Source organism: Pararhizobium polonicum (assembly GCF_001687365.1).
GTDB classification, from domain to species: Bacteria; Pseudomonadota; Alphaproteobacteria; order Rhizobiales; family Rhizobiaceae; genus Pararhizobium; species Pararhizobium polonicum.
In genome coordinates this window covers 1-115343 of record NZ_CM004502.1, presented here as the reverse complement: position 1 = coordinate 115343, position 115343 = coordinate 1, and the positions used below count along the sequence as shown (strand labels likewise).

Genomic DNA, 115343 nt, shown 5'->3' with positions numbered 1-115343 from the left:
TACCTGATGGTAGCAACCTCGCTCAAGGGCATGCCGGAAATCCGGGCGGGCAACGGCCTTTCCTGGCCCATCGCGCCATCGTTCGCTGCGTGGATTGCGGCCTGGTCAACAGCGTGCACCGGCTCCGTATGCGAGGGCATCAGCGCCGGCTTCTGGAACTCGGTCAAGATCACCATTCCGGCTGTCATCCTGTCGTGCTCCGTCGGCGCGATCACAGGCTATACCCTGAGCTTCTGGCGATTTCCGGGAATGAACCTGATTTTCGGCATCCTCGTCGTTGCGATCTTCATCCCTTATCAGGTTTTCATTTTTCCCATGGTCAGCATCTTTGCCAGCCTGGGCCTCTACGGCAACATCGTCGGCGTCATCCTCATTCACGTGATTTTCGGGATGCCGATCACGACACTGATGTTCCGCAACTATTATGCCAGCCTGCCGCCCGAACTGATAAAGGCGGCGCGGGTCGATGGTGCGGGCTATTTTCGGATCTTCTTCCAGATCATCCTGCCGCTCTCGCCACCCATCATCATCGTGGCGGTCATTTGGCAGGCGACGGGTGTCTGGAATGATTACCTCTTTGGACTGGTCTTTGCCGGAATGCAAAATCAACCGATGACCGTTCAGCTCAACAACATCCTCCAGTCGCAAATGGGCGCGCGCGAATACAACATGGAGATGGCGGCCACGTTGCTGACCGCACTCGTCCCTCTTTCTATCTACCTGCTTTCTGGAAAGTGGTTTGTCCGCGGCATCGTAGGCGGCGCAGTCAAAGGCTAATTCATGAACAACGTAGTTATAGCAGAAAGCCAGGCGGCAAGCGTCGAAATCCGTGATCTCACCGTCGCGTTCGGTAGCCTGAACGTCATTGAGAAACTGAATTTGCGGATCGACAGTGGCGAATTCATCGTCCTGCTTGGGCCCTCGGGATGCGGCAAATCGACTTTGCTGAATACGATTGCCGGTCTGCAGGACGCATTTCGCGGCGACGTCATCATGAATGGTTGCAACGTCACGGGTTTGGAGCCGAAGGACCGCGGGATTGCGATGGTATTCCAGTCCTACGCGCTCTATCCCACCATGACGGTGGAAAAGAACCTTTCCTTTGGATTGCGCGTCGCTCGTATGCCCAAGAAGGAGATAACCCGCCGCGTCAGCCGAGCGGCGGAAATTCTCGAATTGACCCCTCTTCTCAAGCGCAAGCCAAGTGCCCTTTCCGGTGGCCAGCGGCAGCGCGTCGCAATCGGCCGGGCACTGGTCCGTGAAGTGGATATTTTCCTGTTCGATGAGCCACTTTCCAATCTCGATGCTCAATTGCGTGCGGAGTTGCGAGTTGAAATCAAAAGGTTGCACCAAAGGCTTGGCAACACGATGATCTACGTGACGCATGATCAGGTCGAAGCTCTCACGCTTGCGGACCGCATCGCTGTCATGAAGGGGGGCGCCATTCAGCAGCTGGCCCACCCCGAGGTCATCTACAACCAACCCGCCAACATGTTTGTTGCCAAGTTCATTGGGTCGCCATCGATGAACTTTCTGGCTGGAACTGTGGTCGAGGGCAGTCTTCGAACTCAGGGAGCCGACATTTTTCTGCCTCAGGGCTCGGCGCTTCGAGGCGATGTTACGCTCGGCATTCGGCCGGAAAACATTGCCGTCGGCGAAGACGCCCAGCAGAAAAACGTGACCTGGAACGGGCTGGTCGAACTGCGTGAACCGCTCGGTGGTGAAGCGCTCCTGTGGTGTTTCTTCGGACAGCAGAGAGTGTGCATCCGCGTGCGGGCAAATCAGCCCGTCAAGGCCGGCGACGAAATTCCCGCCGGCTTCAACCTCGCTGATGCATCATTCTTCGATTCCACGACGGGCGACAGGATTTGATGATCGCCACGTCTTCGTACAAAACCAAGGAGAATACAATGATCAAAGGTTTGACAGGCATTGGCCATGCGGCCATTCGCGTCAAGGATATCGATGTTTCGCTCGACTTCTATTGCAACAAGCTCGGCTTCCAGGAGATGTTGCGGCTTCACCGCGACAACGGCGATCTCTGGCTGGTCTATTTGCGGATCAATGACCTGCAATATCTTGAAGTTTTTCCCTATGCCGTCGGCGACGCGGCACCACCGCGCGAAGCGATCGGCCTCAACCATATCTGCATCACCGTCGACAATGTCGACGAGGTCGTGCGCCAGCTTGCGGAACAGAATATCCCGCTCATCCAGCCACTAGTCAGCGGAGCCGACGGAAACCGGCAGGCCTGGATCGCCGATCCGGATGGCAATCGGTACGAGTTGATGCAGATGAACGCCGACTGCATGCAATATGAGGCGATCAAGCGTCTCAAAGAGACAAACGCCGCCTGAATTCATTTCCGTCATAAATACGAAGGCTAGATCACCATGACCAACCCTGTTTCCGTTCAGCTTTATTCCTTGCGAGGCCTTGGCAGTCTCGATAACATTCTCGATGCCGTTGTGACGGCCGGCTATAAGGCCGTCGAGCTCACACAAAACCATGTCGAGGATGCGGAAGTGACCAAGGCGAAGCTTGAGGCCCGTGGGCTGATAGCTTCCGGCGCCCATATTGGCCTTGCGGCCCTTCGTCAGAAGCAGCCGTGGGTGCTTGAGGGATCTAAGCTGCTCGGCCTCCATCACGTCTTCATGCCGGCCCATTCGGTCGAGGAACGTGTGGGCAACGCCAGCGATTGGGCATCGCGGGGACGCGAACTTGGACTTCTGGCACGCTGGATGCGCAGTCAGGGCGTGAGACTGGGATATCACAATCATGATTGGGAGTTCAGACCGCTCGCGGATGGCAGCTTGCCGATCACGCATATCTTCGAAAATGCGGGTGACTCGCTATTCCTGGAGCTTGACATCGCCTGGGCCGTGAGAGCCGGCGCAAGCCCATCGACATGGCTCAAGCGATACTCGGACCGTCTCCTCGCCGTGCATGTGAAGGATGTGGTTCCCGAGGGGCAGAAAGCGGACGAAGGCGGATGGGCCGATGTGGGATCCGGCATCATTGACTGGGAACGCTTCAAGGACGAGGCTCTCAAAGCAGGTGCGCAGTGGCTCGTTGTCGAGCATGACAACTCAAAAGATCCCGCAGCGTCTATCAAGGCGAGTCTCGGTTATCTCAAAACTCTCGAATCTGCCTGACGATATCGATCGATCAGCAGCGCGTACCTCCGTCGGCTTTTCAACCACGGCCTTTAACAGCCACGGCGACAGTATCCACTCAACTCTATGAAGGTTAAACCTATGCAGCTCGTCAACGGTATTCCGCAACTCGGATATGGCACCTGGGCTCGTACCGGCGACGAGGGTGTTGAGGCGATTTCTCAGGCTCTTGAAATCGGATACAGGCATCTGGACACCGCTCAGCCGTACGGCACCGAGGAATCCGTTGGTCGGGCAATCTTACAGTCCGGCCTGCCACGCTCTGACGTGTTTGTGACAACCAAAGTGGCAGAGGGGAATTTAAGTCGTAGTGCCTTTCTTCCCAGCGTGCGCAAAAGTCTGGATACGCTGCAAGTCGGTGCTGTCGATCTTTTGCTCATTCATTGGCCATCGGCCAATGACGCGGTGCCTTTTGACCACTATGTGGAAGCGCTGGGTGAAGCCAAGTCACTCGGGTATACGCGGTTGATTGGGGTTTCGAATTTTACAAAGGCGATGATTGACCGGGCTCAGGAAATTCTTGGACCGGGTGAACTCGCCACCAATCAAGTCGAGGTTCACCCTTTTCTGCAAAACAAAAATCTCCGCAATCATTGCGAAGCCGCGGGGATTGCAGTGACAGCCTATATGCCGCTTGCTAAAGGCAAGGTCGCAGACGACCCCGTCATTGCAGCGGTCGCCACCCGAATTGGATGCGAGCCGGCTCAGGTTTCGTTGGCATTCCTGCTTGCTGAAGGGCTCATCGTCATTCCAGCCTCCGGAAACCGTGACAGGATGAAGACAAACTTCCTGTCGACAGAGATCCAGTTATCGCCAAGCGATATCACCCAGATCAGGGGCTGCGAGCGCGGTGGGCGAATGATTAAGCCGACCGCAACGCATTGGGATGCCTAAGCCTTAATCCAGCCGTCCTGCTCGCCCGGTGGCGGTTGTACGCGGCCGCCTGGCTATGACCGTAAGGAGAAGACATGCACAAAATTGGAATTCTGGGCGCAGCGGGGATCGCGCCAAATGCCATTATCGCACCAGTACGGCGGCGCTCTGACGTTACCGTCAAGGCCGTTGCCTCGCGCCGTGAGGGCGCCGACGTCGCCTATGCCGCCCAACATGGGATTCCAACCCATTACGCGACCTATGAAGCTATGCTCGATGATCCCGAGATTGATATAGTCTACAACGCTTTGCCACCTGTGGCGCACGCTGAGTGGACGATCAAGGCGCTTCAGGCCGGCAAACACGTACTATGCGAAAAACCCGTCGCGATGAATGCTGGCGAGGCAACCGCGATGGTCAACGAGGCCAAGCGGCGGGGGCGCGTGTTTTCCGAGGCTTTTCATGACCGGTATCATCCAGTCTTCCTTCATCTTCTCAGTCTCAAGCCGCAACTTGGCGTGATCCGCGCTCTTAAGGCAGAGTTCTCGGTCAATATTCCCTACGATCCCAAAAATATCCGCTACGATCCCTCGGTTGGCGGTGGCGCCCTGATGGATCTCGGCTGCTATCCGTTACATTGGCTTCGATGCTTTATGGGAGAGGAGCCAGAGATAGTGTCTGCGAGCGCCCGCCTCTGCGCTCTTGGATCCGATACAAGAATTGAAGCGCAGCTTCGATTCAACGCTGTGCCGGCCACCATGATCGCCGATATCCAGGACCCACCCTCTCGAAGTTCGTTCCGCATCGAGGGAGAGCTGGGCGTAATCGAGCTCGATAATCCTTGTCTGCCGCACCGAGGGCATTCGCTGCGCGTATCGATCTCCGGCCAATACCGGGAGTACACCATCGCCGGGGGCACGACCTACGACTATCAGCTTGCCGCATTCCTCGAGGCGATTGACACTGGCGCTCCCCTTCCGACTGGAGGACAAGATTCCATTGGCAATATGATTGCGCTTGATCGAATTTACGAAATCGCCGGGGTTGCTCGCCCTGGCTAGTTGAGCTGGGTACGATGTGGCAAGTGAACCCTGATGCTGAAATTTCCAATGGCGTTGGTAGCCGGATGCTCTAAGCCTACCGACACCGTCCACCCCACGCAGTCCAAGCGGACTATTCAATCCTCGACGAGCAGATGAAAACTGAAACTTGGGAGGGGAGGGTGGTCATGTATGACCGAAAGCAGAGGCGCGGATAACACAATGACCTATACGCTTGATGGTCTAGCTAAGGAACAGCAGAGAATTCTATTGCACAGGTTCGATTATGATTTCGTCTGGCGACTGGGCCTCGCGATACGACAGCGGGCCGCGACTACGAAAGCCCCGGTCGCCATCACGATTGCTCACGGGACCGACGTCGCTTTTTCGCTGCTCATGCCAGGCTCCACGCCAGATAATTCCGATTGGGCGGCCCGCAAGTGTGCGGTCGCGGGACGTTTCCACCGTAGTTCCCTTGCGATGCGGCTCGAAGCGGAACAGGGCAAGTTCGATTTCAACCGCCGCTACAGATTGGACGACACAGCTTTCGCCGCGAGTGGTGGCGGCGTGCCACTCATTTTGCGCGACGGGACGCTCATCGGTACTGTGGGAGTTAGCGGCTTGCCCGACGTCGAGGATCATCAGCTTATCATCGATGCGTTGCAGGAAATCTTGACCAAAAAGTAGCACCGCCATGATTACTGCTCGGGTGCACTACCGTGCCGCTCATTGTAACGCGAGCGGCGGCAACGTAGGCTAATCGCGGCGACAGCGCAGCCGTGCAAGGTCCGACATCCTCAGATCCGAAATCCGCCCCTCATCAGGGCGAAATCAGATTTAAAATTCGACGTGAATCTATGCCGCGTCCTTTGCCGGTTCGGCAGACAAGATTGCTTCCACTTTCTCCGCAATCGCGTTGCCCAACCTGATGTTCGTTTCCGCCGAAAAATGTATCCCGTCTACACCGTCCGTGCTTACGAACTGTCCTGCGTCCAGGAAATCGACCTTTGAGAAGGCAGCCAGCGCTGCATAGAGCTTTGCGAGTTCCTTCGATTTTTCGTATCCGCCAGCGAACATTCCCTCAAACCAGAGATCCGGCATCGGGGCGAGCGGCGGCGGAGCGACGACAAGGACTTTGGGAGCCGGATACGGTGTTCCAATACCGCCGGCACACGTGACCACCTGACCGACAAGTTTGCTCATACCATTGGCGATCTCATAGGGCGTGCGGTGGAAATACGACTTCGTGTCATTGGTCCCCAACAGCAGGATCACCAGATCAAGCGGCAAATGGCTGGCAAGTGCTGAGGGAAGATAGGCGCTGCCATTCAGCCGAACATCGTTGGGATCATCTATACTGGTGGTTCGCGCGCTCAGGCCCTCCTCGATGATCTGATATTCGTCTCCGAGCTTCGCCGACATCGCCCCCGTCCAGCGCTGCTCGAACGGGTAGCGATAGGTCGGAGCGGATTCCGAAACGGGAATCCAGCCCCATGTCAGGGAGTCGCCGAAGCATAAGATTGAGCGCTTTTCTGCCATTTGTACTGCCTCCATGAATGGCTACGATTGGGTGTCCGACGAGCGAAGTCCGTAGAAGATCGCCGCCAGAAGAATGATGAGGCCTTGGGCCACCAGTTTTCCCGGCTCGCCGATGCCGAACATGGTCATGACGACAAACAGGAATGCAAAACACAGGACGCCGAAGAACGGCCCCCAGACACCGCCCTCCCCGCGTCCGAAGACAACGCCGCCGAGGATGGTAGCGGCGACCGAGAGGATGGGGAGGTCGAGGCCGACGCGAACGCTGCCAACGGCGATGGAGCCGGTCTGAACAAGCGCCGCGATGGCCGCAATCAAGCCTGCAATCGTGTGAGCAAGAATGACGGTTCTCTCGACCGGGACGCCGGAGAAATGGGCGGCCCGCATGTTTTCGCCGACCGATGTCACGAACTTTCCGAACACCGTATATCCAAGGAACGCCGACATCAGGGCGGTCATCGCCACCCAGAAGATCACAGGACTCGGCACGCCCACAAACCGGGTATTGAAGAGGTCGGTGAAGATGGGCGGCACGTCTCCCGGAGGCTTGCCGCTGGACAGATATTGCACGAAGCCGATGAGCACGATGCTAAGGGCCAGCGTCACGATGACGGCCGACGCCCGCCGCTTGGCGATCATGTAGCCATTGAACAGCCCGATCAGCAGTCCGGTCGCAAGCGCCGCCACGACATAGAATCCCAGCGAGGTATTCGGAAACATGCCCGAGGAGATCCCATAATTGATGAGCAGGATGACGCCGCCGCCCGAGAGATCGATGGATTTTACGCGCATGACGAGTAATTGGCCAAGGACCAGCAGTCCAAGCGGAACAACTTGGCGAATGAAGACGCCGAGCACGTTGACGTTGAGCATCTGCGGGCGGGCGATCCAGAGAATAAGCAACAGGATCGCGCAGAGATAGTAGGACGGTGGAATCTTCGAGATCCGTTGGGTCAGGGAGGAATTGAGGAACGCCGACATGATTACAGACCAATCTTTTTGCGGGACTGGAGAGCGACGACAAGCATGAGCAGTATCCCCTTCACCGCTGTCTGAACGAAAGGTGTGACGTTCATCAGGTTCATTCCATTGGATAGAAGTCCCAGCACGACAACGCCGATGACCGTGCCTTGCAGGCTGCCCACGCCGCCGGAAAGCTGCGTGCCGCCGATGGCTACCGCGGTGATCGCGTCCAGTTCCATCAGCAATCCGACGTTCGGATCGCCGGAAACGATGCGCCCCGCGAGAAAGACACCGGCGAGCGCGGCGAATAGCGCCGAGATCACATAGGCAAGCATGATGTTGCGGCGGGCCGGGATGCCGAAGTTGCGTGCAGCTTCCGTGCTTCCAGCCGCGACGCCACCGCCGATCGCGAAGATATGCAGGCCATAGCGCGAGCCATAGAGAAGCTTCCATGCAATGGCGATGGTCACGACGCCCCAGATAACCGGCATCGGAATTCCGGCGATCGAACCTGCGACGGACGCGGTGACGAACTCCGGTATGCTGCCGCCGGATACAGGACGCAGGATCCGCGTGATGCCAAGCACGACATATTGCATGGAAAGCGTCGCGATTATCGGATGCACCTTCAATCGCGTGATACAGAAACCGTTGATGAACCCGATCACACCCGCAAGGATGAAAACAGCGGGAAGCACGACATAGGCAGGTGCATCGAGCGCGAGAATGGCCGTGGTGAAGCTGACGACCGACCCGACCGACAGGTCCAGCCCACCGACGAGAACCACGAACATCTGTCCGATGGCCGTGATCATCAACGGCATGCCCTGCGCGACCAGATTGGAGAGATTTCCCGAATTGGCAAACTGCGCCGTGGCGAACGCCAGGAAGAACGACATGAGCACGGCGAGGATCAGCGGCAGAGCCCAAAGCCCTTGCCGACTACCACGCCCCATCAGCAACCTTGAAGCACGCGATGTCTGTTGGTTTTCCATTTTCGACAATCCACTAGGCGCTCAGCGCCGCATCGAGAATATTGTGCTCGGTGGCTTCTGCCGCCTGCATCTGCGTCACCACCGTATCGCCGTGGATCACGTAGATGCGGTCGCATAGGCCGATCAGCTCGAGGGTCTCGCGCGACAGCACCAGGACCGCCCCACCACCCTCGGCAAATGCGCGCAACAGTTTGTAGATTTCCGATTTGGCACCGATATCGACGCCGCGGGTCGGCTCCTCGATCAACAGGAGATCTGCTTTCGTGGCGAAATAGCGTCCGAGGAGGATCTTCTGCTGATTACCACCAGACAAGGAGCCGACCGGCATACGCGCGTTCGCAGCCTTGACGTTCATGCTCCTAAGGGTTGAAGCAATCACGTCTGCAAAGCCTTGAGCGCGGGACAGTTCATTCCGCGATGAATGAAGACTTGTCGAAAGGTTGTGAGCGAGGGAAAGACCAAGAAACAGGCCTTCATCCTTGCGGTCCTCCGGAACGAAGGCCACGCTCGAAGCCTGCATCTGTCGAATGCCCGCTTCCTTGGACAGCGGCAGCCGAATGGTTTTACCCTTGATGGTGACGCTGCCGCTGAAGGGCGAATACTCGCCGACGAGAGCGCGCAGGACCTTTTGCTGTCCCTGCCCCTCCAGCCCAGCAAGCGCCACGATCTCGCCCTTGCGCACAGAAATCGACAGCGGCTTCGACGTTGCCTCGAGCTTCAGATGTTCGATCTCAAGTGCGACGTCGCCAAAGGCGCCAGCGCGAGCCGGAAACAGATCTTCGAGTTCGCGACCCACCATCATGGCAATCAGCGAGCCGGGCGTCATTTCGGACAAGGGACGTGTCCCGACGAGTTGTCCATCCTTGAGCACCGTCACCGTGTCGCAGACATTGAAGATTTCCTCCATGCGATGGGAAATATAAACGATCGCCTTGCCCTCATCTCGTAGGCGGCGAATGTGCGCATTGAGAACCTCGACGTCGGTTGCATTCAGCGCGGCGGTCGGCTCGTCGAGAATGAAGATGCTGGCGTCCGCGTCAATACCGTGGGCGATTTCGACGAACTGGCGCTCTGCAATCGAGAGTTCGGACACAAGCATGTTGGGATCGAGCGTCAAGCCAAGTTTGGCGAGTGCTTCGCGGGTGTGCAGCCTCATGTGCTTGCGATCGACAAAACCGAGGCGGTTGACGGGCTCGCGCCCGAGGAACAAGTTCTCGGCAATTGTCATGTTTGGCAGCAGCGAGAGCTCCTGAAACACCGTGGAAATTCCGAACGCCAGCGCATCTCTCGGATTGGCGAAGCTGATCCTGTGGCCATTCTTGTAAATTTCGCCGCTATCTGGCTGGTGAACCCCGGCAAGGATCTTCATCAGGGTGGATTTGCCGGCGCCGTTCTCACCCATCAGCGCGTGTACGCTGCCTGGTTCCAGAGTGAGCGAAACGCCGCGCAGCGCGACACTACCGCCAAACGCCTTGGAGATTTTCAACATTTCGATAAGGTTTGTCATGCTTCTGCATTCCGAATGAAGGACGTGCCACACTGTGTCCGGAGAAACGGCGATGAACCGCCTCCCCGGATTTCAGGAGCTCACTGCTTCGAGTAGAATTCCTTCAACTGGTCTTCCGACAGTTCGGACGGCCACCAGACATTCGCCGACAGATCCTCGCGGTAGTAGGTCTTGGCCTTCTCCAGATCCCAGCCCGGAGGATTGTAGGCGTAGTGCTTCTTGAGTTCCTTGCCTTCGAGAAGCGCAACGGCAGCCCGGATGCCGGCAGCACCTTGAGCCGGGCTATATTCCGACGAAACGGACTTGAAGTTGTCCTTGATCCACTGGCCGAAGAAGCCATTGTTGCCTTCACCGGAAATCGGCGGGATCGCTGCGCCAAACTGCTTGAAGACGTCGACGCAAGCACGCGTCATGTCGGCGCCAGACGACCAGATGCCATCGACGTTCGGGTCGTTGAGATAGAGTGTCTCGCAGACCTTCTTGGCCTTGTCGTACTGCCAGTCGCCATTCTCTTCGGCGGCAATCTTGATGTCGGTGCCCTTCAAGGATTCGACGAGACCATTATAGCGGTTCGTATCCTCCGGATGCCCAGCCAGTCCGCGCAGGACCCAGATGTTGCCCTTGCCGTTGAGTTCCTTCACGAGGAAATCGCCCATGACTTTGCCGAAGTGCTCGGCGCCGCCCTGGATTTCCGTAGTGAAAGCGTCGGATTCAATACGACCTGTATGAAGGACAACCGGGATCCCAGCGGCGACAGCCTTTTCGATGCTGGCATCGGCTGAGGTCGATGTCACCGGCTGGATGATGATGGCGTCAACCTTCTGCGCGATCAGGTCTTCGATATCGGCGACCTGTTTCTTCTGGTCGAAGCCGGCGTCCAGAAGCACGAATTTGGTGATACGCTTGTCGCGGGCGGCGGCGGCTTCCGCTTCGTGCGCCACCTGCACCGTCCAGGTGTTGGCATTGACGCCGAAGCTACTCATGCCAATGACCCACGGCGCATCCTTCTTGTATTTTCCAGCCTCGACCGTCGGATTGTTTTCGCTCGGCGTTGTGACGCCATCGAGCAGTTTGACTTCCAGGGCAAGGCCAGGCGTCGCCAGCATGGTGCCGGCCAACAAAATTGAAATGCCGATCTTTCTCATCACGGTGCTCATTTGCTCCTCCAAAGCATTCGCCAATAACAGGCAAGAGCCGGACACGGGCCGTCGCAACACGGACGCCGTACGTTGGACGTACCAACGATGCGACCGATGCCAATCAAGCCAAAACTGATGTCTGAAATGCTCCTCCGAGGATGAAGAAAACACGGCGCAAAACTGTTGTCAATAGTTATTCATGTTGAATGATTAATCCGAAGCGCTTGCAAAATCGCTTCCCGAGTGCAAGTTTCTCAAACAATCGGGTCGTCGCGCCCGGTCTCGGGGAGGAGAAACTGGTGCGAACCGTTCTATGTTTTGGCGATTCCAATACCTACGGCCAGGTGCCAGGCGGAGGTCCGCTGGAGAGATACAACGTCGAGCAGCGCTGGCCACGCATACTGGAAACCGCGTTGGGCGCCGGATGGCATATTGTCGAGGAAGGTCTCAGCGGACGCACGACCGTGCACGATGATCCGATAGAAGGCTCGCACAAAAACGGACGTCGATATCTGACTGCATGTCTTCAAAGCCACGCGCCGATTGACCTTGTGATCATCATGCTCGGAACCAATGACCTCAAGGTCCGCTTCAACAAGCCGCCTTCCGAAGTGGCGATGGGGATTGGTTGCCTGGTTCACGACATTCGCGGACTGTCTCCTGGTCCCGCTGGCCATGATCCGGAGATCATGATCGTTGCCCCGCCCCCCATGCTCGATGATATCAAGGAGTGGGAGGCGATCTTCTCCGGCGCTCAGGAAAAGTCGCACAAGCTCGCGCTTGCCTTCGAGGTTATGGCGGATTCCCTCGAGGTTCACTTCTTCGATGCCGGATCGGTTTGCGCCTGCTCCCCAGCCGACGGGTTTCATATCGATCAGGAGGCGCACCGCCAGCTTGGGGAAGCATTGGCTCAGGAAGTCGTTGCGATTGGATGGGGCAATGGCTAGTTCGATGTCGAGACCGTCAAGACCAGCGCCCGAGAGCACAGTGAAGAGGGAATTCCGCCGTGCCTGATATGCGCTTCGCCCCACCCAATCCACTTCGAATCGCAGACCGTTCCAGCGGGTTGAACGCACTCAGCGTTCGCAGCCACAACGAACGGCTTGTGCTATCCCTTCTGCTACAGAACGACACCACGACAAGGCTGGAAATTGGAGAAAGGACCGGGCTCTCGGCACAGACGGTCTCGGTCATTGTCCGATCGATGGAACAGGAGGGCCTGGTGGTTCGCGGGGAGGCCCAGAGGGGGCGCGTCGGTCCGCCGACGACACCGCTGTTGTTGAACCCGGAAGGTGCCTATTCCGTTGGCGTCAGTATTGGATACCGCACGACACATATCGTTCTCGTCGATTTTGTCGGCAACGTGAAATATCGGAAGGCCGTTCCACACAATGTACCCGGCATGTTCGGTGACAATGCCAGCGTTGCTGAAGAGGTTAAAACCGCAATTTCCAGCCTTTCAGACGAACGCCAGATCCGCATCGCTGGTATCGGTCTCGGCGTGCCCTCGACAACGGATGCGCAAAGCCACGACGAGCTTCACCATTATCTGGAAAATGCGTTCCAGCTGCCCGTGTTCGTGCAGAATGACATTACGGCTGCAGCCGGCGGCGAAAGCCTGTTCGGCGCGGCGCGGCGTCTGCCGGATTTCCTGTTCTTTTACCTCGGTGCTAAACTTCACAGCCGCTTGATCCTTAATCATCAGATCTATAACGGAAACTCACCGCTCAGCTTCGATGTTGGCGTGCAGGACCTGGAGAAGGAACTGTCCTCGGCAACGGAGAGGCAACGCCTATGGTCTTATGATGACGACTGGCGCGATCTCGGCGCCGTCGTTGATCCCTGGCGTGACCGTTGCGCCGAAACCCTTGTTCGCTCCGTGCAATCGCTATCGCAGTTTGTCGATATCAAAACCGTCGTTTTGTCTTCCTTCGCACCGATCTCTATTCTCGCAGATCTGTGTCGAATGCTGGAATCAAGGCTGCCCATCAAGGCCACCATAGGGAAGACCTATCCTGCACCGAAAGCCGTCGGAGCTGCAGGCTTGGCGTTCAGCTCGCGATTTATGGTCGACTGATTTAAGATCTGAGAAAGGTTAAGTCGAGCCTGGGTCGATCGGCCGGGCACGCCGTTCCGAATTCTGGCCATATTGCTCGCAACGCATCTTGGCGATCTCGAGCTTGAGCTGCCGAATCATCGCCTCCGACGTCGTCACGACGGCGCGCATCGGTGCGAGATCAGCCTCGGCAGACGCGGCACGCGCTTCCGATGCCGCAAGCGCGGCGCGCAGTCAGGCTATCTCCGACGCAACATCATCCATTGCCGAAAGTTACCATGGAACCACAGAAAGACCAACAAAACCAGTGGAATTATGGCGACTATCCTGCCGTTGCAGGTCGTTGCGTCCAGCGGGGATTGCGCCACCGGAAGGTAGCCCAACTGCGCCGACGATACGGGCACGGCGGAGCCATTTTGACTGACCGGCCAGATGAACTTCCCGGCTTCAAGCCGCTTCAGGTAAAGCGACATGCCGACGCCGTCATGCCAGAGCACTTTGATCAGGTCACCCTTGCGGCCGCGGAAGCAGAAGACCTCACCGCCATGAGGATCGCGGCCAAGGCCTTCCTGCACCTTCAGCGCCAGGCTGTTCATGCCGCATCGCATGTCCGTCACGCCACCCGCGATCCACACCTTCACTCCGGCCGGAAAGGCGATCATGACGCATCCAGGACCGGCAACAGGCCGGCAAGGATGCTCGGATCAAGCGAAGCCGGGATCGTCAGGCGACGACCGTTCGGCAGGCCGATCTCGATCGTCTTGTCGTCTTCAGACCGCTGCGGTAAGGTCATCTCGGAAGAGGCCGCCGGCGGCGAAATCGAAAGCGGTACGAAGCCCGTTGACGCGGAAACGTTCAAAAGCCCGCTTCGGTATTCCCGACGCCAACGGGTCAACAATGACCGCGACAATCCATAACGCCGCGCCGTCACCGAGCCCTTTCGAAAGCCTTGCAGACTCTTCTCGACGATCCGAACCTTCTCTTCATCCGACCAATCCCGTCGGCGACCAAGATCGTCGGCCGGCAACCTCAATGACATAAGTCATGGACTTAAAGCCAATCAGCAGGTCACGACAGACGGCCTTGGGCGGAGGGATACTATCAATCTGATCTATAGGGAGGAGGAACGCGAAATGGTCCCACTGTGCGGTGATCAGGGTGTGGGGCTATTCCGTGGTCTCCCATTGCGCGGGGAAGGTTGGCGTGGCCCTTCGGTACGAAGACCAGCCGTACATCAGACGATGCGTTTGGAGCGGTGCTTTACGACAATACAGCAGATGTTGATCGCAAAGTTATCGATACCGTGGAACAACTTGCGGCGCGGCATGGACGCTCGATGGCTCAAGTGGCGCTCGCTTGGGTGAGGCAGAAGCCCGATGTCGCTGCACCAATCATCGGAGCCAGCAGTACCGAGCAGTTAGAAGATTTGATAGGCGGCCTCGATTTTGCTCTGGCAGCCGAAGAGATTGCCGAACTTGCATTGCACTATGTTCCACACGCTCTCGTTGGACAGGAATGAATTCGTAACCGGCGGAAGTCAACTGAGTGTAACGCTATAAACTTTCCCGACAGACTGAGCGACCTCGATCAATGACATCTGGCATAAAGCTGGCACGCTAGCGCGTCGGCTGGCTTGCGAGAGAAAGGTGGGAAGGTACGTGCCGCGGAGAGGATACCGACTGTCTGACGACGAGCGGGCACTCGACCTTGGTAATGGGATAACGGTTGCGCTGGGGCGTAAACGGCAAGCCGAGCCGCTCGATCGCCCATTCCCCCATTGCCCGGTGTGGCAACACCGATGTTGTCAACGGCGGGTGAAGATGGCTTGCCACCTCTTCATCGTCATATCCAATCACCGACATGTCGCGCGGGATCGAAAGTCCAAATTCCTTCAGTGCCTCATAGCAGCCGATTGCCATGCGATCGTTTTGGCAGAAAATCGCTGTCGGCCGGTCCTTGAGCTGCAAAAGCGCTTTCGTCGCGTCGTAGCCCGTGCTCGTCGACCAGTCGCCTTCAACGACAAGCTCGGGATCGAAGGGAATGTCTGCTGTCGCAAGCGCCCTCCGGTAGCCGTTGAGCCGATCCTGCGTCGCTTCCTGCCATGGTTCGCCGGTGATCGTTGCGATGCGCCGGTGTCCGTGTGTGATGAGGTGGGCTGTCGCGTTCTGGCCGCCGGCGATCTCGCTCGGAACGACGGCCGGAAAGTGGTGATCCGACGTATGGCAGTTCAGGAGGATCACGGGGATTTTGAGGTCGTACAAATAGGCCGGGGCGACGAGTTCTCGGGTAAAGATGGCCATGTAGATGAGCGCCGAAATCTCCGCTTTCAGCAAAGCCTCGATGGTGCGTTGTTCCGTCTCGGCATCACCGGGCATCTGGGCGACCAACAGGATGTTGCCCGAATCGCGCGAGGCAAGACGGGCGCCTTCGATCGCAACGACCGCGTCATGAGTGGTCGAAAGCTGGTCGACCATGATGCCGATGGTGCCGGATACCGCGGGGGAGAGAGGAAGGGGAGCGACGGATGGGGTCGGCAGGTTGTAACCGAGCTTGCGCGCCGCCTTGATGACCCGTTCGCGGGTCGCTTCCGGCAGTTTGCTGCCGGCGGTCTGTCCCAGGACGAACGAGACCGTCGTTTGCGAAACCCCGGCTTCCACGGCGACGTCCGTCATCGTGACGCGGCTATCGTTGCGGCTGCCTTTGCGTCGCTTTGTTCTATCAGCGGGAAGACGGTTTCGTGAGTCAGTGGGTGTCAATTTTTCCATCCGGGTGAAACGGCGGCGTCATGAGTGCCCGACGTTGCCGTCGACAGTGTGGGCGAACCAAAACACAAATTTATTAGAAATTCAAATTACTAATAGTTGACTTTCAATTAGTAATTATTCAAGAGTGGGGCTCGGCAGTACGCCGAGGCGCGAGCCCGCGCTGCTTTCTTGGAGGAGGACGCACCCATGATTACCCGTCGCACTATTTTGATCACGTCGGCATCCGCTACTGCGCTTGCCCTCATCAGCACGCTTGCCTTCGCCGCGCCACCGCTCGCAAAGAAGGAAACCTATAAAGTTGGCTTTGCGCAAACGGAGTCCAACAATCCCTGGCGCATTGCCCAGACCGAGAGCATGAAGGCAGAAGCCGCCAAGCTCGGATACCAGCTGGTCTATACAGATGCCGCCGGTTCCGCCGCCAAGCAGGTGGCCGACGTCAACTCGATGATCGCCCAGGGTGTCGACGTCATCTTCCTTGCGCCGCGTGAAGAAAAGCCGCTGATTCCGGCCGTCATGGCCGCCAAGAAAGCCGGTATTCCGGTGATCTTGCTGGATCGAAATGTCGATCAGAAGCTGGCGAAGGCCGGAAAAGATTATGTGACCTTCATCGGCTCCGATTTTGTCGACGAAGGTAAGCGTGTCGCCGAATGGCTGGCGAAGAATGCCAATGGCAAGTCGAAGGTCATTGAGCTGGAAGGCACGACCGGTTCGTCGCCGGCCAACGATCGCAAGAAGGGCTTCGACGAAACGATCAACGCGGCCGGTGGGTTCGAGATCGTCGCATCGCAGACCGGGGATTTCGCGCGTGACAAAGGTCGTCAGGTTGCCGAATCCCTGCTGCAGGCCCATCCTGATGCGGACGTGATCTATGCGCACAATGATGAAATGGCGATTGGCGCCATTTCCGCAATCGAGGCAGCCGGCAAGGTTCCCGGCAAAGACATTCTCGTCCTGTCGATCGATGGCGGTAAGGAAGCGGTGCAGGCTGTCGTTGATGGCACCATCGCAGCTGTCGTGGAATGCAATCCCCGCTTTGGACCGAAGGCATTTGAGACCATGGCGCGGTATGCCAAGGGCGAGCACATCGAGCCGTGGGTCAAGAACGTCGACAAGTTCTATGACGGCAGCAATGCCAAGGAAGAATCGGCCGGAGCATATTAAGCCCTCCCAGGAGAGGTGTCAGGATCTTTGATCCTGCTCCTCGCTCTAGCCACCGGCCGGAAGGTTCCTCCCTTCCGGCCGGATCTTCACTCTTTGGACGGAGGGATCGATGAGCCTATTGCTCTCAATGCAGGATATTACCAAATCCTTCGGCGGTATAGCCGCCCTTCAGGGCGTCTCGCTGGAGATTCGCGAAGGTGAGATCATGGCGCTGGTCGGTCAGAACGGTGCCGGCAAGTCGACCCTCATCAAAATCCTCACTGGCGCCTATCAGCGCGACGGCGGCGCGATCCGCTTCGACGGCAATGACGTGTCATTTTCGTCGCCAGCCGAAAGCCAACAGGGCGGGATCGCGACCATCTACCAGGAAATCAATTTGGCACCGCAGCGCTCGGTCGCCGAAAACATCTATCTGTGCCGCGAACCACGCAAACTGGGCTTCCTGGATCGCAAGGTGATGCGGGATGGAGCCCGCAAGGTGATTCGACAGTTCAAGCTCGATATCGATGTCGATATGCCGGTATCGCGCTTCAGCGCTGCCACCCGCCAGATGGTGGCGATCGCTCGCGCCGTAACGCAGGACGCCAAGCTGCTGATCATGGACGAGCCGACCTCCTCACTCGATGAGCGCGAAGTGGCGGTGTTGTTCGACACCATTCGCACGCTTCAGAAAAATGGTCTGGCGGTGCTGTTCATAGGACACCGGCTTGACGAGCTTTATGCGCTGTGTGAGCGCGTAACGGTCATGCGCGACGGCAGAACAGTCGCTGCGGGGCCGCTCGCCGGCCTGTCGAAGATGGATCTGGTGCGGAACATGCTCGGGCGCGAACTTGCCGCCTTCGAGGCGCTCGGCCGGGATTTGCAGGCGACTGGCGAAAGGCCGGTTCGGCTGCAACTGGACAATGTCGGCGCCGGCGTTCGCGTCCGCGATGTGAGCCTGTCGTTGCGCGAAGGCGAAATCACCGGGCTGGCGGGCTTGCTGGGTTCCGGCCGCAGCGAAACGGCTCGCATCCTGTTCGGTGTCGACAAGCTGGAGCGTGGAAATATCAGCTTCGGCGGGCAGGCGAGACACTATCTCGAGCCATCAGCTGCGATTGCCGACGGCATCGGCCTTGTCTCGGAAGACCGCAAGGTCGATGGCATCGTGCCGGATATGAGCATTCGCGACAACATGACGCTCGCGCTGTTGCCGAAGCTCAGGAAGAACGGAATTGTCGACCGGAGGCGCCAGGACGAGATCGTCGTCCGCTTCATCAAGACGCTTGGCATCAAATGCGCCTCGCCGGACCAGGCGATCAAGGAACTGTCCGGCGGCAACCAGCAGAAAGTCTTGCTTGCCCGCTGGCTCTGCACAGATCCGCGCGTGCTGATTATCGATGAGCCAACACGCGGCATCGATATCGGCGCGAAGACAGAAATTCTCAAACTGCTGCGCAACCTCGCCGACGATGGCCTCAGCGTTTTGATGATCTCTTCGGAACTCGAAGAACTGCTGGCGGCTGCCGACCGTGTCACCGTGCTCAGCGACGGTGTCTCGGTGGCGGATCTGCCGCGGCAGGATCTGTCGGAGGCGAACCTGCTCGCTGCCATGGCCCATCAGGTGAATTGACATGACCTTACTCGACACAACTCTTAAACAGGGCAGCCGTATATCGCCGCTGGTGCTGATCAGCCGCTACGGCACGTTTGTGGCCTTCGTCGCTCTCATCCTCTTCAACATTGCCGTGACACCACATTTCCTGTCCTGGCAGACCTTCAACGTCAACCTGACGCAGGTAGCCACCATCGTCATCGTTGCGACCGGAATGACTCTCGTGATTTCGACTGGGGGCATAGACCTCTCGGTCGGTTCTCTCATGGCGATTTCAGGCGCACTCGCGCCAATGACCTTCATGGGAAAGCTGTTTCCCATCGAAAATACAGCACTTGCTGTGGCCCTCGCTTTCGTCATTCCTGTTGCCGTAGCGGCCTTGCTCGGCGCTTTCAACGGCCTGCTCGTGACGCGGTTTTCCATCCAGCCGATCGTGGCGACGCTCGTCCTGTTCATCGCTGGCCGCGGCATCGCACAGGTGATGACCAACGGCAATCTGCAGGTGTTCAAGACCCCGTCCTTCCAGTTCATCGCGATGGGAAATCTCTTCGGCATCCCGGCACAAGTCGTGCTGATGCTCATCATTGCGGCCCTTGCCTACGCTTTGATCCGCTACACAGTGCTCGGCACCCAGATTCTGGCTGTTGGCGGCAACGAAAGAGCCGCGCGCCTGACTGGTATCCCGGTCAAGCGCATCAAGATTTTCGTTTACATGATCAGCGGTGCACTGGCCGGCCTAGCCGGCCTAGTCGTCATCGCCCGGAACTCGGCCAGTGATGCCAATGTTGTCGGGCTTGGCATGGAACTAGACGCTATCGCGGCCGTCGCAGTCGGTGGATCGCTACTCAGCGGCGGGCGCGCCAACATCGTCGGCACGCTGATCGGTGCGCTCGTCATCCAGCTGGTGCGTTACACGCTGCTGGCCAATGGTGTCCCGGATGCCGCGGCCCTCATCGTCAAGGCCGGCCTGATCATCCTCGCCGTCTTTATCCAGCAACGCGCCGACAAGGTCTGAGGAGCCGACATGCTGACTTTGATAAAACCCAAATCCTCCGGCGATCTCGCCCGCATGGGTGTTCTTCTCGCTCTTGCTGCTCTGATCCTCTTCGGTGCGCTGCGCTACGACAACTTCCTGTCGCCGTTCAACATATTGAGCTTCCTGCGCTACAATTCGATGTTCACGCTGATCGCACTCGGGATGGCTTTCGTGATCATCACAGGCGGCATCGATCTCTCGGTCGGCGGCGTTGCTGCGTGCTCCAGCGTTGTGGCGGCGATGCTGTCCACCCACTCTTGGTGGGCCGGGCTTGCGGGCGGCATCGGCGCTGGCGTCGTTGCCGGCCTGATCAACGGCCTCGTCGTGACGAAGATGCGCATTCAGCCCTTTATCGCCACGCTCGCCATGATGCTGGCCTCTTACGGCACGGCGCTTTTGCTCGCAGACAACCAGTCTGTTTCGGTCTCTTACGATACCGGCTTCACGGTTATCGGTCAGGACGATTTCCTTGGGTTGCCGATTCCTGCCTGGATCGCGAACGGTGCCTATATCGCTGGCTGGCTGGTGCTGGAGAGGCTTCCCTCGGGCCGTCACATCCTGGCGATCGGCGACGGTGAAGCGACAGCGGGGCTTTTAGGCCTGAAGGTCGACCGAACCCTGACCATCGTCTATCTGGCCTCCGGCGCGCTTGCGGGGCTTGCCGGCGTCATTCTCGCCTCGCAATTCGGGGCCGGACAGCCGACCGAAGGTGTCGGCTGGGAGCTGTTCGCCATCGCATCCGTAGTCGTTGGAGGCACCCTGCTGACAGGTGGTGCTGGTTCGGTCGGTGCGACGCTCGCTGGCGCGTTGCTGCTGGCGCTAGCCTTCAACATTCTCAATTTCGAAAACGGTCTCGGATGGATTTCCCTGTCAGCCTACTGGCAGTCGGTCATTCGCGGCGGCTTCCTGCTGGTGGTCGTCATCCTTCAGGCCAAGCTCGACAGCAATAGAAAAGTGGACTGAAATCATGACTTCGCAGGATTTTTCCGGAAAATCGGTGCTGGTGACGGGGGCTGGCAAGGGTATTGGCCGGGCGGTTGCGATCATGCTCGCCAGCCGCGGCGCGAAAGTGGTGGCCCTCAGCCGCTCCGAAGCCGATCTGAAATCGCTGGAGGCCGAGATTGGCAGCCGCTCCATCGCCGTCGATCTGTCGGACGCCGCAGCCACGAGAGAGGCAGCGATCGCCGCCATGCCGGTCGATTACCTCGTCAACTGTGCCGGAACGACGACGCTCGATTCCTTCGTTGATGTCAGCGCCGAAGATTTCGATCACCTGATGGCTGTTAATACGCGCGCTCCCATGATCGTCTCGCAGGAATACGCCCGCTCCCGCATCGGCATGAATGCCGCAGGCTCGATCGTCAACGTTTCGAGCGCATCGGCCACGACCGGCTTTGCCGACCATGCCGCCTACTGCGCCTCGAAGGGCGCGCTCGATGCCATGAGCCGGGTGATGGCCAATGAACTTGGCCGCAAGGGCATCCGCGTAAATTGCGTCAACCCGACCATCACACTGACCGACATGGCGCGAAAGGCATGGAGCGATCCTGAAAAGGCCGCACCTATGATGGCGCGCATGCCGCTCGGACGGTTCATAGAGACAGATGAAGTGGCCGAAGTGGTGCTCTTCCTCCTGTCCGAAAGGGCCGCGATGGTGAACGGTATCTCCATGCCGGTCGATTCCGGCTTTGCAATCAACTAGGGCTGAACATCCAGTCGCCCAAGGCGACTTGCAACAATGGACTAATGAATATGGCACTGCAACGCGCACTGGTTCTCGAACGCCAGCATGAATTGACCCTCCGTGACATCGACCTGCCGACAGACACCGGCCCGGGTCAGGTGAAGATCACGATCCACACTGTTGGCGTCTGCGGATCCGATGTCCACTACTACACCCACGGCAAGATCGGACCCTTCGTGGTCAATGAGCCAATGGTGCTCGGTCACGAAGCGGCTGGCACGGTCATCGAGGTGGGAGAAGGCGTAACGCATCTCAAAGTCGGCGACCGCGTCTGCATGGAGCCCGGCATTCCGGATCCCAATTCCAGGGCAAGCCGGCTTGGCCTTTACAACATCGATCCAGCCGTCACCTTCTGGGCGACTCCGCCGATCCATGGGGTGCTGACGCCCGAGGTCGTGCATCCGGCCAACTATACCTTCAAACTGCCCGACAATGTCAGCTTTGCCGAAGGCGCGATGGTCGAACCCTTTGCTGTCGGGATGCAGGCGGCCGCCAAGGCAAAGATTGCGCCGGGAGACACGGCCGTCGTGCTCGGCGCCGGGCCGATCGGCACCATGGTGGCGATCGCTGCGCTTGCTGGCGGTTGCGCGCGCGCGATCGTCGCGGACCTCGCCCAGCCAAAACTCGATATTGCCGCGCAGTATCAGGGGGTGGTTCCGGTGAATATTCGCGAGCAGGATCTTACTAAAGAAGTGTCTCGGCTGACGGACGGCTGGGGTGCGGACGTAATCTTCGAATGCTCCGGTTCGCCCAAGGCGTGGGAAACGCTCATGGAACTGGCACGCCCGGGTGGCGTCATTGTCGCCGTCGGTCTCCCCGTCAACCCAGTCGGGTTCGACGTCTCGACCGCCACGAACAAAGAACTGCGTATCGAGACCGTATTCCGCTATGCCCATCAATATGATCGCTCCATCGCCCTTCTCGGCTCCGGCCGTGTCGATCTGAAGCCCCTGATTTCCGAAACTTTCAAATTTGAAGATGCAATCAAGGGCCGTGGAGGGGCGCCCGACTGACGTCAAGCTGCAGATCACGTTCGAAGGGTAAGTGCCATGACCACTCGCTGAGGCGAAGCGCTGATGGCAAGCCGCTACGTCAGATATGGCGAGCGAATGTGTGAGTGCTCCAAGCGTGCGGTTAGATTGAAAGGACGCTAGATGCAAGCAGGTTGTTGACGTCGTCGCTCTACTCGCAGCGTCATCGAACGCAGGTTGCTTCAGAAATGTTCAGAGCTCACCGACACTGATGGCAACGGTGTCGTCGACCACGCGCAGCGCCGAGCCGTCGCAGTCACGTTGAAAAATGATAATTGTGATTAACCCAGCCAGCATATTGAGGTGTCCTTCCTCCATATCGTCGAAATGGAACTGGCCGAAATCCATCGCTGCATGAATCCGGCCGGATGCCGCAGCAATGAGATTTTCCTGGCCAAGGTCGCTGAATGCACCCTGCTCAAGTACGACCTGAGTCGGCGTCTATCCATCTGCCGCCCTTTTTCTGAATTGGCCACTTGAGTTCGCGAAGAGTGCGTTCGGCCAGCGTATCCTCATGATCATGATACCGGGCCGGCTGCCATGACGTTCGACGAGAAGGACATCGCGATCCAAGACCCGATCTATTTCTACCGGCGCCACGGTCATACCAGCACATGCTGCCAGGCGCACGGTTGCAAATTCCGCCTTGACCATCGCGAAGGTGTCATTCGTGGCCGAGAATTTCGCGATCAGCTTCCTCGGTTTTCCCGCCTGGTGGTCATTGATAAGGGCCTTGGCCACGCACCGCCGATCGAACTGCCATGAAGGATGACACGGTCCAAGCCTTCGGGGACCGGCACCCCGGCTTCCACCTTGTCGGCGAAACTCTGCAACTCCCAAGGTATTGCGATTACTGAGAGCTTTTCGAGTCCGACTCTAAGCTCGACTTTGAGCATTATGCGGCGAAGCAAAGCGCCTGTGTCATGCGCTTGATGCGGCTTGGCTGGATTTCAGGAATGTCCGGGTCTGGCGGGCACTGTCGATAAATGTCCTGGTCCCATAGGACCATGCGAACGGCGCCGATGGCATCGGAGAAGGTGAACTCAGTTTTCTTGTACCATGCTGCAGCATAGGGAAGAGCGCCTCGGCCAAGCAGATCGCAGGCCCAGAGTGTCACAAGACTGTAGAGCGCCAGCAGCGACGGTGTCGTGCGCATGATGGCTTTGTCGTTCCACTGCCGTTGGGTTTCCACGCCAAGATGCGCACGCGTTTCGGCAAAGGTGACTTCGATTTGCCAGCGCCGAACGAAGTAGGCGATGATCTGAGCGGGTCCAAGATTGACGTTGGTGCTCATGAACGCTTGGGGTTCCCGACGGCCTGACGGGTCTTTGACGAGAACCCAGCGAATGGGTCGCGGCGGCGTTCCACGGCGATACCAAAGGCCGGTTCCTGAGGTGACATCAAGGGTTTTGTCGGTTTGCTTGCCGTACCAGGAGGATGCGACGATGCGTTGCCACTCGGTCTTTGCGTCTTTGAGGAGCGTTTTCAGTTTCGGCAATGGCCTGCCTTTTTGCGCCGGTCGCCCGAGCGTATGTTCGTGGCGTTGATCCGGTGGAGCAAAGAGACTGGCATCCAGGCGCAGCCGCGTGATGAGAGTGGCCGTGTCGGGAAGCGCTGCGGCCAGCGTATGAACGGTAAAGCTGCTATCGCCGACAAAGACGATTTCGCGGTCCGGCAGCCAGCGGCAAAGCTGCAAGACGCCTTGCCTTGCCCAATCCGTCAGCAGTTTGTGTCTGCGGCCCTTCTTCTGATCATGGCGCTCAGAGGGGCACAGGATCGTCAACACCGGCAGGGCTTTGATGCATTTGGCCCATGGGACAGGGGAAAGAACCATGAAGCTCAACCAGCGCAAGCCGCTGGCCTTGACGAAGTGCCCATGGCTTGAGCGCACCGGGTCACGATAAATTCCCCGGGCGGCAATTCGTTGGCCCCAACGTCGTTCAATTGTATCATCCATCCCGATCACGACGGGCCCCTCGGGCACGAACCTTTCAACGATGATGGAGAGCAGACGGGCCGACAATAGCCGGGGGTTCCAGCGGGCGCGGTTGAGGAATTGATGATAGGCGGCAAAATTGGTCACCTCTGCTCGACCGGTGATCCGCAAGCATGCTGTCACAGTTCGTTTGCCCGGCGAAAGGATCGCACCCATCACCAGGACCAGAAGATGCTGCCAACTCGGCGCGGTAAATAAGAAACGAAATGGCGACAGCCATTGGAGAAGAATTTGCGGGACCCCGTCTCCCCGCTCACGGTTAGGATCATGTTGTTCGCTCATCCATTCGTTCGAATCCGATCAAACGAATGGCGCAAGACCCGAGCCTGCGGCGAATGGATTCACCCCCGGTCGATCAGCAGAACCGAAAAAAGGTCACCGTTTTTGCTCAAAGTCGAGCTAAGAGCCCAGGCTTATGTCAAACAGATACTTGGAAGCGGCATGTCATAGTGGCATACAAAACTCAGCCGAGACGCGTCCCCTTCAGCTCCCCGGTCATCGCGTCCTTACCGAAGCGACTAACTGAATGCGCAAAAGATTTAACGTTCGCTTGGATAAATCAGCCCGATTTGCTCTCTGATGACGTCAAGAGTCTCCATGATAGCGATGCTGTCAGCAGGCGCCATTCGTTTTGATGCTGTACCCGTTCTAACAAGGCTTTCCATTTCTATCGCTTGAAACTGCATTCCGCGGCTGGGAACTGTCTCTGAAAATTCCTCGACGATATTGGCCTGGTAATCGATGACCTTGAACGTGGTCGGAATGTACCATGTCGCTGCAATCTCGATGCGCGCCTTCGATCCATAGATGACGGCAACATTGGGCCCCGCGCAGTCAAGCGAGGACACGGTCGTTGAAATCGCTCCTCCCTTGTGCTGCATGACTGTGGCGACCTCGGCATCGGCACCGGTCTCCTTGAACCGAGCCTTCGCCGTAATCGATGTCGGAGCCCCCAATATGTCAAACGCGAATGAGATCGGATATATTCCGAGGTCAAGAAGTGCTCCGCCGCCAAGTTCAGGCGCGTTGATCCGATGCGCTGGATCGGTCGGCAGGAATTGACGATGTTCCGCGCATACCGAACGCAGCTCGCCGAGCGTTCCAGCATCGATGATCTCATGGATCCGCTTCATATGCGGCAAGAAGCGTGTCCACATGGCCTCGAGAACCACGAGGTTTTTCTCCGACGCCCGGTCGACAATTCGCTTCGCCTCATCCGCATTGAGTGTGAAAGGCTTTTCCACGAGAATATGCTTTCCAGCGTCAAGCGCAAGAAGGGCCGCCTCGACATGGTAGGGATGGGGCGTTGCGACATAAATAATGTCGACATCCGGATCCTTGACAAGCTCTTCGTAACTGCCGTGCGCCTTCGGGATATTGAAGCGTTCAGCAAAAGCAGTCGCCTTGTCCAGGGATCTCGAGCCGACGGCTGCAACGGACAACTGCGATGAAATGAGATCCCGCGTAAACAACCCGGCAATCCCTCCTGTGGCGAGAATTCCCCAACGAAGCGTCTTTTCCATTTAAGTTTTCCTCAATTATTGCTGATGGTGTCCAAGGCCTCTCAAAGTGGCACGTAGTCCGTCTCCATAAAGGTGGAGACCTCCCCCTGCCATCGCTCACGCACGAAGGCTTGATGGATTGGATGGTCGTTATAGACGTCAAAAGCGGCCTGATCCTCGAACTCCATCGAGAAACCGAAAGCGAACTTGTTCTTCGGGCTGGTCTGGCGAAGTTGTTCGAACTTCCTGACGGTGCTGATTTCGGCGAGGGCAAGTGCGGCTTCAAGAAACTCGCGTTCCTCAACCGATCCGGGCGGGTGCTTGAGCGTAAAAGCGACCGTATGTCTGATCATTGTGATCTCCTTTTTCTCCTGGCCTTTCAATCGATTGGCGATCCAAGTGGCATTCAAGACGTCGTGCTGAAAATGAAACAGCTCTCAGCGCTCACGACGCGCGCAACGCAATTTCCGTCTCCGCATCGAAGAGGTGCATCCGCTCCTGATCGAATTCGACCCACATGGACTCGTCGGGCGCGACGGAGATGTCGGGTGGAACGCTTATGTTGACAATAGCGCCGGCTACAAATGCTTGGATAAAAGTAACGTCGCCGGTCGGCTCCACCGTATAGACGCGCGCCGGTACGGATCCAGGGACCGAAGATTTGTGCAAACGAATCGTAGAGTGGCGAGCACCAAGCACCACTTTCGGCGATGAAGCCTTCGTAATTTTCTGCGCGTTCTTCGCCGACAATGGAAGCACCCATCCTTCGGCGCTGCGAAGGGCAGGGGCGCCGTCAAGCGTCGCAATTTCCAACGGCACAAGGCTCATTGCGGGGCTTCCGATAAAACTTGCCACGAACATGTTGACCGGATTGGCAAACACTTCGGCCGGTGAATCGTACTGCTGAAGAATGCCGCCGTTCATGACCGCCATTTTGTCGGCCATGGTCACCGCCTCCAATTGGTCGTGGGTGACATACATGATGGTCGCGCCGAGGTCTTGATGGAACCGTTTGATTTCAGAACGCATCTGTACGCGCAATTTGGCATCGAGATTGGATAGGGGCTCATCCATGAGGAACACCCTCGGATCGCGCACCAGAGCTCGACCTAATGCCACTCGTTGCTGCTGGCCACCGGAGAGCTCTCGCGGGCGACGTTCCAAGAGATGCGTGATATCCAGAACGCGTGCCGCGTCCTTGACCTTTTTGTCGATTTGCTCTTTCGGCACTTTTCGCATCTGGAGCGGAAAGGCGAGATTCTTGTAAACCGATTTGTTGGGATAAAGCGCGTAATTCTGGAATACCATGGCGATGTCGCGGTCCTTTGGATCAAGGTCGTTAACAACGCGATCGCCAATGATGATGTCACCGCTGCTGATCGGGATCAGTCCTGCAACGAGGTTCAAAGTCGTGGTCTTGCCGCATCCTGAGGGTCCGACGAGGGCGACGAACTCGCCATCGTTGACGCTCAACGAGACGTTGTCAACGGCTTTGATGGTGCCATACGTCTTCATGAGTTCATTGATAATTACTTGGGCCATCGGAAAGAAATCCTAACTTGGGAAGCTGTTGGCGTTAGTGCTTGACAGCACCTTCGGTAAGCGCGCGTACGAAGTACTTTTGGAGCACCAGGAAAAGTACAACGACTGGAACGCTCATGAGGAAGGTTGCGGCCATCAGCCCAGGCCAGTCAGTTGCAAATTCACCGAAGAACCTTTGCACCCCGACTGGCAACGTCATCTTGTCCTGGCGAGACAGGAACGTGAGCGCATAGACATATTCATTCCAGGCACCGATAAATGAGAAGATCGAGGTCGCAATGATACCCGGGGTCGACAGTGGCATCACGACGTAGATAAAGGCCTGGAAACGTGTTGCTCCATCGATACGGGCGGCCTGTTCAAGCTGGATTGGAATGTTGTCAAAGAACCCTTTGAGCAGCCATATCGAAAGTGGCAGGCCGAAGGTCAGATATGTGATGACTAGAGAACTTTGCGAGTTTACGAGGCCCATCCATCGCATCAGGATGAAAAGCGGGGTGAGAAAGACCACAGCCGGGAACATGTTGCGCAAAAGGACACTGAAGAAAAGCAGCGTTCGGCCTGGGAAGCTGAAGCGCGAGAAAGCATATGCTGCAGGAACAGCCACAGCCACGCCGAGCACGGTGGTTGCAAGCGACACGGTAAAGCTGTTCCAGAAGTAGCGGAGGAACTCTTGACCCACCGGGTTTGAAGGATCAAGCAACTTCGTGTAATTTTCAAATGTCGGTTCGGTTGGCCACCATTGCGGAGGATATTGGAGTGCTGCGAACTGTGTCTTTATTGACGTCAGCACCATCCAAGCCATCGGGAAAAGCGCAAACACCAGGAGAAGGACGAGAAATAAGTTCCCAGCCCATCGCCAGCCGTCGATCGGCTTGCGGCTTTGCGCACGGGTGAAAGGGGAAGGCGTCATCATTCGCTCCTCGCATCATCGCCGCGGGTTAACGCGCGCACGTAGAAATATCCAAGTGTCATCATCACTATGAACAGAATGACGGCATAGGCCGAGGCAACGCCATAGCGTTGCCGCACGAAGGCAAGGTCGTAAATCTGGGTGATCCAAATGTCGGATGCGCCGATCGGTCCGCCACCCGTCATGACCCAGGGGATAATGAACGAGTTAAAGTTATTCACCATCAGAAGCAGCACAGTCACCATCGAAACATTCTTCAGATGGGGAAATGTAACATGCCAGAATCGCTGCCAGCTGTTGGCGCCGTCGACACGAGCGGCGCGCAACACCTGCTCAGGTACGGTTTGAAGTCCTGCTAACAACATCACCATCGCGAAGGAAAATTCCTTCCACACATTCACGACGATGAGTGATGGCAAAACACTATCAAGATTATCGAGAAAATTGATGGGATGGTCCGTAAGACCAATCTCGACGGCTAGCGCGCCAATTACGCCGAAGTCGGAGTGATACAACCATTTCCACACGTACGACGCGGAAACGGCGCTGATCACATAGGGAACCAAGAGAACAGCTCGCAGAAAGCCGCGACCATGGAATTCGCGGTGAAGTGAAAGCGCGGCGCATAGCCCGAGCGCAAATGCCAAAAGCGTCGAAAAAAAGGTCCATATCAGCGTGTTGACTGTAACCTGATGAACGGCCGAGCTCGACAAAATCGTCACGTAATTGTCGAGGCCAACGAAAACCTTATCCTTCATTTGAAGGTTTGCCGGCGTGCGGAAGAAGCTCAGTTCTATCGTGTAGTAAATCGGATAGGCGATTACGAACATCATCACCAGCAAGGCCGGGGCCACGTAGAGATAGTCGTTGCGATGATCAATGATCCGGCGGAAAATGCTCGTACGGTTCGACGGAATTGCCTTGGCCGGAGCAAATTTAACCTGTTCCGTTGATGTGCTCACGGCTGGTCCTTTCAATGGGGGAAGAAAAGCCGGCGCGCCAGGCGCCGGCGTGAAGCAGCTGTTACAAGCCGCCTCCAACCAAGTCCTTGACTTTGGCAGCAGCATCGGATGCTGCGGCATCGACGGTCATCTTCTTGGTGAGAACGTTTTGGAGCATTTCAGGAATGATGCTGTTCATGATCTCAGTGGATTCAGGAATAACCGGGAATGGAATTCCACTCGGCAACATCGAGGTGGTGATGTCGAGAAATGGGATTGTCGCCAGTCTCTCCTTCATCCACTCGGACCGAAATCCGCGCAGATTTCCCGGATTCGAACTCACCCAAGCGATTTTTGTTGTCCATTCGGGACTGGCCGAAAAGCAGACGAAGGCCTTTGCCGCTTTCTCGTCGATGCCGCCATCCACATATTCGTCCTTCAATATATGAATGTTGTAGCCGCCGAATACGACAGCGCGGCGAGCGGGCCCACTTGGCAACAAGCCGTAACGCATGTTTGCAACGACGGCATCAGCCGTTTCCTTGTCTTTGCCCGTCGCTTTGCTCGCCAGATCCCGCATTTTGGCGTATTCTTCAGGATGCGCGATCATCATTGCCAGACGCCCTGAAATAAAGGGGTTTTGATTGTCGCCCTGCGTGTTCGTCAACGCCGATACTGGCACGGATTTATCGCGAACATACATATCATATGCCGCCTGGAGGGCAGCCTTGGTGCCAGCGCTGTCGAGCATAATGGTCTTGTAGTTTGGCTTGTCTGACGTCTCATCCAGAGAGCCTCCACCATAGGCCCAAACCTGGGGCATGAAGCGGAAAGGCGTGTTGCCAGAATTCTGCTTGGCCACCATGCCGTAACCTGAGATTCCGAGCTTGTCATGGATCTGCGCCGAGTATCGAACCAAGTCGTCCCATGTTGCAGGCGGTTTTTCGGCATCAAGCCCGGCGCGCTTGAAGATATCGGCGTTCCAGATCAGCCCCATCGTCTCGTTGGCAGTCGGAATTCCGTAGGTTTCCCCCTGCCAGGTCACAGACTTCATGCCTTCTGGCCAAAAATCGGCGGTTGAATAACCGACGTCTTCTGGCTTCAGCTTTTCGAAATAACCTTTTGCCTCGAATTCCACACCGCCCAAGATAGGCAGGCGCACAACCATTGGAGCGGCGTTACCGAGCGTCGCCGTCCGTAGCTTATCGAGCAAAGCGGCATAGCCGATATTTTGAATCTCGGTCTGAATGTTCGGGTAAGCCTTTTTCCAGGCGACCCAGAATTCATCATCCATGCGACGGTGAATGGCCGGCGCAGTATCGTTGGGACCCACGTACCAATACGTTAGGCGCCCCTTATAGTCGGTCGGGACCAGCTTGGCGCACTCGCCGACTGTATCGAATTTTTCCGTACCTGCGATGCTCCGGACATATTCCGGAGACCACTTCGAGATGTCCACGCTTTGGGCAGAAGCGGTGGCAGGCGGCAACAACGCGGCGGTTAAAGCCACTGTCGTCAACATAGTGAGAATACGGCGCGGTTGGCGCCGAAGTTTGGCCTTCGAGATCATGGTTTCCTCCACTGGGTAGGGCGCTCGTCGCGGTCTCAATCAGAAACCCGACTTAAGGGGCCGGCTCCCATCCGGCTATTAACGTTTAACAGAGCAATATCGTATGTCAAGTTATCTCAGATTGTCGATTATTTTTTTAGTATCGTATCATTATTTGGGCTGGCAAAATCGATCGAAGCGGATTACGATCAAATCATGAGCAACGCACCAACCAGACTTTTCCCGAGCTTCGATGCTGGAACGCCCATTTATGAAATGCTGCGCGACGAGATCATTTCGGGCAGCTTGGGTCCAAATACTCGGCTGAAAGTCGCCGACATTTCCGAGCGATACGGGGTGTCAGCGAGTCCGGTTAGGGAAGCGCTTCAGCAGTTGCGGGGCGAAGGCTTCGTCGTGATGGAGACGAACAAAGGAGCGCGTGTACGAGCGATCGATGTGGACTTCGTCCACAATATTACTGAAATTCAGGCGCTGATCGAAGCGTCACTCACACGTTGGTTCGTCGGAATTGCAAGTGACTCCGATGTTCTGGCGCTGGAAGCCAAACAGAGCGAAATCGAAGAGTTAAACTTCAGTGATATGGCCCAGCATGGCCAGCTTGACTTGGAGTTCCATGACCTTTTTTACGGCCGCCATTATAATATTGACGCGATAGCATTGTGGCGAAAACACCGTGAAGTCTTGCGGGCCTTGGGGAAGCGATTCCCGAGGTCGATGGCGCGGCGCGCTGCGGTAATGCGTGAACATCGAGGCTTGATCGAGTGTGTGCGTGCTCAAGATGCAGACGGGGCTGCGCAGATCGTGGCGCGCCACGTCGAAGGCTCAGGGCAGCACATTATCGAGCAGATGTCGGTGGCGCGGCGTGAATCGTCAACGGGGCGACGGAAACTGGGGAGTTAGTCTATGTTGTGCACATGCTGCGAGGTTTCATGACATCTGCTGCCGTCAGCTAGGGCTGTAGTGTGTGCTGGACTGCTTTGTTTTCGAAACGCGAAAACAAAGCAGTCCAATCAGACCTGATTGAACTCACCCACATTGCGTAAATTTCAAGGAGCTGCGCTCGCCAAGTGGCAGCTGCTGCAGAGTGATCTTGACCTGAAGAGGACATCTATTCGTCAGCCTTCAAGCCAAGCATTACCAGTAAATCATCGGGAGGCTTTATGAAAATCGTCGATCTTCGTTGCGCCGTCATCGGGCGCCACCCCATCGTTCGCATTGTGACTGACGAAGGGCTCTATGGTCTCGGCGAAGTCGAGCATACTAAAGGCTATCTCAAGCCATGGATCTTGCATTTTCGCGAAGTCCTTCTCGGCTCGGACCCGACTGACGTCGAACGTTGCATGCTCAAAATACGCCAGCGAGGTTCATTCAAGCCCTATGGGGCCGCGGTGAGCGCGATCGAGCACGCGTTGTGGGATATAGCTGGCAAGGCTGCGGGCGTACCTGCCTACAAGCTGCTTGGTGGAAAGGTGCGCGACCGCGTTCGTGTCTATAACGGTTCAGTTCGCAAAAGACGCACCGGCGACAACCCCGAAGATTTCGCTGCTCAAGTCAAGTGGATGATGGAGCAACCGGAAAAGTTCTTCATGATAAAGCAAGGTATCGGCTTCCACTCGACCATGAAGACCAGCGTCGACGGCTTCCATTACGGGATCGGCGACAACAGCGGTTTCCACGGAGCGATGACGCAAGGAGCGATATCCCCACGCGGCATAAGCCATATGCTTGAATGCGTTGCCGCAATGAAGGAAGTCATGGGCGAAAGCGTCTCGCTGGCGCTCGACTGCGGGCCAGGTTGGATGCTTCCCGACGCAATCCGCTTTGCGAAAGCGGTCGAGAAATACAATATCGCATGGCTGGAAGACATGCTGACTGGCGACTACGTGCCCTGGGTAAATCCGCAGGCCTACCGGGAGCTCACAACGGCGACATCGACACCGATACATACCGGGGAACAGATTTACCTTCGGCACAATTTCAAGGAGCTAATTGAAACCCAAGCGGTACGGGTGATCGGCCCCGATCCGGCAGACATCGGCGGTATCGCCGAGCTGAAATGGGTCGCCGAGCATGCCTACATGCATCAGATTCTTATGGCGCCACATGGCACGGCAAATGGCCTGCTTGGTCTCGGCGCGCTGATCAACGTGTGCGCCACACTGCCAGCTAATTTTATCGCCTTCGAATATCCAAGTGCCTCTGACACCTGGTGGAGCGATCTCGTGACAGGCCTGCCAAATCCGATCGTCACAGATAGCATGATCGATATTTTGGAAGCGCCGGGGCTTGGGGTGGATATCAATGCAGAGGCCGCCAGGCCCTATCTCAAAGAAGAAGATGCGGGCTTTTTTGACGCGCCGCCTCGAAGATAGCCGCGGCGGAGCATGCAAAAGATATTCAATGTTACTAAAGTGAAGGATTAGTCAAGTTGCCGAAATTTGCCGCCAATCTCTCCTTTCTCTATCAAGAACTGACGTTTATTGAACGGATTGCACGTGCCGGTGCTGACGGCTTTGGAGCGGTCGAGTATGTTTCTCCTTACGAACATGATGCCAATGAGATCGCCCAGGCTCTCAACAAGGCTGGGGTCGAGCAGGCTCTTTTCAATCTGCCAGCTGGGGACTGGGCGGCCGGAGAACGTGGCATAGGATGCTTGCCAGGCAGGGACGGGGAGTTTCGTCAGGGTGTGGAAACCGCTATCCGGTACGCCAAAATCCTCAGGTGCCCCGTTGTAAATTGCCTGGCCGGACTAGCTCCTGTAGATGCGCAACTTGAAGCGCTTGACGAAACCCTGGTCGAAAATCTGAAATATGCCGCCGGTCGCCTACATGACGAGGGCATTGGTCTTGTCACAGAACCAATCAATCAACGCGACATGCCACGCTTTCATCTTGCGACAACCGACCATGCTGAAAGAATTCTGGACGCGGTCGGGTCTCCCAATCTGAAGATCCAGTACGACTTTTACCATATGCAAATTACGCAGGGAGACGTCGTGGCGACCTATGAGCGGCTCAAGCATCGCATCGGTCATGTGCAGATCGCCGACAATCCGGGTCGCAATGAGCCGGGCACTGGCGAAATCAATTACGCCTTCGTTTTAGAAGCTCTCGATCGGCTTGGCTACGATGGCTGGATCGGCTGCGAGTACAGGCCTTTGACAACAACGACAGAGGGCTTGGGCTGGATGAGCCGCCTGCAGGGAGAACTTAGATGAAAATCGGCTTTATTGGATTGGGGGTCATGGGCCGCCCGATGGCAGAGCATCTGATCAACGCTGGCCACGACCTCTTTGTCCACCGGGTAAAAGACGCTTCCCAGTATCTGGTCACTGCCGGTGCCAAGGCCATGCAGACACCCTATGAGGTGGCCCAAAACGCTGACGTTCTTATCCTTATGCTTCCGGACACGCCGGACGTTGAAGACGTTCTGTTTGGCGAAGAAGGTGCGGCCAATGGGCTGAAGCCTGGGACGCTTGTGATTGATATGAGTTCGATTTCGCCTTTGGTCACAAAAGAGATCGCCGCGCGACTGGAACAGGCAACCTGTGAATTCGTCGACGCGCCTGTTTCTGGCGGTGAAGTCGGCGCGAAAAATGCTAGCCTGACAATCATGGTTGGCGGTAGCGTCGCGGCATTTGAGCGAGCTCTCCCATTGTTTAATTTGATGGGCAAATCCATCACCCATGTTGGTGGCGTTGGAGATGGCCAAACTGCAAAAGTGGCCAATCAGATCATTGTGGGGCTAACAATCGAGGCGGTGGCAGAGGCCCTGCTGTTTGCACGCCAAGCGGGCGCAGACCCCGCCAAAGTGCGCGCAGCGCTGATGGGAGGGTTCGCGGGATCACGTATCCTCGAACTGCACGGTCAACGTATGATCGAACGGACATTTGAGCCGGGTTTCCGCATTCGCCTTCACCGAAAGGATCTGGCATTAGCGCTCGATGCTGCCAAACGCATCAGTGTTGCTTTGCCGAATACAGCCGCAACGGCGCAACTGATGAATTCTGCGATTGCGCTGGGCGATGGTGAAAAGGATCATTCCGGCCTGACGCGAACACTGGAAGCTTATTCTGGAGTCGTCGTCGACTGATCTGCCAGCAGGTGAAGATGGCGCCCAGGAGACGCACGATCGTATCAGAAATCTAAACCCTGTTCATCGGTGCAATCAATGTGATGTCCGATACACGGCTTGAGGAAGCAGACTATGAAGCCGCCGCGCGAACTTTTGGCATCCATGTTTCATGCGGCGGTGAAAGCTGCTGACCCACTGGCGGGGATGAAAACGCACCTGCCTGCAAAGCCGACGGGTCGGACGATTGTTGTAGGAGCTGGCAAGGGTGCCGCCCAAATGGCGTGTGCGCTCGAGACCATCTGGGACGGCCCCCTGGAGGGGGTCGTTGTTACCCGCTACGGATACGGGTGCACGACCCGTGATATCAAAATTGTCGAAGCGTCGCATCCGGTGCCGGACGCAGCCGGACTCGATGCGTCTGCCCAATTGATGAAAGCTGTTTCGAACCTGTCGAGCGGTGATCTTGTCATTGCTCTTATTTGCGGCGGTGGCTCTGCGCTTCTGCCCGCGCCTCCGATAGGATTGACCCTGCAGGATGAGATTGTCCTGAATGAAAGCCTGCTTGCCTCCGGCGCGCCGATTTCTGCCATGAATGTCATTCGCAAGCACCTTTCGACGATCAAAGGAGGGCGGTTGGCCAGCGCTACCAAGGCTCGGGTGGTCACGTTTGTCGTATCAGATATCCCGGGTGACAACGCCTCACATGTTTCCTCAGGTCCAACCGTGCCCGATCATTCCACACGGCACGAAGCGCTGGAGCTCGTTCAACGCTATGACCTTAAACTGCCAACTGCTGTTATCACGCATCTGAATTCGCCTGAGGCGGATGCACCGTCACCAGAGAGTTCGATCTTCGCGCGCAACGAAGTCCACATTATTGCGTCTGCCGGCATGTCGCTTGAGGCTGCGGCAGCAGTAGCGCGATCCGAAGGCATGGAGGCCGCTATTCTTTCGGATTCGCTGGAAGGTGAGGCCGATGCTGTCGCGCTATTCCATGCCGCCATTGCCCGTGAAGTCTTCCTGAACAATCGCCCTTTCAAAAAACCGGTGGCGATCATCTCAGGCGGAGAGACCACCGTTACGGTTCGGAACAAGCGTGGAAAGGGCGGACGAAACGGGCAATTCGCTCTGGCTCTGGCCGTAGCGCTTGATGGGTATGACGTCGATATCTTAGCTGCAGACACCGACGGCATCGATGGATCCGAAAGTAACGCCGGCGCGTTTGCTGATGGCCGCACTGTTCAACGGATGCGAGCCGCCGGCATTGACGCACGAGAGGCATTGCGCAGCAATAACAGCTACGTTGCCTTTTCATCCATCGGCGACCTCTTCGAGACGGGTCCAACGGGTACCAATGTCAACGACTTCAGGGTAGTCTTAGCTAAGTAGGGGAAGGGTTCAGACTAATCGAGAAAGGCAAGTTAATCGCATGGTTTCAAGCTTCAGGCGGTCCGGGGATGAACTTAAGCCGTCTAAACATCTAAGTATGTGATTTCCGGAAGCAGCAGCCTCGCATCAGGCGAAATCCTTAGGCCTGCCGTTTCCCCAGTCGTAGTCGCTCGATGATGTGGCGACCCGAGCCTTCCACATGTCGCGCGATGACCGTTGCTGCGCCATCTGAATCCTGGTTCTTGATGCAGGTAATCAGGTCGCGGTGTTCCTGCAGCACGTTGGCCTGCCTGCTGAGTGATGTCGGAAAGCCTCGGCTGATTGCTCGGAGTATCTGACGATGGCGCACCCATAGATCGACCGCATGGCGATTGTAGTGCCGGTCGTACATCAGCCGGTGGAACTGCAGGTCGAGATTCGAATGCTTCGTCTCGTCGCCGAAATTCAACGCTTCGATCTCTGCCTGGATGCGCTCCATTTCCCCGATTTCCGCCTTGGTAACGATGCCGACGTACCACCGCGTCAGCGCCGGCTCGATCAGCACTTCGATTTCGCAGATGTCGCGCACGAACTCTTCGTCGATCGGGCGCACGCGGGCGCCGCGGTTGGGCGTCATGATAACGAAGCCTTCGCCGCGAAGCTGCTGCAGCGCCTCACGAACCGGATTTGTCGAGGTGCCCATGCGGCTGGCAAGCTCGGCGACCTTCAACCGCTCATTGGCCTTCATGCGACCATGGATGATGTCGTCGCGCAGCCTCTCATAGATCGAGGCGCCGCCGTCTTCGTTGAGATCATCCCCTTCGGATGCCGTCTGTCGGATGTGAGTCATCGTGCTCATAACCTCGCTTTTTATGCACTTTCCAAGCACTTGCCAAGAGCAGAACATTTTATTTTGTACATTTACATTGACAAAGAATGTACGATCTGAAAGTTTTCGTTCAACAGGACGCCGTGGAGGCATCCGGTTCTAGGGATGAAAGCCGGCGGAGAGGGCCGGTTATCAGGAGGAGAAGATAATGGCTTACAAGCAAAAGCTGCGTGGCCTCGTCGTATCGACGGGGCTTCTGGGTGCCGCGCTCTGGGGGGCTGTTGCTCCCGCCTGGGCGGTTGATTTCAAGCAGGCACCGATGCTCGACGACCAGGTGAAGGCAGGCAAGCTGCCCGCCGTCGCCGAGCGTCTTCCGGAGCACGCCTTCGTCGAGACGATGGTCGACGGCGTCGGCAAATATGGCGGCACGCTCCGCACCACGATCCTCGCCAATGGCGACCAGTATAACCTCACCCGCACGATCGCCAACGAACTGCTCGTCCGCTGGGATCCGGCGTGGAAGAAGGTCATGCCATCGCTGGCCGAGGAGTTCACCGCGTCCGACGACGCGACGACCTATACGTTCAAGCTTCGCAAGGGCCTGAAGTGGAGCGACGGCCAGCCTTTCACCGCTGACGACATCATGTTCTGGTACGAAGACGTATTCATGAACAGCGCGCTGTCGCCCGCCAAGAACCCGACCTTCACGGTTGCCGGCAAACCGGTGAAAGTCCGCAAGATCGACGACCTGACGGTCGAGTTCAAGTTCGAGTCGCCCTACGGTCTCTTCCTGCAGCAGCTGGCTTATGGCCAGGGCCACCTGCCGGTCATCTATCCCAAGCATTACCTCAGCCAGTTCCATGAGAAGTACAACAAGGACGGCATTCCGGCGCTTCTGAAGGCCAATCCGGCCGCAGGCGACTGGGTGGCGCTGTTCAACTCGAAGGTGTCGCTGACCTTCCAGCCGGCCTATTGGCAGAACCTCGAGCTGCCGACCATGAACCCGTGGATCCTGACGGTGCCTTACGCCGACAGCGAACGCGTGGTCGCGACCCGCAATCCCTACTACTGGAAGGTCGATCCGGACGGTAACCAGCTGCCCTATATCGACGCCGTCACCTGGGCCAAGCTCGACGATCCGCAGCTGATGGCGCTGAAGATGACCTCGGGCGAATTCGATTTCGCCTTCCGTCACATCAACAATGCTACCTTCAAGTCCGTTCTCTTCGACGGCCAGGAGACCGGCAGCTATCGCTTCGTCGACGTGAAGGACCTGCCGGCCAACGACGCCGTCATCCTGCTCAATCTCAACTCGACGGACGAGATCAAGCGGAAGCTCTTCCAGAACAAGGATTTTCGTATCGCGCTTAGCCATGCGATCAATCGTCAGGAAATCATCGATCTCGTCTATGTCGGCCAGGGCGCCCCGGCGCAGGTGGCGACACAGCCCGAGCACGAGCTTTTCAACGAGCGTGAAGCGTCGCAATACACCGAGTATGAGCCAAAAACCTCGAACGAGATGCTCGACAAGATCATGCCGAAGAAGGATGCCGAAGGCTTCCGTCTCGATGACAGCGGCAAGCGCTTCACCATCAACTTCATGGTGGCCGACGTCTTCGGCCTCTCCTATCCCGACGTCATGCAGATGGTGCAGAAATACGCCAAGGACGTCGGCATCGACATCCAGTTGCGCACCACCGATCGCGCCCGCCTGAACACCATGTGGTCGGCAAACGAACAGGACGCCTATATCTGGAATTGCGTCGGCGGCCTTTCGGAAGTCTACACCGATCCGCGCTGCTACATGCCCTTCCAGAAGGCCGATATCTTCTTCGCCATGAAGTGGAGCGAATGGTACTCGAACCACGCAACGGGCGAAGAGCCGCCAGAGCAGATCAAGGCCCTGATGGCTTCCTACGACAAGGTCAACGCTGCTGTGACCGACGACGACCGCCGCGAGAAGATGAAGGAATTCCTGAATCTCTCCGCCGACAACTTCCTGAACATCGGGATTTCGCGCCCCATGCCGAAATACATGATGGTGTCGAAGAACCTAAAGAACGTCGTCAACGGCATTCCGATCACCGGCAACCTCTGGCATCCGGCACCGACGCTGAGCCAGTGGTATTTCGACAAGCCGGCCAACTAAGATCCTCCCAGTGCCGGTGGGGGTGCGTTTCACCCCCGCCGGCCGCCCCTTTCGTTCCATCGAACGGTCAGGTCCCATGCTCCGTTTTCTTGCCAAGCGGCTGGTGTTCGCCATACCGACACTGTTTGCCGTCTCCATCATCGCCTTCATCATCATCCAGCTGCCGCCGGGCGACTATCTCACGACGCTCATGGCGGACTGGGCAAGCCAGGGCGGAGCCGTCGAAGAAGGCACCGTCGCCGCGATGCGCGACCGGTACGGCCTCGATCAGCCGATGTACTTCCAGTACTACAAGTGGATCGCGGGCATCATCATGCATGGCGATTTCGGCATCTCCTTCGAGCTCGGCAAGCCGGTGACCGAGTTGATCTGGAGCCGCCTCGGCTTCTCGCTTCTCCTGTCGCTCCTGACGCTCTGCTTCGTCTGGGCGATCGCCATTCCGATCGGCATCCTGTCGGCGGTGCGCCAGTATTCGATTTCGGATTATTTCGCGACGTTCCTCGCCTTCTTCTTCCTCGCCGTGCCGGACTTCCTGATGGCCCTTTCGGCGATGTATGTGATGTCGGCCTATTTCGGCCAGAGCGTCGGCGGGCTGTTTTCTCCTGCCTATATCGATGCCGCCTGGAGCTTCGCCAAGCTCGGCGATTTTGCCAAGCACGTCTGGCTGCCGGTCATCGTCATCGGCCTCGGCTCGCTTGCGGCACTGGTGCGCATCATGCGCGCCAACCTGCTCGACGAACTCTCCAAGCCCTATGTCACGACGGCGCGCGCCAAGGGAATGTCGGAATTCGAGCTTCTGATCCGTTATCCGGTGCGCCTGGCGCTGAACCCGCTGATTTCGACGCTCGGCTGGATTCTGCCCGCCGTCATCTCCGGCGAGATCATCGTCTCGGTCGTCATGAGCCTGCCGACGACAGGGCCGCTGCTCTTACGCGCGCTGCTTGCCCAGGACATGTATCTCGCTGGCTCGCTTATCCTGTTGATTTCCGTGCTTACCATCATCGGCACGCTGATTTCCGACATCCTGCTCGCCCTCACAGACCCGCGGATCCGTTTCCAATGACAGATATTACCCAGCTCCCGCCGGAAGCCGGCCCATCGCTCAACCTGCACGGCAAGGACATCGCCGTTGCCGGACAGTGGCGGCTCTTCTGGCTGAAATTCAAGAAGCACAGAATAGCGCTGGTGAGCCTTGTGGTCATCATCTTCATGTATCTGGTCGCGGTATTCGCCGATTTCGTCGCGCCCTTCGACCCGAATGCCACCAATGCGCGCTTTACCTATGCGCCGCCGCAGGGCATTTCGCTGCTGCTCGACGGTACGTTCCGCCCGCATGTCAGGCAGCTGAAGATGACGTTGAATACCGAGTCGATGCGCCGCGAGTTCGTGCCGGATCCGGCAAAGCCGGTTTCGGTCGGCTTCTTCGTGCGCGCCGCGCAGCCCTATAATCTGCTCGGCTTCATCCCCATGCAGACCAAGCTCTTCGGTCTCACCGATCCGATGCCCGGCGACAGTATGTATATCTTCGGTGCCGACCGTCTCGGCCGCGATATCTTTTCGCGCGTCGTCCACGGCGCCCAGATCTCCTTGTCGATCGGCCTTGTCGGCGTCTTCATGAGCCTGATCCTCGGCGTCACCATCGGCGGTATTTCCGGTTTCTGCGGCGGCTGGGCCGATATCGCCATCCAGCGCTTCATCGAACTGCTGCGCTCGATCCCGACCATCCCACTATGGATGGGCATGGCCGCAGCAATCCCCGTCGGCTGGCCGCCGCTCCGGACCTATTTCGTCATCACGCTGATCGTCTCGCTGATCGGTTGGACGAGCCTGGCACGCGAGGTGCGCGGCAAATTCCTGTCGTTGCGCAACGAGGATTTCGTCATCGCCGCCCGTCTCGACGGCATGAGCGAGATCGGCATCATCTTCAACCACCTGGTACCGTCCTTCGCGAGCCACATCATCGCGACGCTGACGCTGGCGATACCCTCGATGATCCTTGCCGAGACGGCGCTTTCCTTCCTCGGCATCGGCCTGCAGCCGCCGATCATCTCCTGGGGTGTACTTCTGCAGGAAGCGCAGAACATCCGCGCCGTCGCGCAAGCGCCGTGGCTGCTGTTCACGCCTGCCGCCGCCATCGTCATCTCGGTGCTGTCCCTCAATTTCCTCGGCGACGGTCTCCGCGATGCCGCAGATCCCTACGAGTCGGTGTCATGAGCATGAGCCCAGATACATCCAATCAGACGATCCTCAAGGTCGACAATCTGAAGACATACTTTACAACGCGCACCGGCCCCTTCAAGGCGGTCGATGACGTCTCCTTCGAGCTCAAGCGCGGCAAGACACTCTGCGTCGTCGGCGAATCCGGTTCCGGCAAGTCCGTTACCGCCCGCTCGATCCTGCAGATCGTCGATCGGCCTGGCCGCATCGAAGGCGGTTCGATCGTGCTGACGCGCGCCGATGGTTCCTCGGTCGATCTTGCCAAGCTCGATCCGCGCGGCAAGGAAATCCGCGGCGTCCGCGGCAAGGAGATCGCCATGATCTTCCAGGAGCCGATGAGTTCGCTGTCGCCGGTCCATCGCATCGGCACGCAGATCGGCGAAGCGCTGCGCATCCATTTCGGCATCCGCGGCAAGGAGCAGCGCGAGCGCGTGCTCGAACTGCTGCGGCAGGTGGAAATTCCGCGCCCGGAAACGGCGATCGACCGCTATACCTTCGAATTTTCCGGCGGCATGCGCCAGCGCGTGATGATCGCGATGGCGCTCGCCTGCAATCCACAGGTGCTGATCGCCGACGAGCCGACGACTGCACTCGACGTCACGACCCAGGCGGAAATCCTCGACCTCATCAAGCGTTTGCAGGAAAGCCACGGCATGGCCGTGCTTTTTATCACCCACGACATGGGTGTCGTGGCCGAGATCGCCGACGAAGTCATCGTCATGTATCGCGGCAAGGTGATGGAACGCGGCCCTGTGGAGCAGATCTTCCACGCGCCGCAGGACGATTACACCCGCCGCCTGATTGGCTCGGTCGTCAAGCTGGAGAAGAAGGCCGAGGTGCGGCTGTCACGCCCCCCGATCCCCGCCGATGCGCCGCCGCTTCTCGATGTGAAGAACCTGTCGCTGACTTTCCCGTCCGGCCTCAAGGCCGTCGACGACGTGTCGCTGATCGTGCGCCCCGGCGAAACGCTCGGCATCGTCGGCGAATCCGGTTCCGGCAAGACCACGATGGGCCGCTGCCTGCTGCGTATCTACGATCCGCAGGCCGGCGTCATGGACTACCGCCGTGCCGACGGCAGCGCCGTCGATCTTTGCACGTCGGACAAGCCGACGCTGAAGGATGTCCGCCGCGACATCCGCATGATCTTCCAGGATCCGGTCGGCTCACTCAGCCCGCGCAAGACGGTCGGTCAGATCATTGCCGAGCCCCTGAAGCTTGCCGGCATGAAGGGCAGGGAGCTCGAAGATCGTGTTGCCGAACTCTTGCAGCAGGTCGGCCTCGAACCGGCCTGGCGCGAGCGCTATCCGCATGCTTTCTCTGGCGGCCAGCGCCAGCGCATCGGCATTGCGCGCGCGATCGCGGTCAAGCCGCGGCTGATCGTTGCCGACGAGGCGACGTCGGCGCTCGACGTTTCGCTGCGCTCGCAGATGCTGGACCTGATGATGAAGCTGCAGGACGAGCTTGGGCTTTCCTATGTGTTCATCTCACACGACATGTCGGTCATCCGCTACATGTGCGACCGTGTCGCCGTCATGTATCGCGGCAAGATCGTCGAGACGGGCGAGACCGACCAAGTCGTCAACAATCCGGCGCACGATTATACGCGCGCCCTTCTCTCCGCCATTCCCCATCCCGACCCGCGCGACCGGCGCATCCACAACCGGTTCCGCTATGACCCTGCATGTACAGTTTCAGCCAACGGATAAGTCATGAAAATTACCGACGTCAAAATTATTGTTTGCTCACCCGGTCGCAATTTCGTTACCGTCAAGATCTTCACCGATGAAGGACTGACCGGGGTTGGCGACGCGACGCTGAATGGCCGCGAAAAAGCCGTTGTCGCCTATCTTCAGGATCACCTGGCACCATTGCTGATCGGCCGCGATCCAAGCCGCATCGAAGACATCTGGCAGTATTTCTATAAAGGCGCCTACTGGCGAAGAGGCCCGGTGACGATGGCGGCGATCGCCGGCATCGATACCGCCCTCTGGGACATCAAGGCCAAGGCGGCGAACATGCCGCTCTACCAGTTGCTCGGCGGTGCGAGCCGCGAGAAGCTGCTGTGCTACACGCATGCCCAGGGCACGGATATTGCAGAAGCCGTCGAAGCGGTCGGCAGGCGCATCGAGCAGGGCTACAAGGCGATCCGCGTCCAGGTCGGCATTCCGGGCCTGCCTGACGTCTATGGAACGGGGAAGAAGTCGGTCACCAACAATGCGGCGGATGATGCCGTTCCGCATGAGGAGACCTGGTCGACGTCAAAGTATCTCCGCTACGTTCCCGAGCTCTTCAAGGCGGTGCGCGAGGCGCATGGCTGGGATATCGAGCTTCTGCATGACAGCCACCATCGCCTGACGCCGATCGAGGCTGCCCGGCTTGGCAAGGATCTCGAATTTGCCCGCCTCTTCTGGCTGGAAGACACGGTTGCCGCCGAATACCAGGAAGGTTTCCGCCTGATCCGCAAACACACCACGACGCCGCTGGCCGTCGGTGAAGTGTTCAACACGATCTGGGATGCGCGGCTGCTCATGGAAGAGCAGCTGATCGATTATATCAGGACGACCACGGTGCATGCCGGCGGTATCACCGCGCAGCGGCGCATCATGGATTTCGCCAGCGTCTACAACATCCGCACCGCCTGCCACGGCGCGATGGACATGTCGCCGATTTGCCTCGGCGCCAATCTGCATCTCGATCTCTGGGTCCCCAATTTCGGGATCCAGGAATATTCCGGCTACCTGCCGGAAATCCTCGACGTATTCCCAAGCGCCTGGAGCCTCAAGGACGGCTACCTGCATCCGGGCGAGGCGATCGGCCACGGCGTCGATATCGACGAGAAGCTTGCGGAAAAATATCCATACCAGCGCGCCTACCTGCCGGTGAACCGTCTCGAAGACGGCACCTTGTGGCACTGGTAATTCGGGAGAAGACGATGAAGATCACAGCGATCAAGAGCTATGCCGTCAAGGTCGGCATCCGCAACCAGCTTCTGGTGAAGGTCGAGACCGACGACGGGATTTTCGGCTGGGGCGAAAGCGGGCTATCGGGCCGCGAAAAGGCGGTCGTCGGCGCACTCGAACATTATGCCGAATTCCTGCGCGGCCGCGATCCTTTCAAGATCGGCGCCCTCTGGCAGGAAATGTATCGCAGCCAGTATTTCGAGGGCGGCCGGGTGCTGCAGGCGGCGATCTCGGCAATCGACATCGCGCTCTACGACATCAAGGGCAAAGCGCTCGGCGTGCCGGTCTACGAACTGCTCGGCGGCAAGCAGCGCGACCGAATCCCGACCTTCGCGACCACCTTTGCCGAACCCGGCCCGGCCATGGTCGAACAGGCGCAGATGCTAGTCGAGCATGGCTGGACGGCGATGCGCCTGTCGCCCTCGGGCCATGAGCACAAGGACATCTACGAGCCGCGCGAACATATCGCCACGACCGCCAAATGGTGCGTCAAGACCCGCGAGGCGCTCGGCGACGACGTCGTGCTCGGCATCGACTACCACCACCGGCTCTCGGTCGCGGAGGCTGCGAGCTTCTGCCAGAAGATGCCGAAGGGCACGCTCGATTTCCTCGAGGAGCCGATCCGCGACGAATCCCCCAGCTCCTATGAGGCGTTGCGCCGGATGACCGACATCCCGTTTGCGATCGGCGAGGAATTTTCCTCGAAATGGCAGTTCCAGCCTTATATCGAGCGCGACATCCACCAGTTCAACCGCCTCGACGTCTGCAATGTCGGCGGTCTGACGGAGAGCATGAAGGTCGCTGCCTGGAGCGAGACCCACTACGTCGACATGATGCCGCACAATCCGCTCGGTCCGGTCTGCACCGCTGCAACCATCCATTTCTCGGCGGCGGTCGCCAACTTCTCCTGGCTGGAGACCCGCGCGAGCCCGGCGGAAACCCATCTCGGTTTCGACAATTCCGAATTCTTCCCCGTCCAGCCGCGGCTGGAAGGCGCGTTTTATCCGGTCTCGGATGCGCCCGGCCTCGGCATTGAGGTCAATGAAGATCTGATTACCAAGCAGAATTTCGAATTCTGGGAAGCGCCGCATCTGAAGCGCCGCGACGGCTCGATCACCAACTGGTGATCCGAAAGTTCCATAAATTAGGTTATGCGATATGTTATATCATAACGTGATGAATTTGGCTAGGCCCCTGGCTTGGCCGCTCTGTCGGTGTGATGACAGAGCACGCTTTCTTGGAGTTTTGAATGGAGAACTTACGAGTACGAGAAGAATTTGAAGGTCTCAGTCACGCGGTCCAGAATGCCCCAAGCGTTTACGATGCACTGCGCATCCTGGAGGTGGCATACGGGATTGATTCTTCAACTTATCATCTGGCCCTAACGGTAGCAGATGTGGTCGATACGCCGTACGTGCGCACAACCTATCGCGACGCCTGGGTTGCTCGCTATCTCGTACGAGGATATGCGAAAGTCGATCCGATCCTGCGCGAGGGTCTCATCCGGCAACTGCCGTTCGATTGGCGCGAAGTCGAGGTTCCGTCAGCGGCCCATGACTTTCTGCATGACGCCCAAGAACACGGCGTTGGCGCAAACGGTTACTCCATCCCCATCGTCGACAAAAAGCGGCGTGCGCTCTTATCCCTGAATTCCAGGAAGCCCGCCAGCGAGTGGAGCAAGATGGTCCAGGAGTACCATCAAGAGTGGCTCGATCTTGCCTTTCTGATCCACAGAAAAGCAGTCTTCGAGCTGCATGGCGAGCATGACCCAATTCCGCAGCTAGGTCCACGCGAAAAAGAGTGCCTTCATTGGGCAGCTCTTGGAAAGACGAACGACGAAATCGCCGAAATCCTCGGCCTCTCGATGCATACGACGCAACGATACCTGATGTCGGCGCGCCACAAACTCGGTGCTGCTTCGACCACGTCGGCGACGGCTCTCGCGATTCAGCTTCGCCTGATAAATCCGTATGGCAGTACGCAGGATTCGGGGAGCTAATCCCCGAATATTTCGCACGCGCGTATCCTGTTGCACGCTGCCTCCGACCAATAATGCGGAGGCAAGCATGTATCTTCTCGTTCAGGCGAATGAATATCATAAGTACACCGAGCTCCTCGATCAGTCGTTCCGGCTGAGAAAAAGGGTGTTCGTCGACCGACTCGGCTGGAGAGTGTCCGTATCCGGCCATCTGGAGCGGGATCTCTATGACGATCTCCACCCAGCCTACCTCCTCTGGTGTGACGACGAGCGAGAGCAACTCTATGGTTCCGTGCGGCTTATGCCGACGACCGGTCCAACCCTCCTCTATGACGTCTTCCGAGAAACATTCCCCGAAGCCTGCGACCTGATCGCGCCGGGCATCTGGGAGGGCACGCGGATGTGCATCGACGGGGATGCGATCGGTGAGGATTTCCCTGACATGCAGTCCGACAGAGCCTTCTGCCTGTTGCTCCTCGCCTTGTGCGAGGCCGCACTCGCCAATGGCATCAGCACGATGATCTCAAACTACGAGCCCCATATGCGGCGCGTCTACAGACAAGCCGGCGCCGAACTCGATGAACTTGGGCGTTCCGACGGCTACGGCCGTTTCCCGGTTTGCTGCGGTGCCTTTGAGGTTTCGCACCGCGTCCTCGCTGCGATGCGCAGCAAACTCCAGGTGGACGAGCCGCTTTATCGGCGACCCGTGTTTCCGTCGCGGACCGCCTCTGCAGCACCGGCGTTGCTTTCAGCCTGACGCAGCGACCGGAGGTTCTCATGGCCAAACACATTTCTGAAACATCCGTTGCGATCTCACACGCCGATCAGACCGCTGAGCTGCTGTGTGTTGCCCTCCGCGACTGCACTGTTTCGATCGCCACCAATCATACCGAGCGACTTCTCAATTTCGGCGACGGGCGGGCGGTCATCAGGCAAACTGCCTGCGGCCTCCACCTTCGGGTGGAGGCCCAGGATCTCTTAACATTCTTCGGGATCCGGTCCCTGGTGCAAGTGGCCTTCTCTCAGGTCGCAACCCATTTATTCGGTCAACTTGAATGGCATTCGGCTGGCGACGAGCCGTTCGGGGCGATCGGTCGGCGGGAGGGTACCTCCCGATGCTGAACGGGCATGTGCCTGGTCAGCATCGTTGGTCGACTAGGTCACCGACGTATCGTGAGTTGGGTACTCACAACGTTGCGTGCCTGTCGAAGTGATCTGTCCTGAAGTGCACTCGCGCGATCCTGAAATAGCTTGAGTGAAGCCGCCTGTTCCGAGGTTATCCCGAGCGAGGCGCCTAGCCTCGCGACATTCCCCTCTTTCAGGTCCGCCCGATCGGTGGGCGAAAGACGTTTGGTCATCGCCAGAGTGAGCTTTTCGAACTCGCGACGTAGGACCGGCTCCGCGTTCAGACGGCGGACCTGCCCGTGATCACCTCCCGACATCAAAGCAGAGAGTTCCTTCGATGGCCTGGGAATCTCAACCTTGTGCCGTGCCTGTTCCTCACGATGCTGCAAGACGATCTGGTGCCGCTCGAAATCTACCGTCAGACCATAGTCCGCCAGCGCTGCGGCGAGCTGCGGCGCATGGGCTTCGGCCGTCTGGCGTGCCGGGCTCGGCCCGCGCAGCCATTTCCTCCCCTCCCCGGCCATGTCGCCAAGCCGGCCAGCGCGAACATCATCGCGGGCCGCCGCGCCGCTGCGCGCATCGGCGATTTGTTGGACGGATGCCGACGCCGCCTGGCCGTTGCCGAACACGAGCCGCGACAGATTTTCGATTTCCGCCCGCTTGTTGGCGAGCCGGGAGGAAACACGCAAGCGATCGGCAATCGCCGCATCGTTGAGGTCAGGCAGGTCCCGAGCAGGCACAAGAACCTCCGATTGCACGCTGTTTCGATGCGGCGATCGGCGCGCACCGAGGCTGCGCTCATTATCAGCGATGCCGCGCACAAACTCGTCAGCCTTCCTCCGCCGTTCTGGATCGAGCTGCCAATGGCGCGCCGTCTCGTTCAGAACTCCCTCCATCATGGCTTTCGCCCGGGCGCGGTTTTCAAGATCGCCCGCCCGAAGCCGCAGGTCGTCCCGCACGGTGCGAAAGGGCTCTCCGCTGATGTCCGTGATCACTGTTGCAAGGACAGCGCGCTCCGCGATTGCCATATTGCGGTCAAGCCGATCGCGGGTATGGGCGAGAGTGGCGCCATAACCCGGCTCGATGATCTCCGCCATTACTGCCTCGGCCGACCTGCCACCGATTGCGACGGCATTGGCGGCACGCACGAGGGCTTTCCGCATCCCGGCGGCTTCCATCCAAGAATCCACGACATTGGCCAAGCGAGAGAGCCGGTCGGTTCGGCCGAACACTTCACGGTCCACGGCGACACGATTGAGAGCGACATCGAGATACTCCGTCACCCGCCGGCGCGATCCGTCCGACGTTTCCACGGCGAGGTCCGCCGGCAAACGGTGCGCTGCCGGAAACTCCTGCGTTCCGCGCTTGTCCTGGACCATGGCTCGGGTCGCGATGATTTTCCCGTCCTCTGGCAAAAGGCCAAGATCGCGGACGGCCTCGATCAACTTCAGCGTCATGTAGGTCTGCATCAGACGGCCGGTGGCATGAGCTTCTATATTGCCGATGGGCCGGCGCTCTGCATCTCGCACCGCATTGTCGTAGAGTTCGACGAACAGGCCCAGTGCATCGGCCCGACGCTCGAAGATCGTGCGGCTCCGGCGAGAATTCTCGTCGATATCGGCTTCTCGGCGTTGCGTGAGCAGATAGTTCACGTCATCGGCAGCGAGCGTCTTCACCTCGGCAATGCGATACGCCGGGGCCATTCGTTCTTCCATCCGGCTCAGCACATAGCTCCAGTCATCGGCAAATCGCTGGACCTCGGAACGGCTCATCGGCCGAGACTGCTCCGCTTCCAGTGCCTGCCTCGCGCCGGGTCGATGCGACCACTCTCCCTGCCGCATCTCATTATCGTAGAGGATCGTGCCGCCGCGCGTGCGCAGTTGCACCCTGTCGGCCAAACGCTCGGTTTCGACCTTCTCCAGGCTGATGCGCAGCCCGTCAACGGCAGCGTCATGGATGTGTTTTGGAGGAATGCGCGCAGCGTCACCGAGGCGCAACATTTCCTCGAAGCGATAGTGATTGCCCTGCCAGCTGAGGCGCGGGTTGATGGCGACGGCGCGAACCTCAACGTCATAGCCAGCCTCGCGGGCCATGCCGATGACGCGAGCGACGTTTTCAGGGGTGCGCATCGTCGTCTCGAAGACGATATTCACCTTGCGCTCCGCCGCCGCCGCCAGCAGCTTCTCCGTCCATCGTCCGGCATCAGCTTGGGTGAACTGCGACGCCGTCTCCGAATCCTGTCGCTGGAAGCTAAGAAACTGCGGATGGTAGGTTCTGAGATCGTCGCCGACGATGCGGATCGTCGACCCCGTGTGTTCGAGCTCCGCATGGCTTGCGATCAGCACCGCGGTCTTGCCGGCGCCTGGCTGTCCGCCGAGCAGGATGAGGCGGGGTCGCTCCGCCGGCGTCATTGTCGCCGGCAGATAATCGGGAAGAACGTCATTGCGGAAAATACGCTCGTTCCTCTCCGGTGAGAGCGGGCCGGATGTCTGATCCTCCGCCATGATCAGAACTCCGCCCAGAAGCGGGTCTCGTCCTGCACACGCGGTCCCCAGACCGCGATGACGTCCTCGACGGCATTGCGACCATCGGCAGAAAGGCTCCGCTGCAGATCGATGAGATCGCGACGCCGCCGACGTAGCGCCTCAGTTGCCGCCGGATCCGTGTCCTCGAGCTCATAGACGCGGGCGGTGACGATCGCCCGGGCTTGGTTGAGAATCTCGATGGCGATCTCAGTTCGGACAATCACCTCGTAGGACGTTTCCTGCTCTGTCATGTGCTTTCCTTTCCTTCTCTAGAAACTGGCTATCGTGTGAGACCACGGGCGCGATCGATGGCACGGCGCTGGCGCTCGGATATGATCTCCTGGCTGCCATGCGTCCGTACCGTCTGCTGCAGGACCTGCAGACGCTCCCGCATCGCCTCAAAGGCGCGGCGCTGCGCCGGCGATACGCGATTGATGACATCTGCCTCGCCGCGAAGGATCGCGTTTCTGCCGAAGCGTTCGTCAAGCGCCCGGCTGACAGCGGCAAACTCTCGACCGATGTCGGGATCCAGCGAGCGAGCAGCAGCGTCGACTTTGGCGCCCTTCTCCTTTTGCGTCTTCTGCGTTTTGACGTCGGCCACCAATTGCCTGAGTGCGTCCTCGGCCGCTTGCGACAGGCCGGGGACGGCGACCGCCATGCGCCGGCGCTCTTCGTTGATGGTCCGGGTTTCCGCATCGAGGGCGCTGACATAGGACGCACTGATCGAACGCACGCGGCTTGCCGCTTCCGGCACGGCCTGAAGTGCCTCTTTGCGCTCGCGGCCGACCGCGAGCAGCTTGTCCATCATCCGGTCGGATCCACGCAGAGCGCCATAGGCGGCGGGATCATTTCCAACAGCGGCCGCAATCCGTTCGCCAGCAAAACCTTTCACGACAAGGTCTTCGATCCTGGCGACCGCGCCGGCAGGATCACGCCAGATGCGCGTCGCGGTCTCGGCGAGCGCCGAGCGATGATGGCGATAATGCGGAATAGCCAATACTCTCTTCCGAGCCACCGCGTCCACCGGCGTCGTGAACTCGGTCACTGCGGCGAGCATCGGCAACACGGGCACGGTCTCCTTTCCGACCTCGACGCTCGCGCCGGCAACGATCTTCGTGCGATCCTGTCTTTCCGCGAGGTGCTGTTCCTCGGCGAAGCGTCTGATCACCTCGAACAACCGCACCAACTTTTGGCGACGCTCTGGCGTCAGATCGTCCGGCAGGCGCTCGCTCGTATTGCGCTCGGCAACCGCATCCGCTTTCGCGGTGAAGGCGCTCCAGCCGAAGCGTGCCGTCAAGGCATCGTTGACGGCTTTCACCTCCTGCACCAGCAGACGGTCCGCGGCGGCGTAGGTGAAAGCGGTCTTATAGGCATCGTCCCCGCCGCGGTCGCGGACGGCCTCGATTTCGACAAGACGCGCCATTGCCGGTTTGGAAAGCACCGGGATCGACAAGGACATATGCGCGCGGCGTTGCTCCTCACGGATGCCGAAGCGCTCAGCCTGCCGGCGGAATTCGGTGGCGTGTGCGCGAGCGAGTGGCAGCAATTCCGACAGAGCGGCTATCGCCGCGTGGCGCTCACCCCTGCCCGCACGGCCATCGACCACAAGGTCGGACCCGCGAAGGCGACCGAGCCGATCAGGTGCTGCGGCAAGAGCGTCAGTAAGTTGGCGTGGCTCGACCGCCGTTTCCGAGCTCAGGGTGTTCAGGCGGATAAGCGCTTGGTCCGGATCGCGATAGATCGTCTCGAGCATCGGTCGCAGGATCGCCTCCCGCTCCTTCCACCGTTCCGACGTAAGCTGCGCCCGACGCGCATCCTCGTCGACACTCCGGGCGAACACCGTGGTCGGCGGGACGAGATATTTTCCGCCCCCGGACATTTCTGCTGTTGGGGGTTCCCTTCGTGTCTCGCTGTAGGAAACGCGTCGTTCGCGCTCGATGGCAAAACCGAGCGCAACGCTCGCCCGCTCCCACAACTTCGCCACTTGCTCCCGCTTCTCCGCAACCCACGCCAGCCGCCGCGCCGCGCCCTCCTCTTGTCGCGCCGCGACCCCGGCGAGCGTGTCGATGCCGCGTCGCCGCGCGAAGTCTCGTGCATGCGCCTGGTAGCCTTCCTCGCTTTCAAAATCGAGCGTCGTCGTCTTCGCGCCGGACCGGCCAAGCCGCTCGACAAGCTGTTTGAACAATTCCGGCCGATGGCCCTCCTGCTCGATGCGCTCATTGCGAGCCTCCGCAGATTCCACCTGTTTGGCCGTCCAGACGTTGCGATCGACCGTCCGTTCCTCGAAACTCTTTTCTCCCGTTTTCTCATCGATAACGGGTACGGTCACCGTGACCCGTTCGACGCCGTCCTTGCGCAGCGTCACAGTGTCGCCTTCCGAGACCCCGCCCTCCTCCAGCGCCTTCGGCAGGCTCACACCCCACAGTCGGTGGACGGTTCCGTCATCGGTCTTCACGTCAGCATAGGGGCTCTCGTCGGCATCCCCATCCTGGGGCCGGAATTTTGCTTCACCAGTTTCGACGAGCTCGCCGGTGACGCCGGCGGCATGATCGGCGCGCGCCGCCCTGCCCCATTCCGGCTTCGGCTGGAAATCTTCTTTGGCCGCGTAGAGGTCGACGCGCTCGCGATGCCTGGTCATCGACACATAGGTCAGATGCTGGTCCATCATGCCGGTGGCGAGCACGAACGTCCGGTCGACTGTCGCGCCCTGCGACTTGTGGATGGTCGCTGCATAGCCGTGGTCGATATTGCGATAACTGTCCTCGCTGATCACGACGTCGCGGCCATTGTCGAGTCGGACGCTCAACAGCGGGCCGCCTCGCCTGTCGCCGGTGGAAACGACGGATCCGAGCATGCCGTTCTTCACATATTGCGGCCCGAGACGCCGCGCGCGCGGCTCGAGGAAACGGGCATTTTCAAGGAATATGATCCGATCGCCGGCGGCAAACTCCCGAAGCCCACGCGCCGTCTGGAATTCGCGCCCATCGGTAAGCGCGCCCTCCTGCATCATGACATTGCGCAGAGAGCTGTTGAGCCGCTTCACATCGTCATTGGTGTGCGCCAGAACGAGCAGCTCATCGCCGCGAAGACGGGGTACATTTTCCTCGTCGCCAGGTTTCTGAAGCAGGTCACGGCGGGCATTGGTCCAATCGATGACGATGCGCTCGACGATCTCGGCTCGCGTATCGGCCTCAGTGACGCGGCCCTGCTGCGCATAGGCGTCAAGACCGTCTTCGACCCGGCCACGAGCGAAGAGACGGGAGGCCTCGCGTGCCCACTCCTCGCGCTGGCGGCGCACACCGGCGAGCTCGGCAAAGCCGGTCCGTTCGCTGATCGCCCGGAACGCCGCACCCGCCTGGATCGGTTGAAGCTGCATGGCGTCACCGACCAGGACGGTTTTCGCCCCCGCTTGTTCGACCACTTTCAGCACGCGCGCCATCTGTTTCGACGACACCATGCCGGCCTCATCGATGACGAGGACATTACCGCGCTCCAGCAGATCGCGCCCATTTTCCCAAGCCAGTTCCCAGGAGGCCAGCGTGCGCGACCTGATGCCGGAACTGTCCTCTAGGCCCTCTGCCGCCTTGCCGGCCAGCGCCGCCCCGATTACCCGGCGACCCTCGCCTTCCCAGGCGACACGCGCAGCGGCGAGCAGTGTCGACTTGCCGGCGCCGGCGAGACCGACCACGGCCGCGATCGCGCCGGCGCCAGTGACATGACGCACGGCATCGACCTGCTCGGCGTCGAGCCTGAAGGGTTTCCCCGGATCGGCGGTCTCTACCTGTCGAACGGCCACGGCAACCTTCGCATCGGCAATGCCGAAGCCGGTACGCTTCGACAGAACCTCGGCCGACTGCGCCATGTCATATTCGATGCGTAAGATTTCTCGCGTGGTGAACACCGCCGGCTCTGAAACTTTGCCGTTCGCACTGTCGAGCTCCTGCGGCTTCAAGAGCACCAGATCGTCTGAAGCCATCAGCCGAGCGCGGATGTTGGTGAAGTCGACGGGATCGTCGACAGTGCGATGCAGCGCCTTGGCGATATCGCGCTCATCGAAGGTGGAGCGTTCGTTGCCGAGTTGCCTCAGCAGAAGACCGGGATCGGCGAGCAATCGGTCGGCCATCTCCTGCCGGCGCGCAAGATCGGCCGGCGCAAAATACATCTCGACGCCTTTGCGGGCGAGTGCGGCCTTCTCTGGCCCAAGATGTTTCTGCGCGATGCCATCGAGGCCCTGCTCGGCATAGGAGCGGCCATCGAGACGGATCTCATGGCCGGCAAGCGCCAGATGCCGGTTGGCTGTTTCCGCCCAGGCGATCTTCCATGACTTCATCGTTTCCTTGTCACCGGCCCAAAGCTTGTAGACGATCTTGCCGTTCGGACGATCCGGGGTGACGACACGCAAGGGCTCGCCATCCTCGCCGAGCACTGGCACCTTCTTCCGCCCGAACCCCTCCTCCGTCAGCGGCCTCAGCGTCGTCATCAAATGGATGTGCGGATTGCCGTCCTTGTCATGAAACACCCAGTCGGCGACCATGCCCTTCGAGGTAAAATTGTCCGCGACGAACTCACGGACCAAGGCGATATTCTCGGCCCGCGTCAGCTCTTCCGGCAGGGCGATGATGAGCTCGCGCGCGAGCTGGGCGTCGGCCCTCGTCTCGAAGGCGTCAACCGCATTCCACAGCGCCTCGCTGGCAGCGGCAACAGTCTTGCCGTCGATGGCCGCCTTCAGCCAGGCGGGAATCTCATCCGGGACCGCAAGTTCCTCATGCACCAGTTCGCGCGATCCGCCGCGGTAGCTGAACGACGTGCCGGCCTGGTCGTCCATCATCCGGGCGCGGTGGCGATAGGCGGCGGCGGAGACGATACTGCGTCCCGCTCCCCTGCTGATCACCTGCGCTCTGACGAACATGATCGCCATTGTCGTCTCCAGACCTTCCAAGCACGTCGCGGGTGCGACGTATATTGCGCCCTCAAACCGATCGGACCGAAGGGCCGATGCCGCTTCTCCGGAAGACGGCCCAAGCCGGATTTCCGGCATCGACGTTTTGGGGACTTGTGCAAGGTAGCTTATTTGACTACTATTTTCTAGTCAGTTAAATCGGAAAGCGGAAAGTTTGTTGCAATTGGAAAGGATCGGATAATGGCCGCCAAACCGTCAATTCTCGATATTGATGCACAAATCGAAAAACTACGGGAGCGCAGAAAAACTTTAATAGTCAAATCCGCTGATCGATTTGCCCGTGCGGCAACGAAGTCGGGGCTGGCTGAAATGGAGATCTCCGACGAGGAGGTCGATCACATCTTCGAAGAGATCGCGGCCCGATTTCGCAAAGCAGAGAAGAAAGGGGCTGCTCGCGCATCTTCTCCACCGAGTGGACAGCCAGGTGGCGGGACTGGAGCGACGACGGAGGTTCCTCATGACAGCTGACCGGAAAAGGCAAGCGCGCGAAAAGTTCCTGCTCGGCGGCATCGTCGTGCGGGCAGGACTGTCGACGGCGGACCGCGCTTTCCTGCTCGGGGGATTGCTGGAGCTTGCGAGGATCGCGCCAAGCTCATTCGAACATCGGCGGCTTCGGGGCATCGGTGAGAAGGCTTTCAAGACCCCGATGCTGGATGGTGGTATGCCACTCATGGTCGAGGCGGCAGAATGACGATCAGGGCAAAGCCGCATCCCAGCTTGTTGCTTACTTTCGTGCCGATCACAGTGACGGCGTTTGCAGCCTATGTCGTCGGCTGGCGCTGGCCAGAACTTGCCGCGGGCATGACCGGAAAAACACAATACTGGTTCCTTCGAGCCTCTCCCGTGCCGGTTCTTTTGTTCGGACCGCTGGCGGGGCTTTTGACCGTCTGGTCTTTGCCGTTGCATCGGCGAAGACCGATCGCGATGGCCACCCTCATCTGCTTCCTATCCGTCGCCGGCTTTTATGCGCTGCGTGAATTCGGCCGGCTTTCGCCATCCGTTCAGAGCGGCGGAGTCACTTGGAACCAGGCACTGTCGTTTATCGACATGGTGGCTGTCGTCGGCGCCGTCGTCGGCTTCATGGCAACTGCCGTGTCCGCACGCATCTCTACGGTCGTGTCCGAACCGGTGAAGCGCGCCAAGCGCGGCACCTTCGGAGATGCGGACTGGCTGTCCATGTCTGCGGCGGGCCGGCTCTTTCCCGACGACGGCGAGATTGTCGTGGGCGAGCGGTATCGTGTCGACAAGGAAATCGTCCATGAACTGCCGTTCGATCCGAACGATCCGGCGACTTGGGGACAGGGCGGAAAAGCACCGCTGCTCACATACAAGCAAGACTTCGATTCCACCCATATGCTGTTTTTCGCGGGGTCGGGTGGGTACAAAACCACCAGCAACGTGATCCCGACGGCGCTTCGATATTCCGGACCGCTGATCTGCCTCGACCCGTCCACGGAGGTCGCGCCGATGGTCGTCGAGCATCGGCGGGAGAGACTTGGACGTCAGGTGATGGTGCTCGACCCGACAAACCCGATTATGGGCTTCAACGTGCTTGATGGCATCGAGACGTCGAAGCAGAAGGAACAGGACATCGTCGGTATCGCCCACATGCTTTTGTCCGAAAGCGTGCGCTTCGAATCGTCGACCGGCTCATATTTCCAATCGCAGGCGCATAACCTGCTGACCGGCCTGCTGGCGCATGTGATGTTGTCGCCCGAATATGCAGGGCGGCGAAACCTGCGCAGTCTCCGGCAGATCGTCTCCGAGCCGGAGACGTCCGTGCTCGCAATGCTCCGTGACGTTCAGCAACATTCGGCATCGAAGTTCATCAGCGAAACGCTGGGCGTTTTCGTCAACATGACCGAGCAGACGTTCTCTGGCGTCTATTCGACCGCGTCGAAGGATACGCAATGGCTATCGCTCGACAATTATGCGGCCCTCGTATGCGGCAACACGTTCAAGCCCAGCGATCTCACCGGCGGCAAGAAAGACGTGTTCCTCAATATCCCCGCGTCAATCCTGCGTTCCTATCCCGGGATTGGACGTGTCATCGTCGGGTCTCTCATCAACGCGATGATCGAGGCGGACGGCGCGTTCCACCGCCGGGCGCTATTCATGTTGGACGAGGTCGATTTGCTCGGCTACATGCGTGTGCTCGAAGAGGCGCGCGACCGCGGTCGCAAGTACGGCATCAGCATGATGCTCCTCTACCAGTCCGTCGGTCAGCTTGAGCGGCATTTTGGAAAAGACGGCGCGGTCTCCTGGATCGACGGCTGCGCGTTCGCGAGCTACGCGGCGATCAAAGCCTTGGAAACGGCGCGCAACGTCTCGGCGCAATGCGGGGAGATGACCGTCGAGGTGAAGGGCAGTTCCCGCAACATCGGCTGGGACACGAAGAACAGCGCATCGCGTAAATCGGAGAGCGTCAATTTTCAACGCCGGCCGCTAATCATGCCCCACGAGATCACGCAGTCGATGAGGAAGGATGAGCAGATCATCGTCGTGCAGGGACATAGCCCGATCCGGAGCGGCAGGGCGATCTACTTCAGACGGAAGGACATGAATGCGGAGGCCAAGGTCAACCGTTTCGTCAAGCCCTGAGTTTCGGAATGTCAGGCTTGCTCGGCCTTTTCGTATTGCGCTTCGGTTGGCCACCGCGTCGACGTCATTGCAGAAAGTGCGACTTCAATGGCCTTGCGCGCCTCAAGCAAATCTCGATGCCGGCTCGACGGGTCGGCGTAGACACCATAGCCGTTGATAATCCGTCCTTCGAAACCTCGCTGTAACGCTTCCAGCGCGATCCCAACTTGGTCTTGAATGGTCGTCGTCGAAATCTGCGCCTCTTCTATAGTCGACATTCTGCTTCCCTCGTCGAACGGCAGTTACACCAGATTGCAAGATCCTACCCTCCATAAACCGCTAAAGCGAGGGGTTCACCACCGGGCCTGAAGCTTATCACCAGTCGCGGCGCCGATAACGTTCAAACGGATCGGCCTCGCCCGGCGGCGCGAACCATTCGACGAACTTCGAATAGCCCATCGCAAAGCTGATAAAGCCGACCGCCATCAGGAGAATCGCCCAGAACGGCATCCCGTTGGCGGTTTCGGGCTTTACGAAGGCGGCGAACGAGACCGGCAGCATGATGACCCCGCCAAGCACAAGCACATTGACGACCGGGCGGAACATGCAAAGCAGGAAGAACGCGAGATGCCAGGCGCAGTGAAAAATACCAAGCGCAATCCCGATGACGAGCGCGCTGGTCATTCGGATGAGGAAGCGCAACATACGAGAAAGCGGGTTCTGCGTTTCGGGCTGTGGGCTGGCGCTAACGGCAGTGTGATTTTCGATCATCGCACGATCTCCCTTGCCGATCTGGATGCGCCCATTCGATTGGCCCGCCGGATCAAACTATCGGATTTTAGTGAGTCTATTCCGCGAGAGAGATCGGAGCAAGTCCGGATCGCGAAACGCGATCCGTATCAGCGCGGCGTTGGATCGATCACGGCGACGACGCGTTCGAAAGCCGTGTCCGGTGGCAGACTGAAAGGAGGCGCGAGCGCCTCCTTTCTTCTTCAGACGCGTGCCGCGATGAACCTGACGCCGGTTCCTCGCGCGATCTCATCCATGATCTCGGAAAGCCCTTCAAGTTCACGTGCCGGTACCTCGGTGTAGTCGAGGCCGGCAAGGCATCCCTCTCCCTCGCCTTCCGCGATGACGAATTCCAAGATCGAATCCAGCAGCGAAATCGGCCCACTCTCGATCCAACGACGTTCGAAGCTCGTGCAGATGTAGTAGAGTTCATACCATGCCTCACCGTCCGGCGTTCCTTTGTGTGCGGCGAGCTCACACTCGGTGTCGATCTCTGAATGGAGGGCGGCAACCATTGCATCGAGCTTTTCGAGAAGCTTGCCATGCAGATCGCGAGCGAACGCTATCTTGCATGCGCAATGGCTGGCTAGAACTTTACCGCGCATGCGCTCGACCTTGCTGATGAGTTCGACAGGATTGAATTCAGTCATAATTGTCTCCTTTCGTTTCTGACGAAAGGTGTCGACGTCGTTGCCCAGGCGGGGTCGAGGACCGCGGAACGCGGCTTGCAAGCGGATGATTCGATTTGCTGGTGCTGCTCAGGGCGGCGGCAGAAAATCGCAGCATCCGCGCCGTCCTTGAGGCCGGATGGGCGGGCGTAAAATGGGAAGTCAGAAAAAGAGCCCCGCGCCCCTGGGGCGCGGTCCGCATCCGGCGTTCAGCCGGAGGGGTGCGCGAGGGGCATCCCCTTGCGGTGAGGCGACCGGTCTATCCGGTCGTCTCATCCCGCGAGATGGGATCGTCACCGAAGGCCGAGACGGCGCAAGCCGGCCCGGTGAGCGACGGAACGGCGCGAGTAGAGCCCGGTCGGCCATCGGCCGGCTCGCCCAGATTCCCGGCTCGCCGGCTCCGACGATCATCACGGAAATGAATCGATGCGTCCCGACCGATTCATAAGTCTCGTTGGACGTCGCAGTTGCGACCGGCGATTCTTCCGCCATGTTGGCTCAACCCTATCACCTCTATATCGAGCGCACCGACGTGGACAGGAACATGGCGCGGTTCTATGCGCTGTCGATCGAGCCGACGCTGTTCGGCACGCCTTGCCTGACGCGGCGGTGGGGCCGGATTGGCTCCGGCGGCCAATCGATGGTTCATCATTTCGACGGGGCGGAAGAAGCCGTCTCCTTCTTTCTCGACCTACTGCGTGCGAAGCGTGCGCGCGGATACCGGACAAGGCCGATTGGCAAGATGTTGTAAAGTTGTTGATAGAAGGAGGCGATGACGTGGGGGCGCAGCGGGCTGGCGCGCCGGTCGATCCGGCGTGGCGGACCCGGATGGTAAGGCAAGAGCCTCCCTCAGTGGGGAGGCTCGGCGTCGGTCGCGCCCTCCTGTGACGCGACTGCCGCCATCAGTGTGGCGCGCGCTCGTTCCAGCTCCGCGGCGATCTGGTGGCGCTCGGCGGGGTCGCAGTGGCCCAGTTCAGCGCGCAGCTCCTCGACTTGCATTTCGAGTTCGTACGTCATCGTCATCTCCTTGATAGTGTGAAAGATGACGCCCGGGGTCGTGAGGATCGGGCCGGGTCAAGGATCGCGTAGCGACCGCCGGAGGCGGCGAGCGGAGGAACCGATTTTCTGACGGCGCCCTTCAGGGCGTCGGCTGAAAATTGGAGGGGGCCGCGATGTCCTTGAGGCGGCGCGACGCTCACGGCAGACTTGGCGTTCTGAGCAGACAGGGTTTGGTCTCGTTTGGCACCAAGTGGAATGATCGCGGGCTCGATGCCCGCGATCATTCCCACAATCGTCCAAGCCGGCTTGCCTCACTCGCCGAAGCCGGCCCCGATCGCTCGGGGCCGGCGCTCGCCGTTCAGTTCGGATTGTTCCAGAGGATCACCTTCTTGCTCGGGTCGCCGCCGGGTGCCTGGGCGAGGTTGCCGAAGATCACACCGATCTCGGGAGCCTCCAGCTTCACCGAGAGGTATTCCTCGCCGGTCTGGCGGGCGATGCGGTTCCAGCCCGCGCCGATCTCGAAGCCGGTCTTGCGGTGGATGACACGGTAGTCGGGGGCTTCCTCGCTCGCCTTGTTGGCGTTCGGGATGATGGCGATCGGGGCGTTGACCCGGATGGTGGCGAAGACGCCTTCGAGGATGCCGTCGGTCTTCTGCGTCAGGGTTGCGATCGTGGTGGCCATGGTACTTGCTCCTTCGGTTGCTCGGGACCATTCCCGATGGCGCACGAAGAGACGGCCGACCTGCTGCGGTCAGCTCGGGCAAAAATTATGCGAAATTCTATTTTCCGCCAGGAGCAAACAACTGAAATAGAATTTCGCATAATTTTTGCCCGAGTCTTACCCCTTTAGGGGTTGGCCGCAAAAGCAGGCGGTCGTCTATACGAGCGACATAAAACGGGAATGGTTCGGGGCAACTGAAGGGCGCGACAAACCCATGGCTGCCCGGTCCAGCGCTGCGGGATATCGGCCTCGCGCCCGCTCAGCGCTTCGCCGCCATCCGGGTCAACGTCCGGCCCTCGCCTGGTCGCAGTTGCTGCGCGCGATAGGCACTCCTCCCGCCGACATCACACTTTTGCGTGTCCGCGAGGTCGGTACCGCGACCGCATCGCCGCCTGCGGACCGTTCGGGAATATCGGGTGAAGCGGTTCGCGTGGGACATCGGAAACGGGCTTTCACCAACTCGCCTGCCAGCGCCCTGCCGTCCCAACGCTGGTATCCGCTAGACACACCGCGATCGGCAGCGTCGCATCTGAGCGATCGGAGTCGGCTTCGTCCGCAGAAACAAACCCGCGAGGTTCACAAGGCGACAGGATCCGAACAAGTCACGAACGGAATGCCGTAGAGCCCGACATTCCGATCCTGCGAAACGAAATACGCTCCCTCCGCCACGGCCTGCGCCATGAGGAGATGATCGAACGGATCACGGTGATGAAGCGGAAGAGCAGCAAGAGCGATAAGATGCGCATCCGTGATATCCAGCCGATCGAATCCCTGATCTGGCAAGATCGCAAGGATCTCTTCTATATTGGCATCAAGTTTGCCAATCCGGAGCTTCACGGTGATTTCCCAAAGGGAGACAGCACTGACGAGGACGTCGTTCTCAGGATCGCCGATGAGACCACGCGCATGGTTCCCGAGCTTTACGTCGTCGTTCAACCACCACAACAAGGCATGCGTATCGAGGAGTAACCTCACGCCTCGTCTTCCATGGAGGTGAGGACGTCTGCCGGCAGGCTGTCGAAGTCTTCGGCAACTTTGATCTTCCCGCGCAACGCGCCGGGCTTGCGAACGACAGTGTCCTTTGATGGCGGCCCGATTTCCGCGACGACCTTATGATGGGAGGTGAGAACAAACCGCTGGCCATCCTCGACCTGTTTGAGGAAAGACGTAAGGTTGCCGCGAAACTCCCGCACGCCGACACGGCGGGGAGAAGACGTCTGTGGCCGGGTCTGAGGCATGGCGGGGCTCCGTTTGAGTGGGAAATGTGTACACAATTCCTCCAAAATGCAAGGGTTTCCTCGGCGAGGTGAGAATGGCGCTTACGCGCCATCTCCTTTGAGCTCCCAGACATTGATGCCGAACCGGCGGGCTTTGTCGCGAAGGTTATCGGTGATGCCCGAACCGGGGAAGACGATGACGCCTGATGGCATGACCGCCAACATCTCGTCGTTGCGCCGGAATGGGGCGGCCTTGGCGTGCTTGTTCCAGTCGGGTTTGAAGGCGATCTGGGTGACCTTCCGGGCCTCGGCCCAGCAGGCGGCGATGCGTTCGGCGCCTTTCGGCGAGCCGCCGTGCAGCAGGATCATGTCCGAGTGCTTGGCATGGGCCTTGTCGAGCGCGGCCCAGATCCGGTCGTGATCGTTGTAGTCCATGCCGCCGCCGAAGGCGATCTTCGTGCCAGCCGGGATTAGCACCTCGGTCTCGGCGCGCCGGCGGGCAGAGAGGAAGTCTCTGGAGTCGATCATCGCGGCCGTCATATTGGCGTGGCTGACCTTTGAGCCGGTGCGTGGCCGCCATGCCGATCCGGTCTGCGCCTCGAAGAGGTCGGCGGCATAGTCGCGCATGAATTCGAAGGCGTTGCGCCGTTCGAGGAGCGTGATGCCTTCGGCGACATGGCGCTCAAGTTCGACGCTTTTCACCTCCGATCCGTCCTGCTCGCGCTGGCCGGTGCGCTGCGCATCCTCGTTGCGCTGAAGCTCGCGCTGGATGCGTTCGCCGGCGCGATGGAAGAGATTGACTGTCGACCAGAGCAGGTCTTCGAGATCGGGCTCCAGCCGCGTGTCACCGAGCATCTCGAACATCGCGGAGAACATCGCGGTCAGCGCCGACTGGACGACCGGCTCCTCGGGTAGCGGCCGTGGGTCCGGCTCGTCCTGGAAGGGGCGGTAGCCAAAGACTTGCATCTCGTAGATGAAGCGGTCAGTCGGGGAAGACGCGTGGTGCGGCTCGAAGGCGTCATCGGTGGGAAGGGTCAGGTTCATGATAGTCTCCGTCGGTTTGGGCCGCGCCTCTCGCGGCCTGACGGCGATCCCTGTCCAGGCGGCTGGCGGGCCGGAACCGCGAGCGCAGCAAAGCGGCCCAGCGCAGCGCCGGGCGGTTGAGGGAGGGTTTCTTGGCCCGCGAGGAGCGCCGGCTGCCGTATCGGCCCGAAAAGTGGGAACCGGTTTTCGGAGCGGCCGATGCGGAATAAAAGCCGGTGCGGGGAAGAAACCTGACCGACCCGCTGAAGGCCAGACAGCCGCCTGGTAAGGGTCGCCTCTCGACAGGCCCGCAGGCGCGCCTCACCAGGAGGGAGACTGGCAGGGACCGGCCCTGCCAGCCACGCCGCGCCCTCACCTGCCTTCCACTCCGCGGCCGCCTCACGCGGGAAAAAGGGCCGACGCGTCTTCCGGTGCTAGCTGTGCCCGAAGATTTGCGATGAGCCGGTCTGGTCCAAGCCGGCGCAGATCCTCGTTGAAGTCGCCGAGTTCCGGGGTGAGCACGAGCGGCAGGATGCCGAGCGCCTGCGCCCGGCGGCTCAATCCCTCGATGCCGTGCCGGCCCGCGGCATCCGCGTCGGCGGCGACGTAGAGGCGCAGGCACCCGGTTGGCGGCCGAAAGGCGGCGAGGTGATTGGCCGTCAGCGCCGAGACTGTCGGCATGCCCGGCATCACATGCGAGAGCGACAACATGCTCTCGAGCCCCTCACCCGCCACCATGACAGGAATAGGGCCATGGACAGGAAAGCGGAACCGCACGGCGTTGCCGAGCAGCCCACCAAGCGCACGGCGGGGATCATCGACCCTCGCCTTGCCGTCGCCATCCGGGTCGAGCCAGGTGCGATGCACGCCGGTGGTCGCGCCGGCTTGATCGGTCACGGCTGCGATCAGCGCCGGATAACTGCTTGTCCTACCGCTGGCGAGATCGCGATAGTAGCAGGACGGATGGAAACGGAGCGCAGCATGCAACGAGGCGCGCAGGATGCCACGCTGGCGCAGATAGCTGTCGGCCAGCGTGCCGGAGAGTGGCTGCGTCATGCGGAATAGGCGTCTTGCGCGTTCCCCGGCCGGTCTATCGACCGGCTGGCTGCCGAGGGTATTGTCCCTGCGGGACGACACCGGGTCGGAATGGGGTTCGTTCAGGAAACGCCTCGCCTCTTCGGCGACGTCGCGGAAGTCGACAAGTCCGCAGGTTTCCCGCACGAGATCGAGCAAGTCGCCATATTCAGAGGTTGCTGCATCTGTCCATCTGCCCCGGCGATGGCCGGAGAGATGCACATAGAGCGACCTGCCCTTGCTGTTGGCGACGTCGCCGACGACCCAGTAATTGCCGGCCCTATGGCCAGCGGAGAGGTAGTGACGGCAGACCGCCTCGGCATCGTGCGCAAGACGATCCGCCAGTTGTGAAGCGGACAACATCGCGGTCAACTCCGGCCAGCGACATCGACGATGCGATGCCGTTCGAGGAGGCGCGACAACACCGCCTGTCCGTCATCCGAGGCCGGGATGAAGAACCGGACTTTCCACGCGATCATTTCCGAGAACAGGCCGAGGGATCTCAGCCTGTCGCGCATCCCATCGGTGAACCCGGTGAGCTCGATGCGGTAGTCGTTCATCACGCGCACCCGTCGCAACGTCATGTTGCCGGCAAGGGCAACGACCGCGGAGCCGCCGAGCAGCGATTGCCAGACCTGGGCGGCGGTGATGACTTCCGTTTGGTCGAGCCCGAAATTCCGGCAAAGCCGGGAGAGCCCCTCCGACGATACCAAGCGGCCGACGATGCGTTCGCCCTCGTCGGTCTCGAGGCGATAGACCCGGCAATAATCCTGCGGCAGCAGTTTCCAGATGGGCAACAGGAGGCCGGAGACGATATGCATGGTCGATATGGAGAACTCCGGAAGATCGGCGACTTCCGCGTTCCAGGCGGCGGAAAAGCTCTGCTCGTCCGCTTCCTCCCAGTTCGTTTCGTCGAGCTGGCGCACCTCGAAGCGGATTTCGTCCATCGGCCGGATGAGCGCCACGCGCGGCTGGACGGAGCCGTCATCAAGCATGACCGACCGTGTCGGGATCTGCACGGCCGGACGGCCCGACTTGCCGTTGAGCATCAACATGGCACGGGGATCGCGCACGGCGAGTCCCAAGGCGTCGACAAGCGGCATCGGTGTGTTGCGATCCATGCGTTCGATAGTCAGCAGATGCGACTGCGCCCCGGTGATGGGATGGGTGTACACCAGTTGTCTGGCCGTCACCGTCATCCGGTCCGCGGTCAGTGTCTCCAGTCCCTTGTCGTAGATTCCCGCTGCGATCGCGCCCTCGATCCGGGCAGCCAGCAACTGCTCGAAGGCGTCGAACAACAGGTTCTGCATCGCGATGGTGAGCGCCAGCATCCGGTTAAGGAAGGTATGGATCGGCGGCAGTTCGTCCTTGAGACCGCCTTCTTCCGCGGTAAGCGACAGACCAGTGATCGTCTCGAATTTTTCCAGCGAGCATCCTGCGACCCCGCCGCCGTGTATCAGCTTGTAGAACTGGCGGAGCGCATCGCGGGCATATTGGGATTCGAGATTATCCTCCGAGCGGAACATCCCCTGCCCGCCTGTCTGCCGCTGCCCGCGGGTGATAGCGCCGAGCGTGTCGAGACGCCGCGCGATGGTCGACAGGAAGCGCCGTTCGGCCTTAACGTTGGTGGCGATCATGCGGAAGCGCGGAGGCTGCGCCTGGTTGGTGCGATGGCTGCGCCCGAGACCCTGGATCGCCACGTCGGCTCGCCATCCGGCTTCGAGGAGATTGTGCATGCGCAGGCGCTGGTTCTTCGCGCCAAGATCGGCATGGTAGGACCGTCCTGTGCCGCCGGCTTCCGAGAAGATCAGGATCGGCTTCTCGTCGTCCATGAAGGCGCGGGTCTCGTCGAGATTGGCGCTGCCCGGACGGCTTTCGACGGCGAAGCGGTCGATCGTGCCGCCGTCATCGCGGCGGATGATCCGGCGGGTGCGGCCGGTGATCTCAGCGACTCGGGTACTGCCGAAGCGCTGGACGATCTGGTCGAGGGCGGTCGGGATCGCCGGCAGGCTGCCCAGCCGTTCGAGCAACGCGTCACGGCGAACGACAGCTTCCCGGCACAGAACGGCGTTGCCGTCGGCGTCGTAAACCGGCCGGGACAGGAGATTGCCTTCGGCGTCGGAATATTCCTCGAAGAGTTGGGTCGGGAAGGAATGGTTGAGATATTCGGCAACGATCTCGCGCGGCGTGACGTCGACCTGGATATCGCCCCACTCCTCGGTCGGGATTTCCGCGAGCCGGCGCTCCGTGAGCGAATGGCCGGTGGAGATGATCTGGATGATCGCAGCATGTCCGTTCGCCACGTCCTTGCTCGTCGCGTCGATCAGCGCCGGCGTCTTCATCGAGGTCAACAGGTGGTTGAAGAAGCGCTGCTTCGAACTTTCGAAGGCGGATCGGGCGGCAGCTTTGGCATTTTTGTTGCGCGTGGTGCTGTTGCTGACGATTCCGGAGGCTTCGAGTGCCGCGTCGAGATTGTTGTGAATGACCTGGAACGCCTCGGCGTAGGAATCATAGATGCGAACCTGTTCCTCGGTCAGTTCGTGTTCGAGGATGTAGTATTCCACACCCTCGAAGGACAGGGACCGGGAGGCGTAGAGCCCCATCGCCTTGAGGTCGCGGGCGAGCACCTCCATCGTCGCCACCCCGCCGTCCTCGATTGCCGCGATGAACTCCGATCGCGTCGAGAACGGGAAATCCGCGCCACCCCAAAGGCCGAGGCGTTCGGCATAAGCCAGCGACTCCACCTCCGACGCGCCGGTTGCCGAGACGTAGACGACGCGGGCATCCGGTAGAGCGCGCTGCAGGCGAAGACCGGCGCGGCCCTGCTGCGAGGCGGCTTTTTCGCCGCGCTCGGACTTGCCGCCGGCGGCGTTGGCCATCGAATGCCCCTCATCAAAGATAATCGCCCCATCGAAATCACCTCCCAGCCAATCCACGATCTGCTGGACACGCGAGCGCTTGCCCTCACGTTCGTCGGTGCGCAGAGTGGCGAAAGTGACGAAGACGATGCCCTCATCGAGCTTGATCGGTTTGCCCTGGCGGAAGCGTGAGAGCGGCGTAACGAGCAGCTTTTCCTGGCCGAGTGCTGCCCAGTCTCGCTGGGCATCCTCGATCAGGGTCTCGGATTTCGAGATCCACAGATGCCGGCGACGGCCCTTGAGCCAGTTATCGAGGATGATACCGGCGGCCTGGCGGCCTTTGCCGGCGCCGGTGCCATCACCCAAAAACCAGCCGCGGCGAAAGCGGACAGCGCCCTCCGTCTCGGGCTTTGCGGCTTTCAGGTTGTCGAAGCTGGCGTCGACGGACCAGTGACCGGCGAGATAGCCGGTATGGGCCTCGCCGGCATAGATCACACTTTCAAGCTGGGCGTCGGAGAGGTCGCCATTGGTGACGCTACGCTTCGGCAGATGCGGCCGATAGCTCGGTCTGGGCGGCGCGACCGATGCCATGGCGACGGATTCGACCAGCTTGTCCGGATGCGGTTTTGCCTCCGGAATGTGGATCGCCTGCAGCCGATAAGGCTCGTAGATGCCGTCGGCGACATCGCCGCGGGTCATCGCTGCCACATCGCGCAGTTCGTAGGAGAGTTCGACCACGTCATCATCGACGCGTTCGGGCGGTGAGGATAGGAGACGCGGCGCGCAAGCAGCGGACAAAGGGCGCTCTACTGGCGCGGCTACGGCCGCAGGGCGCAGGGTGTCGGCGGCCTTGCGGGCGGCCGTCTTCGCCGCGCAGGCGCGCAGGATGCCGTTGGAAAGAGCGCCGATGGAGTTTGACGTCGTCGAGGGAGAGCGGGGCGGAAGGCCCGAAATCCAGGAAAGCAATGTTTCCAGGTCGGCAGCGACACCGTGCGAGGCGATGAGGCGTGTCGGATCGGCGGCGGCAATCTTGTCGATCACGGTCAGCCGCGTTTCCGTCGTCGTGCCGTGCCGGGCATAGGCAGAGCCATCGATGGCCGCGCTGAACAGAACCGTGCCACGGTCCTGCAGGCGGACGAAGGCGTCGTGCCATTTGAGATTGTCGGGAGAGAGACTTGAGCCGGTGATCGCCACCAGCCGGCCGCCAGGGGCGAGCCGCGCGAAGGCAGAGGCGAGATGACGCCATGCGGCCTCAGTCATACGGCCTTCGACATGAACGCCGGCGGAAAACGGCGGGTTCATCAAGACGACGGTCGGGCGGATCGAACGATCGAGATAGTCATCGATATGGGCCGCGTCGTGCTGCGACACCGTCGATCCGGAGAAGAGCTGCTGCAGAATGCCTTGGCGGACCGGCGCGTATTCGTTGAGAGAAAGGCGCGCGTGCGCGAGTTCGGCAAAGATCGCCATCAGCCCGGTCCCGGCGGAGGGTTCGAGCACGGTATCGTCCGCCATGATGCCGGCGGCCCGGGCAACGACATAGGCCAGTGGCATCGGTGTCGAAAATTGCTGGAGTTGCTGGCTTTCCTCGGAGCGCCGCGTGTGGGTGGGGATCAAGCCCGCGACCTTGGTCAGCATCGCCAGCGTCGCCTGCGGCGCCTTTGAGCGGGCGGTGACCGCCGCGCCGAACTTGCGCAGAAACAGGACCTGCGCCACTTCCGTCGCCTCGTAGGCGTCTTTCCATGACCAGAATCCTTCGGCGTCCGAGCCGCCGAAAATGTCCGTCAGCATGATGCGGAGATCGGCTGCGCCGATGGGCCGGCCACGTTCGAGAGACGGCAAGAGCGCGTGGCCGGCGCGCAGCAGTTTGCCTGCTCGGCTGGTGCTGTCAGCGGGAGCGAGCGAGGCGGTGGTCGCGCTTATGGCGCGGGAAGGAACGATATTCATGGGAAACCCTGTCGAGAGCGGGAAAGGACAGGCCCGCCCGGACGCTCTCCAAGCCTCGGCAGACCGCCCTTTTCCGGCCCCTCTCTCCCTCTGGCGATCTAGGCGGCGGGCGCCCGGCCTTCAGCCGGGCGCGATCTTCAGGTTTCCGAATGCCGCAACACCGCCGACCGACACCTCGTGCAGGACGGCATTGCCGCCGGCGGCGATCCAATCGGCCGCCTCCTCGGCCGACAGCTCATGGACATGGACGAAATGTCGCTCGGCCGTGGTGCGCTGGCGCTCGAAGGCGTCGCGGTCCTCGAAGGCGTAGAGCGTATCGCCCGGACCGTCCCAATAGACGATGGCGAAGCAGACGGGCCGAACGATCTGCGAACGGAAATTGAAGAACACCGGTGCGATCGGCGCAGAAGCCGGGCGGGGGCAGTCGAGTGCGGGCGTGGTCATGATGCTCTCCTGAAAACGTGGAAAGGCCCGGCGCTCCTGGGAGCACCGGGCCTGGCTGGAAAAGGCTGGAAGATTGGTGGGGCGTTCTCCCCAGAGCGTCATCGCGAGCCGGAGAGCGCACCTTCGATAAAGACCTCGTCGAGGTTGGCTTCGAGAAGCTTCAGGATGCGGCCGTCGACGGCAACGCATTCGTTGATCCAGCTGCGATCGAGCTTGCCGTGTCGGTCGAACCGCTCTGTGGTCACATAAGCGATCGTGAAATGCGGATAGTCCCTGCCATCGGGCGCGACATGGACATAGGGGCCTTCTACCCCGATCACCGTTCCGCCCGTGCCGTACGACGTGCGAATCACCATGCCGGGGTGAACGAGTGCTGCGACATCCGGCGCGCCGTTCGGGGTCGAACGATAGCCGCCGGGATCATGCGCCCCGAGTTCTGCCGAATAGAGGGAGTGAGCGAGATATTGGCGCTTTTCGCCGGGCCGGAGTTTACGCCTGATCTGCATTGCCAGCCTCCTAATTGTCGGCCCCACGATTGAGGCAGGCCGCGCGCAAACGGCCCTTGAGAGCGGACAAGATGCAGGCGCTGCGCCTGCGGGAGCCGCCCGGTTTGATGTCTATGCATGGCAGGAACTCCGCGGCGAGCCGCCAGAAGCCTCTCCTTCAGCCCGAACCCGCCTCCCCTCTTCCAGCCGAACTCTCCCTCTCCGCCACCTCGCTCCGTCGGCTTCCGCTCACGGACCGCGCCCGGCCGGCTCCGCTTCTCGGCACGCTCGCTTCATCGCATCGCGCGGTTTTACTGTATATTTTTTTTATAGTAAAACGCATGGTGGCCGTGTAGTTTCGCCGACGAAACGGGGAGAACAGAGGTGCGAAAATTCACAATCGATGGCCGGGTGATCGAAGAGTCGTCGCCTGAATTGCGCGCATTCCTGCCGCAGGCCTACGAGCAACGGCTTCGCCCGATGTGCATGTGCAAGGCGCCGCCGGCGCCGATGTACATCGCGCGGGTCGAAGACCAGTATCTCATCAAGCGGATGCCGCTGTCGGGACGCGATCACGATCCCACCTGCCCCTCCTATGAACCTCCCTACGAGCTTTCCGGCCTTGGCCCGTTGATCGGCAATGCGATCCAGATCGATGCCAACGGCAAGGCTGACCTGAAGCTGGATTTTTCGCTGACGAAGCGCGGGCCTCGCGCCGCGCCCAGCGCGCCGGCTGAGACGTCCGAACATGGCATCCGTAGCGAGCCGAGGAAATTGTCGCTGCGGGCGATGCTCCATTATCTCTGGGAGGCGGGCGAACTGACGGAATGGCGTTCGACCTGGGCGGGCAAGCGCGGCTGGGGCCGGGTGCGAGCAAGCCTTCTCAATGCCGCGGCGCAGATGACGGCAAGAGGTGCAATCTTGGGCGAAATGCTCTTCGTGCCGGAAGTGTTTCATCCTGAAGACAAGGAAGGGATCGCCGCCCGGCGCGCTGCGGCGCTCAAGAGCGTGCAGGCGACGGGTGCTGGTCCACGCAAGCTGATGATGATCGTGGCAGAAGTGAAGGAATTTTCCGCCGCGCGGGAGGGACAAAGGATCGTCGTGCGGCACATGCCCTTTCCGCTGATGATCGAGGAGAGCGCATGGCGACGGCTCGCCGCGCGCTATGAGACAGAACTCGAACTGTGGCGCTCGAACGAGACATTCCATCTGATCGTCATCGCCACCTTCGGCATCTCCGCTGCCGGCATTGCGGCGGTCGAAGAGGTCGCACTGATGGTGGTCAACGAGCACTGGCTACCGTTCGAGGACATTCACGAGCTGCGGCTTCTGGAGAGGCTCGGCCACCTCAAGCGAAAGAGCGTCAAAGGCTTGCGTTTCAATCTGCCACGCGATGCGCCGATCGTCTCGGTGACGTTACCAGAACACAAGCCGGCTCCCATCGTCATGTTCATCGTGCCGGCGAGCGCCCGAGAGGAATATGAGCAGGCGCTTTCGGACATGATCGAGGCGAGACCGGAGATCACACCCTGGATCTGGCGGGTGGCTGAAGGGGAAATCCCGCGACTTCCTTGAACCCGCAGATCCTCGTGGCGTTGACAGACTTCGGCGAATAATAGCACCTCGACCGTCTCGAAACTTCGTCTGTTCAACGGAATGCTATGAAACCTGCGAAAAAACCGTTCGTCGTGGAGATCAAGAACCGCCGTCGCCTGTCCCGGGGCGAGAGCTCGATCTGGGAAAAGGTCGACCTGAAAGCCGCGGGCAATCTGGTCGCCGCCGAACAAGTGGCCGAAGAGGATGATGCCGCGGTGCCTCTGCGGCCTTGAAGGGGTAGCGGAAAAGAACGGCGCCGACATCAGCGCTTGATCGCATCGTACACCATCTTGGGAACCACCCATCCGTTCAGGTAGAAATATCGCTTGGTCTTGAGGCGGGCGATATAGGCGTCCTGCTCTGCGTACGAGCCAAGCCGGTTGAAGTGGTCCGGGAGTAATCGATCATTCCGTCTCCTTCGCTGAGTTCCAGCGGGCCTGCCGCGGCAAGCTGCTCGATGTGAGACCGGAGTGTCTTCACGACGCCGTGGAAGCGGTACTGCCGATCCAGAGCGGCCTGCAGTCGGCCCGATTGCATCGGCGAGAGCGAATCTGTGCTGAACATCAAACTTTCCTCGATTTCGAGCGCACCGAACCGTTCCCGGAGAAAGCCGGGACGACAGTTCGGTGCATTGGTTGATCGAATGGCGGACCGGTCAGATCTGCTCGCAAGGTAAATCCGGCGGACGCGCATATTCGAATCCGCGACCGTCATGGGGAGCGGGTTCGCCACCAGCGCCAGCGTACCGCCAGTCGATCAGCGGAGATCCGGGAGAGAATTCGCGAAGCAACTCACGCAAGGACTCGGCAATGCAGTCGCAGGCCTCAGCCTCGCGATCGACATTGATGAGGAGCTCTATGGTTGCCTTGAACAAGGACATGGTCCGCTTCTCCTCATGAATCGACTTGGGATGAAGCCGGGTTGACGTTCGAAGTGTTTCGCGCGACGACGTCCTGTCGACGGCGCCTGACGGCCACCATCACGTCTGCGAGGAACTCTTCCGGTTCACCTTCTCGGTAGGTGCCATCCTCGGACCAGAGCAGGGTCTCGACGAACCCCGGCGCGAAATCAAAATCGAAGGTGAGACCTTCTGCCTCAAGGTCCTCGAAAACGTCGTCATGGACGTCGAGTGCGAAGGGCACGATCTGGCGAGCATGCGAACGCATCGCCTGCCATCCGATCGCATCCCAGACTTCGGACATGCGGGCGATATTGTCGGGGACCGGCCGGCCATCCTGATGCAGCCCGCGGAAATAAAGCATCGCCTCCCAGATGCAGAGAGCCGTCTCGATCTCTTTCACCGTGAACGGATCGCTTGGAGCCCCACCGGTCAAAGCGCCATCGGCTTCTGGCGAGGCAGCCGACGATGCGGCAGGCGGAAGGGCGCTATCCTGAAGCCTGAACCGGGCGAGAAGATCCTCGCTAGTGGCATGATGGATGGCCTTGGCGGTGATCAGCGAAACGCTGGCGCCGAAGCTCTCCAGACGTTGCGAGGGGTGGTTCATCCATTGGATCACCGTCACCTCGCACAGATCCGCTGAACGCGCGACGATGCCCTGGACCACGAACTGCCACGGGAACTGGCTGAGGTCGATGTCGATCATCGCATCTTCCTCGCCCGTGTTGCAGCCTGCAGGCTGAAGCGCGAGGACGCGGTCGGCGATAAAGATGTTGAGCGGGTCCTCAGCATCCTGTGTAGAGGTGCGAAATGCGGCGATCAGTTCGCCCCGCGCCACGCGGACCGGGTTGGTCGGTCCGAAATCCGTGAACAGGACAAGGCCCTCTTCGGTTTCGCTGCACTCGAGCGCATTGGTGAGGATCAGCATTTCGAGCGGGCTGATGTCTGCCAATGGTATAGGTGGGTGGCAGTAGATTCTGGTTTCGAGCGTGATCATGATGTTTCCTTTCAGAGAACGCGAAAAACCCGGCACGATGGCCGGGCGATGAAAGATATGGATGAGGGTATGCCGGGGATTGGCGCGGTCAGGCGGCGCTTTCGAGCAGTCTCTTTGCCTTGCCTTCAAGTTCGAGCCGGGTGTCCTGATGCGACTTTCCCCGCGCGAGCGCTGTGATGCCCTGCACAAAGTCAAAAATCGACTCCGGTGGCCTCCCCTCCTCGCTGAGAACGGTCTCGATGATCTTGCCGGTTTCAGCCTTCGAGAAGCCGCGCTTGCGCAGGAACTCCGAGCGATCGTCTTCGGTGCGGGCGACGATGCGCTCACGAGCGGCGCGAATGCCGGCGATGAACGGCGCAGGCGAGGAATTGGCGAAGTTCGTCAACGCCGGGGCTGCTTCGTGGGCGAAACGCTGGGCCGCGAATTTCGAGTGACGGATGGTTATTTCCTCGAAATTTTCGGTGCCCCAAAGATTCCTGTTGGCACACACTGCTCGCAAGTAAAAGCTGGCAATTCCGAGCGTTTTTGAACCAACCTCTGAGTTCCAGGCGTAGAAGCCACGGAAATACAAATCAGGTTCGCCGTTCGGCAGTCGTCCTGCTTCGATCGGGTGTGTGTCATCGCAAAGGAAGACGAAGACGTCGCGATCGCTGGCGTACAGCGTCGTTGTATCCTTCGTGATGTCGACGAAGGGGTTGTGGGTCATGGTCGACCAGTCGAGCAGGCCGGGAACTTTCCAGATCGTGTCGCCTGTGCCGCTGCCAGCAATGTTCATGATGGCGGCGATCAAATCCCTATCCCAGATCCGACCATATTCGGGACCGGTCACGGCTCGCAACTCCACGCGGCCGTCGTCCATCTCAAGCGTTTTGACCATTTCGGCGTTATGATTGAGGAGCCCGTGCTGGAGATTGATCGCCGCAAGCGGCGCGGGCAGCTGGCGCATGTAGCTCGCAGGTGCGCCAACCAGGCTGCAGAGCTGACCGTAGCTCCAATGCGTCGGGGCCAACGGCTCGCGCCCGCCGGGAACGATAAGGGACAAGCGTTCGGCGTTGTCACGGGTCGCCTCGACGCGGATCTCGGCCGTCTCGACTGTGCGAACGCGAGCACGCTCGGTTCTGGCGCTGACTGCGCGATGCAGATCGGAAAGCGACAGATAGCGCTCGTCGTCGGGCCGCGAAAACCACTCCGACGAAACGCGGCCAATGCGTTCGCCGCGCGATATATCGACCTTGAATCCGGACGATGTCGGTCGCGGATTGGAAATCATGGTGTTCATGATGAAGTCTCCTGAAAAGAAAGAGCCGGGCTGACCGCTCTGGCGACAACCGGGCTGGTGGGATGGACGATGAATTGCGGCCGCAAGACCTGGCTGACAGGGCAATGCGGTCAGGAAAGACAAGCGCGCCGCCCGAGGACGACGCGGGGCAACTGGTCAATCAATTGCCTGAAAGATCTCCGCGGCTTCGGGGTGTTCAGCCGAATAGGCGTAAAGGCGGCCGTAGCCTTCGGAGAGACGCTCGGATTGATGCTGGAAGGAGAGATGCGAGAAGGCAAAAAGCGTGGCGATAATCCCGGCAGCCTCCGCCGAGACTTCCCCCTGAAACCCGGTGATCTCGCCGGTGATCCTGAAACGTGATTTTGATCTCGGAGCCAGAAACAGCGGTTTGCCCTCATGTTCATAGAAATCCCAGAACCCGCCGCCATAATCGAGGGGGCTGAGCCGCTCCATGAGGCTGTAGACCGTGTTCTCGCCGATCAACAGGAGCGAGCGTCCGAACAGGGTGGGCAGGAATTCCAGGCCGCGCTCGTCAGGGACGACAGAAGCAGTTTGGGGTGTGATTTCCGATATCGACATCGATCTTTCTCCAGAGAGGCGACAGGATTCTTGCCGGACGCCCTCTCTCCACGGCCCGGCCTCGCCCCTCTCCCCGGCCCCACTCTGCCTTTCACGCTGGCCGCAGCCGCCCCCTTGGCCCGGCGCGTAGGGGCAAAGATGCCGACGTCGGGTCGCTGCTTGACAGCCAGTAGAAGCCCGATGCGACGGCCGGGCTGCCCAGGAAACCTTAATCTGGATGGAGGCGACGGTACGCCGCTCGGATTGCTGCCATTGCCGCGTGAAACTCGGCATTGCCCACAGCATCGGAGAGATCGATCGTTGCGATGACTGACTGGCAAGCCGATTGGATCTCCTCATCGGTCACCGAACCGGGTGAAAGCCCCTCGAACTCGCGATCGACATCGAGCACAGCCATGATCGCGCTGCGGACGCGTTCTTCCTGTAGACGCGCAAGGACATGGCTCGGCCTCGGCGCGCCGGCCGACTCGGTGGGATCGGGCGCATAAGCGAGAATCGCCTCGCCCCGCGCAATCGCCCAGGCCGATTTCGCCAACCAATCGACTGACGGAGGTCGCGCCGCCTGGACATCGTGGAACAGGATCTTCAGCAGACCGAGCAGGATTTCGAAGTGGTGAGCCCGGCGCTGAACGGATTCATCAAACTGCGATGGTATTGTGATCGGCGATCCGGCATAGGCGGTGTTCTCGCCCTCCCAGATGCCGGTCACATGGATCTCGCCTGAGGAATCGTAGTCTTTTTTCAGAGACTCCCAATTGTCGTCGCCAAGCGCCGCCTTGCAGGCAGCTTCGGGTGTGTCGGCGATATAGGTCCCATGCCGAAATATCGGCACGGTGTAGGTCGTTTCAATCGTATAGGCAGGCATGACAGCGCTCCTGAAAAACAGAGAAGCCCGGCGCAGTGGCCGGGCTTTCGTGACTGTGCGTTTTCGAGTGGTTACTCGGCGGCTTCGAGATGTTCGCCGTCGCCATCGATCGGGTCGGTGGCCGATTCTGCGGCTTCCTCCTCTTCCGTCAGGAAGGCTGGCAGATCTATGTCGGCGGCTTCGGCGGTGGTGTCCTCGACAACAGCGTCCGACACCACCGCATCGACCTCTGCCACCGCGGGAATCTTCTGATCGACCGGGAGCCGCAGCACTTCAGGGAGCCATCCGCTGCCTTCCAGCAGCCGGGCGGCTTCGCGCGCCATATCGGGCTTCTTGAGATGATCGATCAGTTGCGCCGACTGTTCGCCCTTCGCCTCGCGGACCGCCTGCAGGATATACGCCTTGGTGACGCGGCCGAGATAGTTGTCGACCGTCGGCATCCAGCCTGCCGCGACCATGCCGAACTCGAGCGAACGGGCAAGCTGCCTGGCGTGGGCGTTTTCCTTGGCACGTCGGTTCCACGCCTGCACGGTCGTGTTCACCGACAACGAGACGCAATGGGCAAAGAGAGCCATGCGGCTATCCTGGTCGAGTGCGATCAGATAGTCCCAGACCTCGTCCGCGTTTCCGGGGAGATCATAGCCCCAGGATTCCTGACGCTGTTCGATCTCCTTTGCCCAGACCGTATCGCCAAGGCCCTGCGTCTGGCTGAACGCGGTGTGCTGCAACGTGATCTCCAGGCACGAGTCAGCCCCGTATCTGTAGAAGATTTTCAGGACCGCGACATGCAGGGCAGCGATGAAGGCCATCACGGGATCGTTCGCCAGTGCATTGCGCAGCGCGACTGTGCGGGCAGCCGTCAGGTCTTCGATGACGCGATCGGAAAGCGGACGAACCTTGCCGTCATCGTCTTCCGGTTCTTCGACGCCGACAGGCTTGCCGTTGACCGAGATGCCGCCGTTCGAGGAAGTGGCGGCAGTGTCAGTCTCGCCTTGGCCATCACTGGTGCCGTCATCGGCATCAACGCCGTTCGACTCGGCGACGGGTTCGTCTTCAGGCCGGATGAAACCGCGTTCGATCTTCGGTTCGCCGTTCGCGGCAAGCGAAATGAAGGCGCCGCCGCGGGCGACGTCTTCCGCCTCGAAGAGGTAGGGCCGGTCATTCAGGGCATCCAGCTCGTTGCCGAGTTCCTCAAGCCGGGCCTCGGTTTCTTCGGAATAGCTCTCCGCCTCGGCGTATTCCGCGTCGAGCTTGTCGTATTCCGCCTTCAGGGCATCATGCCGAGCAAGCTCTTCCTCACTGAATTCCGCGCGCTCGCCGTAGAAGCGGCGAAGACCGGAGGTGTGGCCGTAGGAGAAGTCGAAAGCTGCATCGACCCACTTCCAGCCCTCTTCGGCCTTCAGCGTTTCGGCCTCAGTGGTCAGCTTTTCGAGGACGAGCTGTTCCAGCAGCGCCGGATCCTGCAGCCATCCGCCATTGTCCTGCTCGAACAGGTCACGCATCACGACACCGCCGGCCGCCTCATAGACATCGATGCCGACATAGACGGCGCGACGATCGGAGGCCCGGACAGCAGTTTCGGTCAGCATCCGCCGGATGTAATAGGCGTCCTGGTTATGCGACCGCGAGATCGTGTCCCAGACCTGTTCCTGCCGAACATGATCATTGGTGATCGAGAACGCCATCACCTGGCCGAGCTTCATCTCGTCATTGGCGTAGAGTTCGAGAAGACGCGGCGAAACCGAAGCCAGCCGCAGGCGCTGCTTCACCGTTGCGACCGACATATGGAAGCGGGCGGCGATTTCTTCCTCGTCGAGCCCCTGTTCGCGCAGTGTCATGATGGCGCGAAACTCGTCCAGCGGGTGCAGATCGACGCGCTTGACGTTCTCGGCGAGCGAATCCTCGACTTCGAGGGTGTCGCCCTTGCTGACGATGCAGGGAATGGCCGCCGTCTTCGACAGTTTCTTCTGTGCGACCAGCAGTTCCAGCGCGCGGTAGCGGCGGCCACCCGCCGGAATACGGTAGATGCCGGTCTCGTTGCCATCGGCATCGACTTCAGCGCGGACGTTGAGACTGGTCAGCAGTCCGCGATGGGCGATATCCTCGGCAAGCTCCTCGATCGAGACGCCCGCCTTGGTCTTGCGCACGTTCTGCTGGCTGAGAACGAGCTTGTTGAAGGGGACGTCACGCCCGGCGTTGAGCGTGATTTTCTGAATGGCCTGTGCCATGTCGTTTCTCCGTGGCGGATTGGCCGGAGCCTCTCTCCGACAACCTCAACCCGCCACGAACGCCCCTTCCCCCCTCTCCCTCCAACCACATCCGCCGCCCTCACCGCTTCCGGCGGGCATCTACCTCTCAGCCGGCTGCGGAGAGAGGCCTGTTCAGCCAGGCAGCCATCTGCTTCCGCATGATGCCGAACGGCCCGCAGATCTCCGTTACAGGCGCGCTCCCCGTCACAAAGCCGTCCTCGCGGAACAGCTCCACGAAATGGCTCATCACATCGAGATAGAGGGCACCGCCGACCAGGCATACTTCGACGAACGGCAAAGTGCGATGTGCCGTCATCGAATTGATGTGGCAGCCCGGATGTTCGCCGGACGGTATGAAGCGTCGCTGGGTCTTCGGGCGCGGCCATCGTGTACTGAGGCCGCCTGATTTCACGACGGCAACAATCTCCGGCGTCATCCGCGCCTCGTATTGTTCGATGTCCATGTTGGCGTCGCGGAAGCCGTAATGTGCGGATAGAATAGCAACGCGCGCCTTGTGCTCATCGGGATCGACATGGCGCAGGGTGCGCCAGAGAGGGCCATCGTACCGGTCGCGCGCCGGTATCCATTTCGGGCCGGCACGCTTGGTCATCGAGCAGGAAGGGATCAGCAATCGCCGGGAGGTCGAGACAGTCGTCATTCGGCCGTCCTCCTGTTGGCACGAATTTCGAGCAGCTCGGCATAGCGAGTATGGATCGAAGCTCGATCGAGAAAGCCCGCACGCAACCCCAACATGGTACTGATCTCCGCGCGCACCTCGGCAAGAAGATCGGCCTCGCCGTCGGACAGCATCCGGGTTGGCCAACCCTTTACATAGAGCATCTGCTTCGAGAGACGTCGCTCTGCCGCTCGGCGCCGAGCCGCCTTATCCTTCGCGGCAGCTAGCCGAGCCTGCATATCCGGCCGAAGGAGATGGGGAGCGATGTCTCCTAACCAGCGCGCCCCCTGAAATGCGAAGGTGCTGCGGGATTCCAGGCCCACCATCTGGCGATAGAGATCATGAGTTTCCGGCTGGCCGGCGGCCGCTACGAGATCCGGAAGACTCGACATGATGCAGAAGCGGCACGACACACGGCTCAATCCGAACTGCCGGTATGCGGGATGGGGTTCGATGCCCCAAGCATGCAGCGACGCAAAGACTTCCGCCTCCGACCAGTCAAGGATTGGGCGCCAGGTCCATATTTGCTCGCCCGGCTTATGATCCATGATCTCTGCGCGAGCCCGTTGGGTGCTCTCCGCGCGACGCACTCCTGTGACGCTGATTATCGGCAGCCGCGTAAACCGGCGTTTGAGCTCGGCATGAATTTTCGAGGTCTTCAGTTCAGAGGTGCAAAACCTCATCGCCGGTGTGCTCCAGCATGGAACGAGCGTTACCGTGCTGAGGTTTTCATAACGCGCAACGTTCGACCGCCAGCGGCTTTCCCATCGGTCCATGAGCCCGCCCTGCTTGCGGCGGACGATAATGAACTCGGTGCCGAGTTGCGCGGAAAGGCGCTCGCAGGTGGGGAGTGAATCCGCCCATTCCACCGAGCCGAGATCGGCATGGATCAACAGACGGGGACCACGATGCCCGATTTTATCGAGATATTGGAATGTCGCCGTTGCGGCGGCCTGGCTGTCCTTGCCTCCCGAAATGCCAATCGCCACTGCCGCACCTTGAGCGAGGAGGTCGGTAATCTCCCGAGTCGTGGAAATGCGATCGATCGGCGACAGCGACGTTGCCGTGAACGGCAATGCGTTCGGAGGACTAGCGCCGGCGGTCGCGGACAGGCGGCGGTGCTGTTTGCCAGTAGTTTGGGTGGTTCCGCTTCGACGGGTTTGTAACTCACGCAATGTCCGGCTCCTCGGCGAGCCGACCGGAAACTCTCTCCAGCCTCCTAACTCGCCGCCGCCGGCCATCCCCCCTCTGCCTCCGCCGCCAGCCGCCCCGCTCAAGGGCCAATCCTTGTGTCGGCTCAATGGTGCAGCAGAAAATTAAGGACAAATTCAATGGGATGTCGTAACCTGCCCTTGGAGCGGTACGCGCTGCTCTGGGGCGTCGAAACCCCTGTATCCAATGGTTGGGCCTACCTAAAAGGCTCCCTCCTTGACCTTCAGCGTCGGGGAGCCTGTGGCGTATGTCCAGGTTCTCGCGAACTAAAGGCTACAGGGCTGTGGATACACGGTTTCGAACTCCCCGCGGCCGGGGGTCAATGAGTTTTGAACGGCGGGGGCGTACCGCCAGCAATGCTCAAGGAGAAATCGTTGAAAAACCCACCCTCTTACACTTTCTACACCTACTCGGTTGCTGCCATCCCACAGGAGGAAAGATGGAAGCCAACGGGCATTTCGGATATTTTCTTTGACAGTCTTGAGGAGGCCCGCAGTGCGGTGATTGCTCTGCGCGAGGACGTTGCGGCTGACCTTGAGATGGAATGGGCGACGACGGTGCTCGAGAAGATGGAGACGATCCCGTTGGATCAGGCCGCTGTCCTTGCATTGCTAAATCATGGTCCCGGAAGCGTTGTCGCACGCTGTGAAATCGTCGAGACATTTGGCCCGAAGGCGTAGATGAGGCCCCGCGCGGTCATTTTTTCGGGTTCAGACGCTCCTGCATCTCTTTGCTGGCACGAAAGAACGGCGTCCACTTTTCCTCAACGAAGACTGCTGTTCCATTGCTCGGATTTCGACCGGAACGCGACGGTCTGTGTCTGACCGAAAATACTCCAAAACCCCGCAGTTCGACGCGATCACCCTCTGCTAAAGCATTGGCGATATCATCGAGAATAGTTCCCACGATCTTCTCGACGTCTTGCTGATAGAGGTGCGGGTTTCGAAGCGTGACGGTATGAATGAGTTCTGATCTGATCATCGGGTCCTCTTACCGAATTTGAGGTCATTGGGAAGGGCGGTGGCGAACAGGCGCGGGTCTTGTGATCCTATCGGCGCTTGCATCATGAACATAGGTCGGTAACGTGCCCCGCTCGGCAACATTACAAAGGAGCGCCTCATTGGAGACCCCTTCCAAGAAACCAAATCCCATCGATGTCGAGGTTGGTAGACGCATCCGCATGCGCCGCACTCTGCTCGGTCTAAGCCAGACGACACTGGCCGACGCCTTGGGCATTACGTTTCAGCAGGTGCAGAAATACGAGAAAGGCACCAACCGCGTCGGTGCAAGCCGGCTCCAGGCGATTGCCGAGTTCCTTCAAATCCCAGTCTCGTTTTTGTTTGAGGGTCAAGAGACGATCGGCGCCGATGCAGAAAGCCTGCATGGCCGAGAAATTACCGAATTCATTTCCACTACGGAAGGTCTTTCTCTCAACAGATCTTTCGTGCGCATCCAGGATCCTGACGTCAGGCGAAAGGTCGTGGGTCTGGTCAAAGTCCTGGCGAGCACCGAAGCCGATCAGGACGCCTTTGAAGGTCTGGATATTCAGCCGGCATAAGTCGACCTCATCTGAAATCCCGCGTCTTGACCTTGATCTGATCGAGGTGGCCATATTGATCTATGATGTCGCGAACCTTCGGAAGCCCGCGCGGATCAAGCGTCGGCGACGCATGATGAAACTCGTCGCCGCGCCCGTGCGGGAGCGGAAAGGCCCCTTCCCGCGACCCGACGCTGGCAAGCTCACTGGTTAGACCTGTCAGCCTGTGAGCGACGAGGTGTACCACCTCACCCTCGCGCTGGATCCTGCCATAGACGCCGATCATGCCGGCGCCGAGCACGACGCGCCGGTACTTTTCGAAGGTCTTCACCCAGACGACGAGATTTGCATGGCCGGTCTCGTCCTCGATGGTGATGAACATGACGCCCTTGGCCGAGCCCGGCCGCTGACGCACCAATACGAGGCCGGCGGCCTCCAGCCATTTGCCGTCACGGGCATTCATCGCATCCTCGCAGGTAACAATGCGTCGCCTTTTGAGGTCGTCCCGCAGGAAGCTCAGCGGATGAGCGCGCAGGGTCAGGCCGACATGGCTATAATCCTCGACGACCTCGCCGCCTAACGTCATCGGTTTCAGCGCGACCACTGGTTCAAGCGTTTCAGGAAGAACCGTTTGCTCGCGGACGGCCGCGGCAGCGAACAGCGGCAGGGGCTCATCGCGCAGCGCTTCGATCGCCCAGAGCGCCTCGCGTCGCGCCAGTTTCAACGATGGCTGGAATGCATCCGCTTCGGCCAGTTGGACCAGCGATGCCGACGGCACGCTGGCCCGCCGCCAGAGATCGTCGACTGACTGGAAGGCCAAGTCCTCGCGGGCGGCGACGATCGCGGCGCCATGCTTGTTTGCCAATCCTTTGACCATGCGCAGCCCCAGACGAACGGCGAAGCGGCCGCCGTCCAAGGGTTCGAGCGTGCAGTCCCAGCGAGAGGCGTTGATGCAGACGGGACGGACCTCGACACCATGTTGGCGGGCATCTCGGACGATCTGGGCCGGCGCGTAAAACCCCATCGGTTGGGCGTTAAGGAGTGCTGCGCAAAAGACCTCGGGATGCCAGCATTTCAGCCAGGAGGAGGCGTAGGCGATCAGGGCGAAGGAGGCAGCATGACTTTCGGGAAAACCGTAGCTTCCGAAGCCTTCCAATTGGCTAAAGGTCTTTTCGGCGAAGTCGCGCTCGTAACCATTGGCGATCATGCCGTTGATCAGCTTTTCGCCGAACTTTGAAACGCCGCCGGTGTGCTTGAATGTCGCCATGGCGCGCCTGAGCTGATCGGCCTCGCCAGCGGTGAAGCCGGCACATTCGATTGCCACCCGCATCGCCTGCTCCTGAAACAGCGGCACACCCAGTGTTTTCCCGAGAACTTTCTCCAGTTCCGGCTTCGGATAATGAACCTTTTCCTTGCCCTCCCGCCTCCTCAGATAGGGATGCACCATATCGCCCTGGATCGGGCCGGGGCGGACGATCGCCACCTCTATGACGAGATCGTAGAAGGTCCTCGGCTTGATCCGCGGCAGCATCGACATCTGCGCCCGGCTTTCGATCTGGAATGTGCCGAGCGTGTCGGCCCGCCTGATCATCGCATAGGTGCGCGGATCCTCCGGCGGAATGGTCGCCAGATCCTTCCTGATCCCCTTGTGCTCCTCGAGAAGATCGAAGCCGCGTTTCATGCAGGAGAGCATCCCCAGACCCAGGACGTCCATTTTCATGAATTTCAGGATGTCGATGTCGTCTTTATCCCATTCGATGATCTGTCGGTCTTCCATTGCAGCCGGCTCGATCGGCACCAACTCGTCCAACCTGTCCTGGGTAAGCACGAAACCGCCGGGATGCTGCGAATGGTGACGCGGTGTGCCGATCAGCTGCTGGGCCAGATCGAAGGCCAGACGCAGCCGCCGATCCGATGCGTTGAGATTGAGGTCGGCCGCCTGCTTTTCGCCGATGCCTTCCTTCCAGCCCCAGACCTGTGACGACAGCATTTTTGTGAGATCCTCGGGCAGGCCGAGCGCCTTGCCGACATCACGCAACGCTCCCTTGGCGCGGTAGCAGGTGACGACGGCACAGAGAGCCGCTCTTTGTCGGCCATAGGTCTCGTAGATCCACTGGATGACCTGCTCCCGCCGCTCGTGCTCGAAATCGACATCGATGTCCGGCGGCTCCCGCCGCTCTTCCGAAACAAAACGCTCGAACAGCAGGTCGCTGCGCGACGGATCGATCGAGGTGATACCGAGGACGTAACAGACGGCGGAATTCGCCGCAGAACCCCTGCCCTGGCATAAAATGCCCTTCGAGCGGGCAAAGCGCACGATCGAATTAACGGTGAGAAAATACGGCGCGTATTCGAGCCTGGCGATCAGCGCCAACTCATGCTTCAGGATCTTCTCGACGTCCTCAGGCAATTCTTCGGGATACCGGTTCGGCACAGCCTCCCAGGTCAGCTTCTCCAGTGCTTCCTGCGCCGTCAGCCCGGGGAGCATCAACTCGTCCGGATACTGGTAGGCCAGCTGGTCGAGCGAGAATCTGCACCGCGTGACGATCTCGCGGGTCCGGGCTAGCGCCTCCGGATAGCGCTTGAAGAGCCGGTGCATCTCCTCCGGCGGCTTCAGATAGCGGTCGGCGAAACGCTGCTTGCGGCGGCCGAGCTGATCGATGGTGCAATTGTGCCGGATGCAGGTGACGATGTCCTGCATCAGCCGCCGATCGCGATCGTGGTAGAGCACGTCGTTGGTGACAACCGTTGGGACATCGGCCTGCGCGGCGAGATTGGAGAGCTGATGCAGGCGGAGCTGGTCATTCGGCCGGCGACGCAGCGTGAGCGCCAGATAGGCACGATCGCCAAAATCCTGGCGCAGGCGCCGCAGCCTGATGGTGCAGAGATCATCAGCCAGATCCGGAAGCAGAACGACCAGCAAGCCCTCGCCATAGGTGACCAGATCATCCCAACTAAGATCGCACTTGCCCTTGCCGGCCTTCCCCTTACCGAGAGAGAGCAGACGGCACAGCCTGGAATAGGCTGGTCGATCGATCGGATAGACGAGAACCGAGAGATCGTCGCGCAGATCCAGACGGCAACCGACGACAAGGCGGATGCCGGTATCCTTGGCCGCCTGATGTGCTCGCACGATGCCTGCAAGGCTGTTGCGATCGGTGACCGCCAATGCCTCGATGCCGAGGACAGCCGCGGTGGTAAACAGTTCCTCGCAGGAACTCGCCCCGCGCAGAAAGGAAAAATGCGAGGTCACCTGCAGTTCGGCGTAGCGGCTTTGATCGACCCCGGGCTCGCTCATCCGAAGATCCCCTGCAGGAACCAGCTGCCGGAGCCACTGTCGGCATGTTCGCCATCGCCCTGCCGATAGATCCAGAAGCGTTCGCCCGCCTCGTTCTCGACCACGAAATAATCCCTGATAGCGCGGAGTTCCTTGTCACGCTTCCACCATTCGCCGAAAACACGCTCCGGACCGTCGGCGCGCTTCACCGCATGGCGGCTGCCGCGCCAGGTAAAGCTGACGGGGGGATGATCCGGCAGCAGCGCCATGCACTGGATCGGCTCTGGATGCAGAAGGAGCCGGGACGGTCGAGGCCATTCCACTGGCCATCCCAGTTCATCGTCTTCGGCGAGTGCGGAAACTGCCGCCAGGGAACGCTCCGGCACATCGCTCTCGACGGCCGCGACCCGATAAACGCGGTGACCACGGTTGGCGATGACGTCGATCAATCCGCCGATCTCCGCTTCCGGCTCTTCGATCAGCGACGATATTGTCTGCACCGCTTCCAGCGGCTCGCAATGCGCAGCAGACAGCACCATGATCTCGATACCAAAACCGGGATCGATCGTATCGATCCGGTCGCAAAGGAGCTTGGTCAGGCGCTCGACATCGCGCACCGGTTTGGCTGTCCCTGCCCGGATGACCTGCAGGGTGTTGTCGACACGATGCAGGATGAGGTCGAGACGGCGGACGCCAATCTCCTGCTCCTCGAGCACTGCGCACAACCGGACCACCAGCATCCTGACGTAGCGGGCGATGGTCTCTGTGGCCGAGATCGGTTCGGCGAAGGCGCGCCGGGCTTCGATGGCTTCCGCGGCGCGGATAGGATCGATCGGCTCAGCAACGCGGCCGAGCGCCTGATCGAGGCGGCGGCCTATTTCGGGGCCAAAGCGCAGGGCCAGCGGCGCGCGTGGCGTGGCGGCGAGCTCACCGACGCGATCGAAACCGAGGGTGCGAAGTGCCGCAACAGTCCGGCTCTCCAACCGCAGCGCCGCGATCGGCAGATCGAGCACAGCCTGCGCCGCCTCCCCTTCGGGAACGACCAGACAGGGCTTGGCGGAAAAGCGGGCGAGCGCGTGGGCCGCACCCCAGCTGTCGGCAATGGCGGCCCGTGCGGTAAAACCCATCGCAAACAGCCGATTGATCATGCCTGATAGCATCAATGTCTCGTTGCCATGCAGGTGGTCGGCGCCGGTCGTATCGATGACGATGCCATCAGGAGGGTCGGCAGCAACGATCGGCGCATAATTGCGCAGGAACCAGAGCGCCAGGCGATCAAGTTCCTTGCGATCCTCCTCGGGGCACAGCTCCTCGATGATCAACTCGGCAACCAAGGCCTGGGCTTTGCTGGCCGGCATGCCGATGCGCAGTCCCGCGGAGATGGCAGCGACATTGGCGGCCGCGACCAGCTGACGGCTGCCTTCCCTCGCAATCATCACCAGCGGCTGGTCAGCCGGCGGCGCTTGTTGCCCAAGCATCCGACGATGGCGATCGGTGGGCCAGGTCGGCAGGTAGACCGAGACGACCCTTGGCATCGCAGGCTTCGACCACATAATCAGCACTTTCTGCGGCACGGCAACGAAGAAGTTCGAGATACCACCGGGCCCGGCCAATGCCTGGAACCGGCAGCGGTTGAGACGGCAGCACTGAGATGCGCCAGCGCGTCACGGCAGCCGTCGGATGCCCGAAATCCGAAACATCCGCGTGGCGACGCCAGCGGCGAATGGCGATGCCAAGCACGCCAGAGGTCTCGGCGGCGAGCTGCAGCCGGCGCGACGCGGTCATCGGCAAGCGGGCCAGCTCGCCGATCACGGCGCCAACGCCTCGACATCGAAGACTTTCCTCGAAACAGTCTAGAACGCCTTTCTCGTCGCGACATTCGACCATGACGACGCGGTTGTTCGACAGGCCCGCCTGCACGATCCCCGGCATGAACAGGTCCTGCCGAGTGACGCACCAGAACACCATTCCCTGCGTGCGTGCAGCAATCCCGGCGCTGAACAGGGCGGCAGCAGCCCCGTCGAGTGCGCCATTGCCGCCGCCGGCGACCTCATGAAGCGCCCCGAGCGCCAAACCGCCTCCGGGCAGATGTCGATCGATCTCATCCACACCGAACGGCAGAGCCTCGCGAGGCCGCACTGAGCCGCCTTCCAGATGATGGATGCGCTCCCGCAACTCCTCGATGGCAATGGTTCGGGCACGGTTTTGCATAATGTGGGCAAGTCCGATCAAGACCTTTTCAACGGGCGTAGCGTAGGTTATGTTCCTTTTTTGTTCTCTAATGTGCAATGAGTCAATCGGATGCTTTGGCCGTTCGGCGCAGCAGAAAGTTGGGCGACCATGATGAGCTTGGGAATCCATGAGCAAGATCAAATGGATGGGCTTTTATTCACAGGCAGGAAAAATTTCCTGAGCTGCAATGCACGTCAAACGAGTCCGCAGGAGATGAAAACGGAATGAGCGTGGCCTATCTGGAAAAGCTCAACGAGCAGCAGCGGCTGGCGGTCGAGCATGGCGTCGCGCTGGTGGACGGCGAGGTTGCCGGTCCGCTTTTGATCATCGCTGGCGCCGGGTCCGGCAAGACCAATACACTCGCCCATCGTGTCGCTCACCTCATCGTCAACGGCGCCGACCCGCGCCGCATCCTGTTGATGACCTTTTCCCGTCGTGCCGCCTCGGAAATGGCCCGCCGTGTCGAGCGGATCTGCAAACAGGTGCTTGGCGCCAATTCCGGCATCCTGACGGACGCGCTAGCGTGGTCCGGGACATTCCACGGGATCGGCGCCCGTCTGCTCAGGATCTATGCCGAGCAGATCGGCCTCAATGTCGACTTCACCATCCACGACCGCGAAGATTCCGCCGACCTGATGAACCTCGTGCGCCACGAGCTCGGCTTCTCGAAAACGGAAAGCCGGTTTCCGACCAAAGGCACGTGTCTTTCGATCTATTCCCGGGTGGTCAATTCGGAAGCGCCCCTGGCGACCGTGCTGAACGCAAATTATCCGTGGGTCAGCGGCTGGGAAGCGCAGCTGAAAGAACTGTTTGCCGGATATGTCGAGGCCAAGCAGACGCAGAACGTCCTCGATTACGACGACCTCCTACTTTACTGGGCGCAGATGGTGTCCGATCCCGAGATTGCCGACGACGTCGGCGGCCGCTTCGACCATATTCTCGTCGATGAATATCAGGACACCAACAAGCTTCAGTCGTCGGTGCTGATAGCGCTGAAGCCGGGCGGTCGCGGCCTGACGGTGGTCGGCGACGATGCACAGTCGATCTATTCGTTTCGGGCGGCGACGGTCCGAAACATCCTCGACTTTCCGAACGAATTTTCCCCTGCTGCCGGCATCATCACGCTCGATCGTAACTACCGCTCGACACAGACAATCCTTGCGGCGGCCAATGGGGTGATCGACCTCGCCCGGGAACGCTTCACCAAGAACCTCTGGACCGATCGGCAATCCGAACAACGGCCCATGCTGGTGACCGTCAAGGACGAGGCGGACCAGGCCAACTACACCGTCGAACAGGTGCTTGCCAACCGCGAGGTCGGCATGACCCTGAAGCAGCAGGCCGTGCTGTTCCGCTCCTCGAGCCATAGCGGCCCGTTGGAGGTGGAATTGATCCGCCGCAACATCCCCTTCGTCAAGTTCGGCGGCCTGAAATTCCTCGACAGCGCGCATGTGAAGGACATGCTGGCGGTGCTGCGTTTTGCTCAGAACCCGCGCGACCGCGTGGCTGGTTTCCGGCTGCTGCAGATGCTGCCGGGTGTCGGCCCCTCGACAGCCGGCAAGATCCTCGACACGATCGCCGCCGATCCCGAGCCGCTGATGGCGCTGGCGGAAATCCCGCCGCCGCCGAAAGCTGGTCCCGACTGGACGACGTTCGTCAAGGTTCTGATGGGACTGCGGAAGACCGAAACCGGCTGGCCTGCGGAAATCGCACAGGCGCGAGAGTGGTATGAGCCGCATCTCGACCGCATTCATGAGGATGCCGAGACTCGGAAGGCCGATCTTCTGCAACTCGAACAGATCGCGTCCGGATATCCGAGCCGCGAACGGTTCCTGACCGAACTGACGCTCGATCCGCCGGATGCGACAAGCGACCAGGCCGGCGTTCCGCTGCTGGACGAGGACTATCTGATCCTGTCGACGATCCATTCGGCCAAGGGCCAGGAATGGCGATCGGTGTTCATGCTCAACGTCGTCGACGGCTGTATTCCCTCGGATCTCGGGGTCGGCACGACGGCCGAGATCGAGGAAGAGCGCCGGCTGCTCTATGTCGGCATGACCCGGGCGAAGGACAGCCTGACGCTCATCACGCCGCAGCGCTTCTTCACTGGAGGCCAGCATGCCCAGGGCGACCGGCATGTCTATGCCTCGCGAACACGCTTTATCCCCGTGACGCTGCTGCAGTTTTTTGAAGCGACGACATGGCCCCAGGTAAGCGCTTCGGCTTCCGAGCGCAGTGCGCGCCAGATCCGTGTGGATGTCGGTGCCAGGATGCGCGGCATGTGGCGGTGAGGACTTGATGTGGCAGATGAGGCAAACGATCGTCCCATAGAACCAGACGCTCAGGGCGCCATCCGCAAAATCATTCATTGCGATATGGATGCGTTTTACGCATCGGTCGAGCAACGCGACAATCCGGAGCTTCGAGGCCGGCCGGTCGCTGTCGGCAGTGCCGCAGCCCGCGGCGTCGTTGCCGCCGCCAGCTATGAGGCCCGGGCCTTCGGCGTCTTCTCCGCCATGCCGTCGGTCACCGCTCAGCGAAAATGCCCCGACCTCATCTTCGTCAGGCCGCGCTTCGACGTCTACAAGGCGGTCTCGCTGCAGATCCGCGCGATCTTCGCCGAATACACACCGCTCATCGAACCACTATCGCTCGACGAAGCCTATCTCGACGTCACCGAAAACCTGAAAGGCATGACGATCGCTACCGAGATTGCCGAGGAGATCAGGGCAAAAATTTTCGCAATTACTGGCCTCACGGCCTCCGCCGGCATCTCCTACAACAAGTTCCTCGCCAAGATGGCCTCCGGGCAGAACAAGCCGAACGGCCAGTTCCTGATCACGCCGAGGAACGGCGCCCGTTTTGTCGAGCAGCTACCGGTCAAGAAATTCCATGGTGTCGGTCCGGCGACGGCAGAGAAAATGCATCGGCTGGGCATCGAGACAGGCGCCGACCTGAAGATGAAAGAGCTGGACTTCCTCATCCAGCATTTTGGGAAGTCCGGACCGTATTTCTACGATATTGCGCGGGGCATCGACGTCAGGAAGGTCAAACCGGACCGGGTGCGCAAGTCCGTTGGCGCGGAGGATACGTTCTCGCAGGACATCCATTCCCACGAATTAGCTCGCGAAGGCCTTCAGCCGCTGATCGAAAAGGTCTGGGGGTACTGCGAAACCAATGAGATCGGCGCCAAGACGGTGACGCTCAAGGTCAAATATGCCGACTTCACCCAGATCACCCGCAGCAAGACGGTACCGGCACCTCTAACGGCGATCGGCGATCTGGAGGAGGTCGTCGATCTGCTTCTTGGACCGATCTTCCCGGCGCCCAAGGGTATACGCCTGCTTGGCGTGTCGCTGTCCTCCCTGGAGGAACGCAGGCCTGAAACGACGCCGCAGTTGCGGCTCGCCCTTTAGACTGCAAGCCGAGGCTGGAAAGAAGCGTTCGAGAGAGATTTGACGCGGAAGGTCCTGGCAGGAAGTGGCCGGAGGATTTCCTCTTCCGGTACAAGCCCATCGAGCCAGTCCATCCGCTGATCGCGCGTCAGGACTGCCATCTGCCGGTCATGATAAGGCGCGATGTCGGTATTCGCCTCAATCGTCAGGATGGCGTAGGCTTCCGGCCAGCCGTTCGACGCCTGTCGCCAGATTCCTGCGAAATAGAACCAGTCGCCGTTGGCGAGCGAGAAACTGAAATTTTTGCCGCCGCTACGATGGCGAAACTCCGATGCCGGCACCAGGCAGCGGTGGCTTGGAAACGTCCTTCCTTCAGAGCGAACGACGTTGACGGCGCGCGGACCGCCATCAAGAGGACGCAGCCCCCACGGCAGCTCGACCATCTCCACATCGCCCTCGTGGCGCCGTATGATGACGCGGCGCTCGTCGAGCGGGGCGTCGGACTGGAAAACCTTCGCGTTCGTCATATGTAGAACATAGCAAGAACCGAACGAGGCAACAAGGAGCGCTGAGGAAGCATGTGTAACGACTATCGGTTGATGGTGGACGTGGCCTCGATCGTCGAGGACTTCGCGCATCTCAAGATCAAAATCCGCTTCGGCGAAGGCGCGCCGAACCTTGCGGCACGCGAAGACATCAAGATCACCGACATGGCTCCGATCGTCCGCTGGATCGAGGGAGCGCGCGACGAGGCGGACCTCATCCAGCGCCGGTGGAGCTGGCCGGGACAAAACAAGCGGCCGGTCTACAATTTCCGATCGGACGGACGCGAGTTCAACTCCAACCGCTGCCTGATCGTTGCCGATGGCTTCTACGAGTTCACAGATCCGACGGAAAAAGGCAAAAAACGTAAGGATAAATGGCTGTTCACCAAGAAGGACGAGCCGATCTTCTGCATCGCCGGAATCTGGCGTGAGACGGATGACGTGGGTCAAGCCTTCACGATGCTGACGATGGAGCCGGGACCGGACATCGCGCCGTATCACGACCGGCAGATCGTCATCCTCGAGCGGGAGGCCTGGGCGGACTGGCTCGATCCGTCCGTATCAGCGAAGTCTCTGATCAGGCCACTGCCCGTCGGCACCCTCAATGTTGAGCAGGTCGGCTGATGCGCTTTCCATTTGCATACAGTCCTGCCTTCCCAAACAGGAGCGCTGCGGTCCAGGACGACTGCGCGACCGAGCCGCAGTCAGTGGTCGAATTTTCCGACGGAATGACGGTGCTCTCAACACGGCGCCGGGAGAGGGCAGGTATTCGTGGCCTTGTCCGGGTGCGGGATGTGTTGCGCGGCGTCTCATCGCTCGCTAGATTGGGCGACAACAAACCACCGGAAAAGAGGTCGGGATATGGCAATCGGAACCGTAAAGTTTTTCAATCAGGATAAGGGCTTCGGTTTCATTACGCCGGACAATGGCGGAGCGGATGTGTTCGTGCATGTGTCCGCCCTGCAAGGCTCCGGAACCCTGCACGACGGGCAAAAAGTCAGCTACGAGCTCGGCCAGGATCGCAAGACTGGGAAGTCCAAAGCCGAAAACGTCAGGGCGGATTGATATCCGGACGCGTCAGAATTTTGCGTACCGCTTGCGCTGTCTCTCCAGCCCTACACTGAGGCGGTTGGCGTGCCGGCAATGAAGCATGACTCCGTGAAATGGCTGTTTTCAGGAAAGGCTGAACGGTTTGATCCTGGTGAAATCTGTAAATCAGACGGCGACATTCAGTTCTTAGAATGAGATTGCGCTAGTGTGTTCTGCCGCGATCGAATTACGCTGCAGAAACCTCGCGTGGGCACGCTGGGCACGCAACAGATGCTTCTGGAGAATGGGATCGTTCGAGGACGTGCAAAAGAGGTTTGCCGGCCCTGATCGCCTCTATTTGCCGCGCAAACTCGTGCTTCTCCAACGCATACATGCCGCCACGAGCACCTTCGAAGCCGCAATTCCATGCTGCTAGCGCCTGTCCGTAACGCAGCGCCTCGATTAGGCCTCCTTCGTCAATTTCGTTGATGCCTTGCAGGCCCTTATGGGCAGCCGTCGCCAGCAGTCCCGCTGTGCACCAATCCCCTGAACCGCATGTATCGACCAGCAAAGGAGCGGCCAATGCCGGGAGGCTTTTCCAATCCGACGGGATCCCAGCCAATCGATGCCTGTAGCGAAGGCCTTGTGACCCCAATGTCTGGATTTCAAGCAGCGTGGGCCGGCCCCCAATCATTGCGCCACCAGCATCCGAAAGACGTTGATCGGAATATTTCACAATGTGGGCGATTTGCAGCGCTTCGTCGAAAAGCTTCTCGTCCGACTTTCCCGACGGTTCGAAGATAACGATGGCGCCGGCGCGCGCAGCTTCCGCCGCCAGCGATATCGCCGCACGCGACACGCGATCCAAAAAGAATACCGCCGCCCCGGAAAGTGCGGGGATAATCTGCTCGACAGCATTCTGCGTCACAGGACGGTAGCTTGGCAGCCTTTGTCCGCAATGGGGGCAGGTCCAAAGAAAGCGGTGCGTGGGAGAGCCATCGCGAGCGCGCTTGATCTGCTGGATAATGATCGGCGTATGGCCGGTCGGGGCGCAATCTGTATAATCGAGATGCACATTCCATTTTTTGAGGTCAACGCGAACACGCTCGGATGCCGGATCGCCGTTCATGCGCGCAATCGGATAGGCGTCCCATCCAAGGTAGCCCATAATCGTAAGGACGTTGCCGCAAGTGCCACCGGTCCAGGAATGGACAGGTGCAGCGCTATCAACGCCAATGACGAGGTCGAGTGCGATTAAGCCTGTTCCAAAGATTCGAGGCTTTTCGGTCGATATGGTCATTGAGCTAGTCCTTTTTTCAGTCTGGGGCGAGGCTGCGGGTAGACGTCTCCCTCCAACCAGACATGAATAAGATGCGGTGTCGTGGATGCGGGTTCCGCCGACGCTTGGAAATTATACCCTATCGACTCAAGGTAAGCGACTGGTAAATCCCGTTCCAGGGCCGCCATCAAGGCGCCGAGGGACATGACTTTGGTTCCGAGCGGCGACAGAATGAGGATCGAGCCACCGGCATCACGAAACACCGGTTTGCGCAAATCGTCGAGCCGGAGGATCGTTCGGTATAGATGCAAGGGGTCCTGCTCATCCGCATAGACGACATCACGCGCATCAACCTTCCAGGCGCTTTCGAACTCGACAATGTATTCCTCCGCGAGCAGATCGCCGAGCCGGGAGTCTCGCGCCGGAAACGGCAGTATAGGACATGTGTCGTGCGGCGAGACAAAATCGTGGACACGCGACAGCGCCTGCTGACGGCCCTTTGCAAGTTGGGGCAGCCAGAGCTTCGCTGCCTGGGAAGCCGAGTCGAGAGTGAGTCCGCCTCTGAACCCATGAACATAGCCCGGTGCATCGCTGGCAATTGACGAGATTTGCGCATCGAGGCCTGGATCATGAGCGACAAACAGGTGCAGGTTTTTCGGGCCTCTTCCCCGGTCAATGAGCTCAACGAAGAATTTGATCAGGGGAAAGGCCGTACCCACGGACAGGGCGCTGATATCTACCACCACGTCAGTAATCGAAGTCATGTCCTGACGAGATGCCGCCATCGCAACGTTTCTTCCACCGACAACAGCGCCGTCGGCCCCGAAAATCTCGATGGACACGATTTCATGGGATGGAATTGCGTTTTGGAGACGGCCGATGTTTTCTTCTGCTCTACGCGTAAGCTCTGGATCCGGATCTGGCCTGTTTTCCCGCACAAACAGGGCCCGCACATCGGCTCCCGCAGCGGCCATCCGTTCAACGACCTGAGTTGCACGGGGATCGAAGCCTGCGCCACCAATGAGCAAGGTCTTCCGATCCTTCATCGCAAAGTAGTCCGCGACGAAGCTCTCAGCCTCTCCGCCATCATGCGACACGCATGGATCCCATCGCCAATCCCGCGTCATCAGTTCGCCCCGCCCATTAGCCGGACAAGATCGTCTACCCGGCGTTCTATGAAGCCGCCCCTCTTCAGGGTAAGACCGTTCTGGATCAGCATAACTCCCGACAATTCGACGAGGCACCAGAGCCTGTTTTTCGTGCTGTGGTTCGGAATGAGGACAAAGGCGTTATATGCGACCCCAAACTGCAGCGCCTTGGCGAGGTCAGGCTGATGTCTCGGGATCAGGTCGAATTCCTCCTGCGGGATGCCGAACGCGTTCGCCCCGCCGTTGAGAGGAGCGTTCCCTTCGAGGCTCTTGGCGACGCATTGATCTGCTATGCCCTTCGACAGACGCCTGACAAGATGATTCAGCGGAAAGTCCCAGTCACGAATCATCTCGTCGGCGCGCTCGCGCAGCAAATTGTGCTGAGCTTGACTGGTGAGGGTCGGTGACTTCGACCTGATCAATTGCGTCTCGGACTGTGCGACGAGGCGTGCGGCGAGGTGAAGGAACTGCTCAGCATTTTCCGAACTCGCGTCGCATAAAGCGTCGATGCCGTAGTAATAGGGACGGTCGAACTGATGAAGCAAATGGATTTTCGCACCGTCCGCCACTGCTGACCCGGCGTTCAACGGCTTGGACGGCTCGGCGTCGACTTCGGGCTCATCCTCGAATAACCCCCGTTGGGGAACTCGATTTGCGTATCGCTCGAGGAGGATCGAGAGCATCGCCAGCTTCAAATCATCTGAGCTCTCCCCGGCCTTCTCAAGATAGTCAGCGACCTCGCGCTCCAGATTTGATCGACGCTCCGCCGTTATCGAATAACGGCGCTGGATCGCGTTGACCTTTTTAGTCAGTCTTTCCGCCTTCGAAGCTGGGAGGGACTCGACATGTGTTGACAGCAGGTCACCGAGCGAATTGAGGCCACGGCGATTAAAGACCTCCATCTGGCTGAGGTAACGTGCCGCCATGTCCTTCGCCATCTTGCGGAAGGCGCGGCGCTGATTTGCACGGCCTTCGCTGCTCTGCATCCATATCGTGGTGATTTCCCGGGCGCGTTTTAACCCCGGTTCATCTTCCTCGAAAACGTTCTGTCCTTCGATCAGGACGTCGGCGGGCGCCAGTGCGTCAAGGCGGGTCAGGATCCAGCGCGCAACACGCAGCTCTCTCCGGGCGAGCCATCGCTGTAGCGCCAGCAATTGGTTGGGATGCAGATAATGCGCGTCATCAAAGACGACGAGCGGGACGAGCTGCAAAATCTCCTGGCCATCTTTCACCTTGAAGGCGTCGATGACATCAAGCGGACGATAGGCGGTCGCTGCCGCATTCTGCTCGACCTCATCGATTTCGGGAGGAACGAGGGCTGCTGAGATCTCATAGATTGCTGCCTCCATCTCCCGGGCGCGGCGCTGCAATCCGACCCCGTTGGGCCCCCCAATCGCCTCCAGCGCTGCCTCGGCATCAGGTCTCGCAACAATTTCGATGTCGTCGAGCGCGATGCCGGCCGCCTGAGCGTCTCGCAACCAACCGAGTACGGCCCGCGCCTGCAGGAGGGCAACGGTTAGCGACGCCTTCAAGGAATCGGGATAGGGAAACTCCCAAAACTCGCGATATTCGCTCTCGAGGGATATCCTACATCCGATGATGGCAGGATGGCCGTCCCTAATGGCAGAACAGGCCGCCAATCCATCGATCAGGGTTTTATAGGTTTCAAAGCCGCGATTTCGCAGCAGAACGCGAAGTGCCGAGAACTTGAAAAGCCGGGCAAGAGTGGTCTTCCCACTCCCAGGCGTGCCGATCACCATGGCCAATCGGTCGTAGAGCTTACCTTCCTTGGCAGGCTTCTCGAAGAACGTCGAAAGCGGCTCTGGCGTCACGACAGCGAGAAAAGCTTCGTCCTGCTGAAGATACTCGGTTGCGCGTTTTTCAAAGGGATTGACCAAGTCTCACCTATACATGTCTCTGGCGGCGGCGGAACAGCGGGCTCATCGCAGGCGCGATCTCGCCCGATTCTCCCTCCACGCCGTCAGTTTCTGCCCATAAGAGGGCAACGGAATTATTTGGTGTGTTGTGATCTAGGATCAGAGGGAGAGCGCATCCCCCATAGCCGAGACCAAGATGCGTCACACCGCCGACGTCCGTGTGCTTCGTGCGGATCGCAGGATCATAGTAGATGTTGGTCAGTTCGATGAAATCGGAGAAGCTGTTGCCAGGGGCATTAATCGGAAGCTCCGGAGGAAGAACTGTCCCGAATGAGAAATTTACCGCCGATGCCCAGCCATCCGATGTAAGGGCTGCTCGCGCTTCTTCCTCGCGTTGAACCATGATCGAAGACGCGGCATGGGTGCCGATATAGTGGTGGATACAGAGTTGCCAACCGTCCGCGAACATCTGCTTGCCGCCCAGATTTTCCCTGGCAAGCGCGATCGACTCCTTGAATTTCGTCAGCTTCCCCGACCACTTCTTTTTGGCCTCGTTATACCGGAGGAACGACGTCCCTGTTCCCATAAAATCGTCGATAAGGTAGACAAGCCTGAACTTTGCCTCCTTGTCTTGAAGTGACTCTTCCAAATTGCCGAGAAGATCCTGCCATTTCTCGGTATCGAGCTGCGTCGAGACAACGAGCTGCTCGTTGTTCAAAAGCCCGACATTGCTGTGGCGCAACCCATCGATACGGGCGCCGTCGCTCAGGCCCATGAAAAGCGTCTGCCGTCGCAAGCGGTCAACGGCCTTGCTGGCTTCCTCGTCAGCATAGACCCTGTATGGCGGAATATCCCTCTCCTTGGCGACCATGCGCACAAGCCGATCCTGCACGATCTTCGGATAGAGCTGCTCGACCAGTCGCTGCATTTCACTGGGGCCGATGTAGACCAGGGCCTTTCGGACAAAATCGTAAGCGGTTCGGCGCTGTTCTGCACTTTTGAACTGCTGCAGCCACGTCGCGAGGCTTTCGATGAAGCGCATCCCGGCCTGGAAGTCCCGGTATCCATCATATTTCAGGCGCGCCATCAGCCGAAGCCAGCGGAATTCGTTCCGCGCTTCGTCGTCGCTCCATTGCATGATTTCGCTCAGAACCCTCAAGCCGAGGTCTTCATTCATCGAAACGCCCCTTTTCGGAACCGAAGCCCGCCATCCGCTGGTTCAAGCGCCGCGAGATACATCCGCGTGACAGCCACGCCTCGCTGGCCTGGTTCGGCGAGGTTCCAGCATGTCACTGGATCGACGCTTACCTCATCGACGCTCAGTCCCATCGGTGCATTCAGGAGGTCATAGTCATTGCCGGGCCAGCGCCCTCGGTCTCCGATCGTCAAAATTTGCCCACCCGTAACGGACTCGCGAACATGGTCGATGACATTTGTCTTGCTCACGCCGCTTGCAACGATATCGACCGAATGACTTGAGCGGGTGACGATTGCTTCCTTGCAGCCTGTCCGGAGGATAACTTGATGAACGATGTCCCAGAGGCGGTTTTCTGCCATGAACCTGCGTGGCTCCAGAGTGATCTGATATCGCCTGTTCGTTTGTTTCGCCGAACCGGACAATTCTTCACTGACAGCGAGAGCTTCCGCCAAATCCTTTAGCTCCGGGCAAACCTCGTCGGTTCCGTCGGGAGCAGTGTCGTCGCTGAGAGCACCAATCATGGCACCATTGTAATAACCGACGACCACGTGCGCCCAACAACTCTCTGGGAGGATCTTCCTGAGGTCGGTCCTCACTGACACGCCGCGGCCTGTTGCTATGCTGAGGACAGCGTTGCTGTCGACAATCCTTGCAAGTTCAGTCGCGATTTCTTCGCCTGCCGGCTGAAACCGGTCACGGGTATCGACGATTGTGCCGTCATAGTCGAGGATCACACCGCGGAACGTGATCGCTTCCAACTGATCGACGAACGCCGAATGCGCCTTTTGCCAGTGCGGGAGGGCATCCCGTTCGGTCAATCGCCTGATCGTTTCTCCGGTCTTGCGTTCGATCGCGGCATTTATTCGTTTTGCCCGTACGTCAGCCGCTGTCACGCGCGCCTTTCCCGGCAGGCTGAGATGATAAAGCTTCCGACCGAAGTCCGGAACACCCGGCTGGCCCGGATCGATCCCTCGCGCCGCGCCTGCCCATCCGGTGATGTGCAAAGCAGCCAGCAACGATCCGAGCAGTGCCGCCGGACCGCGCCCTTCGATCTCCAGCCGCGCCACCGGGATGTCTTCGGGAATGAGGTCGAGCGTGCGGTTTGCGATCGCCTTATCGTCATCGGTAATAAATGCCAGAACCGCGGTATCATTCCCGCGCTTCGCCAGCCAGTGATGGCGGCCGTGAGCAAAGTTCCGGTAGTCTGCCAATTGCGCCACGCCTAGCGCCGCTTCCGTAAATTTCGATTCGAGGTCGATCGCGCCGACTTTTGTCGAAGGGCCGAAGAGGACGATTGTTGTCGGTCGCGTCCAGAGCGCTGCTGCTCGATCTCGCCAGGCATGAACCCTGCTTCCCGAGGTCTGTGTAAGGGGAGCTATCGTCGAGACCACTTCGTCCCAGGGCGCAAGCGGATCGAACACCGCGGCGTATGCTCGGGCGAGCAACGTCGTAAAAGCCAGCAGCGAATTTGTCGCCAGAAACCCATCTTTTCCAGCCGGTGGCGGAAACAGCAACAGATCGGCAAAAGGATGGCGATCGCAGATTTCGGTGATCGGACTGCCGGCGCGACCACACATTACGGCGACCTGGCGGCACTCTCGCTCAATGAGAGCCAGGGCCGCGGCATTGATGTCGACATTGCTCCCGCCAGCACTCAACAGCCAATGACTGACAAAGGCTTCCAGCCTTGAATCAACTGCTTCGAGTGGCGTCTGCACGAGCCCGACCTTGCCGGTATTAGACTGGTGCAGCGACGCCAGCGCGTGTGCAGCTGTCAGCGAGCCACCGGATCCAACAGCCACCAAAGAAGACAGGGCCGCCGTTTTAACCGCGCTCTTCAGCTGCTCGATATCCGTTGCGGAGGCCCACTGGAACGTTTCCTCCAGGCGAGAGAGTTCGGACGCGTAAGGCTTGGCCATGAAATATCCCCGTTCGTTTGCGATGGGAACATAGCAAGAACACGCGTCTATTTCCACTGCGGTAGTGGGATGTTATCTAATACGAAATTTCGGCGCGCGGGAGTCGTTGACACACATGACAATGGGAAGGGCGAACAGTTATCAACAGTTGCATAACGCCTCCCCCACTCGACCACGTGAGAATCTCGAAATTTTATGGCATTCCCATTCATGGAACGTAGTTCTGTAGAATCGATAACACCCTTTTCAAAATCGGCAGCCCAGAACACGCGACTTGCCGGCACTCCTTCTTCCAAGCTCGAGGTACAATGGAAGCTCATCCATCCCTGTCGGCGCCATTCGTCGTACCTGAACCGATTCGACCGGTCGAATCGATGGGACCGTACGACCCCTGCTGGTGCAGGTCCGGGAAGAAGTACAAATGGTGCCACTATCGGCGCGAGCAACAAAAGCCGATAAATATCTTTGAGGTAGAAACCGCCATGTTGGCGGAATTGCGGGCTGGCTACTGCTCTCATCCCGATCCGTCCGACGATCCCTGCAGCACGACAATCACAAGAGCTCACACAGTTCAACGCAGAGGTGGTCTCGCGGCAATCGCTGAAGGTGGACACGTGTTGACTGTCAAACCGACAATGAAATCGATGATTGAAACCCGGGGAAATCCGGTGCCGCGCAAGATCGGCGTCGGGAATGCCTCCGTCTTTCCCGGCTTCTGCAGCAAGCATGACACGACGATCTTCAAAGCGATCGAAGGGAAGACCGTAGCGATCGATTCATCGACCGCTTTCCTATTTGCCTATCGTGCGATCGCCTATGAGCGCTTCGCAAAAGAGGCACAGTTGCGGAGCGCACCCATCCAGGCCGAGATGGACAAAGGAAAACCCTTCCGTACACAGGCCTACATCCAGTTATATCTGAACTCCGCTTTAACCGGCATCAATACAGGAATGGAGGATGTCAGTCGCTGGAAAGCTGGATACGATGAACGATTGCTGTCGGGCAGCCGGGACGGCTTCCGTTATTTCGCCGTGCGGTTCGACAGCGTCCTGCCTGTGGTTGCCTGCTGCGCATTCCACCCGGAGATCGATTTTCACGGAAATCAGTTGCAAAGGCTGGCGAGACGCGGTTCTGACTTCGAGCACATTACTCTGACCGTGACGGCCTTTGAGGGCGAAACGATTGCTGTTTTTGGATGGATTGGTCCAACTGACGGCCCGGCGGCTTTGCTCGCTCGTTCATTTTCCGGCCTTTCCACGGACCGAAAAGCCGATGCATTGATCAAGCTGCTTTTCCTTCAGTCCGACAACATTTTCCTTCGGCAAAGCTGGTGGGATGGGCTCACAGAGCAGAACCAAAAGCTGTTTCAAGGCCTTTCGAAGAGCGGAACTGCCGAACGGGCCAGAAAGGTCTCCGACCTGGCGGACGATGGCACGACATTCACAACAGCGCTCGCTGTCGACGTGATAAGCAGTGAGCAGACGGATCCTGTGGCAAGCTCTCCCAAAGCTTCGGCCTGAACGAAGGAAGGATGTTCGCGCGCATGGAATTGATCAAAGCAACCGACGAAGATTTTCACTTCGTGAGATCATGGCTGGCGGACGAGGAAAAATCGTACCAGCGGCTGCGCGGCGACGACCCATATGGCGATTTCGACAGAGGCTTCTGGTGCAATCTTTCGGTTATCGAAAGAAACTTCGAGCAAGGCGAGCTTGAGGTCGTCCGAATCGGTGGCAAAGCCGTCGCTTTCCATTTCGGGCGGTTTCTTTCGCCCGGCATCACGGAGGTGCATCCCCTCTACAGGGATAAGGGATTGGGTACTGCTATCGTGAGGCAACTGCTTGCACGAGCTTCGAGCCTGCGAGTGTGCAGACTACACGTCTCCTGTATCACGCAACGGTCGGCGCAGTTTTGGGAAAAATTCGGATTTCATCCGCGCGACGCCGACGCAGACGACCGCTACAAGATCCTGGACCACCCGATCGAATTACCGCTCGCAGCACCCCAGATGGTGACGGTAGAGTTTTTCGGCGAGGGTGCGTGGTACACGCAAGGGTCAGGTGGAAAGCCCTATAAGACAGTGGACCTTCCGTGCGTTGTCGCCGACGGCAGGGTCCTGCTCAGCGCAATGTGCCACGATGCAGTAGCTGACCGTGACAGTCCCGGCGGTGATCGGCACGTTCGCGTCGTCCTGGACGGCGAAACAATCTTTCAAGACTGGATCGGTACCGGCTCTTCGAACGCGTTCGGATTTGGCCGCAACCCGCACTGCTATACAACCTGCGCAGATTCGTTTAATCTCTCAGTGCTAAAGCGCGCGTAGGTCCGGATGGAATCCCTCTTCCGTTTAATAACCTGCCTCTGCGGGGTTCATATGCGGATGCCGAGCGATGATCATCCCGGCCGTCTGGGTGACATGGCTTGGAATACCACGTTGCGTCAGGAGATAGTCGAGGCATTCGAGGATGGCCTTGAGCTTATTAGGAGCCGCCCCTGGGACGCTGACCTTTTTCAGTCGCTTGGGTTGCTTTTGAAAGCTCCTGTTGAATAGCCGGTCATGATGCGCACAAATATTTCGCAAGTCGACCAACGCCTCGATCCAACTCGTAAAGACCTCATCCGAGCCAACGCCAAACTGCGCCGCGACTGCCGTCCGGACCGAACTGTCGAGGCATTGAAATATGCGGGCCGCGGCTCCGAAAGTTAGAAACTCTTTCATCGTCCAGATTGGGGGCAGAACCGGATGACCATATGTTTCGCGATAGTGTTTCGCCCGGCGATCCTTAGACTTCTCATACACTGATGCAAAAGCCTGCAGCGCTTTCAGGTTCGACATAGGATCCTTGAAGGCGCCTACCGTATAGTACGGATGACTTCCGAAGCTGTGACTCAGGGTTTCGGATATGCTATTTCGCAGGAGCAGCTCGAACTGACCCACTGCGATGAAGCAAGCATCTCGCAGTTTGCCGTCGCACTCATAGAGCTGGATGATGTGCTGATAGGTCGTTCCAGGAATAAAGGGGCGGCCCGGTAATCCCAACTGCCGGCGGCTCAGGAAGTAGATGCGCAGGCGTTCGTAGCCGATGGTGTCAATTTTCCGCGCAGCTACGTTCGGCTGGCTTATGACTAAGCCCCGTGCTCTGAGGTGGGCGATGCGTTGGGCCGCCGTTGCGTGCGGTTTATGATAAGGTAAGAGAGCCATTCTGAAAAAGCGAAGGGCCACCCTTTTGCACTCCCCGAGAGGACGTGTGGCGGCCCGTGACGCCATCTATATAGCTGATGTCGCCGGAAATTTCAACATAAACCTTCGGGAACGGCTGCGTTCATCATCGAAGCAAAATGCCATCGATGTAAATGTTGCGCGAGATTTTCCCCCAACCGGGGTTCATGTGCACGCCGCTTCGAGGAAAAGTCCGAAGAAAGGCCGCTACGTCGTCCAAGCTCGCGCAGTCGACCGGCGCGACATTAGATCCGAAATGGTGACAGACGAAATTACCAACAGAATCCCGCTCAACAACTTCCGTTACGAACCCACCCACAATACGTTCGATCTTAGTAATAGGCATTCGTCTCAAATCCCATTTTAGATTATCTCCATGCTCGATACCAGAGGCTTCCATTGCGACATTGTAAGGTCTTCCTCCACCCTCTCACGGTGGTGGCCGCTCCGAGCGTTCAGCACAGCTTCATTCACACGCTAGCCGACGAGTCCTCGCCCTCCTCAGCTTCGCCATGTGAATCGATTTCTGCCTGCACGGCCTGTCCGCTGAGCAAGCCTGCATCCTCGAGCGCCTCGATGTCCGGCAGATCGCGCAATGTCTCCAGACCGAAAGCGGAGAGAAAGTGCGGCGTCGTCACATAGGTATAGGGCGCGCCGGGCGTCGGGCTGCGCGGTCCGGACGACAGGAAGCCGGCGCCACGGAGAGCTGCAATCGTATCGCGGCTGACCTCTTTTCCAAATATCTTCGACAGGTCGCTGCGGGTGACCGGCTGGAAATATCCCACCGCCATCAGCACCATCGCCTCGAACTCCGACAGCGCCGCGGCCCCTCCTCGCGTTGGCGCCTGTGATGCACGGATCGCGGGCGCGTAAGCCGAACGGCTTCGGTGCTGCCAGCCGCCGGCGACCGAGACCAGTTCGTACGGCCGATCACGGAGTTCCTCGCGCAGATCATCAATGAGAAGATCGACGCTGCAATCGCGACCGACCACCCGCGCCAGCGTCTCGCGGCTGACGGGCTCAGCGGAGGCAAAGATCACCGCCTCGACCCGCAGCATCCATTCCCGCCAGCGCAGTTCCGGCGGCAGGTCCTCTAACTCGCGATCGAACAGCAAGTCATGCTGTTGCTCTTTGGCCTGACGCCGGCCGGTTTTGGCTGCGCTCGCTCCTACCATCGTCACAATCCAAAAATTCGGAAGGACGAGCGGCCGGACAGCTCGCGCACCGCGTCAAGATTTTCGAGACGCTCGAACAGCCGGTTCGCCGCCCAACGGGACAAGTTGCTGCCGGGCGCCGAGGCGGGCACTGCGTCCTCGCTCAGAAGTCTGCGGATGACGGGCTCGGCACCTTTGGTGCGCAGCCTCGGCGCCACGGCCAGCAGCCGTGCAGCCCGACGATCGAGCTCGACGGCAGACCGAAGCGCGGCGTCAACGCCATCGACCAGCGCCAGGCAGATCGCTTTCGGATAAGCCGGCTCTCCCGGTCGAACGCGACCTCTGCCGCCGATCGTCCGAAACGCCGGTCCATAGCGCTCCAGCAACAACAGCGGCACGGATTTTGGCCATTTGAGCTTGTGCGCCAGCACGGCGTCGGCCAGGCCCAGGGCCAGCACCTCGGCATCCGGGCGAACGGCAGAGATCGCCGTTATCAGGTCCGCCACCGCGAAGGGTGCTGCTCGCCCGGACTGATTCGTAGAATCAGCCATATCGGGAATCAGGGCAAGGTTGTCGCACCAGCTGATCCCCAACAGCGCGACAAGCTCCTTAACGAACGGCGTGGTGATTGTCCCGGATCGGCGTGTCAGCATTCGGGTGGCCAAAAACAGCTTGCCGGCCGGACCGGGATCGTCGCCTGTTGCCGTCAGCAGGATGGCGTCACGCAACGCGTGTTCGTTCTCGTTGCGGCCAACCATTCTGGCGGCGATGGCAGCCGATTTGAGGACGAGGCGATCGCGCCAGCAGCCCAGCCAGGGGGGCTCAATACGGAGCAGATCATCAAGTGATTTCAGTGCGATACCGGCGGCGAAAGCGGCGTCGGCTTCGCTGACGTCGCGACCGCGCGACAACGCCCAGGCGGGCAGCTTGGGCGGCCAGAGCGGCGACGTCAGCGATGTGGCGGCAAACGAATCCATGCGGCAGAGCATAGATTATGCGTGCAGTTTTCACCATAAATATAACGTCAAACCGCACAGCCTGTCGAAGGCAAAAAACGTCCGATAAGATTGCATTATCGGACGTTTTTTTGGCAGACTTGAAAGCGACGAAATTCGCGTGTAGAAATCTAGAAATAACGCTATTTTTCTAGATGGAAACTATCACAGATGAGCCTCAGCATCAAGGATCCGGAAGCCCATCGCCTGGCGCAGGCAATCTCCCACGCCACAGGCGAAAGCATGACCCGTGTTGTCACCGAGGCGCTGCGTGAGCGGTTCGCCAAGATCGAACGGCGAAAGGGCCGGGCCAGCGTCGAGGAGCTCCTGGCGATCGCCGATCGCGCCGCAGCGCACGTCAAACGCCCCTATGTCGATCACGCCGATTTCCTTTATGACGAGAACGGCCTGCCGAAATGATCGTCGATACCTCGGCGCTGGTCGCAATCCTTTACCGTGAGCCCGAGGCCGCGAGTTTCGTTAAGATCATCCATGACGCGGAACTCACGCGGATTAGCGTCGCCAATTACGTAGAGTTGTCAATGGTGGTCGAGGGTCAGCTCGGGGCCGATGGCATGCGCCAGGCCGAGGCCTTCTTCCGGCGCGCCGGCATCATCGTCGAGCCGGTCACGCTCGAACATGGCGAGTTGGTCCGACAGGCGTTTCTCGATTTCGGCAAAGGCCGTCACAAGGCCGGTCTCAATTTCGGCGACTGCTTTGCCTATGCTCTGGCGAAAGCGTCTGGCGAACCGCTGCTGTTCAAGGGCAACGATTTCGCTCAAACCGATGTCCTAGCGGCGTGATCATGACCGACGATGAACTATCCCCCGGGTCTGCTCCAGCCGTGATGCCGCTTGCGAATGAGCCCCCTCCCCTGCCGGCGCATCTGCAGGATCTGACCGAGCGGGCCTGTGGCTATGTCGAGGCAGCGAGCTCCGCGAATACCCGCAAAGCCTATGCCAGCGACTGGAAACACTTTTCCGCCTGGTGCCGGCGCCGGAACCTGTCGCCCCTTCCGCCGGATCCGCAGGTTGTCGGGCTCTACATTACCGCCTGCGCCTCCGGCAGTGCCGTTGGCACGACTGCGCGCGGCGACAAACCGAACTCAGTCTCCACCATCGAACGGCGGCTTTCGGCGATCGGCTGGAACTGCACGCAGCGCGGCATGGTACTCGACCGCAAGGATCGTGCGATCGCCACTGTCATGGCCGGCATCCGCAACACCCACGCCGCCCCTCCCCGCCAGAAGGAAGCGATCGTTCGCGACGATTTCATCGCCATGCTGGAGACGCTCGATCACGGTACGTTGCGCGGCCTGCGCGATCGGGCCATGCTGCTGATCGGTTTTGCCGGCGGCCTGCGCCGCTCGGAAATCGTCGGGCTCGACTGCGGCCGTGACCAGACGGAGGACGGCCGCGGCTCTTCGGATGCCACCTGTCCGGTGGTCGCGATCGAAAGCTGGATCCGCTTCGCCAGGATCGCCAAAGGCCCACTCTTCCGCCGTGTGAAAGGCCAGGGCAAGAACGTTGGACCGGATCGCCTGAACGACAAGGAAATCGCCCGACTGGTCAAGCGCGCCGCGATGGCGGCCGGAATCCGCGGGGATCTGGCAGAGATCGAGCGAAAGCTCAAATTCTCCGGCCATTCGCTGCGGGCGGGGCTTGCCTCCTCTGCCGAGGTCGACGAGCGTTACGTGCAAAAACAGCTTGGCCATGCATCCGCGGAGATGACCCGCAGATATCAGCGGCGGAGAGACCGTTTCTGTGTCAACCTCACGAAAGCATCTGGACTGTGACGCTGAGACTGCTCTCCTCATCGTGTGGAGAGGCAGTTGCACAGTCCTCTTCTCGCTACAGTCCCCGCGGACGCGCCATTTGGACGAGGCTTTGGAATTTCCTCCCATCGGCCAGCTTCGGCTCGGCTGCGGCGATCCGGTCGAGAACCTTCTGCAGGTCGAAGACAGATCCCGCAGGCTTCTTTCCGACCGCCGCACTGACCACGTCCAACATTTTCGCCGGCGCCGAGGTAAACAGCACCTCATCTGCCTTGGCGATCGAATAAGCCGCGTTTCCCTGTTCCTTTTCTTCCGGAACGATGAACGGCAAGATGGCGTCGGCAGCTTCGGGAAACGCCTCGCCGGTCGCTCGCAGGATCTGAAGAAACTTGAAGGTGACCGTGCCGCTCAATAGGTCGACGTCCTGCGGCCAGATACCCCGGAACACCGGTCCGACCACATTTCGCCATCGTGCCAGCTTCTGATCCGGTTTTGCCCTTTCCATTTCTTCGGCAAGATCATGCGCTACCGACCGGAGGGCCTCCGGTCTTGTCCGCCGCAGGGCTACGCGTGCCTCAACGAACGAAAGATCGTACTCTGCGTCACCGGTCTGGTTGGCCAGGAGGATCGAGATAAGCCACCCCGCAAAGGTCCTTATGACTTCGTCCGGCACTTCAACGCGCCGGAAGAGCCGCAGGAACGGTTCCTTTGTCAATGCGAACAGTCGCGCTCCGCCGATGAAGCGGGAATATTGCCGTGCGGCCCACACGGCCGGTGCGTCCTGAGCGTCCCAGGCAAAAAGCGGGACCAGCCTTGCAGTCGTCCACTCGGGTGCACGATCGAACATGAAACTGAGCTCGGCGGCGAGGCGCGTGCGGGCAAGCAGCCCTCCCCTCCCCGGCATCTCGATGAGCGCGTCGAGCCGCGCAACAATCTCCTTGGCGAAGAGCGGATCGCTCTCCGAAGACGGCATGAGCTGCAGGAGAACTTCCGCAAGCTTTCCGATCGGGACGTTCAGCGCCTTTTGAAAAAGTTCGCTGTCGGGGATGTCATCGCCCTCTTCCTCCGGAAGCACACGACACAGCCTGTCCCACAACAGCCAACGGAGTTCCTCCTGGGCAAGTATTTCGGGCTTGCCGAGCCATTCGGCCGCGTAACTTGCGATCTCGGAGAACGATGCGTCGGGCCATTGCAGCAATCGTGAGCTCACTTGCTCTGCAGCGATCGGATCGGCGGCGATCGCCGCCGATAGGAGAAGCTGGCGCCACGCGTTGGCACGCCAACGCCCCATCTCCGCGTCAACGATCAGCGCCCGCAACGCCCTGTCAGGCTCACGTTCGCAGATCGAGCGCCAATTCTGACCGTCGCCAAAATCGGCCTCAGCATCTTCCTTCAACGCGACCTCAACCAGTTCCTGATCCGGAATGTCCTTCAGTTTCTCCGGCTGTGAAAGCAGCCGCTCCGCACTGGACTCATGCCAGCTATGAAACCCCGATTGCGCTTCCGGCCGCAGTTGCCATTCCGGCCAGCGCTGAAGGATCGCTTCTTGCAGATCGCGTGTCTCCGCCGACAGGTCAATCCCCGCTCGCAGGAGATTGCCGATGAGGTCGAACCTGCTCCGGTCAATGTAGCGGTCGACATCAGCCCCTTCCCTGAACCAGTCCCCCGGCGGACCGGAGCGGATGCGCGCCTCAACCGCATCGCGCCATTCCGCCGAGAGATCGTTCCAGCGGTTCACGAGCAATCGGTAGAGCTCGACGGTCCCGGCCGTCAGGAACAGTTCCGCGCTCGGCAACGTCGTTAGCACCTTTTTAACCATGTCCGCGGGGACTGTCGGGTTCCCGGCGGCAAACAGCGCAAGCCGATGATTGAGCTTATGCTGGCTGGATATCCAGGCGGTGACGAACTCCCGCGCCCGTGCGGGATCCTTGTCCGCAAGGCGGGTCCAAATTTCGGCGATCGTCCGCACGATCGGTAGAAAACCGCGGCGATAACGGTTCTGCGCATGATCGCCAACCGAGGCCACGTCGAAGTCCGTTAGTCCGGAGCCCCGATTGGATTCGACACCAATGTCCAAGGCATCATCGAGCGTGTTATCGAGCGCATGAGAAAGCGCTGTGACCAGCTGGAAATCGGCCTCTGGAGGCGTATCGCCTGACCAAGCGGAGAGCACCTCGTCGATCCCGATATTTTCCTCCGGCTCATAGTCGACCCGCATCAGGTCGTGTACCGACGTCGCCTCTTCCGGCTTGTCGTCCTCGCGGCGAAAACGCCTCTCGATCTTGAGTTCCGGCTTCAACAGTTGGGTCAGGCGGCTTACAGTCTCGGCGGATCGGTCACCGTGCTCAAGCGCCGGAAGCAGATCGTACCAGCCGGAAGCCGGCGTCAGCCCGCGCTCATTGTTTCGCATATGTCGGATCAGAAGCATCCAGCTCTGCTTCAGGAATGGCGCAAGCGCGTCACCGGATCGATTGAGACTATAGCTGAGGGTGTCGGCAACCCCAGGTCCGAACAAAGCAAGCCTGGCCACGACTTCGCTCACCGCCCTCGGATCGTGCAGGTTTTTCCCAACCCAGGCTGCAAGCCAACGGTCATCAAAACGCACGAGCTGAAGCTCCCCCAAGGCCGGCAACCAGGCGAGGGAAGGATTTGCCTCCACCAGAAGGGCCGCCGCATTCCCACGCCGTGTCAGCGAGCGCAACTGAGCCCTTTCGAATTCAGCAGCTTCTCCGGGAGAGCCTGCTAGGATTTCGTTTACTCGTGTCCGCTCGAAATCGGACGGGTGCTCGACGTAGCGCGCCCAGGCCGAGAGTGTCGCATAGAGAGCGTCGTGGCTGGCGAACTCGAGCGGAATTACGCCCTTCGCACGCCAGTGGGAGGCAGAGCCATCCGAAGAACGATCCAGGGCATAGACCTTATTGAGGTCGGGAAACCGCTCCCGGTCGACGTCGAGGGTCTCCAGAAGCAGCCGCAAAGCAACGTCCTCTGCACCGTAGCCGACGAGCACAAGCGTTGCGGTCCGCATGCGGTCCTCAAGGTAGCGAGATGCCCAGCCGTCGCGCAAATAGGCATCGCCGAAATCCGCGCTGGTGAGGATCAGGTCGCTTTCGGCAAGATCGAGTTCCGGATCCGCAAGCCGCCCGTGCAGGTGATGGATGCCGAAGTCGCGGGGCCCGCCGGGCTTGGGCAGCGCCTTCATCGCTTCACTCGCTCGCTCCTCTGTCCGTCGTACCGCCGCGCGCTCGAACAGAGTATCGAAATTGGTCGTCAGGACCCTGCTGTGTCCTTCCCGATCGCGCGACAGGACGACAACCGCCTCATGATCGGGGAAGATCCCACCGGCTGGCACCTGGAGTTTCGCTGCGCATGCAATGCGCACCGGCGACGTCGCGCTGCCTGGGCGACGGAGCCGCTTCTCCAGCGCCCGGAGGGTGCGGTCGTATTCCCTTTTTTCGAAGGATTCCTTTTCCGGCGGATCGTCCTCATAGGTTTCTCCAAGCTCGGTGTAGATCAGCTCCGTGAGTTCCTTAAACAGTGGCAAGCCCACCCGTCTCGAAATCCCGGCCCCACAAAGGAAGACGACGTTACCGCTGAGCGTCTCGTCGACCAGTTCGTCCGGTATGTCAGGTGTACCCTCGATGAATCTCACGATACCCCAGCCTTCACCAACATTGCGCCCCATCCTATCAGCACGATGCCATTGTCCGATTCCCTCTTACGATACACTGCTTTAGAGTCCATTGTTATTCGGATAGAGGGCGGGCGATGAGCGTCTGCCCCAGCGAGAACTCTCCATGCGCGCCGAACCCGTAGATACCCGCGGTGAGCTGCCAAACGACAGCGACGGCGGACACCTGCTGGCCATCAGCACGGGACGGTATGTCGCGTCCGTCATGCAGGCTGGGTCGAGAACGCAGCCGCCGCCGGCTTCAACGTCATGTGCCCTGTAATGCCCGTTGATCTTCAGGCACTCAATGACATGGTCCTGCCTGAACTTAGCAGGGATGGTCTGCGAACCGACCCGGACGCCGGGATGTTAAGAGCTCGGTATGGGTTGCCGATTTGGTGATGCAGATCCGCCTAGAAAGAGGCGGCTTCCGGGGCTCACCTTCCTACTTCGTCGTGTCGAGAAACGCGTAAAAAGCTGGCAGCTAAGCAACAATCCAAACAGCCGAAAATGCCGATAAAGGAATAATGTTCATTTTCAATAGTTTATCCGAGTAGGCAGCTGCCAACCTCTAACCTGCCCTTAAACTAGCCTCCCCATTCGCCTTCAGCAGCGCCATAATCATAGGGCCGAGTGAAAACTCCGCTCGCTCGGCTCGCCGCGTCAGATCCCGCAGGTATCCGCCCGCCGAGTTGATAAAGTTGGCCCTTTCCAGAATGCAAGCCACGGCCACAGCGGCATTCTCCGGTCCCATTGCATCACAGGCGTCTTGATAAGCCGACGGGCTTACGCCCAACACCGATCGAACCACGACCGCCGCCGACATCAAATCACGCCAGTTTTCGACGGAGCCGCCCTGACCGTAGTCGCAGATCGTGGGGCAGGCCTTAAGAACCATTCCAAGCGGAAATGTCTTTATCGGCCCACTCCCGCCCCCAGTAGGTTTGCTCACCTTCGCCTCTGGCATTTTTCTGGAGCCAGGTTCAAGTTCATTTAAGGATTCGGGGTTTGAATTCTGTATGTGCTGCTCACTGTGAGCATGATTGCTGCTCATGGAACTTGAAACTTCGTGCGTTTCCAGTCGATTGACGATTTCTTCCTGTAGCATTCGCATTTCTTCGAGGATGGCTTCGACATCTAGTAGGGCCGGGGCCCGGGGGATCCTGCCCACCAGTGCAACATACATGTTCTCGAAATCCACCCAGTCCCCATCGGCACCTTCCTCCATAGCTGCTGTAATCAGCTTGCGGACGTCCCGACGGCAAATCGTCAAACTCTCCTTTGCCCTTCTCAAGGCGGCGCGGTCTGCCATAACCTGCTGCGCCAAGACTGCCAATTCTTCGGAGCGAGCGAGGAGGGGAGAAAGGTCGAACCCGAATGCGCTTTCCACGGTTCCTGTGTTGTCCTTCCGAGCATATCGTTTGCCGTTGGCGCTGTCCTTGCGAACGATCAGTCCGGCCTCGACCAAGACAGCGAGATGCCTACGCAGCGTGGCTCCGGCCATGCCGTGCGCTCGCAGCGCAAGCTGAGCATTGGATGGAAACACGATCATCTGCGCGTCGTGGCGCAACTCGTTTTCTGGATAGAAGGTCAATAGCGCGTCAAGCACGGCAAGGCTGTTCGATTGAAGGCAAAGCGGCACCATCGCTGCAGAAGCATCCCGGAAGACTTTCCACTTCTCGGCCGTCTTTCCGGCCTTGATCTCCGTCGTCTGCCGACGCACGAGTGCGAGCGTCATTGGCCGCCGCCCGAAGGGCGTCGTTACACTTCCTGTTTGCATTGTCTTCTACCTTTCAAAAGGCAAAAGAAATCCGCTCACCAAAACGGTGCCAAAAGCTCTTGACGAGGATTCGAGGAAATGCGATTCTGTAGCTGCTAGACTTACAGATCGGGTTCCACGACGGCGACGTTGTGGGGCCTTTTCTTTTGCTGCTTAAGCTCCTTGTTTCTGTTTCGCTGCCCGGTGTGCTTCATAGAGTGCCGGGAGTTGTTCCACGATGAAGGCCGCAAAATCTGGCGTAGCCTTCTTGTCGATTGTGATTTCCATCTTGATCTTGTTCTGCTTCAACTGAGCAAGTCGTTCACCTCCCGGGGTCACCAGGACCTCTGGAGCGCCGCGCTGAGCGCGTGTCGGCTTTAGATGCGTCACGACAAGCTTGAAGCGTTCATCGGAAGGCGATGCCTGCACGACATCTGATTCCGCGAACAACGTTGCGTCCTTGGAAGACGATCCCTTTTCTACGAGTTCCGCCAGTTGTTGCCAACTCGGTCGACCAACACTCGGCGCAGGGCCAATCGCCTCAATCAAATCAAGAGGCAGGGCGTCAACAACCATAAGCATCTTTGAGAGCGTGCTCTTGTCGATTGACAGTGAAGACATGATAACGTCCCGTGGAAAGCGGCTTTTTAGCGTAGCAGCAAATCGGGCCTTCTCGATAAAGCTCAGATCCTGTCGCTCATTGTTCTCCTGGCCCTGGGCTACGACAAGCTGTTCGTCGGTCAAGTCTCGAACGATCGCTTTCACCGGCAGCCCCAGCTCGCTCACGGCCCGGTGTCTGCGGTGACCAAAGGCAACCTGATAGCGGCCCGGCATCTCGGGATGAGGGCGCACAAGGATAGGCACCTGCTGACCTTGTTCCTTGATGGATGCCTTCAGGCCGTCGATATCGCCCGGCATGCGATCTTGCGCGAACGACGGATCGATTTCCGCAGCATCGAGGTCGACAACAACCTGCCCTTCGGCCAGACGTCTTTCGATTTCGTCGGCTCTGCGGGTGCGATCATTCAGGTTACCGATCGACTCGCTTACGGCAGCCATTGATTTCGGTTTCATGAGCGGTTTCGTAGGCAACGAAAGCCCGTCATCCACGTCGCTGAGATGGTCGAATATCCCTTTCCGACTCATGATCTCCCCCAAACCTGCTTTATCAAACCTTCAATCTCAGCGTTAACGTTGTTCATGGATTCCAAAGCCCGATCGTAAGTCGTTCTGGTGAACTGCCCCCGTTCGACCTCAAACAGGGTCTGGTTGGTCAGGCCGGCATCCGAAATCGCCGTGCTTTTCAGCATCGAGTTCACCATGACATCATCGTCGAACATGCTACGAAGCAAAGCGACCATCTGGTTTTGCGGCCCGTCGGTGGGTTCGAAACGCGTGATAAGAAACCTCATCCAATTGTTCCGATCATCCGCGCCGACGCTGGCAATCTCATCGAGCAGATCGCTAGTCATCGCTAGAAACTGGTTCATGGACATCACATCCAACATCTGCGGATGGACGGTGATCAGGACCGAGGTCGCTGCGGTCAGCGCGGACATCGTGAGGAAGCCGAGTTGAGGAGGGCAGTCGATCACGACCACATCGTAGTCGTCTCCGACCTCTTCGATTACAGTCTGGATCCGTGCGAAGAAAATCGGCTCATTCGGCCTTTTCTGCATCAGGGCCTTGGGCGTGGTGTGCTCGAACTCCATCAACTCGATGTTTGCAGGAATAAGGTCGAGCCCCGGGATGTATGTCTTCCGGATCACCTCTCGCATAGACCGACGATCGTCGTCGTAGCGAATGGCGCCGTAAATCGTTTCGTTCTCACCCACATCGAGCTCTGGCTGTGTGCCGAACAGGGCGGAAAGGCTCGCTTGGGGATCGAGGTCGATTGCCAACACGCGATATCCGCGGAGTCCAAGATATTGGGCCAGATGAGCCGCGGTCGTCGTCTTCCCGGACCCGCCCTTGAAATTCATGACCGCAATAACCTGGAGATCCTCGCCTTCGGTTCGGTTCTGGACGTATCGTCGGGGCACCCGGGCTCCGCGCGTGGTTTCGTCAAGCAGCTTTCGCAACTTCGCAACATCGGCGACAGTATAGACGCGGCGGTTGCCCGGACCGGTCAACGGCTTGAAGTCGTTGTCCGCGCGACCTTCCAAATCCGCAACGACTGTCCGAAGGTAACCTTCGGCAAGCCCCAGAAACTTCGCCACTTCTGCAGGCGTGAAGTTTCTGATGGTCTTTTTCGCGAGCGGAGGAAATATCTTTGCTTGATGGGCCTGGAGCTGTTTCGACAAGGTGTTCGAATGACGTCGCACGACCTCCCGCAATGGGGAGGCCTTTGGTGCTGGTGTCTGCTTGATCTTCGCCATTTTCTGCGCCTGTGGAGATGATCTGCGGTATAATGCGGGCTCACCCCATAAACTCCGCAGGTCCAATAAGACGCGAATGCTGCGAGTCTGCAAGAGTTTTATCATTAACAGAAAGTTAACGTACACGCCAAGATGCAAGGGCCAAGGGCGAATCTACAATAGGTAACCGAGGGTTAGGCGGATTTTTCTCTTTGCAATGTGCCCCCACTAAATGCAGATTTGCACATAAATTGAGGCATTTCGCAGGGAGTGAATCAATGCACCTAGCAAGGTTCACTCGCGACTCGGCAGAATCACTGGGCACAAATCAGCCAAGGCCCAAGCTGTACGGGATGATACCGCCTCCGCCGGCCCGTTGAAGACCTCAAGGTTCTAAGGCGATATTTCGCTAGCGGTCGAAAGGGGAGGGGCGAACTTCGCCGGCATCATCGTACGAGCGGCTACAGGCTATTCCTGGTGGCTCGGCGTCCTCGACCGTGGCGATAATCTGGATATCGACTTGTCCTAACAGTCCTAATTCGACAGTCACCTCGCAATCG

104 protein-coding genes and 3 pseudogenes (1 of these 107 running past the window's edge) are annotated in these 115343 nt (G+C 59.5%); 48 read left to right on the top strand and 59 right to left on the bottom strand.

The annotated features are described in order from the left end of the window. The 7 genes from ADU59_RS00520 to ADU59_RS00490 all read left to right on the top strand — a co-directional run. Positions 1-777, top strand: partial view of a carbohydrate ABC transporter permease gene (locus ADU59_RS00520; protein ID WP_068950678.1) — the 3' portion only. 117 nt of this gene lie to the left of the window's left edge; only the last 777 of its 894 coding nucleotides appear in the window; its start codon lies off the left edge, out of view; its stop codon occupies positions 775-777. Between the two features lie 3 nt (positions 778-780). Then, a complete protein-coding gene (locus tag ADU59_RS00515) occupies positions 781-1872 on the top strand; it encodes an ABC transporter ATP-binding protein (protein ID WP_068950676.1) in 1092 nt (363 codons plus the stop codon). 38 nt (positions 1873-1910) lie between these two features. Beyond that, complete coding sequence (locus ADU59_RS00510) at positions 1911-2357, top strand: VOC family protein (protein WP_068950674.1); 447 nt, start codon at positions 1911-1913, stop codon at positions 2355-2357. A gap of 111 nt (positions 2358-2468) precedes the next feature. Further along, entirely contained in the window at positions 2469-3155 is a 687-nt protein-coding gene (locus ADU59_RS00505) for a sugar phosphate isomerase/epimerase family protein (protein ID WP_158515685.1), read from the top strand. Positions 3156-3257: 102 nt separating this feature from the next. Then, positions 3258-4070: an aldo/keto reductase gene (locus tag ADU59_RS00500; RefSeq protein WP_244506320.1), complete on the top strand. Its 813-nt coding sequence runs from the start codon at positions 3258-3260 to the stop codon at positions 4068-4070. 74 nt (positions 4071-4144) lie between these two features. Further along, entirely contained in the window at positions 4145-5110 is a 966-nt protein-coding gene (locus ADU59_RS00495) for a Gfo/Idh/MocA family protein (protein ID WP_068950668.1), read from the top strand. 201 nt (positions 5111-5311) lie between these two features. Next, a complete protein-coding gene (locus tag ADU59_RS00490; RefSeq protein WP_083198068.1) occupies positions 5312-5776 on the top strand; it encodes a heme-degrading domain-containing protein in 465 nt (154 codons plus the stop codon). Positions 5777-5944: 168 nt separating this feature from the next. On the opposite strand, the gene ADU59_RS00485 is transcribed toward ADU59_RS00490, so the two are convergent. The 5 genes from ADU59_RS00485 to ADU59_RS00465 form a co-directional block, all read right to left on the bottom strand. After that, entirely contained in the window at positions 5945-6628 is a 684-nt protein-coding gene (locus ADU59_RS00485; RefSeq protein WP_068950664.1) for an SGNH/GDSL hydrolase family protein, read from the bottom strand. 21 nt (positions 6629-6649) lie between these two features. Continuing rightward, entirely contained in the window at positions 6650-7609 is a 960-nt protein-coding gene (locus ADU59_RS00480; protein WP_068950662.1) for an ABC transporter permease, read from the bottom strand. 2 nt (positions 7610-7611) lie between these two features. Continuing rightward, positions 7612-8586: an ABC transporter permease gene (locus ADU59_RS00475; protein ID WP_068950660.1), complete on the bottom strand. Its 975-nt coding sequence runs from the start codon at positions 8584-8586 to the stop codon at positions 7612-7614. Between the two features lie 13 nt (positions 8587-8599). Next, on the bottom strand, positions 8600-10093 hold the full coding sequence (locus ADU59_RS00470) for a sugar ABC transporter ATP-binding protein (protein WP_068950658.1): 1494 nt from the start codon (positions 10091-10093) through the stop codon (positions 8600-8602). Positions 10094-10173: 80 nt separating this feature from the next. Next, complete coding sequence (locus ADU59_RS00465; protein ID WP_068950656.1) at positions 10174-11250, bottom strand: ABC transporter substrate-binding protein; 1077 nt, start codon at positions 11248-11250, stop codon at positions 10174-10176. A 278-nt stretch (positions 11251-11528) separates the two neighbouring features. Here ADU59_RS00465 and ADU59_RS00460 point away from each other — a divergent pair, with 278 nt between their 5' ends. Both ADU59_RS00460 and ADU59_RS00455 read left to right on the top strand, forming a co-directional pair. Then, positions 11529-12179 carry a GDSL-type esterase/lipase family protein gene (locus ADU59_RS00460; RefSeq protein WP_193427061.1) on the top strand — a complete coding sequence of 217 codons (651 nt, stop codon included), beginning with the start codon at positions 11529-11531 and terminating at the stop codon, positions 12177-12179. A 68-nt stretch (positions 12180-12247) separates the two neighbouring features. After that, complete coding sequence (locus ADU59_RS00455; RefSeq protein ID WP_068950652.1) at positions 12248-13309, top strand: ROK family transcriptional regulator; 1062 nt, start codon at positions 12248-12250, stop codon at positions 13307-13309. A 33-nt stretch (positions 13310-13342) separates the two neighbouring features. Here ADU59_RS00455 and ADU59_RS29410 read toward each other — a convergent pair. The 3 genes and pseudogenes from ADU59_RS29410 to tnpA all read right to left on the bottom strand — a co-directional run. After that, a pseudogene (locus tag ADU59_RS29410) lies at positions 13343-13522 on the bottom strand (IS66 family transposase); the annotation flags it as partial. A gap of 5 nt (positions 13523-13527) precedes the next feature. Further along, a complete protein-coding gene (gene tnpB / locus ADU59_RS00450) occupies positions 13528-13950 on the bottom strand; it encodes an IS66 family insertion sequence element accessory protein TnpB (protein ID WP_338012922.1) in 423 nt (140 codons plus the stop codon). Next, the gene (gene tnpA / locus ADU59_RS31415; protein WP_425331984.1) at positions 13947-14315 is read right to left on the bottom strand and encodes an IS66-like element accessory protein TnpA; all 369 of its coding nucleotides are present in this window, start codon (positions 14313-14315) and stop codon (positions 13947-13949) included. The genes tnpB and tnpA overlap by 4 nt, the downstream gene beginning before the upstream one ends. 141 nt (positions 14316-14456) lie before the next feature. On the opposite strand from tnpA, the gene ADU59_RS29400 reads away from it, so the two are divergent. Then, on the top strand, positions 14457-14807 hold the full coding sequence (locus tag ADU59_RS29400; protein WP_083198061.1) for an aldo/keto reductase: 351 nt from the start codon (positions 14457-14459) through the stop codon (positions 14805-14807). Between the two features lie 97 nt (positions 14808-14904). On the opposite strand, the gene ADU59_RS00435 is transcribed toward ADU59_RS29400, so the two are convergent. Continuing rightward, the gene (locus tag ADU59_RS00435; protein WP_068950648.1) at positions 14905-15960 is read right to left on the bottom strand and encodes a LacI family DNA-binding transcriptional regulator; all 1056 of its coding nucleotides are present in this window, start codon (positions 15958-15960) and stop codon (positions 14905-14907) included. Between the two features lie 279 nt (positions 15961-16239). Between ADU59_RS00435 and ADU59_RS00430 the strand changes: the two genes are divergently transcribed. The 6 genes and pseudogenes from ADU59_RS00430 to ADU59_RS00405 all read left to right on the top strand — a co-directional run bounded on the left by ADU59_RS00430 (position 16240) and on the right by ADU59_RS00405 (position 22629). After that, positions 16240-17214 carry an ABC transporter substrate-binding protein gene (locus tag ADU59_RS00430; RefSeq protein WP_068950646.1) on the top strand — a complete coding sequence of 325 codons (975 nt, stop codon included), beginning with the start codon at positions 16240-16242 and terminating at the stop codon, positions 17212-17214. A gap of 109 nt (positions 17215-17323) precedes the next feature. Further along, positions 17324-18823, top strand: coding sequence for a sugar ABC transporter ATP-binding protein (locus ADU59_RS00425; RefSeq protein WP_068950644.1), 1500 nt, complete (start codon positions 17324-17326; stop codon positions 18821-18823). 1 nt (position 18824) lies between these two features. After that, positions 18825-19820, top strand: a complete 996-nt coding sequence (locus ADU59_RS00420) for an ABC transporter permease (RefSeq protein ID WP_068950642.1) — start codon at positions 18825-18827, stop codon at positions 19818-19820. A gap of 9 nt (positions 19821-19829) precedes the next feature. Continuing rightward, positions 19830-20804, top strand: coding sequence for an ABC transporter permease (locus ADU59_RS00415; protein WP_068950641.1), 975 nt, complete (start codon positions 19830-19832; stop codon positions 20802-20804). A 4-nt stretch (positions 20805-20808) separates the two neighbouring features. Then, a complete protein-coding gene (locus ADU59_RS00410; protein WP_068950639.1) occupies positions 20809-21543 on the top strand; it encodes an SDR family oxidoreductase in 735 nt (244 codons plus the stop codon). 50 nt (positions 21544-21593) lie between these two features. Beyond that, positions 21594-22629, top strand: a pseudogene (locus tag ADU59_RS00405) (NAD(P)-dependent alcohol dehydrogenase). Positions 22630-22808: 179 nt separating this feature from the next. On the opposite strand, the gene ADU59_RS30535 reads toward ADU59_RS00405, so the two are convergent. The 9 genes from ADU59_RS30535 to ADU59_RS00365 form a co-directional block, all read right to left on the bottom strand. Further along, positions 22809-22964, bottom strand: coding sequence for a hypothetical protein (locus ADU59_RS30535; RefSeq protein ID WP_158515683.1), 156 nt, complete (start codon positions 22962-22964; stop codon positions 22809-22811). A 93-nt stretch (positions 22965-23057) separates the two neighbouring features. Further along, positions 23058-23357, bottom strand: a complete 300-nt coding sequence (locus ADU59_RS29395; protein WP_244506319.1) for a HipA domain-containing protein — start codon at positions 23355-23357, stop codon at positions 23058-23060. A gap of 154 nt (positions 23358-23511) precedes the next feature. Beyond that, positions 23512-24894, bottom strand: coding sequence for an IS701 family transposase (locus ADU59_RS00395; RefSeq protein WP_068950635.1), 1383 nt, complete (start codon positions 24892-24894; stop codon positions 23512-23514). 257 nt (positions 24895-25151) lie between these two features. Continuing rightward, entirely contained in the window at positions 25152-26135 is a 984-nt protein-coding gene (locus ADU59_RS00390) for a Gfo/Idh/MocA family protein (RefSeq protein ID WP_068950634.1), read from the bottom strand. Positions 26136-26176: 41 nt separating this feature from the next. After that, the gene (locus ADU59_RS00385; RefSeq protein ID WP_068950805.1) at positions 26177-26467 is read right to left on the bottom strand and encodes a Dabb family protein; all 291 of its coding nucleotides are present in this window, start codon (positions 26465-26467) and stop codon (positions 26177-26179) included. 91 nt (positions 26468-26558) lie between these two features. Then, the gene (locus ADU59_RS00380) at positions 26559-27656 is read right to left on the bottom strand and encodes an ABC transporter ATP-binding protein (protein WP_068950632.1); all 1098 of its coding nucleotides are present in this window, start codon (positions 27654-27656) and stop codon (positions 26559-26561) included. 34 nt (positions 27657-27690) lie between these two features. Further along, the gene (locus ADU59_RS00375; protein WP_068950630.1) at positions 27691-28572 is read right to left on the bottom strand and encodes a carbohydrate ABC transporter permease; all 882 of its coding nucleotides are present in this window, start codon (positions 28570-28572) and stop codon (positions 27691-27693) included. Beyond that, positions 28569-29486 carry a carbohydrate ABC transporter permease gene (locus ADU59_RS00370; protein WP_425331987.1) on the bottom strand — a complete coding sequence of 306 codons (918 nt, stop codon included), beginning with the start codon at positions 29484-29486 and terminating at the stop codon, positions 28569-28571. Before ADU59_RS00370 ends, ADU59_RS00375 begins: the two co-directional genes overlap by 4 nt. A 106-nt stretch (positions 29487-29592) precedes the next feature. Beyond that, entirely contained in the window at positions 29593-31080 is a 1488-nt protein-coding gene (locus ADU59_RS00365) for an ABC transporter substrate-binding protein (protein WP_425331986.1), read from the bottom strand. 195 nt (positions 31081-31275) lie between these two features. Here ADU59_RS00365 and ADU59_RS00360 point away from each other — a divergent pair, with 195 nt between their 5' ends. The 5 genes from ADU59_RS00360 to ADU59_RS00340 all read left to right on the top strand — a co-directional run bounded on the left by ADU59_RS00360 (position 31276) and on the right by ADU59_RS00340 (position 36543). Next, a complete protein-coding gene (locus tag ADU59_RS00360; RefSeq protein ID WP_068950626.1) occupies positions 31276-31980 on the top strand; it encodes a GntR family transcriptional regulator in 705 nt (234 codons plus the stop codon). A 260-nt stretch (positions 31981-32240) separates the two neighbouring features. Beyond that, positions 32241-33452 carry a mandelate racemase/muconate lactonizing enzyme family protein gene (locus ADU59_RS00355; RefSeq protein ID WP_068950625.1) on the top strand — a complete coding sequence of 404 codons (1212 nt, stop codon included), beginning with the start codon at positions 32241-32243 and terminating at the stop codon, positions 33450-33452. A 56-nt stretch (positions 33453-33508) separates the two neighbouring features. Continuing rightward, the gene (hyi, locus tag ADU59_RS00350) at positions 33509-34297 is read left to right on the top strand and encodes a hydroxypyruvate isomerase (protein ID WP_068950623.1); all 789 of its coding nucleotides are present in this window, start codon (positions 33509-33511) and stop codon (positions 34295-34297) included. After that, positions 34294-35172 (top strand): 2-hydroxy-3-oxopropionate reductase, encoded by an 879-nt coding sequence (locus ADU59_RS00345; protein WP_068950621.1) that lies wholly within the window; start codon positions 34294-34296, stop codon positions 35170-35172. Before hyi ends, ADU59_RS00345 begins: the two co-directional genes overlap by 4 nt. A 114-nt stretch (positions 35173-35286) precedes the next feature. Further along, positions 35287-36543, top strand: coding sequence for a glycerate kinase type-2 family protein (locus tag ADU59_RS00340; protein ID WP_068950620.1), 1257 nt, complete (start codon positions 35287-35289; stop codon positions 36541-36543). A gap of 139 nt (positions 36544-36682) precedes the next feature. Here the strand turns inward: ADU59_RS00340 and ADU59_RS00335 are convergent, their stop codons facing one another. Beyond that, positions 36683-37372, bottom strand: coding sequence for a GntR family transcriptional regulator (locus tag ADU59_RS00335; protein WP_244506329.1), 690 nt, complete (start codon positions 37370-37372; stop codon positions 36683-36685). 187 nt (positions 37373-37559) lie between these two features. Between ADU59_RS00335 and ADU59_RS00330 the strand changes: the two genes are divergently transcribed. The 9 genes from ADU59_RS00330 to rctB all read left to right on the top strand — a co-directional run bounded on the left by ADU59_RS00330 (position 37560) and on the right by rctB (position 47777). Next, positions 37560-39500, top strand: coding sequence for an ABC transporter substrate-binding protein (locus ADU59_RS00330; protein WP_068950616.1), 1941 nt, complete (start codon positions 37560-37562; stop codon positions 39498-39500). 76 nt (positions 39501-39576) lie between these two features. After that, complete coding sequence (locus ADU59_RS00325; RefSeq protein WP_068950614.1) at positions 39577-40563, top strand: ABC transporter permease; 987 nt, start codon at positions 39577-39579, stop codon at positions 40561-40563. Next, entirely contained in the window at positions 40560-41714 is a 1155-nt protein-coding gene (locus ADU59_RS00320; protein ID WP_068950612.1) for an ABC transporter permease subunit, read from the top strand. The genes ADU59_RS00325 and ADU59_RS00320 overlap by 4 nt, the downstream gene beginning before the upstream one ends. Further along, complete coding sequence (locus tag ADU59_RS00315; RefSeq protein WP_068950609.1) at positions 41711-43423, top strand: ABC transporter ATP-binding protein; 1713 nt, start codon at positions 41711-41713, stop codon at positions 43421-43423. Before ADU59_RS00320 ends, ADU59_RS00315 begins: the two co-directional genes overlap by 4 nt. Before the next feature lie 3 nt (positions 43424-43426). After that, entirely contained in the window at positions 43427-44635 is a 1209-nt protein-coding gene (gene manD, locus ADU59_RS00310; RefSeq protein WP_068950607.1) for a D-mannonate dehydratase ManD, read from the top strand. Between the two features lie 14 nt (positions 44636-44649). After that, entirely contained in the window at positions 44650-45804 is a 1155-nt protein-coding gene (locus tag ADU59_RS00305; RefSeq protein ID WP_068950605.1) for a mandelate racemase/muconate lactonizing enzyme family protein, read from the top strand. Between the two features lie 122 nt (positions 45805-45926). After that, positions 45927-46676 carry a helix-turn-helix transcriptional regulator gene (locus ADU59_RS00300; RefSeq protein ID WP_068950603.1) on the top strand — a complete coding sequence of 250 codons (750 nt, stop codon included), beginning with the start codon at positions 45927-45929 and terminating at the stop codon, positions 46674-46676. Positions 46677-46743: 67 nt separating this feature from the next. After that, positions 46744-47412, top strand: coding sequence for an acyl-homoserine-lactone synthase (locus tag ADU59_RS00295; RefSeq protein WP_068950601.1), 669 nt, complete (start codon positions 46744-46746; stop codon positions 47410-47412). 20 nt (positions 47413-47432) lie between these two features. Beyond that, positions 47433-47777: an SMa0974 family conjugal transfer regulator gene (gene rctB, locus ADU59_RS00290; protein ID WP_068950599.1), complete on the top strand. Its 345-nt coding sequence runs from the start codon at positions 47433-47435 to the stop codon at positions 47775-47777. A 38-nt stretch (positions 47778-47815) separates the two neighbouring features. On the opposite strand, the gene ADU59_RS00285 is transcribed toward rctB, so the two are convergent. The 3 genes from ADU59_RS00285 to traA are packed head-to-tail and all read right to left on the bottom strand — an operon-like array spanning position 47816 to position 55223. Beyond that, positions 47816-50284, bottom strand: a complete 2469-nt coding sequence (locus tag ADU59_RS00285; protein ID WP_068950597.1) for a zeta toxin family protein — start codon at positions 50282-50284, stop codon at positions 47816-47818. Positions 50285-50286: 2 nt separating this feature from the next. Next, positions 50287-50556 carry a hypothetical protein gene (locus ADU59_RS00280; RefSeq protein ID WP_068950595.1) on the bottom strand — a complete coding sequence of 90 codons (270 nt, stop codon included), beginning with the start codon at positions 50554-50556 and terminating at the stop codon, positions 50287-50289. 29 nt (positions 50557-50585) lie between these two features. Continuing rightward, positions 50586-55223 carry a Ti-type conjugative transfer relaxase TraA gene (gene traA, locus ADU59_RS00275; protein WP_068950593.1) on the bottom strand — a complete coding sequence of 1546 codons (4638 nt, stop codon included), beginning with the start codon at positions 55221-55223 and terminating at the stop codon, positions 50586-50588. Between the two features lie 222 nt (positions 55224-55445). On the opposite strand from traA, the gene ADU59_RS00270 reads away from it, so the two are divergent. The 3 genes from ADU59_RS00270 to traG are packed head-to-tail and all read left to right on the top strand — an operon-like array spanning position 55446 to position 57866. After that, complete coding sequence (locus ADU59_RS00270) at positions 55446-55733, top strand: TraC family protein (RefSeq protein ID WP_068950591.1); 288 nt, start codon at positions 55446-55448, stop codon at positions 55731-55733. Next, a complete protein-coding gene (locus ADU59_RS00265) occupies positions 55723-55956 on the top strand; it encodes a conjugal transfer protein TraD (protein ID WP_068950589.1) in 234 nt (77 codons plus the stop codon). The genes ADU59_RS00270 and ADU59_RS00265 overlap by 11 nt, the downstream gene beginning before the upstream one ends. Continuing rightward, the gene (gene traG / locus ADU59_RS00260) at positions 55953-57866 is read left to right on the top strand and encodes a Ti-type conjugative transfer system protein TraG (RefSeq protein ID WP_068950587.1); all 1914 of its coding nucleotides are present in this window, start codon (positions 55953-55955) and stop codon (positions 57864-57866) included. The genes ADU59_RS00265 and traG overlap by 4 nt, the downstream gene beginning before the upstream one ends. 11 nt (positions 57867-57877) lie before the next feature. On the opposite strand, the gene ADU59_RS00255 is transcribed toward traG, so the two are convergent. From ADU59_RS00255 to ADU59_RS00245, 3 genes are all read right to left on the bottom strand, one after another. Continuing rightward, positions 57878-58123 carry a hypothetical protein gene (locus tag ADU59_RS00255; protein ID WP_068950585.1) on the bottom strand — a complete coding sequence of 82 codons (246 nt, stop codon included), beginning with the start codon at positions 58121-58123 and terminating at the stop codon, positions 57878-57880. A gap of 97 nt (positions 58124-58220) precedes the next feature. Next, positions 58221-58616, bottom strand: coding sequence for a hypothetical protein (locus tag ADU59_RS29900; protein ID WP_099050713.1), 396 nt, complete (start codon positions 58614-58616; stop codon positions 58221-58223). Between the two features lie 221 nt (positions 58617-58837). After that, the gene (locus tag ADU59_RS00245; RefSeq protein WP_068950583.1) at positions 58838-59284 is read right to left on the bottom strand and encodes a hypothetical protein; all 447 of its coding nucleotides are present in this window, start codon (positions 59282-59284) and stop codon (positions 58838-58840) included. A 508-nt stretch (positions 59285-59792) separates the two neighbouring features. On the opposite strand from ADU59_RS00245, the gene ADU59_RS00240 reads away from it, so the two are divergent. After that, positions 59793-60053 (top strand): WGR domain-containing protein, encoded by a 261-nt coding sequence (locus ADU59_RS00240; RefSeq protein ID WP_068950799.1) that lies wholly within the window; start codon positions 59793-59795, stop codon positions 60051-60053. A gap of 98 nt (positions 60054-60151) precedes the next feature. Here ADU59_RS00240 and ADU59_RS30815 read toward each other — a convergent pair whose 3' ends face one another. From ADU59_RS30815 to ADU59_RS00200, 9 genes are all read right to left on the bottom strand, one after another. After that, on the bottom strand, positions 60152-60319 hold the full coding sequence (locus ADU59_RS30815) for a hypothetical protein (protein WP_162843338.1): 168 nt from the start codon (positions 60317-60319) through the stop codon (positions 60152-60154). A 340-nt stretch (positions 60320-60659) separates the two neighbouring features. Further along, positions 60660-60983 carry a DUF736 domain-containing protein gene (locus ADU59_RS00235; protein ID WP_007823652.1) on the bottom strand — a complete coding sequence of 108 codons (324 nt, stop codon included), beginning with the start codon at positions 60981-60983 and terminating at the stop codon, positions 60660-60662. A gap of 615 nt (positions 60984-61598) precedes the next feature. Next, positions 61599-61997, bottom strand: coding sequence for a type II toxin-antitoxin system VapC family toxin (locus ADU59_RS29385; RefSeq protein WP_083198058.1), 399 nt, complete (start codon positions 61995-61997; stop codon positions 61599-61601). Beyond that, positions 61994-62260, bottom strand: a complete 267-nt coding sequence (locus tag ADU59_RS00225) for a type II toxin-antitoxin system Phd/YefM family antitoxin (RefSeq protein ID WP_068950579.1) — start codon at positions 62258-62260, stop codon at positions 61994-61996. Before ADU59_RS00225 ends, ADU59_RS29385 begins: the two co-directional genes overlap by 4 nt. An 81-nt stretch (positions 62261-62341) precedes the next feature. Continuing rightward, complete coding sequence (locus tag ADU59_RS00220) at positions 62342-63283, bottom strand: DUF2493 domain-containing protein (RefSeq protein ID WP_068950577.1); 942 nt, start codon at positions 63281-63283, stop codon at positions 62342-62344. A 378-nt stretch (positions 63284-63661) separates the two neighbouring features. Further along, positions 63662-64699 carry a DUF7146 domain-containing protein gene (locus ADU59_RS00215; protein WP_099050712.1) on the bottom strand — a complete coding sequence of 346 codons (1038 nt, stop codon included), beginning with the start codon at positions 64697-64699 and terminating at the stop codon, positions 63662-63664. 5 nt (positions 64700-64704) lie between these two features. After that, complete coding sequence (locus ADU59_RS00210; RefSeq protein WP_068950574.1) at positions 64705-69141, bottom strand: bifunctional class I SAM-dependent methyltransferase/DEAD/DEAH box helicase; 4437 nt, start codon at positions 69139-69141, stop codon at positions 64705-64707. Positions 69142-69261: 120 nt separating this feature from the next. Continuing rightward, positions 69262-69585 carry a hypothetical protein gene (locus ADU59_RS00205; RefSeq protein ID WP_068950572.1) on the bottom strand — a complete coding sequence of 108 codons (324 nt, stop codon included), beginning with the start codon at positions 69583-69585 and terminating at the stop codon, positions 69262-69264. Between the two features lie 98 nt (positions 69586-69683). Further along, the gene (locus ADU59_RS00200) at positions 69684-70091 is read right to left on the bottom strand and encodes a hypothetical protein (protein WP_068950570.1); all 408 of its coding nucleotides are present in this window, start codon (positions 70089-70091) and stop codon (positions 69684-69686) included. Between the two features lie 363 nt (positions 70092-70454). On the opposite strand from ADU59_RS00200, the gene ADU59_RS00190 reads away from it, so the two are divergent. Next, entirely contained in the window at positions 70455-71645 is a 1191-nt protein-coding gene (locus ADU59_RS00190; RefSeq protein ID WP_068950566.1) for a DUF1173 domain-containing protein, read from the top strand. An 86-nt stretch (positions 71646-71731) separates the two neighbouring features. After that, positions 71732-71899, top strand: coding sequence for a hypothetical protein (locus ADU59_RS30530; protein ID WP_158515682.1), 168 nt, complete (start codon positions 71732-71734; stop codon positions 71897-71899). Between the two features lie 422 nt (positions 71900-72321). Here ADU59_RS30530 and ADU59_RS00180 read toward each other — a convergent pair whose 3' ends face one another. The 8 genes from ADU59_RS00180 to ADU59_RS00145 form a co-directional block, all read right to left on the bottom strand. Continuing rightward, complete coding sequence (locus ADU59_RS00180) at positions 72322-72546, bottom strand: hypothetical protein (RefSeq protein WP_068950564.1); 225 nt, start codon at positions 72544-72546, stop codon at positions 72322-72324. A gap of 13 nt (positions 72547-72559) precedes the next feature. Next, entirely contained in the window at positions 72560-73561 is a 1002-nt protein-coding gene (locus ADU59_RS00175; RefSeq protein WP_068950562.1) for a hypothetical protein, read from the bottom strand. A gap of 88 nt (positions 73562-73649) precedes the next feature. Next, positions 73650-74840 carry a DUF932 domain-containing protein gene (locus ADU59_RS00170; protein ID WP_068950560.1) on the bottom strand — a complete coding sequence of 397 codons (1191 nt, stop codon included), beginning with the start codon at positions 74838-74840 and terminating at the stop codon, positions 73650-73652. A gap of 156 nt (positions 74841-74996) precedes the next feature. Then, positions 74997-75419 (bottom strand): antirestriction protein, encoded by a 423-nt coding sequence (locus ADU59_RS00165; protein ID WP_068950558.1) that lies wholly within the window; start codon positions 75417-75419, stop codon positions 74997-74999. A gap of 208 nt (positions 75420-75627) precedes the next feature. Then, entirely contained in the window at positions 75628-76284 is a 657-nt protein-coding gene (locus ADU59_RS00160; RefSeq protein ID WP_068950556.1) for a hypothetical protein, read from the bottom strand. Between the two features lie 71 nt (positions 76285-76355). Continuing rightward, entirely contained in the window at positions 76356-78512 is a 2157-nt protein-coding gene (locus tag ADU59_RS00155) for a ParB/RepB/Spo0J family partition protein (RefSeq protein WP_068950554.1), read from the bottom strand. A gap of 127 nt (positions 78513-78639) precedes the next feature. Next, on the bottom strand, positions 78640-79191 hold the full coding sequence (locus tag ADU59_RS00150) for a hypothetical protein (RefSeq protein ID WP_068950552.1): 552 nt from the start codon (positions 79189-79191) through the stop codon (positions 78640-78642). Next, the gene (locus ADU59_RS00145) at positions 79188-80384 is read right to left on the bottom strand and encodes a phosphoadenosine phosphosulfate reductase domain-containing protein (RefSeq protein WP_244506328.1); all 1197 of its coding nucleotides are present in this window, start codon (positions 80382-80384) and stop codon (positions 79188-79190) included. The genes ADU59_RS00150 and ADU59_RS00145 overlap by 4 nt, the downstream gene beginning before the upstream one ends. 411 nt (positions 80385-80795) lie before the next feature. Here ADU59_RS00145 and ADU59_RS00140 point away from each other — a divergent pair, with 411 nt between their 5' ends. Then, positions 80796-81101, top strand: coding sequence for a hypothetical protein (locus ADU59_RS00140; RefSeq protein ID WP_244506327.1), 306 nt, complete (start codon positions 80796-80798; stop codon positions 81099-81101). 16 nt (positions 81102-81117) lie between these two features. On the opposite strand, the gene ADU59_RS29375 is transcribed toward ADU59_RS00140, so the two are convergent. Then, entirely contained in the window at positions 81118-81402 is a 285-nt protein-coding gene (locus tag ADU59_RS29375; RefSeq protein ID WP_083198057.1) for an integration host factor subunit beta, read from the bottom strand. Between the two features lie 199 nt (positions 81403-81601). On the opposite strand from ADU59_RS29375, the gene ADU59_RS00135 reads away from it, so the two are divergent. Further along, entirely contained in the window at positions 81602-81979 is a 378-nt protein-coding gene (locus ADU59_RS00135; RefSeq protein ID WP_068950795.1) for a helix-turn-helix domain-containing protein, read from the top strand. A gap of 7 nt (positions 81980-81986) precedes the next feature. Here ADU59_RS00135 and ADU59_RS00130 read toward each other — a convergent pair whose 3' ends face one another. Genes ADU59_RS00130 through ADU59_RS00120 form a run of 3 tightly spaced genes read right to left on the bottom strand, consistent with a single transcriptional unit; the run spans position 81987 to position 87446 of the window. After that, entirely contained in the window at positions 81987-85256 is a 3270-nt protein-coding gene (locus tag ADU59_RS00130; RefSeq protein WP_068950548.1) for an error-prone DNA polymerase, read from the bottom strand. Then, the gene (locus tag ADU59_RS00125; protein ID WP_083198056.1) at positions 85253-86770 is read right to left on the bottom strand and encodes a DUF6504 family protein; all 1518 of its coding nucleotides are present in this window, start codon (positions 86768-86770) and stop codon (positions 85253-85255) included. The genes ADU59_RS00130 and ADU59_RS00125 overlap by 4 nt, the downstream gene beginning before the upstream one ends. Then, positions 86685-87446 (bottom strand): ImuA family protein, encoded by a 762-nt coding sequence (locus ADU59_RS00120; RefSeq protein ID WP_068950793.1) that lies wholly within the window; start codon positions 87444-87446, stop codon positions 86685-86687. The genes ADU59_RS00125 and ADU59_RS00120 overlap by 86 nt, the downstream gene beginning before the upstream one ends. 245 nt (positions 87447-87691) lie before the next feature. Here ADU59_RS00120 and ADU59_RS00115 point away from each other — a divergent pair, with 245 nt between their 5' ends. Beyond that, the gene (locus ADU59_RS00115; RefSeq protein WP_068950544.1) at positions 87692-89758 is read left to right on the top strand and encodes an ATP-dependent helicase; all 2067 of its coding nucleotides are present in this window, start codon (positions 87692-87694) and stop codon (positions 89756-89758) included. 9 nt (positions 89759-89767) lie between these two features. Next, on the top strand, positions 89768-90883 hold the full coding sequence (gene dinB, locus ADU59_RS00110; RefSeq protein WP_083198055.1) for a DNA polymerase IV: 1116 nt from the start codon (positions 89768-89770) through the stop codon (positions 90881-90883). Here the strand turns inward: dinB and ADU59_RS00105 are convergent. Then, positions 90880-91389: an SOS response-associated peptidase family protein gene (locus ADU59_RS00105; protein WP_068950540.1), complete on the bottom strand. Its 510-nt coding sequence runs from the start codon at positions 91387-91389 to the stop codon at positions 90880-90882. The genes dinB and ADU59_RS00105 overlap by 4 nt on opposite strands. 51 nt (positions 91390-91440) lie before the next feature. Here ADU59_RS00105 and ADU59_RS00100 point away from each other — a divergent pair, with 51 nt between their 5' ends. Both ADU59_RS00100 and ADU59_RS00095 read left to right on the top strand, forming a co-directional pair. Continuing rightward, positions 91441-92031 (top strand): SOS response-associated peptidase, encoded by a 591-nt coding sequence (locus tag ADU59_RS00100; protein ID WP_068950537.1) that lies wholly within the window; start codon positions 91441-91443, stop codon positions 92029-92031. A 237-nt stretch (positions 92032-92268) separates the two neighbouring features. Beyond that, on the top strand, positions 92269-92472 hold the full coding sequence (locus ADU59_RS00095) for a cold-shock protein (protein WP_068950535.1): 204 nt from the start codon (positions 92269-92271) through the stop codon (positions 92470-92472). Between the two features lie 211 nt (positions 92473-92683). Here the strand turns inward: ADU59_RS00095 and ADU59_RS00090 are convergent, their stop codons facing one another. From ADU59_RS00090 to ADU59_RS00070, 5 genes are read right to left on the bottom strand one after another with little or no spacing between them, the layout of a single operon-like run. After that, positions 92684-93736, bottom strand: coding sequence for a PfkB family carbohydrate kinase (locus ADU59_RS00090; protein WP_068950533.1), 1053 nt, complete (start codon positions 93734-93736; stop codon positions 92684-92686). Further along, on the bottom strand, positions 93733-94812 hold the full coding sequence (locus tag ADU59_RS00085) for a hypothetical protein (protein ID WP_244506326.1): 1080 nt from the start codon (positions 94810-94812) through the stop codon (positions 93733-93735). The genes ADU59_RS00090 and ADU59_RS00085 overlap by 4 nt, the downstream gene beginning before the upstream one ends. A gap of 29 nt (positions 94813-94841) precedes the next feature. Then, complete coding sequence (locus tag ADU59_RS00080; protein WP_068950528.1) at positions 94842-96761, bottom strand: hypothetical protein; 1920 nt, start codon at positions 96759-96761, stop codon at positions 94842-94844. A gap of 7 nt (positions 96762-96768) precedes the next feature. Beyond that, the gene (locus tag ADU59_RS00075) at positions 96769-97917 is read right to left on the bottom strand and encodes a phosphoribosyltransferase-like protein (protein WP_068950526.1); all 1149 of its coding nucleotides are present in this window, start codon (positions 97915-97917) and stop codon (positions 96769-96771) included. After that, positions 97914-99857 (bottom strand): sucrose-6-phosphate hydrolase, encoded by a 1944-nt coding sequence (locus ADU59_RS00070; RefSeq protein ID WP_068950524.1) that lies wholly within the window; start codon positions 99855-99857, stop codon positions 97914-97916. The genes ADU59_RS00075 and ADU59_RS00070 overlap by 4 nt, the downstream gene beginning before the upstream one ends. Before the next feature lie 308 nt (positions 99858-100165). On the opposite strand from ADU59_RS00070, the pseudogene ADU59_RS31355 reads away from it, so the two are divergent. The 3 genes and pseudogenes from ADU59_RS31355 to ADU59_RS00060 form a co-directional block, all read left to right on the top strand. Then, positions 100166-100294, top strand: a pseudogene (locus ADU59_RS31355) (SEC-C metal-binding domain-containing protein); the annotation flags it as partial. 180 nt (positions 100295-100474) lie between these two features. Beyond that, complete coding sequence (locus ADU59_RS30155; protein ID WP_244506325.1) at positions 100475-101377, top strand: hypothetical protein; 903 nt, start codon at positions 100475-100477, stop codon at positions 101375-101377. A 23-nt stretch (positions 101378-101400) separates the two neighbouring features. Next, a complete protein-coding gene (locus tag ADU59_RS00060) occupies positions 101401-102180 on the top strand; it encodes a GNAT family N-acetyltransferase (RefSeq protein ID WP_158515681.1) in 780 nt (259 codons plus the stop codon). A 24-nt stretch (positions 102181-102204) separates the two neighbouring features. On the opposite strand, the gene ADU59_RS00055 is transcribed toward ADU59_RS00060, so the two are convergent. From ADU59_RS00055 to ADU59_RS00040, 3 genes are all read right to left on the bottom strand, one after another. Further along, positions 102205-103080: an Abi family protein gene (locus ADU59_RS00055; RefSeq protein WP_244506324.1), complete on the bottom strand. Its 876-nt coding sequence runs from the start codon at positions 103078-103080 to the stop codon at positions 102205-102207. A gap of 467 nt (positions 103081-103547) precedes the next feature. Beyond that, entirely contained in the window at positions 103548-104252 is a 705-nt protein-coding gene (gene scpB / locus ADU59_RS00045; RefSeq protein WP_068950514.1) for an SMC-Scp complex subunit ScpB, read from the bottom strand. Between the two features lie 2 nt (positions 104253-104254). Continuing rightward, entirely contained in the window at positions 104255-105208 is a 954-nt protein-coding gene (locus ADU59_RS00040) for a DUF1403 family protein (protein WP_068950791.1), read from the bottom strand. 189 nt (positions 105209-105397) lie between these two features. Here ADU59_RS00040 and ADU59_RS00035 point away from each other — a divergent pair, with 189 nt between their 5' ends. The 3 genes from ADU59_RS00035 to ADU59_RS00025 are packed head-to-tail and all read left to right on the top strand — an operon-like array spanning position 105398 to position 107021. After that, positions 105398-105646 carry a type II toxin-antitoxin system VapB family antitoxin gene (locus ADU59_RS00035; protein WP_068950512.1) on the top strand — a complete coding sequence of 83 codons (249 nt, stop codon included), beginning with the start codon at positions 105398-105400 and terminating at the stop codon, positions 105644-105646. After that, entirely contained in the window at positions 105643-106029 is a 387-nt protein-coding gene (locus ADU59_RS00030) for a type II toxin-antitoxin system VapC family toxin (RefSeq protein WP_068950510.1), read from the top strand. Before ADU59_RS00035 ends, ADU59_RS00030 begins: the two co-directional genes overlap by 4 nt. A 44-nt stretch (positions 106030-106073) precedes the next feature. Continuing rightward, complete coding sequence (locus ADU59_RS00025) at positions 106074-107021, top strand: tyrosine-type recombinase/integrase (RefSeq protein WP_068950508.1); 948 nt, start codon at positions 106074-106076, stop codon at positions 107019-107021. A gap of 55 nt (positions 107022-107076) precedes the next feature. Here ADU59_RS00025 and ADU59_RS00020 read toward each other — a convergent pair whose 3' ends face one another. The 4 genes from ADU59_RS00020 to repA form a co-directional block, all read right to left on the bottom strand. Beyond that, the gene (locus ADU59_RS00020) at positions 107077-110649 is read right to left on the bottom strand and encodes an SIR2 family protein (RefSeq protein WP_158515680.1); all 3573 of its coding nucleotides are present in this window, start codon (positions 110647-110649) and stop codon (positions 107077-107079) included. Between the two features lie 589 nt (positions 110650-111238). Further along, positions 111239-112447 carry a plasmid replication protein RepC gene (gene repC, locus ADU59_RS00015; RefSeq protein ID WP_068950504.1) on the bottom strand — a complete coding sequence of 403 codons (1209 nt, stop codon included), beginning with the start codon at positions 112445-112447 and terminating at the stop codon, positions 111239-111241. Positions 112448-112600: 153 nt separating this feature from the next. Then, the gene (repB, locus tag ADU59_RS00010; protein ID WP_083198066.1) at positions 112601-113572 is read right to left on the bottom strand and encodes a plasmid partitioning protein RepB; all 972 of its coding nucleotides are present in this window, start codon (positions 113570-113572) and stop codon (positions 112601-112603) included. Next, on the bottom strand, positions 113569-114804 hold the full coding sequence (gene repA / locus ADU59_RS00005) for a plasmid partitioning protein RepA (RefSeq protein WP_068950502.1): 1236 nt from the start codon (positions 114802-114804) through the stop codon (positions 113569-113571). Before repA ends, repB begins: the two co-directional genes overlap by 4 nt. Between the last annotated feature and the right edge of the window lie 539 nt (positions 114805-115343).

Coding starts and splice junctions, on each gene's coding strand:
- ADU59_RS00515 (WP_068950676.1), top strand. CDS start 781: ATGAACAACGTAGTTATAGCAGAAAGCCAGGCGGCAAGCGTCGAAATC.
- ADU59_RS00510 (WP_068950674.1), top strand. CDS start 1,911: ATGATCAAAGGTTTGACAGGCATTGGCCATGCGGCCATTCGCGTCAAG.
- ADU59_RS00500 (WP_244506320.1), top strand. CDS start 3,258: ATGCAGCTCGTCAACGGTATTCCGCAACTCGGATATGGCACCTGGGCT.
- ADU59_RS00495 (WP_068950668.1), top strand. CDS start 4,145: ATGCACAAAATTGGAATTCTGGGCGCAGCGGGGATCGCGCCAAATGCC.
- ADU59_RS00490 (WP_083198068.1), top strand. CDS start 5,312: ATGACCTATACGCTTGATGGTCTAGCTAAGGAACAGCAGAGAATTCTA.
- ADU59_RS00485 (WP_068950664.1), bottom strand. CDS start 6,628: ATGGCAGAAAAGCGCTCAATCTTATGCTTCGGCGACTCCCTGACATGG.
- ADU59_RS00480 (WP_068950662.1), bottom strand. CDS start 7,609: ATGTCGGCGTTCCTCAATTCCTCCCTGACCCAACGGATCTCGAAGATT.
- ADU59_RS00475 (WP_068950660.1), bottom strand. CDS start 8,586: ATGGAAAACCAACAGACATCGCGTGCTTCAAGGTTGCTGATGGGGCGT.
- ADU59_RS00470 (WP_068950658.1), bottom strand. CDS start 10,093: ATGACAAACCTTATCGAAATGTTGAAAATCTCCAAGGCGTTTGGCGGT.
- ADU59_RS00465 (WP_068950656.1), bottom strand. CDS start 11,250: ATGAGCACCGTGATGAGAAAGATCGGCATTTCAATTTTGTTGGCCGGC.
- ADU59_RS00455 (WP_068950652.1), top strand. CDS start 12,248: ATGCGCTTCGCCCCACCCAATCCACTTCGAATCGCAGACCGTTCCAGC.
- tnpB (WP_338012922.1), bottom strand. CDS start 13,950: ATGATCGCCTTTCCGGCCGGAGTGAAGGTGTGGATCGCGGGTGGCGTG.
- ADU59_RS00435 (WP_068950648.1), bottom strand. CDS start 15,960: ATGACGGACGTCGCCGTGGAAGCCGGGGTTTCGCAAACGACGGTCTCG.
- ADU59_RS00430 (WP_068950646.1), top strand. CDS start 16,240: ATGATTACCCGTCGCACTATTTTGATCACGTCGGCATCCGCTACTGCG.
- ADU59_RS00425 (WP_068950644.1), top strand. CDS start 17,324: ATGAGCCTATTGCTCTCAATGCAGGATATTACCAAATCCTTCGGCGGT.
- ADU59_RS00420 (WP_068950642.1), top strand. CDS start 18,825: ATGACCTTACTCGACACAACTCTTAAACAGGGCAGCCGTATATCGCCG.
- ADU59_RS00415 (WP_068950641.1), top strand. CDS start 19,830: ATGCTGACTTTGATAAAACCCAAATCCTCCGGCGATCTCGCCCGCATG.
- ADU59_RS00410 (WP_068950639.1), top strand. CDS start 20,809: ATGACTTCGCAGGATTTTTCCGGAAAATCGGTGCTGGTGACGGGGGCT.
- ADU59_RS30535 (WP_158515683.1), bottom strand. CDS start 22,964: ATGGATTTCGGCCAGTTCCATTTCGACGATATGGAGGAAGGACACCTC.
- ADU59_RS00395 (WP_068950635.1), bottom strand. CDS start 24,894: ATGAGCGAACAACATGATCCTAACCGTGAGCGGGGAGACGGGGTCCCG.
- ADU59_RS00390 (WP_068950634.1), bottom strand. CDS start 26,135: ATGGAAAAGACGCTTCGTTGGGGAATTCTCGCCACAGGAGGGATTGCC.
- ADU59_RS00385 (WP_068950805.1), bottom strand. CDS start 26,467: ATGATCAGACATACGGTCGCTTTTACGCTCAAGCACCCGCCCGGATCG.
- ADU59_RS00380 (WP_068950632.1), bottom strand. CDS start 27,656: ATGGCCCAAGTAATTATCAATGAACTCATGAAGACGTATGGCACCATC.
- ADU59_RS00375 (WP_068950630.1), bottom strand. CDS start 28,572: ATGATGACGCCTTCCCCTTTCACCCGTGCGCAAAGCCGCAAGCCGATC.
- ADU59_RS00365 (WP_425331986.1), bottom strand. CDS start 31,080: ATGATCTCGAAGGCCAAACTTCGGCGCCAACCGCGCCGTATTCTCACT.
- ADU59_RS00360 (WP_068950626.1), top strand. CDS start 31,276: ATGAGCAACGCACCAACCAGACTTTTCCCGAGCTTCGATGCTGGAACG.
- ADU59_RS00355 (WP_068950625.1), top strand. CDS start 32,241: ATGAAAATCGTCGATCTTCGTTGCGCCGTCATCGGGCGCCACCCCATC.
- ADU59_RS00345 (WP_068950621.1), top strand. CDS start 34,294: ATGAAAATCGGCTTTATTGGATTGGGGGTCATGGGCCGCCCGATGGCA.
- ADU59_RS00340 (WP_068950620.1), top strand. CDS start 35,287: ATGAAGCCGCCGCGCGAACTTTTGGCATCCATGTTTCATGCGGCGGTG.
- ADU59_RS00335 (WP_244506329.1), bottom strand. CDS start 37,372: ATGACTCACATCCGACAGACGGCATCCGAAGGGGATGATCTCAACGAA.
- ADU59_RS00330 (WP_068950616.1), top strand. CDS start 37,560: ATGGCTTACAAGCAAAAGCTGCGTGGCCTCGTCGTATCGACGGGGCTT.
- ADU59_RS00325 (WP_068950614.1), top strand. CDS start 39,577: ATGCTCCGTTTTCTTGCCAAGCGGCTGGTGTTCGCCATACCGACACTG.
- ADU59_RS00320 (WP_068950612.1), top strand. CDS start 40,560: ATGACAGATATTACCCAGCTCCCGCCGGAAGCCGGCCCATCGCTCAAC.
- ADU59_RS00315 (WP_068950609.1), top strand. CDS start 41,711: ATGAGCATGAGCCCAGATACATCCAATCAGACGATCCTCAAGGTCGAC.
- manD (WP_068950607.1), top strand. CDS start 43,427: ATGAAAATTACCGACGTCAAAATTATTGTTTGCTCACCCGGTCGCAAT.
- ADU59_RS00305 (WP_068950605.1), top strand. CDS start 44,650: ATGAAGATCACAGCGATCAAGAGCTATGCCGTCAAGGTCGGCATCCGC.
- ADU59_RS00300 (WP_068950603.1), top strand. CDS start 45,927: ATGGAGAACTTACGAGTACGAGAAGAATTTGAAGGTCTCAGTCACGCG.
- ADU59_RS00295 (WP_068950601.1), top strand. CDS start 46,744: ATGTATCTTCTCGTTCAGGCGAATGAATATCATAAGTACACCGAGCTC.
- rctB (WP_068950599.1), top strand. CDS start 47,433: ATGGCCAAACACATTTCTGAAACATCCGTTGCGATCTCACACGCCGAT.
- ADU59_RS00285 (WP_068950597.1), bottom strand. CDS start 50,284: ATGGCGGAGGATCAGACATCCGGCCCGCTCTCACCGGAGAGGAACGAG.
- ADU59_RS00280 (WP_068950595.1), bottom strand. CDS start 50,556: ATGACAGAGCAGGAAACGTCCTACGAGGTGATTGTCCGAACTGAGATC.
- traA (WP_068950593.1), bottom strand. CDS start 55,223: ATGGCGATCATGTTCGTCAGAGCGCAGGTGATCAGCAGGGGAGCGGGA.
- ADU59_RS00270 (WP_068950591.1), top strand. CDS start 55,446: ATGGCCGCCAAACCGTCAATTCTCGATATTGATGCACAAATCGAAAAA.
- ADU59_RS00265 (WP_068950589.1), top strand. CDS start 55,723: ATGACAGCTGACCGGAAAAGGCAAGCGCGCGAAAAGTTCCTGCTCGGC.
- traG (WP_068950587.1), top strand. CDS start 55,953: ATGACGATCAGGGCAAAGCCGCATCCCAGCTTGTTGCTTACTTTCGTG.
- ADU59_RS00255 (WP_068950585.1), bottom strand. CDS start 58,123: ATGTCGACTATAGAAGAGGCGCAGATTTCGACGACGACCATTCAAGAC.
- ADU59_RS29900 (WP_099050713.1), bottom strand. CDS start 58,616: ATGATCGAAAATCACACTGCCGTTAGCGCCAGCCCACAGCCCGAAACG.
- ADU59_RS00245 (WP_068950583.1), bottom strand. CDS start 59,284: ATGACTGAATTCAATCCTGTCGAACTCATCAGCAAGGTCGAGCGCATG.
- ADU59_RS00240 (WP_068950799.1), top strand. CDS start 59,793: ATGTTGGCTCAACCCTATCACCTCTATATCGAGCGCACCGACGTGGAC.
- ADU59_RS30815 (WP_162843338.1), bottom strand. CDS start 60,319: ATGACGTACGAACTCGAAATGCAAGTCGAGGAGCTGCGCGCTGAACTG.
- ADU59_RS00235 (WP_007823652.1), bottom strand. CDS start 60,983: ATGGCCACCACGATCGCAACCCTGACGCAGAAGACCGACGGCATCCTC.
- ADU59_RS00225 (WP_068950579.1), bottom strand. CDS start 62,260: ATGCCTCAGACCCGGCCACAGACGTCTTCTCCCCGCCGTGTCGGCGTG.
- ADU59_RS00220 (WP_068950577.1), bottom strand. CDS start 63,283: ATGAACCTGACCCTTCCCACCGATGACGCCTTCGAGCCGCACCACGCG.
- ADU59_RS00215 (WP_099050712.1), bottom strand. CDS start 64,699: ATGTTGTCCGCTTCACAACTGGCGGATCGTCTTGCGCACGATGCCGAG.
- ADU59_RS00210 (WP_068950574.1), bottom strand. CDS start 69,141: ATGAATATCGTTCCTTCCCGCGCCATAAGCGCGACCACCGCCTCGCTC.
- ADU59_RS00205 (WP_068950572.1), bottom strand. CDS start 69,585: ATGACCACGCCCGCACTCGACTGCCCCCGCCCGGCTTCTGCGCCGATC.
- ADU59_RS00200 (WP_068950570.1), bottom strand. CDS start 70,091: ATGCAGATCAGGCGTAAACTCCGGCCCGGCGAAAAGCGCCAATATCTC.
- ADU59_RS30530 (WP_158515682.1), top strand. CDS start 71,732: ATGAAACCTGCGAAAAAACCGTTCGTCGTGGAGATCAAGAACCGCCGT.
- ADU59_RS00180 (WP_068950564.1), bottom strand. CDS start 72,546: ATGTCCTTGTTCAAGGCAACCATAGAGCTCCTCATCAATGTCGATCGC.
- ADU59_RS00175 (WP_068950562.1), bottom strand. CDS start 73,561: ATGATCACGCTCGAAACCAGAATCTACTGCCACCCACCTATACCATTG.
- ADU59_RS00170 (WP_068950560.1), bottom strand. CDS start 74,840: ATGAACACCATGATTTCCAATCCGCGACCGACATCGTCCGGATTCAAG.
- ADU59_RS00165 (WP_068950558.1), bottom strand. CDS start 75,419: ATGTCGATATCGGAAATCACACCCCAAACTGCTTCTGTCGTCCCTGAC.
- ADU59_RS00160 (WP_068950556.1), bottom strand. CDS start 76,284: ATGCCTGCCTATACGATTGAAACGACCTACACCGTGCCGATATTTCGG.
- ADU59_RS00155 (WP_068950554.1), bottom strand. CDS start 78,512: ATGGCACAGGCCATTCAGAAAATCACGCTCAACGCCGGGCGTGACGTC.
- ADU59_RS00150 (WP_068950552.1), bottom strand. CDS start 79,191: ATGACGACTGTCTCGACCTCCCGGCGATTGCTGATCCCTTCCTGCTCG.
- ADU59_RS29375 (WP_083198057.1), bottom strand. CDS start 81,402: ATGATCAGATCAGAACTCATTCATACCGTCACGCTTCGAAACCCGCAC.
- ADU59_RS00135 (WP_068950795.1), top strand. CDS start 81,602: ATGCGCCGCACTCTGCTCGGTCTAAGCCAGACGACACTGGCCGACGCC.
- ADU59_RS00130 (WP_068950548.1), bottom strand. CDS start 85,256: ATGAGCGAGCCCGGGGTCGATCAAAGCCGCTACGCCGAACTGCAGGTG.
- ADU59_RS00125 (WP_083198056.1), bottom strand. CDS start 86,770: ATGCCAAGGGTCGTCTCGGTCTACCTGCCGACCTGGCCCACCGATCGC.
- ADU59_RS00120 (WP_068950793.1), bottom strand. CDS start 87,446: ATGCAAAACCGTGCCCGAACCATTGCCATCGAGGAGTTGCGGGAGCGC.
- ADU59_RS00115 (WP_068950544.1), top strand. CDS start 87,692: ATGAGCGTGGCCTATCTGGAAAAGCTCAACGAGCAGCAGCGGCTGGCG.
- ADU59_RS00105 (WP_068950540.1), bottom strand. CDS start 91,389: ATGACGAACGCGAAGGTTTTCCAGTCCGACGCCCCGCTCGACGAGCGC.
- ADU59_RS00100 (WP_068950537.1), top strand. CDS start 91,441: ATGTGTAACGACTATCGGTTGATGGTGGACGTGGCCTCGATCGTCGAG.
- ADU59_RS00095 (WP_068950535.1), top strand. CDS start 92,269: ATGGCAATCGGAACCGTAAAGTTTTTCAATCAGGATAAGGGCTTCGGT.
- ADU59_RS00090 (WP_068950533.1), bottom strand. CDS start 93,736: ATGACCATATCGACCGAAAAGCCTCGAATCTTTGGAACAGGCTTAATC.
- ADU59_RS00075 (WP_068950526.1), bottom strand. CDS start 97,917: ATGAATGAAGACCTCGGCTTGAGGGTTCTGAGCGAAATCATGCAATGG.
- ADU59_RS00070 (WP_068950524.1), bottom strand. CDS start 99,857: ATGGCCAAGCCTTACGCGTCCGAACTCTCTCGCCTGGAGGAAACGTTC.
- ADU59_RS00060 (WP_158515681.1), top strand. CDS start 101,401: ATGGAATTGATCAAAGCAACCGACGAAGATTTTCACTTCGTGAGATCA.
- scpB (WP_068950514.1), bottom strand. CDS start 104,252: ATGGTAGGAGCGAGCGCAGCCAAAACCGGCCGGCGTCAGGCCAAAGAG.
- ADU59_RS00040 (WP_068950791.1), bottom strand. CDS start 105,208: ATGGATTCGTTTGCCGCCACATCGCTGACGTCGCCGCTCTGGCCGCCC.
- ADU59_RS00035 (WP_068950512.1), top strand. CDS start 105,398: ATGAGCCTCAGCATCAAGGATCCGGAAGCCCATCGCCTGGCGCAGGCA.
- ADU59_RS00030 (WP_068950510.1), top strand. CDS start 105,643: ATGATCGTCGATACCTCGGCGCTGGTCGCAATCCTTTACCGTGAGCCC.
- ADU59_RS00025 (WP_068950508.1), top strand. CDS start 106,074: ATGCCGCTTGCGAATGAGCCCCCTCCCCTGCCGGCGCATCTGCAGGAT.
- repC (WP_068950504.1), bottom strand. CDS start 112,447: ATGCAAACAGGAAGTGTAACGACGCCCTTCGGGCGGCGGCCAATGACG.
- repB (WP_083198066.1), bottom strand. CDS start 113,572: ATGAGTCGGAAAGGGATATTCGACCATCTCAGCGACGTGGATGACGGG.
- repA (WP_068950502.1), bottom strand. CDS start 114,804: ATGGCGAAGATCAAGCAGACACCAGCACCAAAGGCCTCCCCATTGCGG.